General features: G+C 62.4%; 70 protein-coding genes and 2 pseudogenes. 38 read left to right on the forward strand and 34 right to left on the reverse strand.

The window, feature by feature from the left end:
• From H2040_RS02940 to H2040_RS02955, 4 genes are all read right to left on the reverse strand, one after another.
• Positions 1-900: restriction endonuclease subunit S (locus tag H2040_RS02940; RefSeq protein WP_287154287.1), on the reverse strand; the 900-nt coding region annotated here is incomplete at its 3' end.
• Complete coding sequence (locus tag H2040_RS02945; RefSeq protein ID WP_287154289.1) at positions 897-2,348, reverse strand: type I restriction-modification system subunit M; 1,452 nt, start codon at positions 2,346-2,348, stop codon at positions 897-899. The genes H2040_RS02940 and H2040_RS02945, both read right to left, overlap by 4 nt.
• Before the next feature lie 178 nt (positions 2,349-2,526).
• Complete coding sequence (hsdR, locus tag H2040_RS02950) at positions 2,527-4,962, reverse strand: EcoAI/FtnUII family type I restriction enzme subunit R (protein WP_287154291.1); 2,436 nt, start codon at positions 4,960-4,962, stop codon at positions 2,527-2,529.
• A 154-nt stretch (positions 4,963-5,116) separates the two neighbouring features.
• Entirely contained in the window at positions 5,117-5,830 is a 714-nt protein-coding gene (locus tag H2040_RS02955) for an SOS response-associated peptidase (RefSeq protein ID WP_287154293.1), read from the reverse strand.
• A 92-nt stretch (positions 5,831-5,922) separates the two neighbouring features.
• Here H2040_RS02955 and H2040_RS02960 point away from each other — a divergent pair, with 92 nt between their 5' ends.
• From H2040_RS02960 to H2040_RS02990, 7 genes and pseudogenes are all read left to right on the forward strand, one after another.
• Positions 5,923-6,705: an ImuA family protein gene (locus tag H2040_RS02960; RefSeq protein WP_287154295.1), complete on the forward strand. Its 783-nt coding sequence runs from the start codon at positions 5,923-5,925 to the stop codon at positions 6,703-6,705.
• Positions 6,635-8,155 carry a DUF6504 family protein gene (locus tag H2040_RS02965; RefSeq protein ID WP_287154297.1) on the forward strand — a complete coding sequence of 507 codons (1,521 nt, stop codon included), beginning with the start codon at positions 6,635-6,637 and terminating at the stop codon, positions 8,153-8,155. Before H2040_RS02960 ends, H2040_RS02965 begins: the two co-directional genes overlap by 71 nt.
• Entirely contained in the window at positions 8,152-11,421 is a 3,270-nt protein-coding gene (locus H2040_RS02970; RefSeq protein ID WP_287154298.1) for an error-prone DNA polymerase, read from the forward strand. Before H2040_RS02965 ends, H2040_RS02970 begins: the two co-directional genes overlap by 4 nt.
• Before the next feature lie 301 nt (positions 11,422-11,722).
• Positions 11,723-12,574: a glucose 1-dehydrogenase gene (locus H2040_RS02975; RefSeq protein ID WP_287154299.1), complete on the forward strand. Its 852-nt coding sequence runs from the start codon at positions 11,723-11,725 to the stop codon at positions 12,572-12,574.
• A gap of 37 nt (positions 12,575-12,611) precedes the next feature.
• Positions 12,612-12,797, forward strand: a complete 186-nt coding sequence (locus H2040_RS02980; RefSeq protein WP_287154300.1) for a DUF3008 family protein — start codon at positions 12,612-12,614, stop codon at positions 12,795-12,797.
• Positions 12,798-13,116: 319 nt separating this feature from the next.
• Entirely contained in the window at positions 13,117-14,286 is a 1,170-nt protein-coding gene (locus H2040_RS02985) for a zinc-dependent alcohol dehydrogenase (RefSeq protein WP_287154301.1), read from the forward strand.
• A 166-nt stretch (positions 14,287-14,452) separates the two neighbouring features.
• A pseudogene (locus tag H2040_RS02990) lies at positions 14,453-15,055 on the forward strand (flavodoxin family protein); the annotation flags it as partial.
• 235 nt (positions 15,056-15,290) lie between these two features.
• On the opposite strand, the gene H2040_RS02995 reads toward H2040_RS02990, so the two are convergent.
• The 5 genes from H2040_RS02995 to coxB all read right to left on the reverse strand — a co-directional run bounded on the left by H2040_RS02995 (position 15,291) and on the right by coxB (position 20,619).
• Positions 15,291-15,515, reverse strand: coding sequence for a hypothetical protein (locus H2040_RS02995; RefSeq protein WP_152485823.1), 225 nt, complete (start codon positions 15,513-15,515; stop codon positions 15,291-15,293).
• Positions 15,516-15,631: 116 nt separating this feature from the next.
• A protein-coding gene (locus H2040_RS03000; protein WP_502709321.1) for an IS3 family transposase occupies positions 15,632-16,770 on the reverse strand; the annotation gives its coding sequence in 2 pieces (ribosomal slippage) (positions 15,632-16,503 and positions 16,503-16,770; 1,140 coding nt in all).
• A gap of 428 nt (positions 16,771-17,198) precedes the next feature.
• On the reverse strand, positions 17,199-17,531 hold the full coding sequence (locus H2040_RS03005) for a hypothetical protein (RefSeq protein ID WP_287154304.1): 333 nt from the start codon (positions 17,529-17,531) through the stop codon (positions 17,199-17,201).
• Positions 17,528-20,014, reverse strand: coding sequence for a cytochrome c oxidase subunit I (ctaD, locus tag H2040_RS03010; RefSeq protein WP_287154306.1), 2,487 nt, complete (start codon positions 20,012-20,014; stop codon positions 17,528-17,530). The genes H2040_RS03005 and ctaD overlap by 4 nt, the downstream gene beginning before the upstream one ends.
• Positions 20,011-20,619, reverse strand: a complete 609-nt coding sequence (gene coxB / locus H2040_RS03015; protein WP_287154308.1) for a cytochrome c oxidase subunit II — start codon at positions 20,617-20,619, stop codon at positions 20,011-20,013. Before coxB ends, ctaD begins: the two co-directional genes overlap by 4 nt.
• Before the next feature lie 75 nt (positions 20,620-20,694).
• Between coxB and H2040_RS03020 the strand changes: the two genes are divergently transcribed.
• Complete coding sequence (locus tag H2040_RS03020) at positions 20,695-21,210, forward strand: DUF2231 domain-containing protein (protein ID WP_287154311.1); 516 nt, start codon at positions 20,695-20,697, stop codon at positions 21,208-21,210.
• Here the strand turns inward: H2040_RS03020 and H2040_RS03025 are convergent.
• From H2040_RS03025 to H2040_RS03050, 6 genes are all read right to left on the reverse strand, one after another.
• On the reverse strand, positions 21,180-21,692 hold the full coding sequence (locus H2040_RS03025) for a CopD family protein (RefSeq protein ID WP_287154313.1): 513 nt from the start codon (positions 21,690-21,692) through the stop codon (positions 21,180-21,182). The two genes, H2040_RS03020 and H2040_RS03025, sit on opposite strands and share 31 nt — an antisense overlap.
• A complete protein-coding gene (locus tag H2040_RS03030) occupies positions 21,689-22,387 on the reverse strand; it encodes a cytochrome c oxidase assembly protein (protein WP_287154315.1) in 699 nt (232 codons plus the stop codon). The genes H2040_RS03025 and H2040_RS03030 overlap by 4 nt, the downstream gene beginning before the upstream one ends.
• Positions 22,388-22,544: 157 nt before the next feature.
• The gene (locus tag H2040_RS03035; protein ID WP_287154317.1) at positions 22,545-26,342 is read right to left on the reverse strand and encodes an Ig-like domain-containing protein; all 3,798 of its coding nucleotides are present in this window, start codon (positions 26,340-26,342) and stop codon (positions 22,545-22,547) included.
• A gap of 5 nt (positions 26,343-26,347) precedes the next feature.
• Positions 26,348-26,902, reverse strand: a complete 555-nt coding sequence (locus H2040_RS03040) for a hypothetical protein (protein ID WP_287154319.1) — start codon at positions 26,900-26,902, stop codon at positions 26,348-26,350.
• A gap of 12 nt (positions 26,903-26,914) precedes the next feature.
• Entirely contained in the window at positions 26,915-27,748 is an 834-nt protein-coding gene (locus tag H2040_RS03045) for an SH3 domain-containing protein (RefSeq protein ID WP_287154321.1), read from the reverse strand.
• Between the two features lie 119 nt (positions 27,749-27,867).
• Positions 27,868-28,809, reverse strand: coding sequence for a helix-turn-helix transcriptional regulator (locus H2040_RS03050; protein WP_287154323.1), 942 nt, complete (start codon positions 28,807-28,809; stop codon positions 27,868-27,870).
• Positions 28,810-29,085: 276 nt separating this feature from the next.
• Between H2040_RS03050 and H2040_RS03055 the strand changes: the two genes are divergently transcribed.
• Positions 29,086-29,475, forward strand: a complete 390-nt coding sequence (locus H2040_RS03055) for a hypothetical protein (protein ID WP_287154326.1) — start codon at positions 29,086-29,088, stop codon at positions 29,473-29,475.
• Positions 29,476-29,668: 193 nt separating this feature from the next.
• Positions 29,669-30,369, forward strand: a pseudogene (locus H2040_RS03060) (IS6 family transposase).
• 133 nt (positions 30,370-30,502) lie between these two features.
• Here H2040_RS03060 and H2040_RS03065 read toward each other — a convergent pair.
• The 6 genes from H2040_RS03065 to H2040_RS03090 all read right to left on the reverse strand — a co-directional run bounded on the left by H2040_RS03065 (position 30,503) and on the right by H2040_RS03090 (position 34,563).
• Positions 30,503-31,192 carry an alternative oxidase gene (locus H2040_RS03065; RefSeq protein WP_287154328.1) on the reverse strand — a complete coding sequence of 230 codons (690 nt, stop codon included), beginning with the start codon at positions 31,190-31,192 and terminating at the stop codon, positions 30,503-30,505.
• 107 nt (positions 31,193-31,299) lie between these two features.
• A complete protein-coding gene (locus H2040_RS03070; RefSeq protein ID WP_287154330.1) occupies positions 31,300-31,752 on the reverse strand; it encodes a group III truncated hemoglobin in 453 nt (150 codons plus the stop codon).
• Positions 31,753-31,787: 35 nt separating this feature from the next.
• Complete coding sequence (locus H2040_RS03075; RefSeq protein WP_287154332.1) at positions 31,788-32,354, reverse strand: Crp/Fnr family transcriptional regulator; 567 nt, start codon at positions 32,352-32,354, stop codon at positions 31,788-31,790.
• A gap of 89 nt (positions 32,355-32,443) precedes the next feature.
• Positions 32,444-32,839: a response regulator transcription factor gene (locus tag H2040_RS03080; RefSeq protein WP_287154335.1), complete on the reverse strand. Its 396-nt coding sequence runs from the start codon at positions 32,837-32,839 to the stop codon at positions 32,444-32,446.
• Positions 32,840-32,872: 33 nt separating this feature from the next.
• Positions 32,873-33,460 carry a response regulator transcription factor gene (locus tag H2040_RS03085; protein ID WP_287154337.1) on the reverse strand — a complete coding sequence of 196 codons (588 nt, stop codon included), beginning with the start codon at positions 33,458-33,460 and terminating at the stop codon, positions 32,873-32,875.
• A gap of 2 nt (positions 33,461-33,462) precedes the next feature.
• Positions 33,463-34,563, reverse strand: coding sequence for a two-component system sensor histidine kinase NtrB (locus H2040_RS03090; protein WP_287154339.1), 1,101 nt, complete (start codon positions 34,561-34,563; stop codon positions 33,463-33,465).
• A gap of 81 nt (positions 34,564-34,644) precedes the next feature.
• On the opposite strand from H2040_RS03090, the gene hemN reads away from it, so the two are divergent.
• The 9 genes from hemN (at position 34,645) to ccoS (ending at position 44,226) form a co-directional block, all read left to right on the forward strand.
• Entirely contained in the window at positions 34,645-35,982 is a 1,338-nt protein-coding gene (hemN, locus tag H2040_RS03095; RefSeq protein ID WP_287154341.1) for an oxygen-independent coproporphyrinogen III oxidase, read from the forward strand.
• 398 nt (positions 35,983-36,380) lie between these two features.
• Complete coding sequence (ccoN, locus tag H2040_RS03100) at positions 36,381-38,030, forward strand: cytochrome-c oxidase, cbb3-type subunit I (protein WP_287154343.1); 1,650 nt, start codon at positions 36,381-36,383, stop codon at positions 38,028-38,030.
• 15 nt (positions 38,031-38,045) lie between these two features.
• Entirely contained in the window at positions 38,046-38,798 is a 753-nt protein-coding gene (ccoO, locus tag H2040_RS03105) for a cytochrome-c oxidase, cbb3-type subunit II (protein WP_287154345.1), read from the forward strand.
• 4 nt (positions 38,799-38,802) lie between these two features.
• Positions 38,803-39,003 carry a cbb3-type cytochrome c oxidase subunit 3 gene (locus tag H2040_RS03110; RefSeq protein ID WP_287154347.1) on the forward strand — a complete coding sequence of 67 codons (201 nt, stop codon included), beginning with the start codon at positions 38,803-38,805 and terminating at the stop codon, positions 39,001-39,003.
• Complete coding sequence (ccoP, locus tag H2040_RS03115; RefSeq protein ID WP_287154349.1) at positions 38,996-39,919, forward strand: cytochrome-c oxidase, cbb3-type subunit III; 924 nt, start codon at positions 38,996-38,998, stop codon at positions 39,917-39,919. The genes H2040_RS03110 and ccoP overlap by 8 nt, the downstream gene beginning before the upstream one ends.
• A gap of 29 nt (positions 39,920-39,948) precedes the next feature.
• On the forward strand, positions 39,949-41,442 hold the full coding sequence (gene ccoG, locus H2040_RS03120; protein WP_287154351.1) for a cytochrome c oxidase accessory protein CcoG: 1,494 nt from the start codon (positions 39,949-39,951) through the stop codon (positions 41,440-41,442).
• Entirely contained in the window at positions 41,439-41,900 is a 462-nt protein-coding gene (locus H2040_RS03125) for a FixH family protein (protein WP_287154353.1), read from the forward strand. The genes ccoG and H2040_RS03125 overlap by 4 nt, the downstream gene beginning before the upstream one ends.
• Entirely contained in the window at positions 41,888-44,044 is a 2,157-nt protein-coding gene (locus H2040_RS03130) for a heavy metal translocating P-type ATPase (protein WP_287154355.1), read from the forward strand. Before H2040_RS03125 ends, H2040_RS03130 begins: the two co-directional genes overlap by 13 nt.
• A complete protein-coding gene (ccoS, locus tag H2040_RS03135) occupies positions 44,041-44,226 on the forward strand; it encodes a cbb3-type cytochrome oxidase assembly protein CcoS (protein ID WP_287154357.1) in 186 nt (61 codons plus the stop codon). The genes H2040_RS03130 and ccoS overlap by 4 nt, the downstream gene beginning before the upstream one ends.
• On the opposite strand, the gene H2040_RS03140 is transcribed toward ccoS, so the two are convergent.
• The 3 genes from H2040_RS03140 to H2040_RS03150 form a co-directional block, all read right to left on the reverse strand.
• On the reverse strand, positions 44,199-44,951 hold the full coding sequence (locus tag H2040_RS03140) for a DUF2189 domain-containing protein (RefSeq protein ID WP_287154359.1): 753 nt from the start codon (positions 44,949-44,951) through the stop codon (positions 44,199-44,201). The two genes, ccoS and H2040_RS03140, sit on opposite strands and share 28 nt — an antisense overlap.
• 184 nt (positions 44,952-45,135) lie before the next feature.
• Positions 45,136-45,882, reverse strand: coding sequence for a hypothetical protein (locus H2040_RS03145; protein ID WP_287154361.1), 747 nt, complete (start codon positions 45,880-45,882; stop codon positions 45,136-45,138).
• Between the two features lie 256 nt (positions 45,883-46,138).
• Positions 46,139-47,044, reverse strand: coding sequence for a LysR family transcriptional regulator (locus tag H2040_RS03150; protein WP_287154363.1), 906 nt, complete (start codon positions 47,042-47,044; stop codon positions 46,139-46,141).
• A 101-nt stretch (positions 47,045-47,145) separates the two neighbouring features.
• On the opposite strand from H2040_RS03150, the gene H2040_RS03155 reads away from it, so the two are divergent.
• The 7 genes from H2040_RS03155 to H2040_RS03185 all read left to right on the forward strand — a co-directional run bounded on the left by H2040_RS03155 (position 47,146) and on the right by H2040_RS03185 (position 54,255).
• A complete protein-coding gene (locus H2040_RS03155) occupies positions 47,146-47,469 on the forward strand; it encodes a nuclear transport factor 2 family protein (RefSeq protein WP_287154365.1) in 324 nt (107 codons plus the stop codon).
• Positions 47,466-48,245 (forward strand): SDR family oxidoreductase, encoded by a 780-nt coding sequence (locus H2040_RS03160; protein ID WP_287154367.1) that lies wholly within the window; start codon positions 47,466-47,468, stop codon positions 48,243-48,245. The genes H2040_RS03155 and H2040_RS03160 overlap by 4 nt, the downstream gene beginning before the upstream one ends.
• A gap of 39 nt (positions 48,246-48,284) precedes the next feature.
• Entirely contained in the window at positions 48,285-49,082 is a 798-nt protein-coding gene (locus tag H2040_RS03165) for an alpha/beta fold hydrolase (protein WP_502709323.1), read from the forward strand.
• 106 nt (positions 49,083-49,188) lie between these two features.
• Positions 49,189-50,019 (forward strand): alpha/beta fold hydrolase, encoded by an 831-nt coding sequence (locus H2040_RS03170; RefSeq protein WP_287154371.1) that lies wholly within the window; start codon positions 49,189-49,191, stop codon positions 50,017-50,019.
• 339 nt (positions 50,020-50,358) lie between these two features.
• Positions 50,359-51,945, forward strand: a complete 1,587-nt coding sequence (locus H2040_RS03175) for a DUF885 family protein (protein ID WP_287154373.1) — start codon at positions 50,359-50,361, stop codon at positions 51,943-51,945.
• Between the two features lie 37 nt (positions 51,946-51,982).
• Positions 51,983-53,332, forward strand: coding sequence for a M24 family metallopeptidase (locus H2040_RS03180; RefSeq protein ID WP_287154375.1), 1,350 nt, complete (start codon positions 51,983-51,985; stop codon positions 53,330-53,332).
• Between the two features lie 23 nt (positions 53,333-53,355).
• A complete protein-coding gene (locus H2040_RS03185; protein WP_022697400.1) occupies positions 53,356-54,255 on the forward strand; it encodes a polysaccharide deacetylase family protein in 900 nt (299 codons plus the stop codon).
• Positions 54,256-54,263: 8 nt separating this feature from the next.
• Here H2040_RS03185 and H2040_RS03190 read toward each other — a convergent pair whose 3' ends face one another.
• The 5 genes from H2040_RS03190 to H2040_RS03210 form a co-directional block, all read right to left on the reverse strand.
• Complete coding sequence (locus tag H2040_RS03190) at positions 54,264-55,925, reverse strand: DUF885 family protein (protein ID WP_287154378.1); 1,662 nt, start codon at positions 55,923-55,925, stop codon at positions 54,264-54,266.
• Between the two features lie 22 nt (positions 55,926-55,947).
• Positions 55,948-56,931, reverse strand: a complete 984-nt coding sequence (locus H2040_RS03195; RefSeq protein ID WP_287154380.1) for a class I SAM-dependent methyltransferase — start codon at positions 56,929-56,931, stop codon at positions 55,948-55,950.
• Entirely contained in the window at positions 56,909-58,555 is a 1,647-nt protein-coding gene (locus H2040_RS03200) for a DUF885 family protein (RefSeq protein WP_287154382.1), read from the reverse strand. The genes H2040_RS03195 and H2040_RS03200 overlap by 23 nt, the downstream gene beginning before the upstream one ends.
• 57 nt (positions 58,556-58,612) lie before the next feature.
• Positions 58,613-59,557 carry a dihydrodipicolinate synthase family protein gene (locus tag H2040_RS03205; protein WP_022697404.1) on the reverse strand — a complete coding sequence of 315 codons (945 nt, stop codon included), beginning with the start codon at positions 59,555-59,557 and terminating at the stop codon, positions 58,613-58,615.
• A gap of 178 nt (positions 59,558-59,735) precedes the next feature.
• Positions 59,736-60,503 (reverse strand): SDR family NAD(P)-dependent oxidoreductase, encoded by a 768-nt coding sequence (locus tag H2040_RS03210; RefSeq protein WP_287154385.1) that lies wholly within the window; start codon positions 60,501-60,503, stop codon positions 59,736-59,738.
• Positions 60,504-60,881: 378 nt separating this feature from the next.
• Between H2040_RS03210 and H2040_RS03215 the strand changes: the two genes are divergently transcribed.
• Both H2040_RS03215 and H2040_RS03220 read left to right on the forward strand, forming a co-directional pair.
• Entirely contained in the window at positions 60,882-63,776 is a 2,895-nt protein-coding gene (locus H2040_RS03215; RefSeq protein ID WP_287154386.1) for a TonB-dependent receptor domain-containing protein, read from the forward strand.
• 84 nt (positions 63,777-63,860) lie between these two features.
• Positions 63,861-65,555: a DUF885 family protein gene (locus H2040_RS03220; RefSeq protein ID WP_022697407.1), complete on the forward strand. Its 1,695-nt coding sequence runs from the start codon at positions 63,861-63,863 to the stop codon at positions 65,553-65,555.
• Between the two features lie 82 nt (positions 65,556-65,637).
• Here H2040_RS03220 and H2040_RS03225 read toward each other — a convergent pair whose 3' ends face one another.
• A complete protein-coding gene (locus tag H2040_RS03225) occupies positions 65,638-66,468 on the reverse strand; it encodes a 3-oxoadipate:acetyl-CoA acetyltransferase (RefSeq protein ID WP_022697408.1) in 831 nt (276 codons plus the stop codon).
• A 49-nt stretch (positions 66,469-66,517) separates the two neighbouring features.
• Positions 66,518-67,684, reverse strand: coding sequence for an ATP-NAD kinase family protein (locus H2040_RS03230; RefSeq protein WP_287154389.1), 1,167 nt, complete (start codon positions 67,682-67,684; stop codon positions 66,518-66,520).
• 193 nt (positions 67,685-67,877) lie between these two features.
• Here H2040_RS03230 and gcvPA point away from each other — a divergent pair, with 193 nt between their 5' ends.
• Positions 67,878-69,287, forward strand: a complete 1,410-nt coding sequence (gene gcvPA / locus H2040_RS03235) for an aminomethyl-transferring glycine dehydrogenase subunit GcvPA (protein ID WP_287154391.1) — start codon at positions 67,878-67,880, stop codon at positions 69,285-69,287.
• Positions 69,284-70,831, forward strand: a complete 1,548-nt coding sequence (gene gcvPB / locus H2040_RS03240) for an aminomethyl-transferring glycine dehydrogenase subunit GcvPB (protein WP_287154393.1) — start codon at positions 69,284-69,286, stop codon at positions 70,829-70,831. The genes gcvPA and gcvPB overlap by 4 nt, the downstream gene beginning before the upstream one ends.
• 99 nt (positions 70,832-70,930) lie before the next feature.
• Here gcvPB and H2040_RS03245 read toward each other — a convergent pair whose 3' ends face one another.
• The gene (locus tag H2040_RS03245; RefSeq protein ID WP_287154395.1) at positions 70,931-72,319 is read right to left on the reverse strand and encodes an aminotransferase; all 1,389 of its coding nucleotides are present in this window, start codon (positions 72,317-72,319) and stop codon (positions 70,931-70,933) included.
• 193 nt (positions 72,320-72,512) lie between these two features.
• On the opposite strand from H2040_RS03245, the gene H2040_RS03250 reads away from it, so the two are divergent.
• Complete coding sequence (locus H2040_RS03250; RefSeq protein ID WP_287154398.1) at positions 72,513-73,973, forward strand: NAD-dependent succinate-semialdehyde dehydrogenase; 1,461 nt, start codon at positions 72,513-72,515, stop codon at positions 73,971-73,973.
• 43 nt (positions 73,974-74,016) lie between these two features.
• Positions 74,017-74,799 (forward strand): IclR family transcriptional regulator domain-containing protein, encoded by a 783-nt coding sequence (locus H2040_RS03255; RefSeq protein ID WP_022697414.1) that lies wholly within the window; start codon positions 74,017-74,019, stop codon positions 74,797-74,799.
• Here the strand turns inward: H2040_RS03255 and H2040_RS03260 are convergent.
• The gene (locus H2040_RS03260; protein ID WP_287154400.1) at positions 74,796-75,767 is read right to left on the reverse strand and encodes a 3-hydroxyacyl-CoA dehydrogenase; all 972 of its coding nucleotides are present in this window, start codon (positions 75,765-75,767) and stop codon (positions 74,796-74,798) included. The genes H2040_RS03255 and H2040_RS03260 overlap by 4 nt on opposite strands.
• A gap of 104 nt (positions 75,768-75,871) precedes the next feature.
• Between H2040_RS03260 and H2040_RS03265 the strand changes: the two genes are divergently transcribed.
• The 5 genes from H2040_RS03265 (at position 75,872) to H2040_RS03285 (ending at position 80,673) form a co-directional block, all read left to right on the forward strand.
• The gene (locus H2040_RS03265) at positions 75,872-77,587 is read left to right on the forward strand and encodes an FAD-dependent oxidoreductase (protein WP_287154401.1); all 1,716 of its coding nucleotides are present in this window, start codon (positions 75,872-75,874) and stop codon (positions 77,585-77,587) included.
• 153 nt (positions 77,588-77,740) lie between these two features.
• Complete coding sequence (locus H2040_RS03270) at positions 77,741-78,550, forward strand: transporter substrate-binding domain-containing protein (protein WP_287154404.1); 810 nt, start codon at positions 77,741-77,743, stop codon at positions 78,548-78,550.
• A gap of 44 nt (positions 78,551-78,594) precedes the next feature.
• Positions 78,595-79,269, forward strand: a complete 675-nt coding sequence (locus H2040_RS03275) for an amino acid ABC transporter permease (protein WP_287154406.1) — start codon at positions 78,595-78,597, stop codon at positions 79,267-79,269.
• Positions 79,269-79,958: an amino acid ABC transporter permease gene (locus tag H2040_RS03280; protein WP_287154408.1), complete on the forward strand. Its 690-nt coding sequence runs from the start codon at positions 79,269-79,271 to the stop codon at positions 79,956-79,958. The genes H2040_RS03275 and H2040_RS03280 overlap by 1 nt, the downstream gene beginning before the upstream one ends.
• Entirely contained in the window at positions 79,936-80,673 is a 738-nt protein-coding gene (locus tag H2040_RS03285) for an amino acid ABC transporter ATP-binding protein (protein WP_287154410.1), read from the forward strand. The genes H2040_RS03280 and H2040_RS03285 overlap by 23 nt, the downstream gene beginning before the upstream one ends.
• An 11-nt stretch (positions 80,674-80,684) precedes the next feature.
• Here the strand turns inward: H2040_RS03285 and H2040_RS03290 are convergent, their stop codons facing one another.
• The gene (locus tag H2040_RS03290) at positions 80,685-81,809 is read right to left on the reverse strand and encodes an NAD(P)/FAD-dependent oxidoreductase (protein WP_287154412.1); all 1,125 of its coding nucleotides are present in this window, start codon (positions 81,807-81,809) and stop codon (positions 80,685-80,687) included.
• 138 nt (positions 81,810-81,947) lie between these two features.
• Between H2040_RS03290 and H2040_RS03295 the strand changes: the two genes are divergently transcribed.
• Positions 81,948-82,662: oxidoreductase (locus H2040_RS03295; protein WP_502709322.1), on the forward strand; the 715-nt coding region annotated here is incomplete at its 3' end.

Below are 82,662 nucleotides of genomic sequence, written 5' to 3' on the forward strand. Positions count from 1 at the left end.
GGTGGTGAGGGCGGGGAGCGTGGCGAGGACGAAGCGGGCGTTGGCCGGGAACTCGGCCGGGTCGGCATCGGGCGCGGTCAGGCGGGCGAGGCTGGCGGCGGTCAGCCGGTCGCGGGTGTCCTCGCGCTGCCCGCGGGCCGCCTCCAGCCGGTCCAGCAGCGCCATCAGCTCCTCCACCTTCGCCACGATCCGCCGCTGCTCGGCGCGGGGCGGGAGGGGGAATGCTGTGCCGACGATCTTGATCTTGGAAATGTTTGGCTGCGCACCGCCTTCGCTAGACGCTTGAAACGCGGACCTCTGCGCGAGAAGGAAGAGGAAGAGAAAGCGATTGAATACACCAGAGAACGGCGAGCACCCACATACAGCCTGATTGGTGACCGCTTCCTCGGCGAGGATTGCTAGTTTCCCAATTGTTGCGCCATACATTGCGATGAGCACGTCACCGGGCTTGTTCCGACGAAACGACCCGCTTTGGACCGCCTTTTCTGTGACCGTTTCTTCTGATCCTCTGAGGTTAAGGCAGTCGCCAAGCTCCCCAGACTTGAGCCATGTGATCCCGCCGCCATACAGGTCAGGATTTGATCGTGAAGGCGTTGAGCCCGATCCCCAGTCACCTATCGCACCGAGCCTTGTCCAACACCAGTTGAACGGAATTGGGAACGGGTATTCTTGCTCTTCGATTGGAGGGATCTTGCTGTTTTTGATCGCCTTGGCCTGCACCAGCCGCGCCTTCTCCGCCGCGATCCGCTTCAGCAAGTCCGACGCCGGTTCGTCGCCCGCGTCCTGCGGCACCAGCTTCCCCCGCATGGCGAGGTCCAGCACGAAACGGCGCAGACGGGAAACGGCGTCAGGTGCCTCGGCCACCTGTTCGTAGAGCGCGAGCAGCCGGTCCGCATTCATCGGGCGAGCGCCTCGGACAGGATCGCCTTCAACTGGTCGCGGAGCGCGGCCACCTCCGCCTCGGCGTTCGTCAGATCTTCCAGCAGCGTCTCGGGATGGCCGTGATCCTCGGCCACGGTGTGGGGGTTCTTGATGTGGAGGTTGTAGCCGCGAGCCTTCACCTCCTCGGCGCTGACCTTCCAGGCACGCTCGGACCCCTGCCGCCCCTCGCGGCGCGGCCCGCCCCACCATTCGGCGCAGTCGGCCAGATGCTCCAGCCGGATGGGCCGGGTCATGGAATAGGCCTTCTGCCCCTCGGGCACTTGATGCTCCCAGAACCAGATGTCCTGCGTGGGCGCGCCCTTCTCGAAGAACAGCAGGTTCGTGCCGATCGAGGCGTAGGGGCGGAAGACCGAGTTCGGGAGGCGCACGATGGTGTGGAGGTTGCACTCCTCCATCAGGTGCTCCTTGAGCCGGGTCTTGACGCCCTCGCCGAAGAGCGAGCCGTCGGGCAGGACCACCGCCGCGCGGCCGCCGGGTTTCAGGAGGCGGATGATCAGGGCGAGGAAGAGGTCGGCAGTCTCGCGGGTGCGGAAGTGCTGGGGGAAGTTGGACTCGATCCCGTCCTCTTCCTTGCCGCCGAAGGGCGGATTAGTCAGGACGATATCGACGCGATCCTTTTTCTCCCAGCTGATAAGCGGTCGCGCAAGCGTATTGTCGTGCCTGACAAAGCTGGCGTCCTCGACATCGTTGAGCAGCATATTTGTTGCGCAAAGCATATGCGGAAGCGGTTTCTTCTCGGTCGCTCGCAACGCTCCTTGCATGAGGTGTTCGTCCTCGGGCCGCTTGACGTAGTGTTTGCGCATATGACGCATGGCGCAGGTCAAGAACCCTCCCGTGCCGCACGCTGGATCAAACAGTATCTCACCCGGGCGAGGGTCAATCCGCTCGGCCATGAAGGCAGTCACAGCGCGCGGAGTGTAATATTCCCCCGCGTTGCCGGCTGATTGAAGGTCGTTGAGGATTTGTTCGTAGATAACCCCGAAATGCTCACGCTCGCTGAGGTTATTGAAGTCTATAGCACTAATCTTGTTGATGACCTGCCGCATCAACTGGCCGGATTTCATATATTGGTAGGCGTCATCGAAAACGCTCTGAACGACCTTGGCGCGCGGACCCGCTGAAGGAGAGAGGTTCTTCAAGCGCGGAAAGAGGTCATCGTTGACGAAGGAAAGAAGTCGGTCACCTGTTGGGCCTTCAGGATCCGCGGCCCAGTTCCGCCATTGAAGGTCGTCAGGCACGGGCGACTCATAATCGTCGTTCAGCAATTCGAGTTGCTGGTCCTGATCGTCCATGATCTTGAGGAAAAACATCCAGCAAAGCTGACTGATGCGCTGCGCGTCGCCGTCCACGCCAGCGTCTTTTCGCATTGTATCCTGAATGGATTTGACGGTGGTTCGAATGGTCATCGATTATCTCAACAAGCTTCGTTTGCCCCAGGTTCGGGGTTTGAAATCGTAATGCCAGTGACTAGCCAGCATCTGACCATGTCGCACGTTGTCCTGGCAGGTCAGAACGCCATAGGGTGGCGGTGGCAGCTGGGCAGGTATTGGGATCGCCTACCCGTCACCTGCTCGGCGCGCCGACTTATGAGACGTCATCATAAAGTGAAGCTTGCAGGTCGTTGGCCGCACGTTCAAACTCCTGCCTTCCGCCAAAAGCTTTGACCAGTTGCACGGGCGTTCCCATTTTAGAAAACGGGGATATTGACAACACGCGGACGTCTGCAAGATCGGTTACACCTTCGTCCGCGTATTTTTTCAATAACGCCTCGAGCACTTTGCGCGCCGTGTCTCCGTATTTGCCGAACGCATCCCGTTTTTTGATATTTTGCGCGCGTTCTCGCCGCGTGAACGCTGGCTGATCAAAAGCTACATGAAGGATGAGGTCGAAGGGATCGAGATCCTGGCCGATCTCGCGGCCAATCAGTGACAAAGGCAAACCTTCGGCTTCCAGCTCGTCCAGAACAGCCTGCTTGCGCTCTGCTGCATTCCAGCGGCGAAGAAAGTCGTCCATGCTGGCGAACCGCTTCTTCAGAGAGCGTCTAGTGAAATCGCGCAAAGACTCTGTAATCAATCGGCCGTTTTCGTCGAGATACTCAACCCTTTCGGCGACTATCTCCGCTGTGACGCCGTCGACGTAGATTTTCTTGCGCGCGCTTGGAGAGGGGGAGTGCTCTGGGTCATATATGACCTCCTCTTCCTCACCAACGCCGGGCGGCGACGCGCCATCCGAGGTCGGCGTTCCCGGTTCGTCAGGCGGCGAGACTGGCGCGTCGCCTGTCGGTTCGTAAATCTGGACGGGCTCGCCATCAAACGCCGGGTCCGCAAAGTGATTTGTAGCGCCGCGGAAATCCATCAGCGTGAAGAAGTATTTTTGCGTATCGTTGTGGACGCGTGTCCCGCGTCCAAGAATTTGTTTGAACTCAGTCATCGAGCCGACAGGCCGGTCTAGCGCGATAAGCCGGCACGTTTGTGCATCCACGCCTGTGGAAAGAAGGCGAGAAGTTGTCACGATTACCGGATACGGGGATTCCGGGTCGATGAAGTTTCCGAGCTGGTCAAGCCCGTCCTTGTCGCTGCCGGTTATTCGCATGACGTAGCGGTGATTTTCCGCGACTAGGTCAGAGTTTTCGTTCACTAAAGCCTGGCGCATTCGTGATGCATGTTCCTGGTCAACGCAAAAGACAATCGTCTTTTGGTGTCGATCTCCCGACTCCTTCAGGAAATCGGATACTTTCCGGGCAACAATTTTCGTTCTTTCGTCCAGGACAAGCGAGCGATCAAAGTCGCGTTGATTATAGATTCTGTCCTCGACCTCATCGCCGTCTCTGTCGCGTTGTCCGGTTTCCGGGCGATAACCCTCAATGTCCCTGTCGATATGGATTTTGATTACCTTGTAAGGTGCGAGAAAACCGTCTTCGATGCCCTGTCTAAGCGAGTAGCTGTAAACAGGCTCTCCGAAGTAGGCGATGTTTGAAACGTACTCGGTTTCCTTCGGCGTGGCGGTGAGTCCGATCTGCGTTGCCGAGGAGAAGTGTTCAAGTATTTCGCGCCATGCCGCATCCTCAGCAGCGCTTCCGCGGTGGCACTCATCAATTACAATCAGGTCAAAGAAATCCGGTGATAGCTCCTTGAATATTTTGTCTCGATCGTCAGGTCCCGTGATCGCTTGGTAGAGACCTAAATAGATTTCATACGAGGTGTCGATCCGGCGTTTCTTGTCGAGCGCCGTCCTCAATTCTTCTAAGTCACCAGACTCAGACTCGATCGTTTTTGACTTGGATGAGAGTTTGGCCATGGCCGAACCAAAAGGACGGAAATCATTGACCATCGTCTGGTCAATCAAGACGTTTCGATCTGCGAGAAACAGGATTCGCTTCTTTTCGCCGGCTTGCCACAATCGCCATATAATCTGAAATGCGGTGTAGGTTTTTCCCGTACCGGTCGCCATCACAAGGAGAATCCGGTCGCGGCCTTTTGCGATTGCTTCGACCGTACGGTTTATGGCGTTGAGCTGATAATAGCGGGGGGATTTTTCACCACCATCGTCGTGAAAACTCTGCAGAACGATCTTCTCCTCGCCCGCATCAAGCTGTTTCCATTCTCGGTACCAACGCCAAACAGTTTCGGGAGATGGGAATTCGTCGAGATTCAGTCGAGTTTCGGTTTGTTGTGAACGTCCGGTACGGTCATGAAACAAGAAACCATCCCCATTGGAGGAAAACACAAACGGAATGTCCAAGGTCTCAGCGTAGTTAAGCGCCTGCTGCATTCCGTCGCCAATCGAATGATTCCTGTCTTTCGCTTCAATCAGCGCGATGGGAATATTTGATTTCTGATAGAGCACATAATCAGCGAATTGCGGTTTTCCGCGGCTTACGAGCTTGCCGCGAACGATGATGCGCCCTTTCGTGAAGAAAACTTCTTCACGAAATTGATCCTGCTTCCACCCCGCTCGACTTATCGCCGGCGTGATAAATTTCGTGCAGACATCACGTTCTGAGAGGGACCGATTTGTCATTGAAAAATATTGGCATGAATCGATCACACTGATCTAGAAAAACGCGCTATAGTTGCGACCGCCATCGATAGGGGCGGTAATCAGCATTTAGATTGCAGAGAATTCAAATTTTGGTCCGCCTCACGGATAGGCACTACGTTAGTTTTCTCCACTCTCAGTCGCTCGCCACGACCAGGATCTCGCCCTCCGACCGTGGGTTGCTGACCGTGCTCGGGACTTTCCAGTACTCCATGTCGTCCGCCGGGTAGACCGTCATCAGTTGACGCGGATCGGCGGTCGCCGGATCAAGCCAGGCGTCCCAGGTTTCGTTCGGAAGAATGATAGGCATCCGGTCATGGAGTTTGGTGATCTTTTCGTTGGGCTCGCCGGTAAGAATGGAGAAGGACAGGACCGGTTCGCCATCAATTACCGCCTCGTCCCACAGGCCGGCAAAGCACAGGAAGGGTGGTTCGGCCGGCGGACCCTCGCCCTTGAGCATGCGGGCGATGGGCCGGGTGGTGATGAACCAGGGCTGCTTGTTTCCCTTCGGTCCGGTCCATTCGTAGAAGCCGATCGCCGGGATGAGCGCGCGCTGGCTGCGGAAAGCCTTCTGGTAGAGCTTTGACTCCTGCACGGTCTCGGCGCGGGCGTTGATGGTCGAGAACCGCATCTCCTTGAGCGGTTTCTTCCACCAGGAAGGGACGAGCCCGAAGCGCATCTCGCGCATCTCGTGGCCATTCCGGGTTTGGAACGCCACCGGGGCGGTGTCGGTCGGGGCGGTGTTGAAGCGCGGCTCCAGGTTGGACGGGGCCTTGGCGCCGCTGATGAGTTTCAGCCAGCGCTGGTAGTCCGCCCAGGTGATTTTTCCGACTGCAAAACGTCCGCACATGGCTCTCAGCCTAGCGGCGGCGCGGAGCGCGTCCAGCCTCGCAGGATCGCGCGCTTGACTCTCTCCGCCAAGATATAGAACAAAAGAAGAACATGAGTTCAGTCAGCGCCACCCGCGCCGCGACGCTGGAGGCATTGCGGCGGCGGCTCCGGAGGCTGGAGCCGCAGGAACCCGCCTTTCTCCAGAGCGAGGCGACGGGGCTGGCGGGACTCAAGGCCTCGCCCGGCGAGCTGATCGATCTACGGCCGCGCGCCTATTTCGACACGCCGGCGGCGTTTTCCTTCCTCGCCGCGCTGGCATCGGCAGCGGCCCGGGAGAGCACAGGCCCGGTTCTCTGGTGCCGCCGCGCCAGTGATCCGGCAAGCGATTTTGGAAACCTGCATCCGCATGGGCTCACCCGGTTCGGGCTGGATGCGGGGCGGGTGATCCTGGCGACGGCCCGGGACGCAGCGGGCGTGCTCTGGGCGATGGAAGAGGGCGCACAGTCGCGTGGTCTGGCCGTGGTGCTTGGCGAACCGGGTCAGGGCGGCGCGTACGGCCTGACCGCCAGCCGCCGCCTGAAACTGGCGGCGAAGGAAAGCGGCGCGGCGTTGTTCGTGCTGCGGGCCTTTGCGGATGCGGAGCCCACCGCAGCGCGGCGACGCTGGGGCGTGGCGGCCGCGCCGGGTCCGCCCCGGCCCTGGCGGGGCGCGGCGGGTTTGCCGGCGCTCGGGGCGCCGCGATGGATGGTGGTGGAAGAACGGGGCCGCGGCCAGGACGGCGCGGCCCGGGAAGTCGAGTGGGATGAACAGGCGCTTTGTTTCCGTGAGCCTCAGCCTATGGCCGACCGAACGGCTGGCGCGGACCGACCGCAGAAGAAACGCCGCGCCGGATGAGCGCGCGCGGCCCCTTGCCCTGACCCATGCCGCGTCGGGCGGGCAACGCCTCCATGCGCTGGACGCGGGCGCGCAAGCCCTGGGACTCCGGTGCGGCATGAGCGTCGCCGACGCCCGCGCGCTTGTCCCGGGACTTCTGACCCGGCCCGCCGCGCCCGAGGCTGACCGGGCTGCGCTTAAAGCGCTCGCCCGCTGGTGCGGGCGCTGGTCGCCCTGGACCGCCGCCGACCCCCGCGAGCCCGGCCGCGATGGCGTCTTTATCGAGATCACGGGCTGCCAACGCCTGTTTGACGGCGAGGAGAAACTGCTCGGCGACATGGCGGCGCAGTTCCGGGGGCTCGGTCTCACGGCGCGCCTGGCCGCAGCGCCGAGCCTTGGCCTGGCATGGGGTCTGGCGCGCTTTGACCCGGATGCGGCGCGCGGGCCCTTGAGCGTCGGCGCGGACGCCGCGCCCCGGCGTCTCGCGGCGTTGCCGGTGGAAGCCCTGCGGCTGCCCGATGATACGAACGAGCGGCTGCGGGCGCTGGGATTGATGAAAGTGGACGCGGTGATGCGCCAGCCGCGGGCGGCGCTGGCCCGCCGGTTCGGACTGGCGCTTCCGCAGCGGATCGACCAGGCGCGGGGGGGCGAGGGCGAGGCGCTCGACCCGCTTCTCCCGGCGCGCGCCTTTCGCAGTGAAAGCCGGTTCATCGAACCGCTTATGCATCTCGATCCGATCCGCGCGGCCGCCCCGGCGCTTCTGGAAAGGCTCTGCGGCCAGCTCGACCGGGCGGGCCGCGGCGTGCGGCGTCTGCGCCTGACGCTTCTGCGGGTCGACGGACGGACTTTTGACGTCGAGGCGGGCACGGCCGCGCCAAGCCGGGACGCGGCGCATCTCAAGCGTATTCTCGATGAACGGCTGGAGCGGGCCGAAATCGATCTCGGTTTTGGAATAGAAAAGCTGGTCCTGACCGCGCCGAAGACTGCCCCGGTGGCGGACCGTCAGGGCGACCTGGAGCGCGGGAGCGGGGAGGCGGACGCCGACCAGCTCGCTGACCGGCTGGTCGCACGGCTGGGCGAGGACGGGGTTCGCCGCGCGGCCGCGCGCGAAAGCTGGATTCCCGAGCGCGCCAGCGGCTGGGCGCCGGCGGACCGGGGCGGCTATGCAATGCGCCCCGCGCTGGACCGTCCGCTCCTGGTCATGGACCGGCCCGAGCCGGTGGAGGCGGTCGCTGAAGTCCCGGACGGCCCGCCGCGCGCCTTCATCTGGCGCCGGCTCCGCCACCGCATCGCCCGCGCGGAAGGACCCGAGCGGATCGCGCCGGAATGGTGGCGGGAGAGCGGGTGCGAGGCTACGCGCGACTATTTCCGGGTGGAGACCGCCGAAGGGCGGCGCTTCTGGCTCTATCGCGACGGCCTCTATTACCGGGAGACGGAGGCCCCGCGCTGGTTCGTCCATGGCGCGTCATGACGCCTTACGCCGAGCTTCTCGCCGCCACGAATTTCTCCTTTCTGCGCGGGGCGAGCCATCCCGACGAGATGATCGCCGCCGCCAAGGCGCTGGGGATTGAGGCCATCGGCGTCTGCGACCGCAACTCCCTCGCCGGGGTGGTGCGGGCGCACCGGGCGGCAAAGGACATGGAGATGCGTTTTCATCCCGGCGCGCGCCTGGTCACGCAAAGCGGCTTTGAGGCTGCGGCCTATCCGACTGACCTTGCCGCCTATGGCCGGCTGACGCGGCTGCTGACACTCGGCAAACGGCGGGCTCCGAAGGGCGATTGCCATCTGGAGATCCATGACATTCTCGACCACGCCGAGGGACTGGTCTTTCTCCTCATTCCGCCGGCGGACTTTTCGGAATACTGGGCGGCCGAGGCGTTTCATTTCATCGCGGCCGCGCCGGAGAATTCATGCCATATCGCCCTGGTCCGTCATTTCGACGGCCGGGACGGCGAGCGGCTGCATCGCGCCGCGGCGTTGGCCGAGGAAGCCGGCGCGCCAGCGGTGGCGGCGACGGACGCGCTTTATCACTCGCCCGACCGCCGGGCGCTGCAGGACGTCATCACCTGTATCCGCGAAAAGACCACCATCGACGCCGCCGGCTATCTGCTGGAGCGCAACGCCGAACGCCACCTCAAGGACGGCGACGAGATGGCGCGCCTTCTCCCGGACTATCGCGCTGCCCTCGCGCGCAGCCTTGCGGTCGCCGACCGGCTCAAATTCTCGCTCGACGAGATCGCTTACCAGTATCCCGAAGAGGTGATGGAGCCGGGCGAGACGCCTATGGAGACGCTGACCCGCCTGACCCGCGAGGGGCTGGAACAGCGCTATCCAGAGGGCGCGCCCGACAAGGTGACCAGGGCGGTCGAGTATGAGCTCGCCCTGATCGAAGAGCTGAACTACCCGGCCTATTTCCTGACCGTCCACGATCTCGTCCGCTATGCGCGAAGCCAGGGCATCCTCTGCCAGGGGCGGGGCTCGGCGGCCAATTCCTCGGTCTGCTACTGCCTGGGCGTCACTTCGGTCGATCCGGCGACCATCGATCTTCTCTTCGAACGTTTCGTCTCCGCCGAGCGCGGCGAGCCGCCCGACATTGACGTCGATTTCGAGCATGAGCGGCGCGAGGAGGTGATCCAGTACATCTATGAGAAATACGGCCGCCACCGCGCCGGAATGACTGCGACAGTCACCACCTATCGCGCCAAAGGCGCAGTGCGCGAGGTCGGCAAGGCGATGGGCCTGTCGCTGGACATGGTCGATGCGCTCGCGCGCTCGGTCTGGGGCTGGTCGCCCGACGGCATTCCGGAGGACCGGATTCGCGAACTCTCGCTTGATCCCGACTCCCCGCGCCTGAAACAGACGCTCAAGCTCACGCGCGACCTGATGGGTTTTCCGCGTCACCTCTCCCAGCATCCGGGCGGGTTCGTCATCACGCGCGACCGGCTGGACGAGATCGTGCCGGTGATGAACGCGGCGATGGCGGACCGCACCTGTATAGAGTGGGACAAGGAGGACATTGAGGCGCTCGGTCTGATGAAGGTCGACGTGCTGGGGATGGGGATGCTGAGCGTCCTCGCCAAGGCGTTCGCGTTGATGGAGTCCCATTACGGCCGGCGCGAGACCCTCGCCAGCCTCCAGGACGAGGACCCGCGCGTCTATGACATGATCTGCGAAGCCGACACGGTCGGCGTCTTCCAGATCGAGAGCCGGGCGCAGATGTCCATGCTGCCGCGGCTTCGCCCCCGCGAGTTCTACGATCTTGTGATCGAGGTCGCCATCGTGCGCCCCGGACCGATCCAGGGCGACATGGTGCACCCCTATCTGCGCAGGCGCGACGGCAAGGAGTCGGTCTCCTATCCTTCGAAAGCGCTGAAGGAGGTTCTGCACAAGACGCTCGGCGTGCCGCTTTTCCAGGAACAGGCGATGAAGATCGCGGTGGTCGCCGCCGGGTTCACGCCGTCCGAGGCCGACCGGCTGCGCCGCGCCATGGCGACCTTTCGCAATGCCGGCGTTATCCACGAGTTCGGAATGCGCCTTATCGAGGGCATGGTCGCCAATGGCTATGACCGGGACTTTGCCGAGCCCTGCTTCAGACAGATCAAGGGGTTTGGAGAATACGGCTTCCCGGAAAGCCATGCGGCAAGCTTTGCGCTGCTGGTCTATGTCTCGGCCTGGGTGAAGCGGCATTATCCGGACATTTTCTGCGCCGCAATCCTCAATTCCCAGCCCATGGGCTTTTACGCTCCGGCCCAGCTCTATCTCGACGCAAAGCGCCATGGCGTCGCCGTGCGCCCGCCCGACGTGAATCGTTCCGACTGGGACTGCACTCTGGAGCCCCTGGAGCCGGGCGACGGCGCCAGGCTCACCGAGGAGGGAGGAGCGCGCTACGCGGTTCGCCTCGGCCTGCGGCTGGTCAAAGGGTTTTCCGAGGCGGCCGCCGCCAGGCTTTCGGCGGCGCGCCAGGCGGGGGGGAAGTTCGGGAGCGTCGAGGATGTGCTGCGGCGGGCCTGTCTGACCCGCCGGTCTATCGACCAGCTTGCGCGGGGCGACGCCTTCCGCTCGATCGGTGAGGATCGCCGCCGGGCCTCCTGGTCCGCCTCGGGCCTCTCCTCCGCGCCGATGCCGTTGTTCGATAAGGGCGAGGGTGCACACGAAGACGCGCCGGACCTTCCCGACATGCCGCTTCGCGAACAGGTCTTCCGGGACTACCAGTCGCTGGGGCTCAGCCTGAAGGCGCACCCGATAAGCTTTTTCCGCGAGCGGTATGAGCAGGAGCGCGTGGTCCGGTGTGCGGACCTGAAGGGCAGGAAGGATGGGACGCGCCTGAGCGTCGCGGGAGTCGTCCTCATCCGCCAGCGTCCCGGCTCCGCGCATGGCGTGGTCTTCATCACCCTCGAGGATGAGACGGGCGTCGCCAATCTTATTGTCTGGCCGAAGATCCTGGAGCGCTATCGCCGCGCCGTGCTTGGCGCGCGTCTTCTGCGGATTGACGGCCGGCTCCAGCGCGAGGGCCAGGTCATTCATATCGTCTGCGACCGGCTGGTTGATGAAAGCTGGCGGCTGGAGACGCTGCGCGAGGGCGACGGGGACTTTGGGGAAGGTCACCTCTCCCGCGCCGATGAAGTCAGGAACGGGACCTGTGAGGATCCGCGGGAAATCACCGCCCGCCGCCGAGCGGACCGGATACGCCGCTCCGGTGAGGCCGCGTCGCTGCCGAAATCGCGGGATTTCCGGTAAGGGCCGCGATCACCTCTCCGGACGCTGCTTCGGCATCCGCTTTCGGAATGACCTAGTTTGCTCCGACTCATTATCTGATGAGCGAATTGAGAGCTTAAGGGGACAGCGTCTTTCGGGTGCGCCAGAGAAATTCGACTGTCACCTCCTGGATCAGCGTGCGCCGAAACCAGATTACAGGTATCGGACGTGAAAACACCAAACGGCATCGAGACCTACGATTTTTTTCAATGTCACTTCCATATGGAACGAGGACAGAGGTTGGAGGCTTTAAGCTCCGTGTAATTAAAAAAGGACGCTCCCGATGAGTCTCCAACAAAAGCAGATTCACGAAGATGGATTGCCTGGAAGCGAAGCGGATCTTGAGCCTAAACCAGAGTGGCGGCCTCGCTTCAAAAGCTCGGGACGACTACAAGGTAAAGTAGCGGTCATCACGGGCGGCGACAGTGGTATTGGGCGCGCCACGGCAGCTTTGTTCGCCCGAGAAGGGGCTGATGTGGCGATCGTCTATCTCAAGGAAAGCGAGGACGCCAAGAAAACTGTATCCATCATCGAAAGCGAGGGTAGAAAAGCACTGGCGCTTGAAGGTGATCTCGGCGATGCGGAGTTCTGCAAGAAGGTCATCAAGAAAGTGATCGACAAGTTCGGCCAGCTTGATGTTCTGGTCAATAATGCGGGCGAGCAACATCCCGATAAAAATATTACCGACATCACTGAAGACCAGCTTCGCCGTACCTTTCAAACAAATATTTTCGCGATGTTCTTCCTGGTTCAGGCGGCAGTCGCGCACCTGCATAAAGGCGGCGTCATCGTCAATTGCACCAGCGTAACGATGTACAAGGGCGCGCCGCCTCTTCTCGACTATTCGAGCACGAAGGGCGCGATCACTGCTTTTACCCGCAGTCTTGCGATCAATCTTGCGGATCAGGGCATTCGTGTGAACGCCGTGGCGCCGGGCCCTGTCTGGACCCCGCTTAACCCAAGCGGCGGCGCTACAAAAGAAATGCTCGAGAATTTTGGCGAGGATACGCTCCTCGGCCGACCAGGACAGCCGAATGAAATCGCGCCAGCCTTCCTTTTTCTGGCGTGTGAGGATTCCAGTTACATGACTGGACAAGTTCTTCACCCCAATGGCGGCTACATTGTAGGCGGCTGAGGCCGTCTTCCGAAACAGCAAGTAATGGAGATCAGTTATGCCAGCCAAATCCAAAGACCAGCAAAAGGCCGCCGGCGCTGCGCTTTCTGCGAAACGTGGCGAGATTGATAAAGGCGAACTGCAGGGCGCATCCAAAGAGATGTATGAATCCATGAGCGAGGCGGAATTGGAAGACTTCGCCAACACCGAACGAAAGGGGAAGCCTGAACACAAGGGCGAATAAAAATTTGTTCTCGGGCTGCCTTCAATTCCTTGCGGGCTCTTTGTTCGCCGCTTTCCGTTCACGGCATCAAGGATAATCTAGTATCCAACCCCCTGAGCCGACCCGGCGCAAAGCAGCGATCAGACCGCCGGATCTATCAAATAGCTAGAACCCAATCTCTATTTGACCAGAGGCTCTCGACTTCGCTCTCCAGTCACGATCGATTTTGCTTAACAGATATCTGCGCGGATTCGCTTTCAGCTTAATGGGCGGAACATAATGATGAGCGACGGGTTCGCCTTATCGGGCCGCCCTAGGACCACTAAGGAACATTTCTATCATGCGCGCACTAGTTTGGCATGCCGTCGGTGATATTCGCTACGACACAGTCGAAGACCCGATAATCGAGGATGATCGGGACATCATCGTAAAGGTCACTTCCACCGCTATCTGCGGTTCCGATCTCCACTTGATGAACGGCGTCATTCCGGAAATGCGGGAAGGCGACATTCTTGGCCACGAATTCATGGGAGAGGTCGTCGAGACGGGGTCTGGTGTCGGCAATCTGAAGAAAGGTGACCGTGTGGTGGTACCATTCACCATCTCCTGCGGCGAATGCTTCTTCTGCGAGAAGGGACTCTATTCAGCCTGCGACAACTCCAATCGAAAGGCCGACCTGGCCGCTGAGGCCATGGGTCATGCCCCGGCTGGTCTCTTTGGCTATTCACACCTGACAGGTGGCTATGCCGGCGGGCAAGCGGAATATGTTCGTGTACCGTATGGCGATGTGGGGCCGGTAAAGGTCGACTCCGATCTCCGCGACGACCAAGTGCTGTTCCTCTCCGACATCTTTCCCACTGGATGGATGGCGGCGGAAAATTGCGGCATCGAAGAGGGCGATACAGTTGCAATTTGGGGCTGTGGCCCGGTTGGTCAGTTCGCCATTCGCAGCGCCTATCTGATGGGCGCTGAACGCGTTATCGCCATCGACTGCGTGCCCGAACGGCTGAAAATGGCTGAAGAGCGCAGCAAGGCCGAGACCATTGACTATTCCAACGACAATGTGATCGAGCGCCTCAAGGAAATGACGAAAGGACGTGGGCCGGATAGATGCATCGATGCAGTGGGAGCCGAGGCGCACGGTCATGAGACGTGCGGCGCGGTTAAACCGGAAGGGGCGAAGAAACCGGGAGACAAAGCCGATAACGGAACCGCGCTTTCAGATGCGCTGACCGTTTGCCGCAAGGGAGGCACTGTCTCTATACCCGGGGTTTATGCCAAGGAATTGACCCTTCCATTCGGCGCAGCGATGAACAAGGGACTGACCCTGAAGATGGGCCAGACTCATATGCAGAAATACCTCTCCCCGCTGCTGGATCGTGTTCAGAACGGTGAGGTGATCCTGGATGACATCATTACCCACCGAGGCGAACTGAAAGATGGCGAACGTCTCTACAAGACCTTCCGGGACAAGGACGATGGCTGCATCAAGGTCTTCTTGACCCCATAAAACCCCATCAGCAATCGGGCGGCGGAAAGACCTGCCGCCTGGTTCGTTTCTCCAATTTTGGGAGGGAAGGTCGCATCAGGCGCCAAAATTCTCGGCTTGCGGAACCAGATAAGGATCATCGCGCTTTCCTGACTTGCCGCTCGATAAACTCTCCGGAGGAAAGACGATGGGACTGAAGGTTCTTGCGCTGAATTGCACACTGAAGGCGGCGGAAGAGACGTCTTCGACCAAAAAGATGCTCTCTCTGGTTCTGGAAAAGCTGAAGCCACTGGGAGCGTATGGCGAAATCGTTCGCGCCGCTGAACTCAATATCAAGCCCGGGGTCACTTCTGATGAGGGGAAGGATGATGACTGGCCGCAGTTGCGGCGGCGCATTCTGGACGCCGACATCTTTTTGCTCGGCTCACCGGTATGGCTGGGTCAGCCTTCTAGTGTCTGCAAGCGCGTGCTCGAACGCCTCAATGCGTTTCTTGGAGAGAAGGACGATGCGGGGCACATGCCGTCCTATGGAGCCGTCGGAGGCGTCTGTGTGGTGGGCAATGAAGACGGAGCCCACCATGTTAGCGCGGAACTCTATCAGGGACTGAACGATGTCGGGTTTACCCTGGCTCCCAACGCAGTCTGCTACTGGGTGGGCGAAGCCATGCAAAAGACCGACTTCAAGGATCTGGAGGAGGTACCGGAAGTGGTGGATGCAGCTGCGTCACTGCTGGCGCGTAACACCGCCCATCTCGCTGCCCTTCTCCAGCGCTACGCTTATCCTGGTCAGGACGCCCGGAGCGTCGGTCCCGAAGAACCTGAAGAAGACGGTCTATTTGATGGACTGTCAAAGGCAGCGCAATCGGCGATGAAAGCGCCGATGGCAGAAGCTGTTGACGACGATCCGGAAGAACGCGGCTGATACTTATAGCCGGTCTGGCGGTCGGGGGACAGACGATGGAATGGTGCTGGACCTTGTGTGAGACCGCACCCAAGGTTCCTTCTATATCTTCCGCTACCGATGGTTACTTTCCCGAAGAGACGGCCAGTTTCATCCGCTCGATCTCTTCGATGGATTGGGTGGCTTGTATAATCAATGCCTCACGATCTTTGATATCTTCGTCGGTGGTATCGACGTATTTTCCGTCTTTGAAAGATTGGGTCTTCATTTTTCCAGCCCTCATAAGCTCGATCGTCTTTTGAAGGTGGCTCATATGATCTTCCAGCATCTTAATAGTGCGATCTGGCATTTGAGTTCCTTCTATAAGCCTAGGGCGATGTAACCGCGCCTAGGGCTATCTAATGGCCTGCCCCTTCGAGGTGGTCCGCGCATTTTATTAGTCCGGCGGTTTCCACGTAGCGGCGTTCATGCTGCTACACCTCCACAGTAAGGCGGTATGAACGCCGCGGGCAAGACGGCTTTTGGTGCCGGTGGTTTGTAGCCGAGCGATGAGTGCGGACGTGCCGTGTTGTAGTGCTGTCTCCAGGCCTCAATGAGGACCTTTGCCTCGTGCAGATCATAGAAGATTTCCCTCGCCAGAAGTTCGTCACGGAGCTTGGAGTTGAAGCTCTCGCAGTAGCCGTTTTCCCATGGACTTGCTGGCGTTATGTAGAGGGTCTTCACGCCAATACGGCCGAGCCAGTCTCGTAAGGCGGTGGCGATAAACTCCGGACCATTGTCGGAACGTATGTGCTCCGGCGCTCCATGCTGCACGAACAACTCGCTCAGCGTATCAAGCACGTCTCGCGAGTTCAGTCTGCGCGCGACACTGATCGCAAGGCATTCCCGGGTGAACTCGTCGATCACGCACAGCATCCTGAAGACCTTGCCATCATGGGTGCGGTCCTGGACGAAGTCATGGGACCAGACATGACCTTTGTGCGTTGGCCGTAGCCGCACGCAGGAGCCGTCATTCAGCCAGAGGCGACTACGCTTCGGTTGTTTCATTGGGACTTTGAGCCCTTCACGTCGCCAGATGCGATAGACCCGCTTTTCATTCACATGCCATCCATCGGCGCGGAGCAAGGCGGTGATCCTGCGATACCCATACCGACCGAACCGTTCGGCCAGATGGATGACCGCCTCGGTCAGCCTGCCTTCATCGCCGCGCGGCGTTCCTGGCTTGCGCTGGGTCGAGCGGTGCTGGCCGATCACGCGGCAGGCGCGGCGCTCTGAGACACCAAGCCCTTCCACAACGTGATCGACCGCATCCCGGCGTCGTGAAGGGCTTAAAACTTTCCCCGCACGACTTCCTGGAGGATCTGGTTATCGAGTGTGAGGTCTGAAACAGCCCGCCGAAGCCGGGCGTTCTCCTTCTCCATTTCTTTCATGCGCTTGGCCTGATCGACCTGCAGGCCACCGTACTCCTTGCGCCAGCGATAGTAGGTCTGCTCGGTAACGCCGACAGCGCGCGCCGCAGCCGCTGCCGTCTCTCCACGCGCGAGGCGAACCTCCACCTCCCGCAGCTTCGCAATGATCTCTTCAGGCTTGGCTCTCTTGCCCATGTCTCAGCTCCATATCTGAAGCCGGAACTAACTCAAATACCGGACCACTTTTTGGGATGCAGACCAGGTATCGACGTATTTTCCGTCTTTGAAAGATTGGGTCTTCATTTTTCCAGCCCTCATAAGCTCGATCGTCTTTTGAAGGTGGCTCATATGATCTTCCAGCATCTTGATAGTTCGATCTGGCATTTGAGTTCCTTCTATAAGCCTAGGGCGATGTAACCGCGCCAAGGGCTATTCTAACTGCTGCTGACTAAATCCATAAATGGCGTAGCGGGCACTGGCAGGAGAACCTGCTTCAATAGCCACCAATGCGCCAGTGATATTACCAACTGACTACCATCGCATAAGAGCGTTTATGGCGCTCCTTTCCTGCCAGGTGAGAGCTGGTCTGACTACGCCGTTCCAAGCGCGACGAGCGGCTTTCCCTACATGGCGAGGCCGCAAGAAGACGTGGTGACCACAGGGAAAAGCGTCCAGAGCGTAGCGCCGAGTCCGACCCACCCTGTAGATCGGCTGACAAACCGCACAAAACTATAACGGGATGCGAGGCGTGGCGCATGGAGCGCCGCGAGCAGGGCGAGCTGTACAAGGACTGAAAACACGTATGCCGCGACCAGCAGAACCCGCGCCACCGGGATTTCTCCAATCATCGCCGTTGTCAGGTCATGCCCGCAGAGAAGGCCGTGAAGGCCGTACACGAGCGTGAAAGTCACGAGCCAGACCAGCGGCGCGATAATGATGCGCAGGATCTCCTTCATGTGAGGAATCCGGGCACATGGGCGGCCAGCAGGACAAACATTCCGACAACAGCAAGATAATCGATCCACAGCCTCACGATGGGAAATTCCGCCCGTCTTACGGGAGAAGTGAAACCCCGGCGCACTCGCATTGCGAGGAATCCGGCCATGAGTGCGCCAAGCGCGGCGTGAAAGAGGCCGTAACCTCCGAGAACCAGAAGCGTGGCGCCGTAGGCGTGCGCGCTTGGACCGGGCGTGCGCAATATCAGTGATCCAAGGACGGCCCCCAAGGCGAGAGCGCCGGCAATGGCCAGGACGAGCGATGGCATAACAGTCTGGCCGTTTCGGTTGGCCCGTATGGCGCGCCGGATAGCGGCGGTGCTCGCCGCCGCCGCCGCAAGGCCTGCGGCCATCTCGAACAATGAGGGCTCGAACAGGGCCGGGGGCGGCCAGCCGGGCGCGACTGTCCAGAGGAAAGCAAAACCAAACAACAAGGATCCGAAAAAGGTTGTGTTGGCCGTCAGCAGAAAGAGCGACCCCCACCAACCTGACCCGTGGTCGACAGCTATGGAATTGGGCAGCGCCACGCCATGACCGACAGGCTGATCCGGCAAATCCTCCCTGCGTCCCAGCGTCCAGGCCCAGCGCCAGGCAAGGAAAGCGACCCCGGAAACGGCAAGCGGCGTAATCCAGTAAAATTTCAACAGAAGCGACAGGAAAAAGAGCCCCGTAACAGCCGCCATGAAGACCGGAAGGCGCGTATTCCCGGGATAGATGACATGATAATCCGGCTGCCCGGACGAGGCGTTCACCGTCAGGGTTTCCCGGCGCCCGCCGGGGCCGGAGTCGCCAAGATAGCCTTCGCCCCGCGCCAGGCGGACCGCCAGGTCAGGGTCATCGTTGAGCGGTTCACGGCTGAATATGTGCGGCAGGCTCGCGAAATTATATGCGGGCGCTGGCGTCATCATCGCCCATTCCAGCGTGGCGGCTTTCCACGGATTGCGTTTTCCGCGATTGGCCGTCACGGCATGAAGCGCCACTTCGATGACAACGATCGCGATGCCGATCGCCAGAACGAATCCGCCGATTGAGGAAATCAGGTTGATTGCTGTCCAGCCGTCCTCCGCCTGATACGTTGAGATGCGCCGGCGCTGGCCCAGCAGTCCGACCCAGTGCATGGCCAGGAATGTCACGTGGAAGCCGGTGAAGATGAACGCAAAGGCGACCTCTCCCAGCCGGAAGAATCGCTCTCGTCCTGTGAAATGGGGCAGCCAGTAATAGAGCCCGGCAAGAATGGGAAAGACAAACCCGCCGAAAAGCACGTAGTGCAGATGGGCGGTGACGAACGCGGTGTCGTGCGCCTGCCAGTCGAAAGGCACGACGGCGACCATGACGCCGGTCAGGCCGCCGATCACAAACGTCACGAAGAAACCCAGTATGTGCAGCATCGGCAGGCGCAGCTCCGGGCGCCCTTTCCACATCGTGCCGATCCACGCGAATATCTGCACGCCTGTCGGAACCGCCACCAGTGTTGAGGCGGCGGAGAAAAATGCGAGCCCCATATGCGGGATTCCCGTCGTGAACATGTGATGGACCCACAGGCCGAACGACAGGAAAGCCAGCGCCACGATCGCCGCAACGATCCAGCCATAGCCGAGCAGCGTTGTGCGGCACATCACGGGCAGAACGGTCGAGATAACGCCGGCCGCCGGCAGGAAGATGATATAGACTTCGGGGTGGCCGAATAACCAGAACAGGTGCTGCCATAACAGGCTGTCGCCGCCGAGCTCGGCCTGAAAGAAGGGCAGACCGAAGGCGCGTTCGAGTTCCAGCAGGACGGAGCCGAGAATAAGCGGCGGAAACCCGGTCAGGATCATCAGCGCGGTGACGAGCGCATACCAGGCGAAGATCGGCATCTTGTCGAGCGACATGCCCGGCGCCCGGAATTTCAGGACAGAGACGGTAATCTCGACAGCCGCGGCGATCGCCGAGATTTCGACAAATGTGATGCCGATCAGCCAGAAATCGGTATTGATGCCGGGCGAGTATATCGCCCCGGTCAGCGGCGGATACATGAACCAGCCCCCGTCCGGCGCGATGCCGAGCAGCATCGAGACCAGCAGCATGGTCCCGCCAAAGACGTAGCACCAGTAGCCATAGGCGGTGAGGCGCGGAAACGCGAGGTCGCGGGTTCCCAGAAGTTTGGGCAGCAGATAGATCGCCAGTCCCTCGAACATGGGAATGGCGAACAGGAACATCATGATGGTCCCGTGCATCGTGAAGACCTGATTGTAGATCTCCGGCCCCATGAAGGCCGAATCCGGCGTCGCGAGCTGCGCCCGGATCAGCATCGCCAGCACGCCGCCGACCAGGAAAAAGAAGAATGCGGTGACGAGGAACATCCGGCCCAGATCGGTGTGGTTCACGGTCGAGAACCATCCCTTGAAGCCCGGCTCGGATGACCAGATCGCCGTGAGCTTGCGGTGCCGTTCAAGAATGCTCATTCGGTCTCGTCCATCAGAAAGGCGTCCCACCCGGCGGCGTCATGGGCGATGACGGTAAAACTGAATCCGTCATAGCCGCCGCCGCTGAACTCGGCGCTGCGCCCGGCATAAGTTCCGGGCTGATCCGCTTCGATCCGCAGGATATTGACGTGTCCCGGTATCGCGTCGATCTTTCCGGCGAGGCGCGGGACCCAGAAGCTGTGAATTACGTCTTCCGACGTGACGGCGACATCGACCGGGCGACCGGCGGGAATATGGAGGACATTCTGCGTCGTCCTTTCCGGCCGGGCATCGTAGGAAAATGTCCACGCCCAGCGCCGGGCTTCGGCTTGCACGCTCACCGCTTCCGGGTTGTTTCGCGGCAATAACTGCTCGCCGACTACCAGACCGTATGCGAGCAGCAGGAGCAGAACCGCCGCGGGAAAGGCGAGTCCGAAGCTGATAATCCAGACCCGGATATGGCGCGCCTCGTCCGCCTGCGCGCTTCGCCGGCGGAAGGATAGCCCGAGAAGGATCATGACGAGACCGAATATCAGGACAGCGCCTGTCAGCATGACCCACCAAAGCGTGACGATGGAGCGCGCGGCCGGTCCCGCGGGCGCCACGGTGGACAGATCGCCTTCGCAACCGGCAAGGGCGGGAAGGGTAATGAGAGAAACACAAGCCAGAATCGGTGCGATATGACGACGGAGACGATCGAAGGCGAAGACGAGGAGCTGATCGACCCCATCAGTCAGAGTCCGGGATTCGATGAAACGGAATCGCGGATATCGGTGCTGGGTCATCCCATCCATGCGATGAGCGTCGCCTTTCCGGTTGCGCTCACCTTCTGTGCTTTTGGCGCTGATGCGCTTTACTGGTGGACGGGGGATGCGTTCTGGGCGCGCGCCGCCATGTGGGCCGCGGGAACGGGCTTTCTCTTTGGCATGTTCGCTGGATTCTCCGGCACGGCGGAATTGCTGCTCGTCTCCGGCATCCGGGCGCGGGCGCCGGCCTGGACGCATTTCATCATCGCTGTGACCCTTCTTGCCCTTCTCGGCGCAAACTGGGGCCATCGGCTCTACGGTTACGAAGATGCGGTTCTGCCCTATGGCATTCTGCTTTCGGCGGCTTGCGTGGCGATGGTGGCGTTTACTGGCTGGCATGGCGGAAAGCTTGTGTTCGACTATCGGCTGGGAACGTCAAAGAGCAACTGACCGTCCCGCGGCTCCAGCAGCCAGTCCGGGAAATCGAGCCAGGGAAGGGCGGGCTTGGCAAGAACGAGAGCCGCGATCCCGACGACCAGGCCGAGCACCGCCGTCATCGGGAAATAAGGCTCCGGCGGCCTGTGCCGCCCCGGTTCCTCGGCCGTCTTGACCAGGGTGCGGCCTATCCAGGCATGGACGGCGACCAGAAGGGCGACAAGAACAAGTTTCGCGTACAGCCAGGGGAAGAAGGTCTCACGGAGAAAGATAAGCCACGTGCCCGCAATTACGGCGATGACGGCCGCGGGGGTGACGCACATGGTATAGGTGAGATGCGTGGCCCGGCGGATCAGGCGATAATCAGCCGTCACAATCGCCGGGTCGTGACGCCCCAGCATAAAGGGCAGGGCGATCAGGCCGCCGCACCAGATTGCCATCGCCGCGATATGAACCCCTTTAAAAACAGGAACAAAAGAGACGAGCCAGTCCATCATGGGGCGCCGCTTGCAACGCGGACCCAGTTTCGCCGGGCCATGAACGCAGCGGCGCCGGCATAGGGAATTGCCGCCGGCACCCACATGATCAATCCCGCCAGTTGCTGATCCTCCAGCGGGGTCAGCCCCCAGGCATAGGGCGCAACGGCGTGAGCCGCGTAAACCGCCTGGGGAGCAAAGGTCAGAATAGCGCCCAGCATTCCCATTTGTGCGAAGGAGGCGACGATGAACGCCATCCGGTCGACCAGAGAGCCTGGTTTGGCGAAAACGGCGCCCCAGAACCAGGTGGCGGAGGCCAGAAGGGTAAGCTGCATCAGCCAGTATATGGCGACAGTTGACAGGGCCAGGTCATAGGCGGCCGGGATGTGCCAGATCCAGAGAATGACGGTCGATGTCAGGAAAGCCGGCGTCAGGGCGCGGGCGCGCCGCGCTGGAAGGGCTTGTGCGAGCAGCGGCGCGGCGATGGCGACGAGGATCACATGATGCGCCGCCCTGGCCGAGAACAGGGCTGACGACAGCGCGCATAGCGGCGACACAAAGGCGACGGCCAGGATGGCGACAGCCGCGAGCCCGATTTTATTGCGCCGGAACGCAATCGTTAAAATCGCCAGCGCGCCAAGAAGCCAAGGATCGAGATTCCAGCTTGTCCAAAGCTGGACCGGGATCGGGGGAGGTCCGCAATAGATCGTGCCCATTTGATCAGCGTTGACTCGCCCCTCCGTGAACCAGATTGATGCGGACCTATACTCCGTATCACAGCTGCGGCGTATTGTGAGCCTGGGCGGACGCTAAAATCTCTTCTGCTCGTAGTGGGAGGCGGCCTAAGTGGTCTGCTTGGCGGTGATGCCTGTTCTACGCGCCAGGACACAAACCGCGGATAGCAAAATTTGCCCTCATACCATCATTTTTGAGGATGCCGCTGCCAGACACGTGACCGCCTGACACATCAAGCGCCCAGTTTTCACCCGCTTGGCCGTTGCTTTCCGCGGTCACGCCCTTGCCCTGATCCAGTGTTGCCCGCAAAATTCCCCTCGCGGATTCCTCCAGCCGGATCATTTGTTGCGTGCCCGGCTCTATCTCAAAAACGGCTTCGACCAATTTACCCGAAGCGTTTGCACTACAGGTCAGAATCTCGGCCGCCAGCTTCATCTCCCGCCCGAATTCAAGCGTTAGCTCGCCCGCCCCCGTCTGGCCCGGATTCTCGTGAACGGCGTTCGCCGACTCCACATTATCGCCGACTGGACCCACAGCAGAAACGGCGGACGGCTCGAGCGCCGGCGCGGCGCGGTCTATCGCTTCAGATGTCCTGAATTGCCAGCTTACTTCGGAGCCAAGTGTACGGCCGTCCTTGGTTCTGAGCTGCCTTCCGGCGATGACCTTATAGACGGTATCAGGTTCCGGCTCGGCGGGGACGACCATAAGGACCGTTCCTCCACCCTCCAGATCAACTATCGACGGGACCGCTAGTCCGGTTTCGTCGCTGAGGTGAACGGCGTTCAACGAGGCGGGGTCGAGTGGCGCATTGAAAACAAGTTCTCCCGCACCTGGCGCTGCTGTTAATGCATCGGCCGACGGGGACGCCAGTAAAGGCTTCAACGGAACGTCGACCTTCACCGGCAGACGTGTCGATCTCTCACGGACGCCGTCATGTGCGATGATCTCGAAGGCGGCCGCCGCGCCGGGTCTCAAGATCTGCGGGTCTGGCGTGAAACCCGTATCGGTCAGAAACATTGCTAGCGTCGACCAGGTTTCTCCATCGGGGGCGAATCTCACCGTATATATCAGGTTCGGATCACCCGATTCAGCACGCCATTCCAGCCTCTCGCCCGCCCGATATACGCCCCCGCGTATATGAGAAATTAGTTCGGGAGGTCGCAGGGATTCAGCGGTCCGGCGCTCGGCCAGAATCTCGCTGCCACGGGAAAAGACAATCCGCGCGGGTTCTCCGGAGACCGGCAGGGTGACCGAGAAGGGCCAGGCGCCTTTCCCGCCGCTTTCCAGACCCGGGCCTGCCGAGGAACGCGCAATCACGCGGCAATCGGCGTCTTCGATCCGAATTTCATAGGCCCCGTCCTCGGCGGAGAGGCGATCACGCGGGCCGCGAACGGTGATGGCGGGCAGCAGACCCGAATTCTCGCCGTCCGCGAGGCCCGATATCATGATCCAGTCCCGGGCGACTGCCTCCTCTTCAGGCCTGAGGGCCGCGGGTTGGCTGTAGGAGGCGCGCCAGAGCCGGGCCTCGGGCGCCCCAGTGGTCCAGCTAAACGATGCCTGCCGGACCGGGCGGTTGCCGGCCGCCGGCAACCGCCCGGCGCGGCGGGTCTCCGCGCGCCCTTGTAGGTACGCTGCGCGGGTGGTGCGGTTGATCCGCAGCATGTCCGGCATGCGCTCCACCAGCCACTCATACTGCTGACCATCGATCCAGTAATCGCGGCGCGGCTCCCACAGGCAGGGGAACATCAGGTTGAGTAGCGGCGCCGTTGTCTCCGCGTTGCCATTCTCGCTGGATTTGACCGCCCCGCTCTGGCCGTTGAGCGCGATACGCATGCCGTCGATATTCGCTGCCGTCGTCTTGTATCCGGCTTTGCAGACTTCCTTGCGGTGCGCCGGGCCGTTGGCGAAGGGAATGTGCGGCAGGGCGAAGACGTGGCCGAACTCATGCACGACCATGGGCGAGCGCAGGATCGCCGGCGCGCCCTGACCGCCATAGCCGCTGGTTCCCATTGTGATCACGTTCCGCGACGCGCCATCCACCCGCATCATGTCGGTGAGAGCCGGGTCCGGCGCCGCGGGGTCGAGCGGGAGCGAGGGCGGCTGATCGAAAGGCGAGTTGGTCTGCCCGCCGGACAAGCTTGGCGGGTGATAGGAAACCAGTATGTCGGCGCTCGACCTCGCCGCCACATGCTCCTCGAACAGTCGCAGGAGGTGGGCCCAGTTGCCCTCCGCCTCGACCGCCGCGACCGGGTGATCTCCGGACCAGTTGTTGAAGCCGTCGCCGCACATCACCCACTCGATGCCCGGAATGCCGCAGATCGTGTCCATCACATTGTAGACGCCGCGATAGTGCGCGGTGACATCGGCTACAGGAAGGATCTGGTTGGCGAAGGCCCTCTCCCGGTGCGCCGACCTGATGATCTGCTGGATGGCCTCCTCTTCGGGCCCGTCCGGCAGCCATTCGGAATGCGCGGCGATAAAATAATCGACGGTCAGCCGGCTCACATGTTGACCGGCATACTCCATTTCACGCTCAACCTTGTCCGGCTCGCGTTCGGGATCAGCCGGATAGTATTCATCGGGCAGAACCTCGGCCACGAAGGTCGCCGGCTGACTCCTTGATGACGGGGTCCAGCCGAACAGGTTGAGACTGTCATCGCCAAACCGCCTGTCCTCGTCGGTGAATTGGTCCGGACGCATTGCCCGTCTTTCACGCATTGGAAAGATGACTTTGTCACGCGTATCCCGGACCTCCACTTGGACCGGATAGCTGGTCACCTGTCGGTCCGGGTGAATATCCTCAAGCTCTTCCCAGTCCACATAGATGCGCGCGGAGGCGGGTTTGCCGTTCACCAGCGTGGCGTTCCGCGAGACTTGGTAGATGTCGAGCCGCACATTGTCCGGCTCCACGAGTGTCGAGAAGGTGAATTCATAGTCCTCCTCCAGGGTCTGGCCGTCGGCTCCAACGATGCCATCGTCACCGCCCGTCAGGGTAATGTCGTAGATCGTTCCCGGCCGCAGCCTCTCGCGCGGGATGATCCGAAGCGTTGTGGGGGTCTCCAGCGAATAATCGGCATCCACGTAGATATAGCCGCCGTCCGGATCGAGGGTCGTCAACATGATTGTCGAAGAGTCGAAGCTGCCCTGATAAAGGTCTTCGCTGAACTCGACATCGAATTCCGCGCCGGAGAGGACCACATTCTCCTTCCCGTGGACGGGCCGCGTTTCCACGACGTTGAAATTCCCCGCTTGCCGGCAGAGCGTCGACTGGAAAAGTTCCTCGGTTTCAGGCGTGCGCGGCAGCTCGAATTGCAGGTTCAGGCCCAGTTGCTCGATCCAGCCTTTCTGGTCGCTTTCATAGTCGAGCACGCCGTTCCGCATGGGCAGGACGGCGGATTTGAGCTGCCCAGAGACCGTGAGCGTGAAGGATTCATCGGTCCATTCGGTCTGGAGAATGGCGGGTTTTTCAAGCGCCGGCCCGTATCCGGGCTGGACCGTCATGTCGTCCCGCCCGGTGTCCGCGACGGTGTTCTGGAAGGACAGCGTCCCCGAACCGGGCGGCGCGTCGCGCAACTCCAGCCCGTGCACGAGGCGCGTCCGCCGCCCTTCCGGTCCGCACGGGATCATGCCTATGCGGATCTCGGAAAAGTCGCGTCCCCGGCGATTAAGCTGATCGTGCAGGACCAGGCCGAAGTCCTCCCGATTCTCATAGCCGCGTTTGACGAACACGGCCTGACCGCCAAGCCGTCCGTCAGCCTGACTGACCGTGCTGCCGCTGACCGTCCCTTCCCATTCACCGACAAGATCATCGCCATAGAGCGCATCGTAGCCGTCCTGGAAGGGGGCGTTGCTGTCTCTTGGTTGAGTGTGAGCCTGAAGCGGCGCGAGAATCGCGGCGAGGCATATCAGCGGAAGCGCGTGAGTGCGGCCGGTCACGGACTTCAGTCCGCCTTGTGCAAGGCGGTATCGAAGACGCCTTCGACCGGCAGGCAATCTTCGAGATCAATCTCTGCGAAGTAGCTTTCCTTGGCGCACAGCGTAGCTTCGAAACTCCCCGCAGCCCGTGCCGCGCCGCTCTCCAGCGAGAAGGCTTCCAGCGTGATCGAGGCGCCGCCCGCGCCTTCTTCGCTTGTATAGAACGGCGCATTCATGCCATCGGGCCAATAGGACGCCGAACTGGCGGTTATTTGTGCGCCCGCGCCTTCTCCCATGACGCTGATCTCCAGCGTCAGGACATTGTGCATCCGGCGTTCAGCTTCGGGGTCCTGAGCCTGAATGGCGAGATTTGTCACCGGGCCGAACGTTCTGAAATCCGCAGTGGCCGAATCCTCTGACGGGACCGCGAGCGTCTCGCCCGCATAATCCTTGCCGTCGATCACCGCTTTGACCGTGCCAATGGGCGAAGTCTGGATCCGGGCCGATGCGGAAAGCGGGACAGCGGCGCACAGGCCAAAAAGACCGGCCGCGCACAGAAGGCGCATCGGAGATAAGCTCATGATGATATTTCCCTAGTTTGATGAGGTCTCGGGGAATGCCCAGTCCTCGTGTTCGATGCGGAAGACTCGCAGGGGCGCCCCGGGTCGGGCGGGGTCTGCGCGCAGCCTGAAGGTCACGCGGCGGGGCTGGCCGAAATTCACGATGTCCACGTGCAGAGTGATCATGCCGCGCAGCATGGGTTGCTCCGGATCGGGAAACGGATCGGAGACACTGCCGTCGAAGTCCTGTGCGCCATAGAGCGGGCTGGCGCCGGGCGGACGGGCCTTCATCGCCTCCACCACGCCGACGGAAAAGAACTGGCCCGCATGCGCGGGGTCCAAAGGATGCCGCCCGCCCGCCGGGGCCTGTTCCGCCCACTCGTACAAGGTTCGCACGAGGTCCCGGGCGCGCATGATCAACGCGTCGCTTCCGGGCGTTGCCGACTCGGACGTGTTGGCGATTGGGGCAGAGGCTGTGTAATCCGGCTTCAGATAACGCTGAGCTACCCACCCGGCCTTGCCGAGGTCGGCCGTCTGCATCAGGCACCAGCGCGCTGGCAGGGCTTCATGCTCGGCTTCGCTCAGTTTGAAATAGTGCGCGGGCGTATAATACGGCACGCAGGTGATCTGTTTCAGGCTGCGGGCATCGTGTGCGAATGTCTCGATCACCGGATAATCGGCTCCCGGCCCCATGCGCGCATTGAGAACATCATTCTCCGCCACTCCCACAACCCGCCAGGCGTCCGGTCCATGACCGTCTATGTCCGCATGAGCGGATAGGGGCGGCAGAAGAACGGCCAGCAAACCGATCAAAAACATGAGGAAACGCTGTCGGCCAGCATCCCACGGCGGCGGATGTTTGTTCATGTCGTCCCAATCAGCTGCCCGGCACGGCGGTCGGCCACCAGGGTATGATCCGCGCAAACCTAGCCGGCTGCGGAGGGGATGGAATAGTGCATCTGGCCCATGCCGGCTGCCCCAATAGATCAAGGATGGCGAAAGAGCGCCGACAGAGCCGTCTTGCTCGATATTTCGAGCTTGTCGTAGACGCGCGCGAGCTGGTTCCTAACCGTGGAAGGCGATGTGCCGAGCGCCGCGGCAACCTGCCTGTGGGTAAGGTCCGCAGCATAAAGTTTGGCGACTTCCCGCTCTCGCGGCGTCAGTAGCGACAGCCCCGGCTGAGAGGCGAGATGAATGAAACAGGCGTTTCCGAAAGTCGAAAGCCGGGCCGAGCCTGCCCGTCCGTGCCATACTCCATGGCCGGTCAGGGTCCGCATGACGTCCGGCGGGATGGCGCAGAGACGGGCGCCCCACTCCTCCGTTGCAATTTCATCGAAGCGGCCTTGGCGGGACAGAATCCAGCCTTGTCGGTCTATCATGGCCACGGCTTCGCTGTTAATCGCCGCGCGGCCGGTCCACAGGTCGCGGTTGATGCGAAGGGCTTGTGACAGGTGCGGCATTAGCGCTTGCTTGAAAGCGCGTTCCGTGTCGGAGAATGCGTGCCGCTGTCCATCGGCGCACAAGCCGACAAAACTGACATATCCGTCCGACTTCTCGGCCGTGATCGTCGCCATCATGTGAGACGCGTCGAACCTGCGCCAGTGATCGTTATAGGCAAAGCTGCGGCGATAGTTCGCCACGTCATCGAAACGCGCTGTCTGGCCAAGTCGGGTAAGGGTCAAATCGCAGAATGCGTCATCATGGGCTACGGCCTCCCAATCACCCAGGACAGCGTCCGACTGGTCCAGAACGGCGAGATCGGTAACCATCCGGTCGTCAGCCCGGCCGCCGCCCCAGACCGCGAAATCGAACGGAAGAATCTGTTGCAGGTTTTTCAGCGTCCGCAGACGTAACGCATCAGGCTCGCATGACATGGAGTCGTGATAGAGTTCCAGCAGAAAATCATTGTTTTCGCCTGATCGCACCATGGCGGAGTTCCTGCTGTTCACGCGGAAGACACTCTAGCAATGCTCGCTTGTGGGTGAAGCTTATTCAAGGCGCCGTCACAAGAAATTGGATTGAGACCCTCGACCTGCGTCAGCCGGTCTCCAGCCGTCCAATCCATTTCGCTATTTCAGGAGATCTCCCGAGGTAATTCGCCGGACAGCACCGTTCCAATTCATCTTCCATAGGACAATTGCACTATTTTCCTCGCGCAGACGATTTTACAGGCTGACGCTATTCTATTTCTCAGGGAGCCACTGATGATATCGCTCGCACTTTCTACGTCTCTCGCTGCGGCCCTTTCCTTCGGATCGGCTCAATTGACGATTGATGGCGAAACAACCACCCACGAAATTGCAGCGTGCGCGATGAAGGCTGAAGGCAGTATGCCCGCTCGTCTTCTGATCGAGGAAACGGACCTGACGCTTAATCTTGTTCGGGCCGATCACATGCAGTCGATCAGCGTGATCAGGAACAATCAGAACTGGACGGCGAGCCGGCTGATGATTGGCGAAAGCTGGATGGATAAAGGTCAGCCCAGCGAGCCCATTATCATCGACTGGGGAGAATCGATTCGCGTTGAAGCTCTGTTGAGTTCCATTCATGGCGCACATGATAAGGTCATGAAACTTACCGCGAAGTGTGATTAGACGAAAGTGGTTGCCATCTGGACGGGATGTACATGAAATTCCGCGGCGACTCCCTATCTCTGGCGCGCGACCGATCACGAGGTAAAGAAGCTGGAGGTGTGTGTCTCGAGAACGCCCAATCGCAAGGCGGCGCGACGGTATTGTCAGAGGAAACAGGCTTGAGCGGCTGGCCCGGTCCGCCTAGCGTTTCCGGATGGCCAATCCGTTCCGTTATTTCAAGACATCGCCGGAGGTGATCGGTCTGGCGGTGATGCTCTATGTCCGCTTTCCGCTCTCGCTCCAGAACGTGGAAGATCTGCTCCACGAGCGCGGCATCGATGTCAGCCACGAGACGGTGCGATGCTGGTGGAACCGCTTTGGCCCGATGTTCGCTGGCAAGATCAGACGGAAGCGGGCTCAGCAGATGCGGTCGTTCCCGCAGTGGCGATGGCATCTCGACGAGATGTTCGTGAAGATCCGCGGCGAGACGCATTATTTATGGCGGGCGATCGATCACGAGGGCGAGGTACTGGAGGCTTATGTCTCGAAGACGCGGGATCGCGAGGCGGCCTTCGGTTTCTGCGCAAGGCGATGAGGCGATACGGTGAGCCGCGCTCGATCGTTACGGACAAGCTTCGGTCTTACAGCGCGGCGCTGCGGGAGCTGGGGCAGGACGGCCGCCATGAGACGGGCCGCTGGCTAGATAATCGGGCCGAAAACTCACATCTTCCATTACGGAGACGGGAACGGGCGATGCAGCGCTTCCGGCGCATGCGAAGTCTGCAGAAGTTCGCCTCTGTCCACTCCTCCGTCTTCAACCACTTCAACCACGACCGCCATATCAATCGCCGCACAGCTTTCAAGGATCATCGCGACGCCGCCCTTGCCGAGTGGCGCCAGCTCGGTGCGGCCTGAGACCGGCGCATCCTGGCTCTACGAGGACCGGTTCGAATTCGCCTGACAGCACCTAGGCGGCATTGATTACGGACAATGGAAAAAGGGCGGTGCCGGGAAGCGCCGCCCTTTTGTTCAGGATAAGGAAGCGCGTTCAGGCCGCGGCTTTCCAGTTTGGCTTCAGTTCCTCGTGCGGCGGGCAGGGGGCGATGGCACCGTGCGGCAGGCCGGCGAGTTCGTTCGCGAAGCCGTGATTGACGTCGCGGTGATGGGCCTCGTCGGCGCGGACCACCAGCACTACATCGCGAAGGGTCGCGCCCTCGAGCAGGTTCCAGTAGCGTTTCGCGATTTCCGGCGCGGCGACGTTTTCGCTGCGGCCTTCGTCGATTTCCTTGAGATAATGGGTGTAGCTGATCACCGCCTCTTCTTCGAAATAGCCCACTACGCGGTGGGCGGTGCGGGGCGAGATGAGATAGAGCAGAAAGAAAAAGTTATAGAAGACGCCTTGAGCGATCAGCACCATGGCCCGTTCGAACAGGGTCGGCTTGGCGACCTCGATGAAGGTCATCAGGTGCATGCGCTCGTTTTCGGCCTCGTCCATTAGAGTCTTGATCCAGCCGCGGTCGTCCCGCATCCGGCGCAGGCATTTGAGGTGATTCAGCGTCGCGCCGACCATGCCGGGCACGGCGGCCACGGTCTCGAGCACCACGGCGCGGTGGCCATAGCGCTTGGCGAAGAAGGTGTCGGCAAACAGGCGCAGCGCCTTCACGAAGCCGTAGGCGACGCGGTCGCGCAGGCCCGCCGGTTTGTGGTGGACGCTAAGATCGATGAAAGGTTCGGTCATTTCTTGTCTCTGTATTCAGCCCGCCTCGCGGGCCGGTGTCCGATGAAATGGGAAGTAGCAGCGGCGGCGGTGCGGCGAAATTCGGGTGAGCGCGTACGGGGTTTTCCCTATGCGCCGGTATTTTCCGAAGGCCCCGCGCGAGCAGGATCGAAGAACATCGCCAGGCTGAGGCTGCCCGCGATGCGCTGGGCGCGGTCGATGAACAGGGCGGCGACATCAGGCGCGCATTCTTCCCGCGCTGTCTGGCGGAACAGGCCCAGCCAGCGCTCGAAATCGTCGGGCCGCACGTCTTTCAACTTCATATGGGCGGGCATGGGCCGGCCCTTGTAGCGGCCGGTCATGCGCAGGACGGAGGACCAGAAATCGCACATCCGGTCCAGATGAGGCGCCCAGTGATCCCCGATGCGCCGTTCGAAAATCGGCCCCAGGCGCTCATCGGCGCGCACGCGGGCATAAAAACGGTGAACCACGCGCTGGATCAGCGCCTCGGTAATGTCGGGGTGGAGCGGCGCGCGGCGATCGCTGCGCGCCGGGGCAACCGGGATTTCGGAATCAGTCATTGGCCTTGGCCGGTCTATCCGGCCCGCTTGGTGTTTCAGGCCGCAAGCGCGCCCTCGATACGGTAGGTGCGGCGGCCGGTCGGGATCAGACGGCGTTCGCGCGTCCAGCGGGAAAACAGGCGTGAGACGGTCTCGATCGTCAGGCCCGTATAATCGGCGATCTGCTGACGCGTCATGGGAAGCTCCAGATCTCCGACGGGCGAGGTCAGGCGCTCGGAGACGATGATCAGGAATTCTGCCAGCCGCTCGGCGGCGGACTTGCAGCCCAGAAGCGCGACATGCTTGCGCTCGCGCCCCAGGCGCTCTCGCATCTGCTTGAAGATGTAGTCTGCCCAGTCCGGGTCAGTGAGCGCGGCGCTCGCCTCTATCTGGATCAGCTCCACCTCGGTCAGCGCTTCGGCGTAGTGATCCACCGCGCCGTCGAAATCGAAATGCAGCAGCTCGCCGGGCGTGACGAAGTCGGTGATCTGGCGGCGTCCATCCTCGAAAATCTGGAAGACCATGACGGCTCCGCTGACAACTTTCATCAGGCGCACCCCGGTGTCGCCGGCGAAATAGATCGGCTCGGCCTTGGCAAACTGTCTGGTCTTGAGGTCGCGCATATGAATGCTCCGCTGAATGTGTGGAGCCTTTCTCGCGTTTTCCAGGCGATAAAAAAATTCGGATCAGCGCGTACGTAATTTCCCGTATGTCAGCCTGCCGCAGGCGGTGCGGCGTGGTTCGAGCCAATAATGCTTTCAAGGAGTTGGACCGGGTTTAGCGGCTTCCGGAACGCCACGGCGCCGTCGTGGCGTTTCAGCGCGCGGTCAAAGCATTCGCTGCCGAGGCCGGAGACGACCATCAGGCGCGGCTGCCGGGGCAGGCGCGCCAGCCAGGGCTCAAGCCGCTGCAGCGCGCCGGGGGCCGGCAGGTCGATCACCACCAGGTCCGCGGCGTTCGGCGCCGCATCGTCTATGAACCGCGCGAGATCGGCATAGGTCCGGACCGGGAATCCATAGGCGTCGGCAAAGGCCTCAAACGCCTCCCGGACAACGGCGTCTGTCTCGACAAGATAGATGTGGCACGTTGGCATGATGGCGCCGACCATGACCAAGCGCGCGGCGCCGCGCTTTGCTCCGGATCAAATTTCCGCTGAACGCTCTGACAAAAGTTTCACCAGACCGGCGACGTTGCGCACCCCCAGCTTGCTGAACACGCGGGCGCGGTGAATCTCGATGGTGCGCGGGCTGACGTCCAGCTCCCGCGCGATCTCCTTGTTCGTAAGACCGTCATTCAGGGCGCGGGCGACCTCGCGTTCCCGGCCGGTTAGGGCTTCCAGCGCCGCGCCTGAGTCATCCTCCGCTGATTTGTCCAGCGCCCGGGCGACCGCTGCATCCAGCATGGCGGGCGTGAAGGGTTTCTCTATGAAATCGAATGCGCCCAGTTTCACGGCCTGGACGGCCGCAGAAATGTCGCCATGAGCGCTGATCATGATGACGGGGAAATTCAGCGGCTTGAGCCGGCGCAGCACGTCCAACCCTGAAAGCTGCGGCATTTTCAGGTCGAGGAAGACAAGGTCCGGCGCGCCATCCTTCAGGCCTTGCAGGAAGGCAAGGCCGTGCGGGTAGAGCACGATTTTCCGTTCCGGTCCTTCCAGGGCGGCGGCAAGGCTCTCGCGCACCGAGTCATCGTCATCGACAATGGCTATCGTGGAGGAGAAGTCCGTCATGCTCAGTTTACCGGAAGGCCAAGTCTGAATCGCGCGCCCCCGAGACTATCGGAACCATCGGTCACGGCCAGCTCCAGGCTGCCGCCATGCGCCTCGGCGATATTGCGGCAGATGGAAAGACCAATGCCCAGCCCGTTCGGCTTGCTGGTGACAAAGGGCGAGAACAGTCTCGCGGCAATCTCGGCGTCGATGCCGGGCCCGTTGTCATCGACAATGACCGACAGGAAATCGTCATCGATCTCGGTTCGCACGCGAATCCTGCGTTCGGACTGGCCCTGCGTGGCGTCCAGCGCGTTTTTGATCAGGTTGACCATGACCTGGCGGATCTGGGTTTCGTCGGCGAACACTTCCGCCGCGTCATCGGCCTGGCTTGTATCGATCTCTGCTGACCGGTCCACTTCGGACACGCTGCACAGCTCCACGGCGGCCTCGATCACCTCCCGGATGGAGATGAACGATTTTTCCTGGTCGCCCTGCTCCACCATCTGCCGGATGCGCCGCACGATATCCCCGGCCCGGTTCGCTTCGGTCTGGGCGCGCTGGAATAATCCTTTCGCCTTGTCCGGGTCATTTTCGAGCGAGCGCTCGGCCGCAGCGAGGAAGAGCGAGATGGCGGTAAGCGGCTGGTTCAGCTCATGGGCGAGAGAGGAGCCCATTTCGGCCATGGCGCTGACACGGCCCATATGGATCAGTTGAGACTGCAACTCGCGCAGGCGCCGCTCGGCGGAGACACGCTCGGTCAGGTCGCGCACGATGCCGACGAAGCGCGGCTCTCCGTCATGTGTGAAAGCGCCGACGCTCAGGTCCATGGGAAAGACCGCGCCGTCCTTGCGCAGCCCTTCGACCTCCCGGCCAATGCCAATGATGCGTTTCTCGCCTGTATCGAGATATCGCCCGATATAGCGGTCATGCTGGCCCGAATAATGGGACGGCATGAGCATGGAGACGTTCTGGCCAAGCACTTCGGCCTCCGTCCATCCGAAGATTTTCTCGCAGGCCGGGTTGTAGAGATTCACCACGCCATGCCGGTCGATCGACATGATGCCGTCGACGGCGGTCTGCACCAGCGCCTGTAGCTGTTCCTGCGCGTAGGTTCGGGTCATGCGGCGGAGTCTGTGAGTCTCATGCTCTCCGGTTTGCGTTAGCGCAAAAACGGGTCCGGCTCAAAGCGCTATCGGATATGCATGACAGATCAGATCCTGCTGAAATACGCCGCGCGCCGGACGCCTCGCTACACCAGCTATCCGACCGCGCCGCAATTTGGAACGGACATCGATCCGGTAACCTATGCGCAATGGCTCCGGGCGCTGCCGGCTGAAAAGCCGGTATCGCTCTATTTGCACGTGCCCTTCTGCAAGGCGATGTGCTGGTACTGCGGCTGCCATACCAAGGCGACGCGGCGGATCGAGCCCGTTGCGGCCTATGCACAGACATTGCTGCGGGAAATCGATCTGATCGCGGACATCGTTCCGGCGCGACTCAAAGTCAGCCATGTTCACTGGGGCGGTGGCAGTCCCAGCTATCTGCCGGGCGATGAATTGCGCCGGCTCATGGATCGTCTCAGGTCGCGTTTCGACGTGCTCGATACCGCAGAAATTGCCATGGAGATCGATCCGCGCCTTTTGTCCGACGATTTTACCGCAGCCATGGGAGAGACCGGTTTCACGCGGGCCAGCTTCGGCGTCCAGACCTTTGACACGGATGTCCAGAACGCCATCAACCGGCCGCAACCCTTCCCTGTCGTGGCCGAAGCGACCGCGCGCATTAGGGAGGCCGGGATCGCGGGCCTGAACTTTGACCTGCTGTACGGCCTTCCGGGTCAGACGGAGGAAAATTGCCGCAGGACGGCCGAACAGGCGCTGAGCCTATCGCCCGATCGGTTCTCCGTCTTCGGTTATGCCCACGTACCGCACCTGAAGACGCACCAGCGCCTGATCCCCGAGGCAAGCCTGGCCGGGACGCAGGCGCGCCTGCGCCAGGCGGAGGCCATGGCGGCGGTTCTAATCGGCGCCGGGTATGCGCCGATCGGATTCGACCATTTCGCAAAGCCGGACGATGCGCTGACCCGCGCCCAGGCGGAGGGAAAACTGCGCCGCAATTTCCAGGGCTATACGGACGATACGGCGACGACACTGATCGGGCTTGGCGCATCTTCGATCAGCGAGCTGCCGCAGGGATATGTGCAGAATATCGCGGCCACGCATGAATGGGACCGGCAGGTGAACGCTGGCGCGGTCACCGCCGCCCGCGGTTACCGGTTGATCCCTGAGGACCGTATGCGGCGGGAGATTATCGCCCGCCTGATGTGCCATTTCGAAGTAGATACGGGCGAGATCGCCGCGCGTCACGGTCTCGCCGCGCCGGCGCCGGATCTGGCGGAGCTGGAAGCGGACGGCGTCGTCTCCAGCTATAGCGGGGTGGTGATCGTCAATCCGCAATACCGCACGCTGGTGCGCCATGCCGCCGCGGCGTTTGACGCTCACCTCCCCGCCTCCACGGCGGTGCACTCGGTTTCGGTTTAGCGGGTCGCCGCGCGGGGGAGGGAGCGCGATTCCCGCCACAGATAGGCGGCAGCGCCGGCAATAATCCCGGCGGCCGCGTAACAAAGCGCGCAATGCCCTGATGTTTGAAGCTGTGGAGCCGACAGGCACAGCGCAGACATGGCCGCACCCGGCATCGCCCCGCAGGCAAGCAGGACTCCCGCCGCGGCGGCGGAAAACCCGGAGACGAGGAAGGCGCGTTCGAGGCGCTGATCGAGACTCTTTTCCATGGCCCACCCCATAGGCTGATCGGACGCGCCGCTTCTTTGATTGAAATCAATACGCCGGTCCGCGCGGTCGGGCATCAGCAGTCTGTGGCCGCCATCAGGGCGGGTCGCGACTGGACGAATTTGAGCGGGTCTTCTGGGGACTTTTCGACTATGGCGCACGCCCAAGCACAGCCGCGCGGCTTCGGAATCGACGGGTTATCGATCGCCCTGATTCTGCTCGCGGGCCTTTTCTGGTCACTTCTGGCCGCCTCACGCGGGGGCGATCCTGTCATGGAGGGCCAGGCCTGGCTCCTGATGGCGGGATTTTTCACGGGCCTGGTCATGCTTTTCATGACCTATTCGGACGGCGCGCCCGTTTTCGATCAGACGCAATACGCGGAAGGCGTTGTTCGCGCGGGCGTGATCGCCACAATGTTCTGGGCCATCGCCGGACTTCTGGTGGGCGTCATCATCGCCTTCCAGCTCGCCTTGCCGAACTTTCTGTATTTCGAAGCGCTTGGCTGGACCAATTTCGGGCGGCTGCGGCCGCTCCATACGTCCGCGGTGATCTTCGCCTTCGGCGGCAATGCGCTGATCGCGACGTCCTTCTATGTCGTTCAGCGCACCTGCCGGACGCGTCTGGCGGGCGGTCTCTGGCCCTGGTTCGTATTCTGGGGCTACCAGTTCTTCATCGTCATGGCGGCCATCGGCTACTTGTCCGGCGTCAGCCAGTCCAAGGAATACGCCGAACCGGAATGGTACGCGGATCTGTGGCTGACCATCATCTGGGTGGCCTATCTGCTGATCTTCCTGGCCACGCTCCAGAAGCGCCGCGAATCCCACATCTACGTGGCCAACTGGTTCTATCTCGCCTTCATCGTGACCATCGCGATGCTGCACGTGATCAACAACCTGGCCATGCCGGTTACCCCGTTCAGCGCGCGCTCCTATTCGCTGTTCTCGGGGGTGCAGGATGCGCTGACCCAGTGGTGGTACGGCCATAACGCAGTGGGCTTCTTCCTGACCGCCGGCTTCCTGGGGATGATGTATTACTTCATCCCGAAACGGGCCGAGCGGCCAGTGTTCTCCTACCGGCTCTCGATCATCCATTTCTGGTCGCTGATCTTCATCTATATCTGGGCCGGCCCGCACCACCTGCACTACACCGCACTGCCCGAATGGGCGCAGACGCTGGGCATGACGTTCTCGATCATGCTGTGGATGCCGAGCTGGGGCGGCATGATCAACGGCCTGATGACCCTGTCAGGCGCCTGGGACAAGCTGCGCACCGATCCTGTGATCCGCATGCTGGTCGTCTCGGTCGCCTTCTACGGCATGTCGACCTTCGAAGGCCCGGTGATGTCGATCCGGGCGGTCAACTCGCTCAGCCACTACACGGACTGGACGATCGGCCACGTGCATTCGGGCGCGCTGGGCTGGGTCGGCTTCATCAGTTTCGGGGCGGTCTATTGCCTGGTGCCGTGGCTATGGAAGCGCAAATCCATGTACTCCAAGTCCCTGATCGAATGGCATTTCTGGCTCTCGACGCTTGGCATCCTGCTCTACATCGCCGCGATGTGGCCGGCCGGGATCACGCAGGGCCTGATGTGGCGCGCCTATAACGCGCTGGGCTTCCTGGAGTACTCGTTCATCGAGACCGTCCAGGCGATGAAACCCTATTACGTGATCCGCGCTCTCGGCGGGGTGCTCTACCTCTCCGGCGCGCTGGTCATGGTGTTCAACATCTACAAGACCATCCGGGGCGAGGTGCGCGACGCCGAAACGATCCCGGCCACGATGCCCGCGTCAGCGGTCGCGTAAGGAGGATATCGAACCATGCTCTGGCACCACCGCCTCCTGAAAGACTTTCACAGCCGCGTTCTGGAACGCAACGGGCTGATCCTGACCGTGGCCGTGCTGATCGTGGTCTCGATCGGCGGCCTGGTGGAAATCGCGCCGCTCTTCTACCTCAACTCCACGATCGAGGAGGTGGACGGCGTGCGACCCTACACCCCGCTCGAGCTGGCGGGCCGCGATATCTATATCCGCGAGGGCTGCTACACCTGCCACTCGCAGATGGTGCGCCCCCTCCGCGACGAGGTGGAGCGCTACGGCCACTACTCGCTGGCCGCCGAAAGCATGTACGACCACCCGTTCCAGTGGGGCTCCAAGCGGACTGGGCCGGACCTGGCGCGCGTCGGCGGGAAATATTCCGACGAATGGCACCGCGATCACATGCGCGATCCGCGCTCCGTCGTGCCCGAATCCATTATGCCGCCCTATGCCTTCCTCGAGGAAAGCCCGCTGAAATACGGGCATATCGTGGAAATGCTGAAAGCAAACCGCGCTGTCGGCGTGCCCTATAGCGACGACATGCTCGACAATGCAGTGGCGGACCTGAAGGCCCAGACCGATCCTTTCGCCGGACCGGACCTCACCGAGCGTTATCCCGGCGCCGTGACGCGCGAATTCGACGGCAATCCGGACGAGATCACCGAGCTCGACGCCCTCATTGCCTACCTGCAGGTGCTCGGAACGATGGTGGATTTCTCCACCTACGAGGCCGAAGCCGAAGAAAACCTGAGATAGCGCCATGAATTACGACACGCTTTCCAGCTTCGCGCAGACATGGGGCCTGCTCCTGTTCGTGGTGATTTTCGCGGTGGTTCTGGCGTACGCGCTGTGGCCAAGAAACCAGAAGAAGTTCGACAAGGCCGCCCGCATGCCGCTGGACGACAAAAAGCCCGGCTCCGAAGACGAGAACGGACCCGGAGAGGACCGCAAGAATGGCTGACAAACCTGAAATCGATGAAGTCTCCGGCGTCGAAACCACCGGTCACGAGTGGGACGGGATCAAGGAGCTGAACAATCCGCTGCCGCGCTGGTGGCTGTGGATCTTCTACGCCAGCGTCGTCTGGTCGGTGATCTATATGGTTTTCATGCCGGCCTTGCCCGCGCCGCCCGGCTTTGACGGCTTCACGAAAGGCCTGACCGGCAATTCCGAGCGGGAGAATGTCGCCGAGGCGATGGCCGCGCTGGAGGCCAGCCGCTCGGAGAATTTCGAACGCCTGACCGGTGCGACGCTGGAGGAGATCGAGTCCGACCCGGACCTGTTCCGCTTCGCTCTGGCCGCGGGCGAGTCCGCTTTCGGCGATAATTGCGCCACCTGTCACGGCTCCGGCGCGCAGGGTTTCAAGGGCTATCCGAACCTCAATGACGATGTCTGGCTGTGGGGCGGAAGCTATGAAGAGATCCTGCACACACTGCATGTGGGCATCCGATCCGAGCATCCGCAGACGCGGTTCTCCATGATGCCCGCCTTCGGCGCGGACGGGATCTATGGCGGCGAGGAAATCGGCCAAGTGACCCAGCACGTCCTGTCGCTGTCCGGCCAGGAGCATGATCCTGAAAGGGCAGCGCTGGGCGCGGAGATATTCTCTCAGCAATGCGCCAGCTGCCACGGCCCGTCGGGTGCGGGCGACCGCACGTTTGGCGCGCCGAACCTGACCGACGCCGAGTGGCTCTATGGCGGCTCGTCGGAGGAAATCTACCAGAGCATCTGGCGTGGCCCCGCCGGGGTCATGCCTGCCTGGTCGGAGCGGCTGGACGAGGCGGTGATCGCCGCGCTGGCCACCTATGTTCACTCGCTCGGCGGCGGGGAGGACGCCGAGACCGAAACAGGCGCGGACGAACAGGATCCCGCCGGCTGATCAAGCGGGAACAGACCCGCAGAACCGATATGACAGTCACGACTGCGCCAGATCGACCGGACGCCGCCAGGGAAGCGGCGCCGGGCGTGCGCCGCTCGCGCGCCGAGGCGGTGAACGACGCCGAGCAACGCCAGCTCTACAAGAAGCGCGAGCCGATCTATCCCAAGCTGGTCCACGGCAAGTTCCGCAGCGCCAAATGGGCCTTCATGCTGGCCGCGCTGGGGCTTTACTACGCCGTGCCCTTCATCCGCTGGGACCGCGGCCCCGCCGCGCCGGACCAGGCGGTGCTGATCGATTTCGCCGGGCGGCGCTTTTATTTTTTCTTTATCGAGATCTGGCCGCAGGAAGTCTATTTCGTCACGGCGCTGCTTATTATCGCCGCGCTGGCGTTGTTCCTGGTCACCGCGCTGTTTGGCCGCGTGTGGTGCGGCTATGCCTGTCCTCAAACCGTCTGGACGGACCTTTTCATCGCGGTCGAGCGGATCTTCGAAGGCGATCGCAACGCCCGCATCAGGCTGGACCGCGCATCGTGGTCGACGGAGAAGGCGGCGCGGAAAACCGGCAAACACGCCGTGTGGCTGTTGATCGCCGCGGCGACGGGCGGCGCGTGGATCCTTTATTTCCACGACGCCTTTGACCTGATCGGGAACTTCTTCACCGGCGAGGCGCAGCTTTCCTCCTACCTGTTTTTCGGCCTTCTGACCTTTACGACCTATACGCTCGCCGGGACGATGCGCGAGCAGGTCTGCACTTATATGTGTCCCTGGCCGCGCATCCAGGCCGCGCTGACCGATGAGGAGGCGCTGAACGTCACCTATCGCGTCGACCGGGGCGAGCCGCGGGGCGCGCACAAGAAGGGCGCAAGCTGGGAAGGGCGCGGCGACTGCATCGATTGCAAGGCCTGCGTGGCGGCCTGCCCCATGGGTATTGATATCCGCAACGGGCCACAGCTGGAATGCATCCATTGCGCGCTCTGCATCGACGCCTGCGACGAGATCATGGGCAAGGTCGGCCGGCCGCTGGGCCTGATTGCCTATGACACGGAGGACAATATCGAGCGCCGCCTGCGCGGCGAGCCATCGCGATTCCGCTTCGTTCGTCCCCGCACCATCTTCTACGCCGTGGCGCTCGTGGCCGTGACCGCAATCACGCTTTTCGCCCTGCTGACCCGGGCGACGATGGATGTCACTGCGCAGCGTGACCGCAACCCCAACTATGTACGGCTTTCCAGCGGCGATATCCGCAACGGTTACACGATCAAGGCGGTGAACAAGCTGCACGAAGCCCGCGACTACTGGCTGGAGATACAAAGCGTGGAACCAGTCACGACCAGCGTGCTGGGGCAGGACGACATGGTTCTGTCCGTGGGACCCGACAGCACGCGCGATTTCCGCATCTTCGTGACGCTGTCGCGGGGCGATATCGACAGCGCGTCCGAACCGCTGGTCTTCCGTATCGAAGACCCGTCGACCGGTGAGGAATCCGTGACGCGGTCCGTATTCATAACAGGAGGCGGATCATGATCCGTGAGATTAAAGGCTGGCATGTCCTGACGATGATCGTGGGCTTTTTCGCCGTGACGATCGCGGTCAACGCGACCTTCATCACGCTCGCCGTCGGGACGTTCCGGGGCGAGGAGGAATCCAAGAGCTATCGCCAGGGGTTGGCCTATAACGCGGTACTGGAGCGCCGGGCGGCGCAGACCGAACTGGGATGGAGCGCAGAGCTGGAAAGCCGCGAGGGTGCCGTGACCCTGCATATCGTCGACGCGCAAGGCGCGCCGGTCAGCGGGTTGAATCTGGCCGGCGCGGTGAAACACCCCGCAGACGCCGCGCACGATCACGTTCTGGCCTTTGCCTATGCCGGGGAGGGCCTCTATGTCGCCCACCTTGCCGACACGTTGGCCGAGGGCAGCTGGATCGTGGAAGTCTCTGCCGCCCCCGAACCGTTTGAACTCAAGAGCCGCATATGGGTGCGCTGACTGCCGATCCCTCCGCCTTCGTCCGGGAAAAGGGCGAAGCCTTTTCCATCGACCTAATGGTGCGGGGCGCCAAGTGCGGCGGCTGCATCGCCAAGATCGAGGGCGGAATGCGCGCCTTCCCGGGCGTTCGCAACGCCCGGCTGAACCTCTCCACCGGCCGCCTGGCCGTCGACTGGGAAGGCTCGCGCGACCGCGCGCGCGATTTCGTGGAGCGCCTGACCGAGCTTGGCTACACCGCCGCGCCCTTTGATCCGGACGCCAGCGCCAGCGCCAGCGCCCAGAGCGCGGAGGGGAAGACGCTGCTGCGCGCCATGGCCGTGGCCGCGTTCGCGATGGCGAACGTCATGCTGCTCTCGGTCTCGGTGTGGTCCGGCGGCGGGGAAATGGACGCCGCCACGCGCGCCCTGATGCACTGGCTTTCGGCGCTGATCGCCCTGCCGGCGATCGCCTATTCGGCCCGCCCCTTCTTCCGTTCCGCGCTGGGCGCGCTGAAGGCGCGGCAGGTCAATATGGACGTGCCGATCTCGTTGGCCGTCTTGCTCGCCTCCGGACTGTCGGTGGTGGAGACGCTGCGGGGCGGCGAGACCTATTTCGATGCCGCCGTGATGCTGCTCTTCTTCCTGCTGATCGGCCGGTTCCTGGATTCCCGATTGCGGGCGCGCGCCGGGCAGGCGGCCCGTCAGCTCGCCGCAATGCAGGCCGCCACGGCCAATCGCATCGGTCCCGATGGCGCGCTGAAGACCATCCGCGCCAGCGAGGTGGAGGCCGGCGACCGGCTGGTCATCGCCGCGGGCGAGCGCGTGCCGGTCGATGCGGAAGTGGAGGCGGGTGCTAGCGAGGTCGATGGAGCGTTGGTCACCGGCGAGACTGATCCGGTGCGGACCGCGCCGGGGGCGGCGATCTATTCGGGCATGGTGAACCTGACCGCGCCGCTGACCGTGCGGGCGCTGGCCCGGCGGGAGGATTCCCTGCTGGCCGAGATCGCCCGGCTGGTGGAGGCGGGCCAGCAAAACCGCTCCCGCTATGTGCGCCTTGCAGACCGCGCGGCGCGGCTTTACGTGCCCGTGGTCCACACCCTCGCTGCGCTGACAGTTCTAGGATGGCTGGCTTTCACGGGCGATTTCCGCCCGGCCATCATCAATGCCATCGCGGTGCTGATCATCACCTGCCCCTGCGCGCTGGGCCTGGCCGTGCCGGCGGTGCAGGTCGTGGCCTCGGGCCGCCTGTTCCGGGAGGGCGTTCTGGTGAAATCCGGCGATACGCTGGAGCGTCTGTCGGAAGCGGATTACGCCGTCTTCGACAAGACCGGCACGCTCACCTTCGGCGAGCCCAAGCTGATCAATGCGGACGCGATCCCGGCTGGTGTTTTGGACCTGGCCGCGCGCCTCTGCCGCGCCTCGCGCCATCCGCTTTCCTGTGCGGTCGCCGACCATGCCGGCCCCGGCCCGACCGCCGATTACGTCGAGGAGACGTCCGGCGCGGGGATGTCCGCCGTGATCGATAACGAAACCATACGCTTTGGCTCTGCGCGCTGGCTCGGGATCAAAGATGCGCCGGGTGATGCGACCGAGGCATGGCTGCAGGCCGGGCAAGGGGACCCTGTGCGCTTCGTGTTCGAGGACCGGATCCGTCCCGGCGCGGCCGAGGCCATTGCCGCCCTGACCAGGCGCGGCCTCCCGGTGGAGCTTCTATCCGGCGACCGCAACGCCGCCGTGGAAGCGGTTGCGGCGCAGCTGGGCGTCGCCGTCTGGCGCGGCGAGTTGAAGCCGCAGGACAAGATTGCCCGGCTGGAAGCGCTGGCGGGCGAGGGGCGGCGCGTCCTGATGGTGGGGGATGGGCTCAACGACGCCCCGGCGCTGGCCGCGGCGCATGTATCCGCCTCCCCGGCGCGCGCGGCAGATATCAGCCAGGCAGCCTCCGACTTCGTGCTGCAGAACGACCGGCTGGCCGGCCTGCCGCTGGCGCTGGATGTCGCCCGGTCCTCGCGGCGGCGCATCGTGGAGAATTTCTCCTTCGCCGCGCTCTACAATATGTGCGCGGTTCCGTTGGCGGTGTTCGGATTCGTGACGCCCCTGATCGCCGCGATCGCGATGAGCGGATCGTCCATCATCGTCACGTTGAATGCGCTGAGGCTCTCGAAATGACCGCGCTTCTCTGGCTTATCCCCGCCGCACTCGGGCTTGGCGTGCTGGGCCTGGGGGCCTTTCTGTGGTCCGTCCATTCCGGACAGTATGAGGACCTGGACGGGGCGGCCGAGCGCATCCTGCTGGATGACGACAAGCCGCTGCCCGACCGCGATCAGGACTCCTCGATAAAGGACCGGTAGGCCCGCCAGCTGGCGTGACCCAGCCACGGGAAGACCACCATCAGCCCGGCGATGAACAGCGCCCCGCCGGCCAGAGTCATGACCGCGATGATGGCGGCCCAGGTCAGCATGACGAAGGGCTGACGCCGCACCGCGTTGACACTGGCGGTCAGCGCTGTGACCGCGTCAGTGTCCTTGTCGACCAGCATCGGAAAGCTGAGCGCGGAGATCGCAAACGCGGCGATGGCCAGCACGCCGCCCGTGAGCCCGCCGACGATCAGCAGGGCCAGGCCGGCCGAATCGGTCAGGACGAAGGCGGTGAAATCATCCAGCGGCAGGTAAACGCCATTGGTGAAATAGGCGTAGATGAACTGCGCCAGCCGCGCCCAGACCAGCAGCAGAATGATCAGCAGGACGCCCAGGAATCCGATCTGTGAAACCGTGTCCGCGTGCAGGCTGAACAGGTCCTTGAGCCCGGGCTTGCGGCCCGCGTCCAGCGTGCGGCTGATCTGGTAGAAGCCGATGGCAAACAGCGGCGCGACCACGGCAAACCCGCTGATCGCCGCAGGGATAGCCGCGGAATACCCGGCGGCGAAAAGCCCCGCGCTCAGCGCCAGTCCGATCAGCACGAAAACCGCGCCGAGCGACAGGCTCAGGACCGGCGCCTGGACAAGATCGCGCCACCCCAGCGCCAGCCACTCCCACGGCGCCTCGCGCCGAACATTGTGTAAGACAATCTCCGCCATGACGGCCCTCCCTCAAGACCGCTTATAATATCATTGGCAAGGCTTGCTGGGAAATTTGGAAGGATATTGAGACATCATGCGAAGAGGAACGGTGGAGACCTGTTCGCTTCCGCCTGCGCACACCGCCATCCAGTCACTCGGAAAATTCCCAGAATCGCGGACCAAGAGCCACTCAGGCAAGGGGTCAGCCTGTAACTACTCCGTACTTCTGGGAGGTTACGAGAATACCAGCAATCTGGGCCACGATGCTGCAGGCAGTATTCAAAGCGACAACGATCACAGCGAGCAGCCCGGCGCGCCACACTTTGGAAAGTCCCGACACGCCTGCATACGCTCCGCGATAGCCGGTTTGGAAGTGTATAAGGAACGAGACCATTGCGATCACGATGCCATATCCCACAAGCCAGTCGCCGGGTACAAACAGCATTATTGTCATGAAGACCGGCATCAAGCTTGCGCTCGGCACAATCGTCGCAAACAGGTAGCGCTGCCGGAGCGCTGTTGTCGTGGGCTCCCCCCAGAATGGATAGACCAGCGACAGCGCGACCATGCTGACGATATGAAGAACAGGCACGAGCCCGAAGACCCACAGTACAGTCTCCTTGCCGACGTCTTCATAGGTCATGCCTTCGGGCAGGAGCAAACCGGCTTGGGCGAAGCCTGCGGCATAAGCGCTGATCATGCCGGCATTCTCGCCAATCCACCAAACCTGCAGCAAAGAATACAGCGCGAAGAAGGAAAGCCAGAGTCGGATCGACGGCGTATATGTGTCGTTCCAGTCGAGCGTCCTGGCGGCTGAAAAATAGCGTTTCGGGCGGACCCAGAGCACCCGCACTGACCGCAATCCCCTCAGATTGAGACCGAACAGGTCTTCAGCCAATGCATCAATCGGCAGGGTGGCGAATTTGGGGTCGGCACTCTTCGTGGTCATTTCCTGCCCCCGTCGCGCATGGATTTATATTGGACGAACCGACATCCGAAACGAGTCGGGCGACTCGGCAAAAAGTCCGGTCGCGCTAAGCTGACAGGATTTTAGCGGGCAGACAAAGTATTGGACACCCTCGAATGGCCAGCTTCTGGCTGGACAGGGCCGGGTGCTTCCTTGTCTCTACGGAGACCGGTTCGCATCAGACTGACAGCACCGCCATCGCTCTGCGAACAATCTTCTCTCTGTCCGTAATCTCGCCCTATGCCGTCGCCGCCTTACCGGTCTGGCGCGCCAGATCTATGAATGCCTTGAACGCGGCGGAGGGATTGCGCCGGCTGGGATAATACAGCGCCAGATCCGCGAATGGCGGCGTCCAGTCCTCGAGCACGCGCACAACGCGCTTCTCCTGGATGTCTTCGCGAATATCCTGCTCAAGCAGCAAACCGATGCCGACGCCTTCAAGAACAGCGGTGCGCATCAGGCTGGCCTCATCCAGAGTCAGTGATCCCGGCGCGTCAATAAGGGCGATTTCGCCGTCTTTCTCGAAGCGCCAGCGGAACAGGATTCCGTTCGGCAAACGGGCGCGGATGCAGCGATGTTTGAAAAGGTCTTGGGGCGTTTTCGGCGCGCCATGGGTTTCAAAATATTTCGCTGATCCGACGATGGCGTAGCGTTGCGGCCTTCCAAGCGGGACAGCGATCATGTCGGCCGGCACCATGTCGGCCCGGCGCAGGCCCAGATCGAACCCTTCAGCGACGATATCGACCAGTCTTTCCTCGGTAACGATATCGATCTGTACCTCCGGATAGCGGCGCAGGAATTCCAGAACCAGCGGAGACAGGATTTCACGGGCCCCGGCGGCGAAAGCGTTTATACGCAGAGTGCCGGTTGGCGTGGTTTGTTGCGAGCGGACCGCCTCCATGGCGGCGTGGATATCCTGCAGGGCGGGACTCATCTGTTCGATAAAGGCCCGGCCCGCGTCCGTGAGCGAGACGCTTCGGGTCGTTCTGTTGAACAACCGCACGCCGAGATCCCCCTCGAGCTTGGCCACGGCATTGCTCAATGCGGTTGTCGATACGCCAAGGATGCGCGCGGCGGCGCGGAACGACCGCTCGCGCGCAATGGCGATAACGGCGTCGAGTTCGTTGAGCCCCGTTCGAAACATTGTCCCGAAATCCGCAATGGGAGGTCCCGTTTTATCCCGATTGTTGTCGCGTGTGTCCACGCCTAGATGGCTGGCGAACCCTGAAACCGCAGGAGATCGCCATGAAACTGCCCGCCCCTGTCAAACAATTCTTCGACGCCGATCAGGCCCCTCGCGGGCCGGCGCCGGTCAGCGCCTTTGCGGCGGACGCGTCCGTCAAGGATGAAGGAAAAATCCATGTCGGGCGCCGCGAGATTGCCCAGTGGTGGCAAGCAGCCAAGGCGCGATACCAACATACCGCGGAACCGCAGGAGGTCCTGGACAATGAGGGCCGGACGATCGTCCGTGCATTGGTCTCGGGAAATTTCCCCGGGAGTCCGGCCCGGCTCGCTTTTTCCTTCCTGCTTGAAGACGGAAGAATCTCACAACTGGAAATCGGGGCATGAGCGGCTTCCTGCAACTCCAGGACACGCGCGTTCTGATTACAGGGGGAACACGCGGCGCTGGCGCTGCGACAGTCGCCCTGTTCCGTGAGCTTGGCGCCCATGTGCTGACAGCGGCGCGGACACGGCCTGATGCGACGCCCGAGGACATTTTCATTTCCGCCGACCTTACAACGGCGCGCGGCTGCGCCGATCTTGCCGCCGCCGCGCGGGACCGCCTTGGCGGGGTCGATGTGCTTATTCACATGCTGGGCGGGTCTTCTGCGCCGGCTGGCGGATTCTCGGCGCTGGACGACGCCGAATGGGCAAGGGAGCTTGATCTCAATTTGATGCCCGCCGTTCGTCTGGACCGCGCCCTGGTTCCTGACATGGTGGCGCGCGGGCGCGGCGCCGTCATTCACGTGACATCAATCCAGAGCAGACTTCCGCTGCCGGAGGCGACAACCGCCTATGCGGCTGCGAAGGCTGCGCTCTCCACCTACAGCAAAAGCCTGTCGAAGGAGGTTTCGCCCCATGGCGTGCGCGTCCTGCGCGTATCACCCGGCTGGATCGAGACGGAGGCGGCGATCAGCATGATCGAACGGGTCGCAAAGAGCGCCGGAGTCGACCGCGAAGGCGGCAAGAAAATCGTCATGGATTCGCTGGGCGGCATTCCAGTCGGCCGCCCCTCGAAGCCTGACGAGGTGGCCAATCTTATCGCCTTTCTCGCATCGGACCGCGCCGCCTCCATTACCGGCGCGGAGTACGTCATCGATGGCGGGACGATCCCCACAGTGTAGCGCCTTCACTCCCCTCTAACCCCAAGGAAGAAGACAATGATCTCCGGTATCCGAAACACCGCCGTGGCTGCGGCAACGATCGCGGCAATATCCGTCGCCGCGGACGCGGAAACGAAAGCGCGCATCCCAGAAGATCAATCGGTGCGGAATGTCGTGCTGGTCCACGGCGCCTTTGCTGACGGTTCGGGCTGGCGCGGCGTTTATGACGATCTCGTCGCGCGCGGGTATCGCGTCACGATTGTGCAGAACCCTCTTACCTCGTTCGGTGACGACGTGCAGGCGACGCGCCGTATCCTGGCGCGGCAGGACGGGCCCAGCATTCTTGTCGGCCACTCTTATGGCGGATCGGTCATCACCGAGGCCGGGACCGGGGAGAACGTCGCTGGTCTGGTTTACGTTTCCGCGCTCGCCCCTGATGCGGGCGAAAGCACGGGGGACCAGTTCGCGGAGATACCGGCGCCTCCGGAATTCGTGATCGAGACCGGTCCCGACGGCTTCGGCTTCGTGAATTTGGAACTGTTCAAGGCAGGTTTTGCCGGCGACACGACCGACGCGAATGCGGCTTTCATGCGGGACTCTCAGGTCCCCATCAATATGGAGATATTCGGCGAGCGACTGACGCAGGCGGCATGGCGTCACAAGCCGAGCTGGGCGATCGTGGCGACGCAGGACCACGCGATCGATCCGCGTCTGCTGCGTCAGCAGGCTGAACGCGCCGGCGCTGAGATCACGGAAGTCGAGGCAAGCCATGTGCCCTTTATCACCCAGCCGCACGCCGTCGCCGAAGTAATCGACCAGGCGGCGCGCCAGGTCTCGACAGTGGCCGTGAATGAGTAGGACGGCGTTCGTGCGCCGCTTTGCCCGTGCGGCGGGACCGGCGCACGTCCGCCGCCGTCCGCAGTTCCAGCATTTCCGATAACACCTGCAAGAGGAGCCTTGGATCATGAGCTTTGTGAAAACACAGGACCGTACGGAGATTTTCTTCAAGGACTGGGGGCCGCGGGATGCGCAGCCCATCGTGTTCCATCACGGCTGGCCCCTGAGCGCCGATGATTGGGACAATCAGATGATGTATTTTCTCGGCGCAGGGTACCGGGTCATCGCCCATGACCGGCGCGGCCATGGCCGGTCGACCCAGACATGGGAAGGCAACGAGATGGATACCTACGCCGCGGATGTCGCGGCGCTGGCGGATCATCTCGACCTGAAAGAGGCTGTCCATATCGGCCACTCCACAGGCGGCGGGGAGGTCGCCCGGTACGTCGCCCGCGCAAGGCCGGGACGGGTGGCCAAGGCCGTTCTCATTGGCGCCGTTCCGCCCATCATGGTGAAGACCGCCGCTAATCCGGGCGGGCTGCCGATCGAAGTGTTCGACGGTTTTCGGGACGCGCTGGTTGCCAACCGCGCGCAGTTCTTTCTCGATGTGCCGAGCGGGCCGTTCTACGGCTTCAACCGGCCGGGCGCGAAAGTCGATCAGGGCGTGATCTGGAACTGGTGGCGACAGGGCATGATGGGCGGCGCGAAGGCCCATTATGATTGCATCAAGGCCTTTTCCGAAACCGATTTCACCCAGGACCTAAGAGCGATCGATGTTCCGACCCTCGTGATGCACGGCAATGACGACCAGATCGTGCCGTATGACGACTCCGCGCCGCTGTCGGTCGAGCTTCTCAAGCATGGGACGCTGAAGACATACGAAGGGCTGGGTCATGGAATGTGCACGATCAACCCGGATGTGGTGAATCGGGACCTCCTCGCTTTCATCAACGCGTAGCGGCGCGCCATTCTGACTTTGCCGGAGGAAACGCGCTTGAGCGATTAACGAGTCCCGGCGAACCAACGCTTTCGTAATTTCAAGGCATCAGCGGAGGTAATCGCCTTCCGCTGATGCTTCGGCGCGGCATGAAGGCTGGGCCATTCCCGCTCTATGGAGCCGGGACGCATTCGCCTGACAAAGCCCTGTTTTCAAATAGCGTCCGATTTACGGTGGCAATACGCCAATAAGTCGATATAATGAACGTTCGTTCGTTATGGGAACATTTATTGGGGTGTGGGCATGTCTCGAAATTCAAGAATTGGTGTATCAGCCTGGTTGGCGACGGTCATTTTCAGCTTGCTGATTGGGGCTGCGAATGCGCAATCCACGGATTATTCCGAACTGACGGACGTATTTGCGGATTTCCAGAGCTGGAAGGAAAACAATAGTCAAAGCCTTGATTTCCGGCCCGGGGCGGTCGCCGCGCGCCTGGAGGGGATTGAAACTCTACAGGCGGATCTGGCGGCAATTGATCCGTCTGAATGGACCCCGTCCCAGAAGTCCGACTATCTGACTGTTCGCGCTCAAATCGACGAACAAGAGTTCATTTTCCGTGTTACGCGCCCCTGGACGCGCGATCCGGCCTTCTATGTCGCGAAAATGCTGACGCCGGCATTTACCGAATTGCCGGTGGAAGGCGCAGCGCTGGAGGAGCTGACGGCCCAGATGCGCATGGTCCCGGACTTCACGGCGCAGGCGAAGTCGAACCTGACCGAAGGCGCGGCGGATTACGCGGATCTGGCAATTTCCTATCTCACCGAATCCGATGGCGTTGAGCAGGATTATCCGCCCCGCGACCCGATCCCGGCGGGCTTGATTGGCTGGTACGAGGACATTCTGGGCCGCGCGAAGACCGAGCAGCCGGCGCTGGCGCCCGATATTGAGGCCGCCCTGGCCAGCATTAAGGATTTCCATGCCTGGCTGGTCGAAAAGCGCCCGGAAATGGATGCCCCGAACGGCGTGGGCGAGGAGGCGTTGAACTGGTTCGTCCAGAATGCGCTGCTGATGCCCTACACCGCCGAGGAAATGCTGGTGCTGTCAGAGCGCGAGCTGGACCGCCTTTGGGCCTTCTATGCGCTGGAGCGGCATCGCAATCGCGGCTTGCCCGAAATAACGCTTCCCGAGTCTGCGGCCGAGTATCAGAAACGTGTCGCGGAGACCGACGAAAAAGTCCGGCGCTGGCTGGTGGAGGAAGACTTCATCACGATCCCGGATTTCATTCCCGAGGACTGGCAAGAGATGGGCTATAACGTGCCGTGGATCGAGCGCGCGACCCCGCCCAATTTCTGGGAGCAGGTCCAGTACCGTAACCCCTCGCCCGATCATCTTCATGCTGTCATTCCCGGTCACCGTTTCGATGACCGCGTCGCGAGCGAACTGGACAATCCCATCCGCCGGGAGGTCAGTTTCGGGGCGCGCTGGCAGGGTTGGGCCGTTTATCTGGAAGAAGGGCCGCTTCAGGCGGGGTTCTTCGAGGATGATCCGCGCACGCGTGAACTCATCTATATCTTTGGAATCTGGCGGGCCGCCCGCAGCGTCGGGGATATTCGTCATCAGCTGAACGAGATGAATTCAGAAGAGTCGGTGGATTACTGGATCAGCCAGACCCCGCTTCTGGATCGCAATGTCGCGCGCAAATACGCCTATCTGCGTCCTTCGCCGGGGCACGGGCTGGAGTACACGATCGGCAATATCCAGATGTTTCGCCTGCTGGCGGACCGCAAGCGGCAACTTGGAGAGGACTTCGTGCTGGAGGAATTCCACGACGACTTCATCATGCGCGGCCGCATTCCCATGGCGCTGATCCGCTACGAAATGACCGGCTATGAAGGCGATGTGGAGAAATTCTGGAATCGCACTCCGCTGGAAGACGTGCTCGACTAGACGCTGGACGCATTCGTCCAATCAGGAGAGACATCGTATGCGAAAGATGGCGGCCGGCCTGTTCTTGACCGGGGTCCTGACGGCCGGCCCCGCCGTCGCCCAGGAAGCCTTAAATCCCGCGCTTCCCGAAATCCTGCCCTTGGCTGAACGGGCCGCGCTGGAAGACGCCTGGCTGGAAAACCGGCTCGACACGGTTATCCCGCAGCTCATGCGCCGCGAAGGCGTGGATATGTGGATCCTGGTCGCGCGCGAATATAATGAAGACCCGGTCGTCGAGACGATGCTGCCGGCGACATGGCTGGCGGCGCGGCGGCGGACAGTCCTGATCTTCCACGACCGGGGCGAGGCGGGCGTCGAGCGTCTGGCCGTCGCGCGTTATCCTGTCGGCCCGTTCCCCTCCGCCTGGGATGCCGACGCCGAGCCCGACCAGTGGCGGCGCATACGCGAGATCATCGAGGAACGCGATCCCGAAACCATCGCCGTGAATGTTTCTGAGCATGTCGCGCTGGCCGATGGCCTGTCGATGGGCGAAGGCGAGGCGCTGGAGACCGCGCTCGGCGATTATGCTGACCGGATCGTGCGCAATGACCGGCTGGGGATTGGCTGGCTGGAAACGCGCACTGAAGCGGAGATGGAGGTCTATCCAACCATTGTCCGCATCGCCCACGCCATAATTGGTGAAGGTTTTTCTGATGCCGTGGTCACGCCGGGCGAGACAACGGCGGAGGACCTTGTCTGGTGGTATCGCGAACGCATTGCGGGACTCAAGCTGGACACGTGGTTCCACCCCAGCGTCAATATCCAGCGCCCGGGCGCTGAGACTTTCGCGATCGAGACGATGGGCATTGAACGCGCAAACACCATTCAGCGCGGCGACCTGCTGCATGTCGATTTCGGCATCGACTATCTGGGCCTGAAGACCGACACCCAGCACCACGCCTATGTCCTGAAAGAGGGCGAAACGGACGCCCCGGACGGCCTGAAGGCGGGACTGGCCGCGGCCAACGCGGTGCAGGATGCGCTGACGGCGGAATTCAGGGCCGGGCGCACCGGCAACGAAGTTTTGATGGCGGCTCGCGAAACAGCGCTGGCGCAAGGCCTCAACCCGACAATCTATACCCACCCCATCGGCTATCACGGTCACGGGGCAGGTCCGTGGATCGGCATGTGGGAGCGTCAGGCGCCGGTGCCGGGCAAGGGCGAATATCTGGTCCGCCCCGACACGGCCTGGTCGATAGAGCTGAACGCGCAATATGACGTCCCCGAATGGGGCGGCCAGACGGTGCGCTTCATGCTGGAAGAGGACGCCTATTTCGACGGCCGGACGGTGCGCTATCTCGATGGCCGTCAGGACGGGTTCCATCTGATCGGCGCGTCTGCGCAATAATAACACCTGCACCTGGAGCCTTGATGAGCGAGCGTATCTCCGAACCCTGGACGTTGCAGGAAGAAGAATGGCGGCGCCTCATCGGCCGCGTGCGGGCCGGCAGGGCGTTGAAGCCCGCCGCGTGGCCCGGCGGGGCGCGTTGCGCTGTTGCGCTGTCCTTTGACTGCGATCACGAGACGTTTGAGCTGGGCGGCGGCGGCACGGCGACGGGACGTCTGGCCTGGGGCGAGTTCGGCCGCCGGGTCGGCGTGCCGCGCATTCTGGCCTCGCTTGCCCGTCATGACGTTCCGGCCAGCTTCTTCATGCCGGCTGTCTGCGCGCAGATCGACCCGGACGAGACCCGCCGCATCGTGGACGCGGGGCATGAGGTCGGCCTGCATGGCTGGATCCACGAGAATAATTCCCTGCTGGATGAGGCGACCGAACGCGAGCTGACCCTTCGCGCGCGCGATGTTCTGGAAAAGACGATGGGCCGCGCGCCTGTCGGGTTCCGCTCTGCCAACTGGGACCTCAGCCCCAACACGATCGGCATCGTGAAAGAGATGGGGCTGGAATATGACAGCTCGCTGATGGCTGACGAGTCCTGTTACGAACTGGTCTGCGATGGGGAGCCGACAGGCGTGGTGGAGGTCCCGGTGGAATGGCTGCGCGACGATGCGGTCTATCTGATGTTCAACCGCTCTCCCGCCACGCGGCCGTGGACCCCGCCGGACGATGTCTATGCGATCTTCAAGCGGGAACTGGACGCGGCCTGGGAAGAGGGCGGCCTGTTCCAGCTTGTGATGCACCCCTTCGTGATCGGCTATCGCTCACGCATCTGGATGCTGGACGCGCTGATCGAACACGCCCGGGAGAAGGGCGATATATGGTTCGGCACGCATGCCGAAGTGGCGCGATGGGCGCGGGAAAATCCCGCGCCCTGAGCTTGCATCTAGTTGGCGGTCAGTTTTTCGATCTGATCGCCTTCGCCGGTCATTTCCCAGCGAAGCAGGGACACCGGGATCACGCCGCGGCCATCCATGTCTTCAAGGAAATCGGCGAGCACGAAATCCTCGCCTTCCTGCATGGCGTAATCGGCCATCAGTTCTTCCACCAGATGCTTGCCGGTGATGTAGCTGGTGCCGTATCCCGGCTGCCGCAGATAGAGCTGTTGCTCCGATCCCAGAAGGTCCAGATCCCGCCGCATCCAGTTGCGCGGGGTCCATTCCACATGGAAGTCGGAGGCTTCCTGCATGGTGAATTCATTGGCTTGAGCGTAGAGCGAGGCAAGGCCCCGCGCCGCGCGCGCCGCCTGCATGATCCAGACGATCTCCCGCGCCCGCGGATTATCGTCATACAGGCCCGCATGCATGAACATTTCCTCGACCGCGGTGGCCACGCCCTCGGCCCGGCTGTCGAAGATGTTATAGAGCAGCGCGCCCTGCCGGACCGGGCTCTGCGTCGGATGCTGCTTGATCCGGGCCAGGTCCCACCAGTGATAGAAATGCGTCCACAGCGTCATCGGCTCGCGATGGGTCGCCTGCGCGAAGAAGTTCCGGGTTTCCGGCGGCGCATAGACGCCGGTCTTCTCCATCAGGGCCGGCTCCATGTAATCCTTCACATGGACGATTTCGCCGTCCTCCATGAAGGCCATGTATTTGCGCACGCGATCCTTGGCCAGCGCCTCGTATTCCTCGGCGCTTGATACCGGCTCCAGCGGCGGCAGGTCGCGGTTGCGGTGTTCTTCCAGCTTCAGAGAGGTGATGGCGCGCTTCAGTTCGCGCTTCATCAGCATCACCTCGTCCTCCCAGGTCATCGGGATCAGGTGAACATTCTGGAGATACCAGGTGTAGTTCTCCTTCCCGACGCCGGACGGTCCGGTCTTGGAATCCGCTTCCGCTTCAAGCCATTCGGCGAAGGCCCGCGTCGAGGTCAGGGCCTCATCGACCGCTGCGCGAAGCTCCGGCCCGGCGTCTTCCGTGCGCTTTGCCAGATCCTCGAGCACGCCGGCCTGTTCCTCGATCGTGAAGATGCCGGCGGTCCACAGATCCCGGGCATTTCCGTCCAGATTTTCCCGCGCCTGTTCGTTCAGCGGGGGAATGACGGACAGGTCCTTGGTCAGGCGCGCCTCCTCGGCGGCGGTCAGCGGAAAATCATAGGTCCACAGTTCCGTGACGGCGTGATGCGTCGGGCCTTCATGTCCCGGCGTGTCGCTCTCATAGGTCCAGACGGATTTGTAGAAGGCGGGGTCCCGCGCCCACGGGCGCAACACGCGGATATTGAAATCCAGACCGTTCATCTCGGCCCGGACGATCTGATAATCCACCTGCCGGGGCACGGGCCAGCCGTTGGGGTCGATCGCTTCAAGCCGCGCGCGATAGGTTTCGAGACCGGCCTGTTTTTCGGCCATGGCCGCGTCGCTGTAATCGGGCGCGCCGTCCGTCATCTCCGGCGTTTCAAAATCACGCCAGTCTTCAAACAGGGCGAGGAGGGTTTCGTAATCGGTCATTGTTCCGGACTCTTGGGCTGTTGCGGCCGGGACATTGGCGAATAGCGCCAGGCCCGCCATGAAAGCGGCCGTCAGGACGCCGCCTGGCTTCAGAAATCGTCTCATCAATCTTTCCTCTTCTATCTGGTCATTTTCGGCCATTGCCGGATTCCCGCCGCGCCGAAATCCACCGGCCCGCAATCTCACCGTTGGTTCCGGTCAGAGGGCTGATGGCGAGATCGCCAAACCCGGCTGTTTGAAGCCGGCGGCCCTCGGCCTCCAGGGCGTCCGCCGTCGGCGCGGCGCGGGCGAGGGCGTCCATACGCGCGGCGTGATCCCTCATTCGCGTTTCCATCGCCTCGATCATGCGGGAGATTTCGGGCAGCGGCGTATGGTCGGCCAGGGTCTGCAATTCCAGCGCATTGCCGATCAGCCCGGAAATAAGGTTCGGGTTCTCTTCCCGCTCCGCCCGCGCCCGCATGGCCTTCAGAATCCGGTCCATCTGTCCGGCTGTTTCGGTCGAGCGCGCCTTGAAGAAATTTTGAAGCGCCGTGGCGAACCCCAGCTCATCCAGCGCCCATCCAATCTGCTCCGACTGGGCGCTGTTCTGGCGCACGACTGCGCCATCGGCTGCATGGACAAGAAACAGGATCCGCCCGCGGCAGACGCGCGCGGCCTCTGCGGCGGCCGCCTGCAAGCCGGCGTATTCAACACCGAACTGGCTTGTGACCAGGTCTTGCGACAGATCGGGGAGGGGCAGGCGGGCGGCGTCCGCCCCGCCGATGAATTTCGCGGCGCCGGATTGAAAGGCCGCGCCCTGACGCCCGGGCGGCGGGTTGGCGCGGTCCAGCCCGGTCAGGGTTGCGGCGCGGCCCGGTTTGATCGCGCGCCGGCCGGTCTCCAGAACCGCGCCCTTGCCGGTTGCGATGTCCAGAACGCAAGCGCCGTCGTCCAGAGCGGCGAAGGCCTCGCGCCAGCCCACGCTAATCGCCTCCCGAACGGCGGGGGGCAGTTCCGCCGTGCAGGCGTCCGCCGGGGCGCGACCCCAGTATTCGCCCCATAGCTCGTTGCTGTCGGGACGGGGCGCGTCTGGACTCGAGCCGGGCACGCTATCGCATTTCGGCGATTTCATCTCCACGTCCGGTCATTTCCCAGCGTATGAGAGAGATCGGGATGAGACCGCTGGCGTGAAATGCGTCATGGAATTCCTTGAGGTCGAAATCATCGCCCAGCTGCTGCGCGCGTTCGGACAGAAGCGCCTCCAGATGCACCTTGCCCATATAATAGCCGATGCCATAGCCCGGCTGGCGCAGATAAAGCTCCAGATCGAAACGCGCGATGGAATCCTGCGGCCCCATCCATTTCGGCGTGCGCGTGGTCAGCGAGGCCAGCGCCTCGTCATAGGTCCACTCATTGCTGTGCAGTTTCAGCTCCGGCAGAACGCGCGCGGCGCGCTTGGCCTGAAGAATATAGGTAATGATCCGGGCGTTCGGACGGCTGTCCAACAGTCCCGCCTGCAGGATGAATTCCTCCAGATAAAAGGCCCAGCCTTCGATGCGCGGCCCGTCGATGAAATACAGCCGGTCCGCGCTGCGGATCGGGCGCTTATCGCGCGCGCCCATCATCTGGTCGAACAAATGCCCCGGCAGGTTATGCGCGCGCAGTGCGTGCGGATTGCGGTCCTCGGCCTGACGGAAGAAATGTCGGCGGATCGGCGCTTCGAACGGGCCGCCCTTTTCGGGATCCCGGTCGCCCGGCAGAACGTACGGGCCTTCGCCGACTGGCGGCTCCAGCCAGTCCGGAACGGTCATCACATCCTTCTCGCGGAAATATTCCAGAATGTCGTGATCGGCCGCGTTGCGGCGGCGCTCGAACTCTTCAAGCGTTTCCGCCGGTTCGATCATCGGCAGGCCCTTGTGCTCGTGCTCCTCGATTTTCAGGAATGTCATGGAGCGCTCATACTCGCGCTGGGCCAGGATGCGCATCTCTTCCCAGGAATAGGGAAAGAGCAGGACGTGTTTCAGATACCAGTCGTAATTTTCGCGGCCGACGCCGCCATAAGCCGGAAGGGAAGCCTCCACGCTCTCCAGCCAGGCAATGAATTCGGCCGTGGCCGCGCGCGCGTTTTCCGCCGCCTGCGCCAGTTCGGGGTCGTCCTGCGCCGTCTTGCGGGCCAGTTCGGCATAAACATTCTGTTCGATGTTTTTCTGCTGAATAGCCAGCCGCGCCAGATCGCCCCGCGCATCGGTCAGGTTGCCGCGCGCCTGCGCCAGAATCGCTGGAACCGCATTCAGTTTTCCGATCAGCGCATTGCGCTCGTCCGCCGGGACGGGCGCTGACGGGGCGGGCATCGCGCCCGCCATTTTCGGGCCAAAGCCCAGATTGGTGGTGGAATAGAAGCCCGGGTCGCGCGCCCACGGGCGTACAACGCGATGCTGGAAATCCAGTCCCCGCAACTCAGCCAGAACCAGCATGTAATCGACCCGGCGCGGGATCGGCCATGCGCTGTCGTCGATCTGCTCAAGCTCGGCCAGCATCGCGCGGACCTGCGCGTGCTGATCGGTCATGGCGGCGGCGCTGTAATCGGGGACGCCGTTGACGATTTGCGGCTCGGCGATGGCGCGGAAGCGGTCGAAAAGACCGGTCAGCTCTTCATAGCCCGGCGGCGGCGCAGGGGACGCCGGCTCCTGCGTCAGGCCGGAACCAACAAGCACAAGCTGGAGCGCCAGCGCCCCGCATATGGAACGAAATTTCATGATTTTCCCCCACGCGTCAGGCGCGGCCGGTCCGGCCGCGCGGTGCTGGCCGGGGCGCTAGGCGGCGAGTTCCGCCTCAAACCTTGCGGCCAGCCCTTCAATTTTTTTCATCACGGCAAACAGCTTGTCGCGGCGCTCCACGCCCTCCGCCCCCAGCTCCGCAAAGCGGGTCAGCGGCGGGCGGACATCGCCGACCGGGTAACCGGCGGCCTCGGCCAGCGCCTTGGAATAGCACTGGTGCCCGTAGGTCGGGTGGCCCTCGGAAACGATTTCGTCCATTTCGGCCAGCAGGGCCGCGATCTTCCGCGCCGGTTCGATATGTCCTTCGACCAGGAAGTCCCACAGACGCGACGTCGAATAGGGCAGGTAATTGCCGTAGGGATTAACGTAGCCAACCGCGCCCAGAAGATAGCTTTCGACCGGCCGTTCCCCGGCAAAGACGTTCATTACGCCTTCGGTGCGCTCCACAATGTCGTAAACCCGCCCGACATCCATGCTCGCTTCCTTGATATAGCGGACATTGTCGAAATCACGGGTCAGGCGCGCGATGAGATCGGCCGACATGTCGACATTCGACGTCACCGGGTTGTTATAGAGCATGATCGGCACGGAAACCGCTTCGGAGATCGCTTTGTAATAGGCGTGAATCTCGTCCTCGGTCGGGGTGTAATAATAAGGCGGAATGATCATCAGCCCGTCGGCGCCCAACTCTTCGGCCTGACGGCTGAAGCGCACGGCCTTGGGCGTGTACGCATCCATTGAGCCGACCAGAACGTCCAGCCGTCCATCGGCGTGCGCCACGGTCGTCTCGATGATCAGATTGCGTTCGTCTTCGGAGAGGGCGAGAAATTCGCCTGTCGTGCCAAGGATAATAATTCCGGGCGCTCTGGATTCTATCTGCCAGTCGATAAAGCGTTTGAGAGATTTTACGCACACCGCGTCGCCGTTCTCGGTGAACGGCGTAATGGCGACCGTGTAACTACCCCGGAATTGTTTTGTCATGCACGCCCCCTCCTATGATCCGCCCCACGTCGATTTGATGGCGCCGACTCGCAAATCTACATTTGTTGCCCGAATTATAGACCAAAAAATGATCGTCTAGCGAACAAAAGTTAGCATAGCGGTCAAAATTTATTCGGCAACTATTCTCGCTCAGTTTGCGGTGGCGGGCGGCGCCGATTTAGCGGATATAGCTGGCGCCATTCACGTCCAGCGTGGCGCCGCTGAGCTGCCGGACTTCCCCCGTGGAAAGGAAATTTACAAGGTTCGCCAGTTCGGCGGGTGAAACCCATTCGCCCATGGCAAGGCTCTGTGTGACTTTTTCTTCTCCGCCCTGACTTCTGGCAAAATCTTCGGACAGGCGCGTGCGGACGACGCCCGGGGCAATGATATAGGCGAGGATGTTTTCCTTGGCGTAGGCGCGGGCAATTGATTGCGTGGCCGCGGCCACGGCCGCCTTGGAGGCGCCATAGGCGATCGTGTCGGGGTTGCCGACGCCGCGTTGCGCCGCCCAGCTGGAAAGCGTGATGATCACGCCGCCGCCGGTTTCCCGATAATGCCGCACGGCGCGGCGAAGCAGGCGGACAGGCCCGAGAACATTGATGTTCAGCGTGTCGCGCCAGACCTTGTCCCAGTCCTCCAGCGGGGCGTCGAAGCCCCCGTTCCACATCATCGTTGCGGCGTTGTTGACGAAAATATCCACCTTGCCGCGCCAGCGCTCGGCTTCGTCCCAGAGCGCCTCCACCGAATCCAGGTCGTTGAGATCCGCGCTCACAAGCAGCTTGCGCTCATCCGGGATATCGCTGGTTGCCTCCTCCGCGCCGGCGCGGTCGGATCCGTAATGCGCAATCACATATGCGCCGGACTGGCCGAGCCTTTCAACGATGGCGCGGCCAATGCCCTTGGAGGCTCCGGTTACCAGAATCGTTTTGTTTTTCAGATCGGTCATGATGCTCTCTATATGGTTGGCGCGCTGGCGTGCGTACGATCAATCCGGCGCTGAATATTCTCTTCAGTGAAGCCTGAAGATAGCGCCTAGCAAAATCAAAACGTACGCACAGCAAAAAAAAGTTCGGTAAGCGCCCAAATTTAGTTGACATTAAAAAGTCATCTGTTCACGCTGGCTAGTGGGACAAGTCGTTTATCGGGATCTCGTGGTGGGATCTGAGAGGGCGGCAAAATGGACCGCGGTTTTGTCGCCGGTGTGGCGCTATTTGCTGTGCCGGCGTGAATTCTGACGGTCCTCAATCGACTATTGGGGGATCTGATGAAGTCATCAGTTGGCAAATTCGGCACAGACAAGCGTTCAAAATTTCTGACATTGTTCATGAGCACTGCCCTGAGCGCGGCGGTTCTGACCGGCGGCGCGGCGGTTGCACAAACCGCCGGCGACGAGGCGCAGGCAGAGCCGACTGATCTTATCGTGGTTACCGGTTCGCGGCTGGTTCGCCGCGACCTCGTCGCGCCCAGCCCGGTCACCACCGTTGATCAGGCGCAGATCGAGAAATCCGGTTCTGTCACGCTAGAGCAGACGCTGAACGAATTTCCTCAGCTCAATCCGGACAATACCAGCACGACCAACCAGTCAGGCGGGACAGGGGTTCTCAGCGCCGATCTTCGCGGTCTTGGCGCGGTCCGCACGCTGGTCCTCGTCGATGGCCGCCGGTTCATTCCGGCGGACGAAACGGGCCTGGTCGACCTGGCCACGGTCCCAGACCTGCTGATTGACCGGGTGGAAATCATCACGGGCGGCGCATCCGCCGTTTACGGCTCCGACGCCATTTCCGGCGCGGTGAACTTTATCCTCAAGGATGATTTTGAAGGCGCCGAGGCGCGCTATCAGTATGGCGAAACCGGCGAGGGCGACGGACAGACCCACAAGCTGGACTTCCTCCTGGGCGTGAACGCGCCGGACGGCCGCGGCAATATCGTGGCGCACGCCGCATACACCAAGCGCGATCCGGTGTTTATGGGCGACCGGGAATTTTCCTCGCAGCCCTTCCTTGCGGACGCCAATGGTGAATTCCAGCCCTTCGGCTCGGGCAACATCCCGGGCGGCCTCATCAGCGTTCCGTCGTCGGATTTCGACCAGATCAACGGTCTGGATCTGAACGCGGCGGCGGCGGACTGCCAGGGCAGCAGCATTCAGGGCATCCGGTTTGGCGCGGGCAGCGAGCCGCTGCCGTTCTGCCGCATCACCGATCAGTATAATTACGCGGCGGACAATTTCCTGCTGCGGCCGTTCGAGCGCTATCAGGCGACGACGTCGGGCTTCTACAAGATTACCGACAATATCGAAGCCTATGGCCAGATGTTCTACACCAACAAGGAAAACTCCTATCAGCAGGCCCCGGAGGCGGTGACGCCGACCAGCTCGGGTCAGGAATCGGGCACGATCGCCATTCCGAACGCTGATACGAACCCGCTCTATCCGCAGGTCTTGCGCGATTTCTTTGCGGCCAACCGCTCCTATTTTGACGCCGATGGCGATGGCACCTTCCTGGTGCGCAATACGGGGCGCCGTTTTGAGGAATTCGGTCCGCGGAACTCCAACATCGTGGCTGAATCCTTCAACCTGACGGGCGGCCTGCGCGGCGATTTTGACTTCATGGACAATCCGTGGCGCTGGGATGCTTACTATCAGTACCAGCAGTCCGACGTCATCGTGAACCAGACCGGCCGTCTGTCGGTTTCCCGCACCACGCTGGGCCTGGATACGATCGTGGTCGATGGTCAGGTTCAGTGCCGCAACCAGATCCTTGGCTGCGTTCCGGTCAATCTGTTCGGCACGGATGCGCTGACGCCTGAAATGGCCGATTTCCTGAGCGTGGGAACGGGCCGCGAAGACAAGTTCACCCGTCAGGTGGCGGGCGCGTCTGTCTCCGGCGAGCTGTTTGAGCTCCCCGCCGGTCCGGTTGCGACCGCTTTCGGCGCCGAGTGGCGGAAAGAGACGTTCGACACCCGTCCCGACCAGATTGCGCTGGCCGGCGATCTGACCGATCAGGGCGGCGTCGCCCCGACCATCAATGGCGGCGAACTGGACGTGGCGGAGATTTTCGCCGAGGTGCGCGTCCCGCTGCTGCAGGGCCTGCCCGCGGTTGAATCGCTGGCTGTGGAGGCGGCTGCCCGTTATTCGGATTATTCCACGGTCGGCGGCGTGTTCACCTGGAAAGCCGGCGTGGACTGGGAGATCACGGACTGGGTCCGCGCGCGCGGTTCCTATAACCGCGCCATCCGCGCGCCCAACCTGAACGAACTGTTCGCGGCGCCCGGCCGCGGCTTTACGGGCGGGGTCGATCCTTGCGTCGCCGCCAACAACCCCACGGACGCGCAAAAGCAGCTTTGCCTGCAACAGGGCGTGCCCGCGGAGGTCATCGATACGCTTGAAGTCGGCACGAGCCAGGGCTTCGACGTCTTCTCCGGCGGCAACCCCAATCTGTCGGAAGAAAAATCCGACACCTATACGGCCGGCTTCGTTCTTCTGCCGCCCATGGTGCCGGGGCTTTCGATCACCGCCGACTATTTCGACATCACCGTCGAAGACGCCATCGCGCAGGTCAGCGCCCAGGTGCTGGTCGATACCTGTTTCGACACGCTGGACGCCAACAGCACGGCCTGTCAGTCGATCACCCGCTTCTCGGGCGGCAACATCAACAGCGTGAATGCGCCATTGCTGAACGTGGCCAGCCGCGCCGTCTCGGGCATTGATCTGGGCGTCGGTTACTCGATGGACCTGCCGGATATGTTCGCCCTTCCCAATGAAGGGGCGGCGCTGGACCTGCGCTTCGTTTCGACCTGGCAGTTCGATGACACGACCGTTCCGCTGGAAGGTCTGCCTGAAGTCGAATGCGCCGGTTTCTTCGGCGGGCCTTGCTCCAGCAACGGCACGCGGATCACGCCGGACTATCGTGGCCTGGTCACCGCCAACTGGAGCAGCGGGCCGGTCTCGCTGCGGGGCGAGGTCCAGATCATCGGCGACGTGGATCTTTCCGATCAGGCGTTCCAGCTTCAGAAGGACAAGATCGACCGGCACTACTATGTCGATCTGGTGGGCGATTATCAGATCACCGACAATGTCCAGCTGTTCGCCGGCGTGAACAATGTCTTCGACAAGCAGCCCCCGATCATCGGCTTCCGGGCCGGGGGCGACTCGAACACCCAGATGCAGCTTTATGATGTTCTGGGCCGCCGCTTCTTCGCGGGAGCCAAGCTCTCCTTCTAGATCTTCCTCCCCGAGGGCCGGCGCTCTTTCTGGATTTCCCGCCGGCCCTCATTCTTTTTTCCCTGATAGGGAGTACCTTGAAAAATGCCGATCTCATTTGGAAAAACCCTGTGCGTGGCGGCCGCCGTGGCGTTTGCGCCGCTCGCCGTTGCCGCGCAACCGTCGATGGACCAGGCCGAGCTTGCAGGCCCGCCCTCCGGGGCCGGTTCTTACCAGGACCTGGTTTCGCTCTATGACGAGTTCCTGGAGTGGAAGGACGACGCGCCGATCGTTGGCGAAATCGCCGACAGCGAACCCTGGAGCGGCGTCGCCGATTATAGCGACGAGGCCGTCGCGGAGCGCCGTGAGCAGCTCGACTCTCTCATGGCCCGCATGATGGACATGAATGTCGCCGCCTGGGATCAACCGCAGCAGGCTGATTATCTGGCGGTCCGCGCCAAGCTGGACGAGCACAATTTCCTGCTGAACGTATCGAAGCCCTGGGAACGCGATCCCGGCTTCTATGTCGACCAGATGCTGACCGTGCCGTTCGCCGAACTGCCGCTGGAAGGCGAGGCGCTGGAGAAGCTGCACCGCGATCTGCGCGCGGTCCCGGTCCTGGTGCGCGAGGCGAAGAATAATCTCGACAATGTCGCGGCCGATTACGCTGATCTGGCGTTGCACAACCTGACCAATGCAGACGGCGTGGGCCACGGCCACCCTTATCGTGAAACTCCCCCCGCCGGCGTCATCGGCTGGTACGAGGATCTTGAAAGCCGCCTCGATCAGCAGCCCGAACTGCGCGACGATGTCGAAGCGGCCAAGGCCGCCGTCGAGGACTTCCATAGCTGGCTGACCGAAAACCGTCCGCAGATGACCGCGGACGCCGGCGTCGGGCAGGAGAATTTCGACTGGTATCTCAAGCAGGTGAAGCTGCTGCCCTACGATTCCCGTGACATTGTCACGCTGGGTAACCGGGAGCTGGATCGTCTCTGGGCGATGTATGCGCTGGAGCGTCACCGCAACCGCGATCTTCCTGAACTCGCCCCGGCCTCTTCAGCCGAGGAATACGAGCAGAAGATTCAGCAGACCGACAAGGATATCCGTGAATTCCTCGTTGAAGAGGAGGTCATCACGATCCCGGAATACGCCGCCGTTCTGGGCACCAACGTGCCGTGGATCGTCCGGCCTCAGGGGCGCAATTTCTGGGAAGAGATCCAGTATCGCGATCCCAGCCCTGACCACCTGCACGCTGTGATCCCCGGGCACCGTTTCGACGGCGTTGTCGAGGACCACAATGACGATCCGATCCGCGGCCGCCTGACGGACGGTGTTCGCACCGAAGGCTGGGGCGTCTATCTGGAAGAGGGCATGCAGCATCTCGGCCTGTTCGAGGACAAGCCGCGCGTGCGTGAGCTGATCTATGCGTTCGGCATCTTCCGCGCGGCCCGTATGCCCGCCGATGTCTGGCTTCAGCACAACAAGATGACGGTCAATGAAGTCGTCGATCTGTGGCGCGAGCAAACGCCGTATCTCGACGCCAACGTGGCGCGCGTGGATGCGGAAATCTATCTCCGCCGTCCGCCGGGCTATGGCCTTGGCTACATGACCGGCATGGTCCAGATGCAAAAGCTTCTGGCCGACCGCAAGCGTCAACTGGGCGAGGATTTCAACCTCAAGGAATTCCACGACACCTTCATGGACACCGGCCGTTTGCCGATGGTTCTGGTTCGCTGGGAAATGACGGGTCTCGAAGACGAGGTCCAGCAATTCTGGGCGCGGGAGCCGCTGCCGCAATAAGTCCTTATCGATGGGGCGTACAATGAAAGAGCCGGCTCGATAATCGAGCCGGCTCTTTTGTTTGTGGGTTTTGAAAAGGCGATCAGGCCGCGGGCAGGGACAGGATTTCCCGCGCTTCGGCCGGCGTGGCGGGGCGGCGGTCATACTCGCCGCACATATCGGCCACCTTCTTCACCAGCGCGGCGTTGCTGGGCGCCAGCGTGTCGCGGTCCATGCGGATATTGTCCTCCAGCCCGGTCCGGCAATGCCCGCCCAGCTCCAGGCACCAGCGATTGACCTCTTCCTGATGGCGTCCGATTCCGGCGGCGACCCAGGTGGCGTCCGGCGCCAGTTCCCGCAGCATGTTGATCTCGAACTCCAGAACGTCCCGGCGCGCGGGCAGGGCGTTCTTCACGCCCATCACGAACTGAACATGCAGCGGGCTGTCCAGCAGCCCGGCCTTGGTCATGTTGACCGCGTTGAACAGCATGGCGAGGTCGAAGACCTCGATCTCCGGCTTGATGCCGTAAGTCTTCATCTTGTCCGCCAGGTCCTCGATCAGGGCCGGCGAATTCTCATAGATAATCGTGGGGAAGTTGCAGGACCCGGTCGCAAGCGACGCCATGTCCGGCTTCTGGGACAGCATGCCTCCGCGCTCATCGCCCTTGCCAGAGCGGCCGCCGGTTGAATATTGCACGATCATCTCCGGGCAGGCCTTGCGCACGCCCTCCAGATAGGCGGCGAAACGCTCCGGCGCGGCGGTCGGGGTTTCGTCCTCGTTCCGCACATGGACATGCACAACCGTCGCCCCCGCCTCAAACGCCTCATGGGTCGACTCGATCTGCTCGGAAACGGTGATCGGAATCGCCGGATTATCCTTCTTGCGCGGCACGGACCCGGTAATGGCCACGGTGATGATACAAGGGTCGCTCATGACGGACGCCTCCCAGTTTTATGGTTTGGTGGATTGAAACGGGCGGGGCTCATGCGGCCCCGCCTTCGATCTGTGCGTGGCCGATCCGGAAGACCGTCTTCCGGTTGCGGCCGGTGAGAATCTGGCGGTAACCGGCCAGCATGGCGTCCAGCGCCGCATCGCCCGTGTCGGTGATCAGCGGCTGGCCGCCCAGCGCGACCAGTTTTTCCTCGGAGGCGACGATGACGATATTGTCCACGCCGACGCGTCGGATCACTTCGGCGCTGATCTGCTGATTGCCGCGCCCGAACAGGAATCCTTGCCCGCCAATCGGGCTGACAATGATGCGGGCCGGTTCGCGGGCAAGGTTCAGAAGGTCGGCTTCGCCGACATCGCCGGCGGCCAGTTCGCCATTGCGGTAAACATCGACGCCCAGAAGCGCGCCCTCATCGCCCAGCCGCCGCTTCACCCGGCGCATGGTCGAGCCCGGACCCACAATCGTCAGGCGTCCGTCCGCCGTGATTTCGGCGGCCCGCGCGCAGGCGCCGTCCAGCGCCGCTTCGTCGCCTACCGCCGCCATCGCCTTGGGGTTCTGGGTCAGCGCGCCGGATCTGGGCGTCTGCAACACGCCATGAAACACCATGCTGTAACCGCCGGCGGGATCCGCCGCGCGATCCAGAACCTCGCCCGGTTCGGTCTCGCGCCTTTCGGGCGGCAGGGTCAGGAAGTTCAGCGCCGCCTGGCCGGCCGTTTGCGGGGTGGTCGCGAAGACGCCGGAATGCATTTTCACGCCCGCCGGAACGCCGAGGGCAGGGGTGGCTTCGCCAATCGCGCGCATCACGTCATGCGCTGTGCCGTCGCCGCCCGCGAACATCAGCAATGCGGCCTCCGGCGCCATCCCGGCGGCGAGCCGTGTCGTGTCCGCCGCGCTGGTGGCCGTGGCGTTTCCGGACCCATCCGGAACCACCGCCTGAAAACCCGCTTCCCGAACAACCCGTTCGCCCATTTCTCCCGGTCCGGTCAGTATGGTCAGTCGTTCCCGAAGCGGCGCCAGCGCCTTCAGCGCGATCAAGGCGCGTTCGCCCGCCCGCGGCGCGGCGCCGGCCGCCAGCGCCCGCGCGGCGATATCGCCATCGGTGCCCTTGAGTCCCAGCGGACCGCCCAGCCCGGCGACCGGATTTATAATCAGGCCGATCTTCAGGGCGCTGGATGCGGTGATATTCGCACGAATGTTCATTATTTCAGACGCGCGCCTGCCCAATCTGAATGATGGCTATTCCTGAAATTTGTTAAAAATAAAGGGAATTGCATCTTCCGGGACTCCCGCCGCGCCTTGTCAGTATGATACAAAAGTCCGCAGAACGAACAACTGCGTTGACAGCGAGTCCGGGTTTTCCAACAATTTCGGAAACAACGGGGGAAGGATGAATATGACGAACAGGCCAGTCCGCGCGCATCCCTACATGCCCAATTCCAACAGGGCCGCGCACGACGAACTGATGTCCGAAACGGGCGTGAAGTCGATGGAATCGCTTTTCCAGCAGATTCCGGCCGATCACCGCATCAGCGCGCCAATTGACCTTCCGCCGGCCCTGACCAGCGAGGTCTCGCTGTCGCGTCACATGCACGAAATCCTGTCCAAAAATGTCTCGTGCGAAGACGCGGTCAGCTTTCTCGGCGGGGGGTGCTGGCGCCATTACGTCCCGGCGGTTTGCGAGGAAGTCATGGGCCGCAGCGAGTTCCTGACCTCGGTCTGGGGCACGCCGTCATCGGATGTCGGACGCAATCAGGCCTGGTTCGAGTTCCAGAGCCAGCTGGGCGAGCTTCTGGCGCTCGATATGGTCGGGCTGCCTGTCTATAGCTGGGGCTGCGCGGCGGGGCACGCGATCCGCATGGCCAGCCGCATGACCGAGCGGTTCGAGGTTCTGGTCCCCCGCTACATGTCGCCGGAGCGCCGCTCGGTTATCGAGAATTATTGCGAGCCGGAGGAAATGCCCTCCGCCATCCGCATCGTGGAATTTGGCGTCGATCCGGAAACGGGATGCGCGGATCTGGCGGACATCAAGGCCAAACTCTCTGACCGCACGGCCGCTATCTATCTGGAAAATCCTGGCTTTCTGGGCGTCATCGAACAGAACGCCGCCGCCATCGGCGATCTCGCCCATCAGGCCGGCGCGGAATTGATCGTCGGCGTCGACCCGGTCAGCCTCGGCGTTCTCGCGCCGCCTTCGGACTATGGCGCGGACATCGTTGTCGGCTCTATCCAGCCGCTGGGCATCCGAATGTATTGTGGCGGCGGTCTGGGCGGTTTCATCGCCTCGCGGGACGAGGAGCGCTACGCCCGCGAATACCCCACCCTGATGATCAGTATCGCCGAGACCGAGCGCGAGGGCGAAGTCGCCTTCGGCAACAGCCTGTTCGCCCAGTGCTCCTACGGCTCAAGGGAAGAGGGCAAGGACTGGACCGGCAACTCGGTCTATCTCTGGGCCATCGGCAGCGCTGTTTATATGTCGCTGCTGGGTCCGGAGGGTTTCCGAGAACTGGGCGAGACGATCCTGCAGCGCGCCCATTACTGCGCCGTCCAGCTGGCCGAAATCCCGGGAGTCGAAGTCAGCCATTCCGGCTGGTTCAAGGAGTTCACGGTCAATTTCGACGGGACCGGGAAGAGTGTTTCCGCAATCAATGAAGGCTTGCGCCGGAAGGGCGTATTCGGCGGTCTGGACCTTTCCGGCGACTTCCCGGAGCTGGGCCAGAGCGCGCTCTACTGCGTCACCGAAATGCACACTGAGGAAGACATTCAACACCTGGCCACGGCCCTGAAGGAGGTTTGCGCGCAATGACCACGAGCACGAAAATGCGCCGCTACCAGGCGCCGGTCTGGGACGAACCCGTCATCATGGAAACCGGCGCGCCGGGCCGCCGGGGGCAGCTTTTCCCGGCCGGAGAAGGCGCTTTCGCCAGCGCCGGAACCACGGAAAGCCTTGTGCCGAAAGGCATGCAGCGGAAGTCCGCGCCCGCTCTGCCGGAAAATTCGGAACCCGACGTCCTGCGCCACTATCTGCACCTGTCGCAGGAAACGCTGGGCATGATGGGGGTGAACCTCTTTGGCACCTGCACGATGAAATACAATCCGCGGGTCAGCGAGAAGATCACGGCCCGCTCTTATGTGGCGGATATTCACCCGGACCAGCACGAAGATACGATGCAGGGCGCGCTGGAAATCATCCACCGCTTCGACGCCATCATGCGCGAGCTGTCGGGCATGGATCAGTTCGTGTTTCAGGCCGCCGGCGGGGCCGATGCGGCCTATACGCAGGCCTGCGTGACGCGGGCCTATTTCGCCGCGAAAGGCGAGCTTTCCCAGCGAAATCAGATCATTACCAGCATACAGTCACACCCCTGCAACCCGGCGACGGCCGCGGCGGCGGGGTTCGAGGTAATCACTTTGCCGCTGGAAGAGGACGGGTATCCGTCCCTGAACGCCCTGAAAGCAGCCGTTTCGGACCGCACGGCGGCCCTGATGATCAATAATCCCGACGATATGGGCGTCTATAATCCGGAGATTAAGGAGTGGGTGCGCGTAGTCCATGAGGCCGGCGGGCTCTGTTTCTACGATCACGCCAATTTCAATGGCGTGATGGGCAAGATCCGCGCGCGCGAGCTGGGTTTCGACGCCTGCATGTTCATGCTGCACAAGACTTTCGGCGTGCCCAAGGGCGGCGGCGGACCGGCTGTCGGCACCTATGGCTGTACGGCGGAGCTGGCGCCGTTCATGCCCGGGCCGCTGGTGATCGAAAGGGACGGCCATTACAGCCTGGACGACAGTTCAGAGGTCTCGACCGGGCGGGTTCGCGAGTATCTGGGCAACGTTCATCAGGTCATAAAAGCCTATGCCTGGACTCGCGCCATGGGCGCGGAGGGGCTGGACGAGGCCTGCAACATCTCCGTTCTGCTGAACAATTATATGGAAAAGCGCCTGCTGGAGATCCGCGGCGTGACCCGTTCGCATCCGAATGGCGAGGCGTGGCGCATGGAAATGACGCGCTACAGCCTCGGAAAGCTGTTCGAAGACACCGGGGTCACGGTCTTCGACGTGCAGAATCGCATGGTGGATTTCGGCGTGGACGCCTTCTGGCTGAGCCACGAACCCTGGGTGGTGCCGGAGCCTTTCACCCCGGAAGCGGGCGAGATGTGGTCGAAAGAGGACATTGATTACTGGATCGACGTCCTCGCGCAGATCAGCGACGAGGCCTATAGCGACCCGGAAAAGGTCAAAAGCGCGCCGCATAACCAGGCAAAGGCCAAGCTGAAGGGCGAAACCCTGGACGATCCGGAGCGCTGGGCGACCACGTGGCGGGCCTATAAGCGCAAATGGGGCGTGTAGAAAGCGCCTCTTTTTGAAGCCTTGAACATACAAAAACGGCGTCAGAACCGGCCTGTTTCAGGGGTTCTGACGCCGTTTTTTGTGCGTATCGAGTCCCGTTCAGGGCGTCCAGACGCCCTCTTTCTGCAGCTCGCCCGCCACCTGATCGGCCGATTCACGCGCCGCATTCACCACCGTTTTGATGTCTTCGTCGCTGATGATGAAGGGCGGAGAGAAGGCAATGGAGTCACCATTGGGCAGGGCGCGGCTGATGACGCCGCGTTCCAGCATCGCCTGAACGATCCGCGGACCGACCTTCAGCGCCGGGTCAAACGCCTCCGGCGCGTCCTTTCTGGCCACGAATTCGACCGCGCCGATCAGCGCCCGGCCCCGGATTTCGCCCGTCAGGGGATGGTCGGCGAACGCGTCCTGCAGTGATGCGTGCAGGGTTTCGCCCCGTTCGGCGCACGCCTGGGTGAGGTTTTCGTTCTCGATCAGGTCCAGATTGGCCATCGCCGCGGCCGCCGCGACGGGGTGGGCGGTGTAGGTATAGCCGTGTCCGAAGGCGCCATACTGGCTGCCGCCCTCGATGATCGTGCGCCAGACTTTCTCGGAAACCAGGCACGCCGAGAGCGGGATATAGGCGGACGTGATGCCTTTCGCGACGGTCATCATGTCCGGTTCGATGCCGAAAACGTCCGATCCGTAGGTCTGGCCCAGCCGCCCGAAGCCGCAAATCACCTCGTCCGCGATCAGAAGAATGTCGTGTTTTTTCAGGACATCCTGAAGCGCGGCGTAATAGCCCGCCGGGGGCTCGATAACGCCCCCGGCGCCCATGATCGGCTCGACGATCATGGCCGCGATCGTGTCCGCGCCCTCATCCCGGATCAGGGATTCCAGATCGTCCATCAGCTTCTGGACAAATTCGGAATCGCTCAGACCGAACCCTTCCCACAGGCGGTGCGGGGCGGTGGTGTGTTTGACGAAGGGCAGCGGCAGATCGAAACCGGAATGCAGACCCGGCAGGCCCGTCATGCCGCCCGACATCACCGTGACGCCATGATAGCCGCGGGTGCGGGCGATGATCTTCTTCTTCTTCGGGAGGCCGCGCGCATTATTGTAATACCAGGCCAGCTTGACCTGGGTGTCGTTGGCGTCCGAGCCGGAATTGCCGAAGAACACCTTGGACATGTTCGCCGGGGCGCTTTCGATCAGCCGCTGGGCGAGCAGGATCGGGGTTTCGCAGGCCATGGACGAGAAAGAGTGATAATAGCTGAGCCGCCGGGCCTGATCGGCCATGGCGTCGGCGATTTCGGCGCGGCCATAGCCGGCGTTCACGCACCACAACCCCGCCATCGCGTCGATGAAGCTGTCGCCCGCATCGTCTGTCAGACGCACGCCCGAACCTTCGCGGATGACCAGTTTCGGTCCGTCCCGCTCATGGTCGCCGAGCGCTGTGAAGGGGTGAAACAGATAGCTCTTGTCTAGCTCCGCCAAACGTCCCGGCATTGCGCGTCTCCTGTCAGAAATCGTGAATTATTTTCGAACGTATGTTCGCAGATGTCCGGCGCCTTTTCAATTTGCTTTGCAATAAAGGGTTTTTGAGGCGCTGATGGCCGGAAAGCGGAAGAAAAACGAGGTTGAGCCGCCGTCATTATGTTCGCTATAAGAACATTAAAATATATAGCGAACGGAATTGGCGATGATCGAGCTACAAGACAAATCCCTGCTTCAGACCGGTCTTTTCATGGGCGGCGCGTGGCGTGAGGCAAGCACGGGGGAGACATTCGCCGTCACTGATCCGGCGACGGGCGAGATTATCGCCGAGTGCGCCAAGGGAAGCGCGGAAGACGCCGAGACGGCCGTCGCCGCGGCAGAGGCCGCGCAAGACGACTGGGCGGCGCGCCCGGCCAAGGAACGCGCCGGCATTCTTGGAAAATTCTATCATCTGATTGTCGAAAACGCGGACGATCTGGCGCAGATCCTGACCGCCGAACAGGGCAAGCCCCTGGCGGAGGCGCGCGGGGAGATCCTTTACGGTGCGGCGTTTTTCGAATGGTACGCCGAGGAAGCCAAGCGGGTTTATGGCGAAACGATTCCCGCGCCCAATCGCGGCCAGCGTTTGCTGGTTCTGCGCCAGCCGATCGGAGTTTGCGCGGCGATCACGCCGTGGAACTTCCCGATGGCCATGATTGCGCGCAAGGCCGCCCCGGCGCTGGCGGCGGGCTGCACGATGGTTTTGAAGCCTGCAACGTCGACGCCGCTATCCGCGCTGGCGCTGGGCGAGCTGGCGCGCCGGGCGGGCGTGCCGGACGGGGTTTTCAGCATTGTTCCGGGGCCGGCCTCCACGGTGGGCGATACGCTGGTCGCCAGTGACGCCGTGCGGAAGATCACCTTCACGGGCTCCACCGATGTCGGCCGCACCCTGATGTCGCGGGCGGCCGGCAACATCAAGAAATTGTCGCTGGAACTGGGCGGCAACGCGCCGGTTCTTGTCTTTGAAGACGCCGATATCGATGTCGCCGTGCGGGGTGCGATAGCGTCCAAGTTCCGCAATGCCGGCCAGACCTGCGTATGCGCTAACCGGATTTATGTTCACGATGCGATCTATGACCGGTTCAGCGAGGCCTTCACCAGGGCCGTAAAAGCCATGAAAGTCGGCCCCGGAAGGGAGGCGGGCACGGAGATTGGCCCGATGATCGACGAGGCGGCGCTGGAGAAGGTCGAGGAGCATGTCAGCGATTGCGTCGACAAGGGCGGAACGGTCGCCGCCGGGGGGCAAAGACACGCGCTGGGCGGCACCTATTACGAACCCACGGTTTTGACCGGCGCGATTCAGTCCATGCTGATTGCGCATGAGGAGACGTTCGGCCCGGTTGCGCCGCTATTCCGGTTTTCCAGTGAAACAGAAGCGATTCAGCTGGCGAACGACACGGAATACGGACTGGCGGCTTATCTGTTTACCCGCGATGCGGCGCGCCAGTGGCGCGTTGGCGAGGGGCTGGAGTTCGGCGTGGTGGGCGTAAACACAGGGATTGTCTCTTACGAGGGCGCGCCCTTTGGCGGAATGAAGGCCTCGGGGGTAGGCCGCGAGGGGTCGCGGCATGGCATTGACGAGTTCCTGGAGACTAAGTACCTCTGCATAGGTGAGATAGGAAGCTAGGCGAACGCATGTTTGCAAGCATGCAGTTCGAGCCCAAAAAATAATGCCAACAAAAACCAAAGAAGAGACCAGCAGCCGCGATTACGTGAATTCGTTTGCGCGCGGCCTGGAAGTCATTCGTGTTTTTACACGCGCAAAGCCGAGAATGACGCTGAGCGAGGTCGCCAAGGCGACCGACATGACGCGCGCGACCGCGCGCCGGTTCCTGCTGACCCTTGTTCAAGAGGGTTACATGGAATCCGACAACAAGCACTTCATGCTGCGGCCGAAGATCCTGGATCTTGGCTATTCTGTGCTGTCTTCCATGGAAATTTGGGACGTTGCGCAGCCGATCATGCAGCAACTGGCCGACAAGCTGCAGGAATGCTGCTTCGCCGTGGTGCTGCAGGAGCATTCGGTGATCTACACCGCGCGCGCCACCTCCAACCGCTATGTCAGCGTCGGCATCAGCGTCGGCAGCCGGGTGCCCGCGCACACGGTGTCCTCCGGCCGGGTGCTTCTGGCGGCGTTGTCGGAAGAAGAGCTTCTGAAATATCTCGATGAAGCCGAACTGGTGAAGTACACGCCCAACACGATCACTTCCAAGGTCAAGCTGAAGAGCGAGATCGACCAGACCCGGCTGGACGGCTGGGCGATTGTCGACCAGGAGCTGGAAATCGGGCTTCGCTCCATTTCCGTGCCGATCAAGGATGCGACGGGCCGGGTCGTGGCGGCGCTCAACATGCCGTGCCCCAGCGCCCGTATCTCGTTCGACGAGATGCGCACCCGCGTTCTGACCGAGTTGATGACGGCGTCGAACCAGATCACCGCCGGCCTGATGCGCTAGCCGTCCTCGCCGGCGTCCCGGCGCCGGAACGCGGCCAGCCGCATCAGGGCGTTCTCCCGCCAGCGCACGCGGGACTCCCATTCTTCCATCGGCAATTGCCGCCTTCGGGCGGTCTCAACCGTTTTGACCATGTCGGGCGTCCAGGGGTCATCCTGTCCGCGTTCGCGGCCCATTTTCAGATAGGCCGGACCCATCTTTTCGGCGTGCGAGGCGACGCCGCCCCGGGTGTTCAGGTCCACGGTCTCGAACGGCCCGCTGACCGACCAGCGCATGCCCAGCGCATCCCTGACCACTTCATCTATGGCCTCGGGCGTCGCGACCCCGTCGCGGACAAGGCAATAGGCCTCGCGAAGGATTGCGCCCTGAAGGCGGTTGAAGACCAGCCCGTTGGCTTCTTTCCCGATCAGGACCGGCTGGAATCCCGCGGCCGCCATCTGGCGCATGGCGGAATCGGTCGCCCCGGCGGAGGTGAATTCCGCCGGGGCGACCTCCAGAACCGGAATGACGTGGGGCGGATTGACCGGGTGCAGGATCAGGCAGCGGTCGCGGTGCGGCAGGCCCGCGGCGATTTCGCTGGCCAGAAGGGCGGAGGAGGCGCTGGCCAGAACGGCGTCGCCCGGCGCGTATTCGCCCAGCGTCCTGAATATCTGTTGCTTCAGCGCAAGTTTTTCCGGCGCGCATTCGATGACCAGCGAGACGCCCTTGGCGGCCTTTTCCAGATCGGTGAATAGGGACAGGCGCTCAAGCGCGGCATCGGGGTCAGCCGTGGTCAGGCCGGCTTCGCGGAGTGTTTCCAGCCGCGCGCGGGTTTCCGCTGGAACCTGTTTCAGCCGCGCCGCGTCCGGATCCTGAAGCTGTACGGACCGGCCGGAGGACAGCAGGGATACGGCGAAGGATACGCCGATGCTGCCGCCGCCAATAATGGCGGCGGGGCGGTGTTCCGGGTTGGCGTCCTGTTGCACTGTCATAGGCTCCCGAGATCGTTTTGTTCGGTGTGCGACCTTATGTACTCTGTGTAAAGAGTTTGCAGGGCGGCAAATCAGCCGCTCACGGGGCAGGGAGATCATTTCAGATGCGCGTCAGGCTGGATGGCGTTGAACGCGGTGAAAAGACCGTTGCGCTCTCTTTCGAGGGCGCGGCGCTGGCCGCCTATCCCGGCGAGACCGTGGCCGCGGCCATGATCGCCGCCGGCGAATGGCGTTTCCGTTCGACCCGCGGCGGCGAGGATCGCGGCCCGTTTTGCGGCATGGGCGTCTGCGGCGACTGCCTGGTGGAGATCGATGGCGTGTTGAAGCGCGCCTGTCTGGAGCCGGTGCGGGACGGCGCCGACATACGCCGCGCACGGCCCAAGGCGCGCGCGCCGCGCGGGGCGGACGCCGCCGCGCCGGATCACCGCGAAACCGCTGCCGACCTTCTTGTCATCGGCGCCGGGCCGGCGGGATTGATGGCGGCGAAGACGGCCGCCGAAGCCGGTTTGCAGGTGCTGGTGGTGGATGAGCGGGCCAAGGCGGGCGGACAGTATTTCAAGCAGCCGGGATCGGGATTTGGCGTCGACGAAGCGCGGCTGGACAAGCAGTTCCGGGAAGGCCGGGCGCTGTTCCGCGATACGGAAGCCGCGGGCGTAACCTTCCTGTTTGACGGCACGGTCTGGGGCATATTCGGACCGGGCGATGTCGCCGTTGCGACGCCGGAAGCCAGCTACCGCATCGCGGCGAAAAAGCTGATCCTGGCGCCGGGCGCTTATGAGCGCAGCGCGCCGTTTCCGGGCTGGACGATGCCGGGCGTCATCACCACGGGGGCGGCGCAGACGCTGTTGCGATCCGCGCAGGTCTCGCCGGGCCGGCGTGCTCTGGTGGCCGGCAACGGACCGCTGAATATCCAGCTGGCGCGGGAGCTTACGCGGGCGGGGGTCGATGTCGTTGCGGTCGTGGAAACCGCTGCGGCGCCGGGCATTGGCGATGTCGGGCAGGTGGCGGCCATGGCCGCGGCCGCACCCGGCCTGATGCGCGAGGGGCTGGGCCATGTGGCGGCGCTGCGCCTGGCCGGCGTGCCGATGATCTATCGATCCGCCGTGGTCCGCGCCGAAGGCGAAGGGCGCGTGCGGCGCGCCGCCATCGCGCCGATTGACGCCGATGGCCGGCAGGCGGGGCCGGAGACCTGGCATGACGTGGACGCTTTGTGCCTGGGCTATGGCTTCCTGCCGCAGAGCGAGCTGGCGCGCTCGCTTGGCTGCGCGCACGACTATGACCCGGTGCGCAAGGCGCTGACCGTGAGGCGGGAAGATAACGGGGCGACGTCCGTCGACGGCGTCTATGTGGTCGGCGATGGCGGCGGGCTGGGCGGGGCGCGCGTGGCGTTGAGCCAGGGCTTCCTCGCCGGGGCTGATGCAGCCGCGGCGCTGGACAGGCCGGTGGACGGGGCGGCGCTTGCCGCGTCGCGCCGGGCTCTGAACCGTCACCGCCGCTTCCAGAACGCCTTGTGGACGCTTTACGCCGCGCCGGTCATCACCGACCAGCTGGCCAAGGACGACACGTTGATCTGCCGGTGCGAGGAAGTCAGCCGCGGGCGTCTGGCGGAATCGATTGAAGAAGGCAATTCGGGGCCGGGCGCGTTCAAGCAGGCGACGCGGGCCGGGATGGGGCGCTGTCAGGGGCGCTATTGCGCCGGGGTAATCGCGGAGATGAGGAACCGGGGCGCCGCGCCCGCCGAACGCGATGACCGCCAGCATTTCGCCCCGCGGGCCCCGTTCAAGCCCGTTCCCATCCGGCAGATCGCGAAATCGGATTAGTGCGCATATTTGCGACCAATCGTTCGCACTGTGAACTTTTTACTTGACCCTGACGGGGGCATTTTCCAGTCTCCCCTGCAACGGGTTGATAAAACCCGGCAAGCGCAAATCCGGGAATTTGCGGCAGGGGCTGGAATGGGGAGTGGCGGAAACATGGTCGTTCGATTGATTGCGGGACTGGCGGCGTTGAGCCTCGCTCTGTTTGCGGCGGCCTGCTCTGACCCGGGCGATTCCGCGGGCGAAAATGGCGCGGAAGTTCTGCGCGTCGGCGTCAATCCGAACTTTCCCCCGATGAGCTATTACGGCGACCAGAACCAGCTTCAGGGCTTCGACGTGGATATCGCGCAGGCCATCGCCGACCGGATGGGGCGGGAGCTGGAGCTGGTGCCCACCGAAGCGGCGCAGCGCGTGCCGTTCCTGACATCGGGACGGATCGACCTGTCGCTGGGCGCGCTGACGCGCACGCCCGAACGCCAGGAAGTGATCGATTTCACCATACCGCTGCATACCGAAGCGATGGGCGTGCTGACGACCGCGGAACTGGACGTCGACTCCTATGAGGATCTCAATCGCGAGGACGTGACGCTATCCAATATGCGCGGCAATAATTCGGTCGCGGTGCTGGAAGAGAGGCTGCCCAAGGCGCGCAAACTTCTGGTCGACGGCAATGCGGACGTGGTGCGCGCCATCGCGCAGGGCCGCGCCGACGCGATGGTGGAGAATGTCGATTTCTTCATCGGCTTCACCAAGAATTACAAGAATATAGACTGGGTCGTCCTGGACGATCCGATCCTGGTCGAGTTCTGCGCCGTGGGCGTTGCCAAGGGCAATGACGCGCTGCGTCAGGAGGTCAACGAAGTCCTGCGCGAATTGCATTCCAGCGGCGTGGTGAACGCCACGTGGGAGCAATGGTATGGCGGGGAGATGACCGTTCCGATCAAGCCCGAAGATCTGGCCGGCTAGCCGTTCGCTGAGCGGCGGAAACCGGCGGGGAGGGCGGTTCGCGCATGGAATACGATTTTCAGTTCGCCAAGGTTTTCACGGAGCGTCCCTATCTTCTGGGCGGCGCGTGGCTGACCATCCAGATCGCGTTCATCGCGTTCTGGGGCGGCGCGTTTCTCGGCATATTTGGCGCGATTGGAAAGGTTTATGGCGGTGCCATCGCCCGCGGCGCGATTGGCGCTTATGTGGTGTTCTTCACCAACACGCCGGCGCTGGTGCAGATTTTCTTTCTTTTCTATGCGCTGCCTGAAGCGGGAATCGTCCTGAACCCGCTGACCGCGGTGCTGATCGGCATGGTGCTGAACTCGGCGGCCTATCTGACCGACATCCTGCGCGCCGGCATCATTTCCGTGCGCAAGGCGGAGATCGAGGCGGCGCTGACCATCGGCATGCGGCCGCTGCAGGTGCTCAGCTATGTCATGCTGCCGCATGTCGCCAAGACGCTGTTCGCGCCGCTCTCCAATTTCTTTGTCTGGTTGATGCTGGGCAGCTCCATCGCGGCGCTGTTCGCGGTCGAGGAACTGACCGGCCGCGCGATCAATATCAGCACCAGCAATCTGCGGACGATCGAGACCTTCGTGGTGACGGCGGGCATCTATATCCTGCTCACCATCATCGCCAGCCTCTTCCTCTCCTTCATCGGCCGGACCGTGTTCCGGGTGAAAGCGAAGGTGATGTGATGTTCGAGAGGATTATCGAGGAAGCGCCGCGGTTCTTTACCTATTACAATCTGATGTTCGTGCTGGGCGCCATGTGGCGGACGCTGCTGATGACGCTGGTGGGCTGCTCCATCGGTTTCACGGTTGGTCTCGGCCTTGCCGTTCTGCGGCGGACCAGCGCGACCTGGCTGCGCCCCGCACGCTACGCGGCCATTCTTTATGTCGAGACGTTCCGCCGGATCCCGTTTCTCGTCGTGCTGTTCATCGTTCTGTATTTCATACAGCCTATCTATTCCGGCGCGTCCCTGCTGGCGATTGCGACCGTCGCGGTCTGCCTGATGTCCACGGCCTTCCTGTCGGAGATTATCCGCGCGGGGCTGGAATCGGTGCCGCGCCAGCAAATGGAAAGCGCCGAAGTGCTGAACTTCCACCCCGGCCAGACCCTGGTCTGGGTGATCCTGCCGCAGGCCTGGAAAGTGATCCTGCCGCCGGCCGTCGCCTTTATCGTGATGTTCGTGAAGGACACCTCGCTCGCCTCCCAACTGGGCGTCGTGGAATTGACCTATGCGGGCAAGATACTGGTCAATAAAGGATTCTCGCCGCTGCTGGGCTTTGGCGCGATCCTTGTCGCCTATTTCATTCTGTCCTATCCGCTGAGCCGGCTGGGCGCGCATCTGGAGACCCGACTTGGGACATCTCGAAATACGTAATCTTCACTGCTCCTACGGGGCGGACGATATCCTGAAATCGGTGGACCTGTCGGTCGACCGGGGCGAGGTGGTGAGCCTGATCGGGCCGTCGGGCTCGGGAAAGAGCACGCTTCTGCGCTCGCTCATCGGCCTGACGCCGCCGCGCATGGGCACGGTCGAGCTGGACGGTGAGGAGATCAATTACCGAAACCGCCAGAGCCTGCGGCATCTCCGGGACAAGATGGCGATCGTGTTCCAGCAATATAATCTGTTCCAGAACATGAACGTGTTCCGGAATGTCACGGTCGCTCCCCTGAAGATCAAGAAGCGCGACAAGGGCGCGGTGGAAAAAACCGCGACCGAATTGCTGGACCGGGTGGGCATCGGCGACAAGCATCAGGCCTATCCGGACGAGCTTTCAGGCGGCCAGCAACAGCGCGTGGCCATTGCCCGCGCTCTGGCGCTTGCCCCGGAGATCCTGCTTCTGGACGAGGTGACCTCGGCGCTGGACCCGGAACGGGTGAACGAGGTTCTGGACGTGATCCGCGACCTGACCCGGGACGGCATCACCATGCTGATCGTTTCTCACGAGATGTCCTTCGTGAAGGAAGTCTCCACCCGGGTGGCCATGATGGACGCGGGCAGCGTGGTCGAGGTTGGACCGCCGGAGCAGATTTTTGACGCCCCGAAAGAACAGCGCACCCGCGACTTTGTCAGCAAGATCCTGCGTCACTAGAAGCGCGGGACTTATGGACGGAAAAGACTGAGGTCCGCGCGGGTTTCGGTGGGCTTGCCCTGCGCCATGTCGGCGGCGATGCGGCCGGCCATGGGGCCGGCGGTGAACCCGATCCAGGGGACGTAGGACACGTAATAGCCCGGCGCCGGTTCGCCGATAATCGGCATCCAGCTGGCGTTGCCGTTCACGAACGCCGCCCATGTGCGGATCAGGTTCAGCGAACCGAGATCGGGCACCGCGTTCAGCGCCACCCCCAGATTGCGCGCCAGCGAATCCGGATTGACGACCGGGCGGCCCTGGCTGTCCAGGTCAGCTTCCCAGCCGCCGCCAATCAACACGGTCCCCAGCGGGGTCTGTTTCAGGGTCAGCTTCTGACCGGCGGAATAGACCAGGTGATGGATGAACGGTTCGGCGGGTTCTGTGACGCTCAGCTGGATCGGGAATTTCTGGACATCCAGACGCATGCCCAGCATTTCGGATATGTCGGAGACCGCCGCGCCGGCCGCATTGATCAGATGGCGCGTGCGGAACACGTCATGGTCTGTATGGACGGCGTACTGTCCGCCCTCCCGTTCGATATGCCTGACGCGCACGCCGCGCCGTATATCCGCCCCGTTGCGCGCGGCGGCCCGCGCGAAGGCGGGGCCGCTGATCAGGGGATTGGCCTTGCCTTCCCCGGCGCAGAACAACCCGCCCGCCAGCCGGTTCGAGAGATAAGGCATGCGGTCCCGCAGGTCCGCGGCGCTGAGGATTTCGGGGGCCAACCCGGCTGCGCGCTCAATCTGCGCCTTGCGGTCCAAGTCGCGCATCTGCGCGTCCGTATCCGCAATCAGGATTCCGCCCGGCGTTCGAATTTCCAGGTCTTCTCCGGTTTCTTCGCCCGCGCGTTCCCATAGCGCGATGGAATCCTGCAAGAGCGGTATGATCGCGGAAAAGCGCCGCGCCCAGTCATCGCCAAGCTCCATGAAGGGGTCGTGGGGAATCTGGAGATGCAGGCTTCCCGCGTTGAAGCCCGATGCGGCGCTGTTGAGGTCCGCCTGTTCCAGCAACAGCGAAGGGACGCCGTCCAGCGCCAGATAATGCGCCGCGGCGCTGCCGGTCAGCCCGCCGCCAATGATGATGACGTCGTATGTCATGGAGAATGGAAAATTAGAGGTCCGGGGGCTGATTGTTCCAAAATGTTCGCTATGTTAACGAAAGTTCGCAAAATCCAATAGCGCGCCTGCGAACTATTTTTCAGTCCTTCGCGGGCGCGAACCATTCAAGGAGACGACGTGGAAAAGCCCGGTAACAACGAAACGATTCCGCCGCTGTTTCAGCCTATTCAGGTGCGCGGGACAAGTTTCCGCAACCGGGTTTTTCTGTCGCCGATGTGCCAGTACGCCTCCGATGAAGGCGCGCCGACGCCGTGGCATTCGGCGCACCATTCGCGTTTCGCGCTGGGCGGTCTAGGCGGCGCCATGGTCGAGTCGACGGGCGTCACGCGCGATGGCCGCATCACCCCGGTCTGTATGGGCCTCTGGAACGAGACTCAGGAGAAGGGGCTGTCCGCGATTGCCGATATCTATCACGCGCAGGGCGTGCCGGTTGGAATCCAGTTGTCGCATAGCGGCCGCAAGGGAAGCTCCACCCCGCCCGCTGAAGGCGGAAAACCATTGTCCAGCGCCGGGCCGGAGCAGGCCTGGGAAACGGTCGCGCCCAGCGCCATTCCGCTGCGCGATGGCTGGCCGACGCCAAAGGCGCTCAGCGAAGCGGAAATCGAGGACCTGATTCAGGCTTTCGTCGACGCTGCGAAGCGGGCGATCCGCGCCGGGTTCGATTATGTCGAGATCCACGGCGCGCACGGCTATCTGATCCACAGCTTCATGTCCCCGCTGGCCAATCAGCGAACCGATCGCTGGGGCGGCGACCTTGAGGGCCGGATGCGCTTCCCGCTGGAAATCGTCAAAGCCGTCCGCAAGGTCATCCCGGAAAACATGCCGCTTTTCT

Origin of the sequence: Euryhalocaulis sp. (assembly GCF_013911995.1) — a bacterium.
Taxonomy (GTDB): domain Bacteria; phylum Pseudomonadota; class Alphaproteobacteria; order Caulobacterales; family Maricaulaceae; genus Euryhalocaulis; species Euryhalocaulis caribicus.

Bases quoted from the DNA above. Each gene is read 5' to 3' on its own strand.
- H2040_RS02985 (WP_287154301.1), top strand. From the start codon at position 13,117: ATGCGCGCACTAGTTTGGCATGCCGTCGGTGATATTCGCTACGACACA.
- H2040_RS03195 (WP_287154380.1), bottom strand. From the start codon at position 56,931: ATGAAATCGCCGAAATGCGATAGCGTGCCCGGCTCGAGTCCAGACGCG.
- H2040_RS03145 (WP_287154361.1), bottom strand. From the start codon at position 45,882: ATGACCACGAAGAGTGCCGACCCCAAATTCGCCACCCTGCCGATTGAT.
- H2040_RS03075 (WP_287154332.1), bottom strand. From the start codon at position 32,354: ATGCGCGACCTCAAGACCAGACAGTTTGCCAAGGCCGAGCCGATCTAT.
- H2040_RS03280 (WP_287154408.1), top strand. From the start codon at position 79,269: ATGTTCGAGAGGATTATCGAGGAAGCGCCGCGGTTCTTTACCTATTAC.
- ccoG (WP_287154351.1), top strand. From the start codon at position 39,949: ATGACAGTCACGACTGCGCCAGATCGACCGGACGCCGCCAGGGAAGCG.
- H2040_RS02960 (WP_287154295.1), top strand. From the start codon at position 5,923: ATGAGTTCAGTCAGCGCCACCCGCGCCGCGACGCTGGAGGCATTGCGG.
- H2040_RS03070 (WP_287154330.1), bottom strand. From the start codon at position 31,752: ATGACTGATTCCGAAATCCCGGTTGCCCCGGCGCGCAGCGATCGCCGC.
- H2040_RS03230 (WP_287154389.1), bottom strand. From the start codon at position 67,684: ATGAACATTCGTGCGAATATCACCGCATCCAGCGCCCTGAAGATCGGC.
- ccoO (WP_287154345.1), top strand. From the start codon at position 38,046: ATGCTCTGGCACCACCGCCTCCTGAAAGACTTTCACAGCCGCGTTCTG.
- H2040_RS03225 (WP_022697408.1), bottom strand. From the start codon at position 66,468: ATGAGCGACCCTTGTATCATCACCGTGGCCATTACCGGGTCCGTGCCG.
- gcvPA (WP_287154391.1), top strand. From the start codon at position 67,878: ATGACGAACAGGCCAGTCCGCGCGCATCCCTACATGCCCAATTCCAAC.
- H2040_RS03125 (WP_287154353.1), top strand. From the start codon at position 41,439: ATGATCCGTGAGATTAAAGGCTGGCATGTCCTGACGATGATCGTGGGC.
- H2040_RS02975 (WP_287154299.1), top strand. From the start codon at position 11,723: ATGAGTCTCCAACAAAAGCAGATTCACGAAGATGGATTGCCTGGAAGC.
- H2040_RS03110 (WP_287154347.1), top strand. From the start codon at position 38,803: ATGAATTACGACACGCTTTCCAGCTTCGCGCAGACATGGGGCCTGCTC.
- H2040_RS03025 (WP_287154313.1), bottom strand. From the start codon at position 21,692: ATGATGGACTGGCTCGTCTCTTTTGTTCCTGTTTTTAAAGGGGTTCAT.
- H2040_RS02980 (WP_287154300.1), top strand. From the start codon at position 12,612: ATGCCAGCCAAATCCAAAGACCAGCAAAAGGCCGCCGGCGCTGCGCTT.
- ccoP (WP_287154349.1), top strand. From the start codon at position 38,996: ATGGCTGACAAACCTGAAATCGATGAAGTCTCCGGCGTCGAAACCACC.
- H2040_RS03030 (WP_287154315.1), bottom strand. From the start codon at position 22,387: ATGGGCACGATCTATTGCGGACCTCCCCCGATCCCGGTCCAGCTTTGG.
- H2040_RS03215 (WP_287154386.1), top strand. From the start codon at position 60,882: ATGAGCACTGCCCTGAGCGCGGCGGTTCTGACCGGCGGCGCGGCGGTT.
- H2040_RS02945 (WP_287154289.1), bottom strand. From the start codon at position 2,348: ATGACCATTCGAACCACCGTCAAATCCATTCAGGATACAATGCGAAAA.
- H2040_RS03255 (WP_022697414.1), top strand. From the start codon at position 74,017: ATGCCAACAAAAACCAAAGAAGAGACCAGCAGCCGCGATTACGTGAAT.
- H2040_RS03260 (WP_287154400.1), bottom strand. From the start codon at position 75,767: ATGACAGTGCAACAGGACGCCAACCCGGAACACCGCCCCGCCGCCATT.
- H2040_RS03190 (WP_287154378.1), bottom strand. From the start codon at position 55,925: ATGAGACGATTTCTGAAGCCAGGCGGCGTCCTGACGGCCGCTTTCATG.
- gcvPB (WP_287154393.1), top strand. From the start codon at position 69,284: ATGACCACGAGCACGAAAATGCGCCGCTACCAGGCGCCGGTCTGGGAC.
- H2040_RS03290 (WP_287154412.1), bottom strand. From the start codon at position 81,809: ATGACATACGACGTCATCATCATTGGCGGCGGGCTGACCGGCAGCGCC.
- H2040_RS03080 (WP_287154335.1), bottom strand. From the start codon at position 32,839: ATGGTCGGCGCCATCATGCCAACGTGCCACATCTATCTTGTCGAGACA.
- H2040_RS03220 (WP_022697407.1), top strand. From the start codon at position 63,861: ATGCCGATCTCATTTGGAAAAACCCTGTGCGTGGCGGCCGCCGTGGCG.
- H2040_RS02955 (WP_287154293.1), bottom strand. From the start codon at position 5,830: ATGTGCGGACGTTTTGCAGTCGGAAAAATCACCTGGGCGGACTACCAG.
- H2040_RS02995 (WP_152485823.1), bottom strand. From the start codon at position 15,515: ATGCCAGATCGCACTATTAAGATGCTGGAAGATCATATGAGCCACCTT.
- H2040_RS03130 (WP_287154355.1), top strand. From the start codon at position 41,888: ATGGGTGCGCTGACTGCCGATCCCTCCGCCTTCGTCCGGGAAAAGGGC.
- H2040_RS03020 (WP_287154311.1), top strand. From the start codon at position 20,695: ATGACGACGGAGACGATCGAAGGCGAAGACGAGGAGCTGATCGACCCC.
- H2040_RS03005 (WP_287154304.1), bottom strand. From the start codon at position 17,531: ATGAAGGAGATCCTGCGCATCATTATCGCGCCGCTGGTCTGGCTCGTG.
- H2040_RS03140 (WP_287154359.1), bottom strand. From the start codon at position 44,951: ATGGCGGAGATTGTCTTACACAATGTTCGGCGCGAGGCGCCGTGGGAG.
- H2040_RS03150 (WP_287154363.1), bottom strand. From the start codon at position 47,044: ATGTTTCGAACGGGGCTCAACGAACTCGACGCCGTTATCGCCATTGCG.
- hemN (WP_287154341.1), top strand. From the start codon at position 34,645: ATGACAGATCAGATCCTGCTGAAATACGCCGCGCGCCGGACGCCTCGC.
- H2040_RS03085 (WP_287154337.1), bottom strand. From the start codon at position 33,460: ATGACGGACTTCTCCTCCACGATAGCCATTGTCGATGACGATGACTCG.
- H2040_RS03155 (WP_287154365.1), top strand. From the start codon at position 47,146: ATGAAACTGCCCGCCCCTGTCAAACAATTCTTCGACGCCGATCAGGCC.
- ccoS (WP_287154357.1), top strand. From the start codon at position 44,041: ATGACCGCGCTTCTCTGGCTTATCCCCGCCGCACTCGGGCTTGGCGTG.
- H2040_RS03265 (WP_287154401.1), top strand. From the start codon at position 75,872: ATGCGCGTCAGGCTGGATGGCGTTGAACGCGGTGAAAAGACCGTTGCG.
- H2040_RS03210 (WP_287154385.1), bottom strand. From the start codon at position 60,503: ATGACCGATCTGAAAAACAAAACGATTCTGGTAACCGGAGCCTCCAAG.
- H2040_RS03180 (WP_287154375.1), top strand. From the start codon at position 51,983: ATGCGAAAGATGGCGGCCGGCCTGTTCTTGACCGGGGTCCTGACGGCC.
- ctaD (WP_287154306.1), bottom strand. From the start codon at position 20,014: ATGAGCATTCTTGAACGGCACCGCAAGCTCACGGCGATCTGGTCATCC.
- H2040_RS02970 (WP_287154298.1), top strand. From the start codon at position 8,152: ATGACGCCTTACGCCGAGCTTCTCGCCGCCACGAATTTCTCCTTTCTG.
- H2040_RS03205 (WP_022697404.1), bottom strand. From the start codon at position 59,557: ATGACAAAACAATTCCGGGGTAGTTACACGGTCGCCATTACGCCGTTC.
- H2040_RS03055 (WP_287154326.1), top strand. From the start codon at position 29,086: ATGATATCGCTCGCACTTTCTACGTCTCTCGCTGCGGCCCTTTCCTTC.
- H2040_RS03275 (WP_287154406.1), top strand. From the start codon at position 78,595: ATGGAATACGATTTTCAGTTCGCCAAGGTTTTCACGGAGCGTCCCTAT.
- H2040_RS03270 (WP_287154404.1), top strand. From the start codon at position 77,741: ATGGTCGTTCGATTGATTGCGGGACTGGCGGCGTTGAGCCTCGCTCTG.
- hsdR (WP_287154291.1), bottom strand. From the start codon at position 4,962: ATGACAAATCGGTCCCTCTCAGAACGTGATGTCTGCACGAAATTTATC.
- H2040_RS03200 (WP_287154382.1), bottom strand. From the start codon at position 58,555: ATGAAATTTCGTTCCATATGCGGGGCGCTGGCGCTCCAGCTTGTGCTT.
- ccoN (WP_287154343.1), top strand. From the start codon at position 36,381: ATGGCGCACGCCCAAGCACAGCCGCGCGGCTTCGGAATCGACGGGTTA.
- H2040_RS03040 (WP_287154319.1), bottom strand. From the start codon at position 26,902: ATGAGCTTATCTCCGATGCGCCTTCTGTGCGCGGCCGGTCTTTTTGGC.
- H2040_RS03170 (WP_287154371.1), top strand. From the start codon at position 49,189: ATGAGCTTTGTGAAAACACAGGACCGTACGGAGATTTTCTTCAAGGAC.
- H2040_RS03050 (WP_287154323.1), bottom strand. From the start codon at position 28,809: ATGGTGCGATCAGGCGAAAACAATGATTTTCTGCTGGAACTCTATCAC.
- H2040_RS03185 (WP_022697400.1), top strand. From the start codon at position 53,356: ATGAGCGAGCGTATCTCCGAACCCTGGACGTTGCAGGAAGAAGAATGG.
- H2040_RS03250 (WP_287154398.1), top strand. From the start codon at position 72,513: ATGATCGAGCTACAAGACAAATCCCTGCTTCAGACCGGTCTTTTCATG.
- H2040_RS03160 (WP_287154367.1), top strand. From the start codon at position 47,466: ATGAGCGGCTTCCTGCAACTCCAGGACACGCGCGTTCTGATTACAGGG.
- H2040_RS03090 (WP_287154339.1), bottom strand. From the start codon at position 34,563: ATGACCCGAACCTACGCGCAGGAACAGCTACAGGCGCTGGTGCAGACC.
- H2040_RS03065 (WP_287154328.1), bottom strand. From the start codon at position 31,192: ATGACCGAACCTTTCATCGATCTTAGCGTCCACCACAAACCGGCGGGC.
- H2040_RS03245 (WP_287154395.1), bottom strand. From the start codon at position 72,319: ATGCCGGGACGTTTGGCGGAGCTAGACAAGAGCTATCTGTTTCACCCC.
- H2040_RS03045 (WP_287154321.1), bottom strand. From the start codon at position 27,748: ATGAACAAACATCCGCCGCCGTGGGATGCTGGCCGACAGCGTTTCCTC.